Raw genomic sequence first — 112266 nt, forward strand, 5'->3', positions numbered from 1 at the left:
CCCGCCGGCTCCCGGGTCGACGCGAAGGCGGCCGCCGCCGAGCTGCGCGGGGTCGGGCGGCTCGGCGACGTCACCTTCGAGGGCGCCCAGGCCACCGTCAAGCTCGACGAGACCGCGAGCGCCCGCCTCACCCTCCAGGCCGGCGACATCGCGGTCGGGCGCCTCGGCGGCGACGCCGAGATCAGGACCCGGAAGGGCGACCTGCGGATCGACGAGGCCATGCGCGGCACGGTCGTGCTGCGGACCGAGGCCGGCGAGATCAGCGTCGGCGCCGCCCGTGGCGTCTCCGCCTCCCTCGACGCCGGCACCGCCTACGGCCGGATCCGCAACTCCCTCCGGAACGCCGACGGCGCCGGCGCCGGGCTCAGCATCCGCGCCACCACCTCCTACGGCGACATCACCGCGCGCAGCCTCTGAGCCCGACGCGATGTTCGTGCGAGCATCCGGCCGACAGTGGGTAGGGAGGGCCGTGTGATGTTCTTCGGAGAGCCGTCCCCGACCGTCGTCCGCGCCTGTGTGCGGGACGGCCGGGGCGGCAGCCCCACACTCGTCCTGGACGACGGGCCGTTCGGCGAGGCCGAGCGGCGGCGCCTGCCCGGGGAGGCCGGCGCCTCCCACGCCGTCTTCGTCTCGCCCGGACCCGAGCAGGACGGGCTTCCTCTCTTCTCCCTCCGGTTCTTCACCTCCGCCGGGGAGTTGCCCTCCTGCGGGCACGGGACGATCGCCGCCCTCGGGCACCTCGCCGCACGCGCGGACACCGACTCCACCCGGGTGTCCCTCCGGGTCGCGGGCCGCACCTTCCCCGCCTGGGCCGTACGGAGAGAGAGCCACGTCGAAGCCGGCTTCGCCTACGGGTCCGTGGAGCTGCGCGAGCCGGCCCCGGGCGAGTCCGAACTCGTCCTGCCGGCGCTCGGCATCCGCCCCGACGCCCTCGGGCCGGGGGTCCGGGTCGCCTCCGTCGGGCGCCCCCGGCTGCTGGTCCCGGTCACCTCACGGTCCGAACTCGCCGCCCTCGCCCCGGACATGGAGCGGCTTCGCGAGGCCTGCGACCGCCTCGGGCTCCTTGGCTGTTACGTGCACTCCGCACCGTCGCCCTCGGGGCGGGCCGCCGCCCGGATGTTCGCCCCGTCGATCGGCGTCCCCGAGGACATCGCCAACGCCAACAGCACCGCCTGCCTCGCCGCCCACCTGGCCGGTCACGGCTTCCCCCGCATCGCCGTGGACATGGGGGACTCCCTCGGCAGCCCCGCCACCATCCGGGCCGGGGTGTCCGACTCGGGGGTGCTGCAGTTGGGCGGGGACGTCGTCGTCACGCGTCCCTTTCCGTAGGGCCTGCCGTCTCCTCCGCCCATCGTTCGCTCCAGGCCTCCAGGGGCGCCAGCGCCGTGACGAGTTCCGCCCCCAGGGGGGTGAGCCGGTACTCGTCGTCCCGGCGGGCGAGCAGACGAGCCTCCGTCAGTTCGTCCAGGCGGGTGCTGAGCACGCTGGACGACATCCGCTCGCAGCGGCGCTGGAGTTCGCGGAAGCCGGCCGGCGCCTGGCTCAGCTCCCACAGGACGCGCAGGGCCCAGCGGCGTCCCAGCAGGTCGAGCGCGGCCATGACCGGACGGCCGGAGGCCGATCCCCGCACCGGCCCACCGGGACGTGGTGCCGATCCCCGCACCGGCCCACCGGGACGTGGTGCCGATCCCTGTACTGGTCGACCAGGGCGTGGCGCCGATCCCGTCGCCATGGCTCTCCCCCTCCTTGCGCTTCGTTTTCAGAAGCAGCATAGTGGCGCTTCTGAAAACGAAGCAGGAGGTGCTTCACATGCCGCGCATCGAACCGCTCGTCCCCCCTTACTCCCCCGCCGTCGACCAGGACCTGCGCCGCTGGATGCCGCCCGGCGTCCCCCACGAACCGCTCCTGCTCTTCCGGGTCCTGCACCGCAGCCCCGAGCTCGCGTCCCGCATGTTCGCCCTGGGTGCCGGGCTCCTCGGCCACGGGCTGCTGCCGGCCGCCGACCGTGAGCTCGTCATCGCCCGCGTCACCGCCCGCAGCGGCTGCGCGTACGAGTGGGGCGTCCACGCCGCGACCCTCGCCCCGCGGGCCGGGCTCGGCCCCGAGCTGCTCCGGGCCACCGCCACCACGGACCCGACCCCCGTGGTGTCCGAGCGCCAGGCCGCGCTCCTCGCCGCCGTCGACGAGCTGCACGACACCGCCCGCCTCTCCGAGTCCGCCTGGACCGCCCTGCGCGGCCACTACGAGGACGAGCAGCTCCTCGAACTCCTCGTCCTGGCCGGCTGGTACCGGACCATCAGCTACCTCGCCAACGGGCTGCTCCTGGAGGAGGAGACCTGGGCGGCACCCTTCCCCGGGAGCTGATCCGGCGCGACCGCGTGCAGGGACCCCAGCAGGTGCCGCAGCGCCGGGCCCGGCGGGCCCGGTCGTACGGCCAGCGAGGTGGCGACCGTGAGGCCGGCGAGCGGGCGCACCGCGACCCGGGGGACCGTCGGCAGTCCGCGCACCTCGTAGAAGAGGGTCCACGAAGGCTCCAGGGCCGTGCCGATCTCGGTCAGCGTGGCCTGGAGGTCGCTGAACTCCGGGCCCTGGACCGGCTGGAGCCCGGCCGCCCGGAACGCCCCGGTGACCAGGGCGTGGAAGGGCGGATTCGCCTCCCGGGGCGCGAGCCGCAGCGGGAGCCGGGCCAGTTGCTCCAGGTGCGGCTCCGGTGCGGCGGAGAGGGGGTGCTGCTCGGGCAGGGCGGCGTACAGCGGGTCGCTCCACAGCGGGAGCAGTTCGAGTCCGGGAGCGGCCCCCGGCTCGTCCGGCAGCGCTCGTACGAGAGCCGCGTCCAGCTCTCCGGTGCGTACGGCCTCCAGTCGGCGGGCGACCGGGAGCCGGTGCAGGCGCACCTGCAACCGGGGTGCTGCGGAGGCGAGTGCGGCGAGGACGCGGTTGATGCGGTCTCCCGGGCCGTGGATGCCGCCCAGGCGGAGCACTCCGTCGGCGCCGGCCGCGATGTCGGCGGCCACGCGCGCGGTGTGGTCGGCGGCCGCGAGGACGGCGCGTGCCTCGGGGAGCAGCCGCTCGCCGGCGCCGGAGAGCCGCACGTGCCGGGTGGTGCGCTCGAAGAGCTCGACGCCCCAGGCGCGTTCGAGCCGGCGGATCTGCTGGCTGACCGCCGACTGCACGATGCCGAGCCGCTCGGCGGCCCGGCCGAAACCGCCCTCCTCGGCCACGGCCACGAAGTAGCGCAGCTGCCGCAGCTCCATCACGGCCCCCCTTGGTCTGTCATTCATCACGAACGGTGATCTCTGTCGTCCCCAACCGCCTGTGGTACGGCCTCGCTTCCCCGGATCGAATGGATGCCGACTCCCGAGAAGGAAGGACCGACGATGTCCGAGATCCAGAAGGCGCTGGTCGTGCACGCCGAGGAGGCCGAGCGGATCGGCCTCCCCCACGGCGGCGGGTTCCGCCTGCTCGCCGACGGCCGCGACACCGGAGGCGCGCTCGGGGCCAACCGGCTCTCGCTCGGTGAGGGCGCGGCCGGAGCCCGCCCGCATTTCCACGCGCTGTCGACCGAGCTGTTCCATGTACTGGACGGGGTCGTGCGGTTCACCCTGGACGGCGTGACCTCGATCGTGGCCGCCGGAGGCCTGGTCTCCGTGCCGCCCGGGACGCCGCATTCCTTCGGCGCGGCCCCCGGCTCGGCGGCGGAGCTGCTCGTGGTCCTGACCCCGGGCGTCGACCGCTTCGGCTACTTCCGGGCGCTCGGGCGCATCCAGCACGGCCTGGGGACCTTCGACGACCTTCTGCCCGCGTCCGAACAGGACCGCTACGACGTGCACTTCGTGTGAGGCGTACGGGTCAGGGGGTTCGGGAGCGGGATCCACGCGTCGCGGTCCACGCCCCGCAGGCGCATCAGGGTGAGGGCCTTGACCCGGAGTTCCGGGGCGAAGAGGGCCGCTCGGTCGGCCCGGTTCTCGGAAGTGGCGGGAAGGGCGTCGTACGCGCGCTCGGCGGCGGCCGCGACGAGCGACCAGAGGTGGGTCCCGGCGGCCCGGTCGCGGTCGGCGAGGGCGGAGACGAGGGTGCCGAAGGTCGTGCCGAAGAGGTGGCCGAAAAGCATCGTGCGGAGGACGTCCGGGTCGTCGTCGATCACCTTCCCGCCCACGGGTGTGGCGTCGAAACCGTGCCGGGCGAGGCGGCTCGGGCTCAGCCGGACGTCGGCGAGGTCCCGGTAGACGAGCCGGCGGGGACGGGCGTGCGCGTCGAGCACGACCAGGAGGTTCTGGCCGTGGGCGGCGGGCGCGACGCCCCGGCTCAGGAGGCGGACGAGCGGCGGGACGGCGAGGTCGGCGAAGGCGGCCAGCCAGTCGGCGCCGGATGCGCCCGCGGACTCCAGGAGGGTGTGGATCAGGGGCGGTCCGTCGCCGGCGGGGCGGGCGGCGAGCGCCGCCACCGGCAGGACCGTCTCCCCCTTGCGCGGGCGCGCGGCGGCGGACGGTGACTCGCGGAGCAGGACGGCGAGGTCGGCGCTGGGCTCCCCGCGGACGAGCGCGGAGGCGCCGGCGAGGTTGCGGGTGATGCGGAGGGTGTCGGCCAGGTCGGCCACGACGCTCGACAGCAGGGCCGAGAGGGGCGCGCTGTTCTCCACGCCGCTCGCCGAGATGTCGCGGATCGCGCTGGTCATCCGGGTGCTCAGCGCCGTCTTCAGGTGCGGGCCGCCATCGAGCGGGGCGAGGGTCCGTACGCTCATCAGCGGCCGGGCGGGGATCGCTCCGGTGACGTACGGCTCGTGTCCGAGGCTGGGCAGGACGTGCGCGGTCTGCCAGGGGTGCACGGGCAGCAACAGCCGGTCGCCGTCCCGCAGCCGGTCGGGCCACTCCCCCGCGACGCGGCACCGGTCGGCGGGCACGGCCACGAGGTCGAGGCGGACGACGGGGCGGTGCTCGGGCGCGTACGCCAGCTGCTCGGCGACGGAGAGCCCGGGACGGCTGCGGCAGCAGGGGTGGTACGGGTGCCCGTCGACGACGCTCTGCTCGGCGGAGGCCAGAGGGTCGACGAGGAGTGGCCCGGGGGCCGACGGCGCCGCCCGTGCCGCCCCCGCCCGGGACGACGCCAGAGAGAGTGGCCCGGGGGCCGATCCCGCCGCCCGTGCCGCCCCCGCCCGGGACAGCGCCAGGGAGGCCACGCTGTGGGCGAGTTCGGCGACGAGGGGCTCGGCGCCCGGCAGGCGAAGAGCGGCGAGGAGGGCGGCCGGGTGCTCGTGGGCGCGGCCGTCGAGCCGTACGGTCAGGTCCTCGCCGGGGACCACCAGGTCGTACGGGAGCCGGGGCGGCCCGCTCAGGACCCGGCCGTCGGCGAGCTCCACGCGCCCGGTGTCCGCGTCGCGCGCCGCGACGCCGGGCAGCGGCTCGTGGAGCAGCGCGCGCCAGAGCCGCCCGAGGACCGCCGCCCGGGCCGGAACCAGCTCCTGCCGCCAGGCGGCGAGAAGCCCGGGGGCGAGGAGCCGGGGAGCGAGGTCCGCGAGCTCGTCGGCGAAGGCGGCAAAGGCGGCGAAGGCGGCCTCGGCGGCGCCCGGCGGGTCCGCGCCCGCCGCCGCCTCGGGGGCGCGCGGTTCGTCGCGGGCGCTCGTATCGTGATCCGGAGCGGAGTGCATGAAGGCTCACTACCCTGCGCAGGATGTCCCTACCGGTGGACGACCTGCCGGGGCACGGGTGGAAGGCGCTGTCGTGAGTGAAGCCAAGGGCCGGGCCGACGCCCTGTCGGCCACCGCCCTCCTCAACTGCCTGATCCGGGAGGTCGCCGAGACCGGGCCGCGCCCCGGCGCCGGCCACGTCGTCCACCGGCTCCCCGCGACCGGCCGGCTGCTGCGGGTGCGGGCCGGCCGCCGGCCCACCGAGCCCTGCGTCCGTACCGACGGCGGCTGGCTCCCGCTGACCTTCGACGCCCTCGTGGCCCTGACCGCCGACGAGCTCGGCCGCCGCACCGGCGTCACCAACAGGACCGTCCTCCGCGAGATGACGGACAGCCGGGACGTCGTCGCCGCGCTCCAGCACGCGCGCGCGTGCGCCCGCCCCCCGGAGGACCCGTACCTGCGGTCCGAGCAGGCCCTGCTCGCCGGGCACCGGTACCACCCCGCCCCCAAGGCCCGCGGCACCGGCGCCCCGGAGAGCTGGCTGCCCTACGCGCCCGAGGCCTACGCCCGCTTCCCGCTGGAGCTCCTCGGCGTCCGTGCGGACGTCGTCGCGGAGGACGGTGACCTGTCGCTCCTCGACCCGCTCCTGACCGCGTGCCCCGACGGTTACGTCCCTCTTCCCATCCACCCCTGGGAGCTCGATCTCCTCGGCGACCTGCCCGCCTTCCGCGACGGGCGGCTGCTCCGGCTCGGGCCCGGCGCCCCGCGCGCGGGGCACGCCGTCGCGACCTCCTCGGTGCGGACCGTGTACCTGCCGGGGATCGACACCTTCTGCAAGTTCAGCCTCGACGTGCAGATCACCAACGGGAACCGCCGTCTGGAGCTGCGCGACCTCCTCTGGCTGCGGACGGTCGGCGAGCTCCTCGCGCCCGCCTTCGAACCCCTCCCCACCGCGAGCTTCCTCGCCGACCGGGGCTACCGCACCGCCGACCTCGGCGGGCAGCACGCCTACGAGGGCTTCGCGGTGATCGCCCGCGAGGGTCTGCGGCCGCATCTGCTGCCCGGGGTGACACCGCTGCTCGCGGCGGGCATCGGCGAGGGCTTCCCCGGCAACCCGCTCGACGGGCTCACCCCCGAGCGGGCGCTCCTGTGGTGGCAGCGCTACCTCGACCAGCTGGTGCCGCCGGTCCTGCACGCCTGGCGGGCGCACGGCCTGGTCCTGGAATGCCATCTGCAGAACGTCCTGGTCGGCGTGGACGCCGCCGGTCTCCCCGCGCAGGTGGTCTTCCGCGACCACGAGGGGATACGGATCGTCGCCGAGCGGCACCGGGCGCTCCTGGACCGGTACGCGTCCCGCGGGCCCGCACCGGTCCTGGACGCGGCGCACGGCTGGGAGCGGCTCGTGTACTGCCTGGTGACGAACAACCTCTCCGAGATCGCCGGCGCCCTCACCGACCGCCACCCGGAGCTCGCCGCCGAGCTGTGGCCCCGGGCGCGGGCGGTGTTCGCCGGGTACGCGGCGGAGCACGGAGGTCCGGCGGAGATCACCGGGCTGCTCGGCTCGCCCCACGTGCCCGCCAAGACCAACCTGCTCCTGCGCTGGCTCGACGTGGACGGCGCCGACGCCCGCTACGTCCCCCTGGCCAATCCGCTGAGGACGGCCGTCAGCGGACCGGGCGGTTCAGCCTGACCCGTACGAGCGTGGTCTCCACGCCGCTGTCGACGAGCCGGCCGTCGGTGTCGAAGGCCTCCGGGCCGTCCGTCATCCCGAAGTCGTTGTCGTTCAGGAGGACGAGGGTCGAGGAGCCTTCGACGGCGACGCCCTCGATCTTGCCGGGCACGCCCTCGACGGTGTTGAGGTCGATCACGAGCCGCTTGTCGAGCACCGGCACCTCGGCGGCCGCCGCGTCGTCGAGCTGCTCCAGGGTGGGTCCGGCGGCCGTGTCCCAGTTCGAGCCGAGGATGTCGGAGCCGCGGCGGAGGCGGACCTCGTAGAGGCGGGCGGCCTTGTCGGTGCGCTCCTGCACGAGGAGGCGGTCGCCGCCGACGGCGACGAGCGCGGAGAGCTTCAGCTCGGAGGTCTTCGTCTGGCCGGGCTCGACGACGCCGACGGCGTCGAAGCGGTAGGCGTACTCGGCGGTGACCCGGTTCTCGCGGGGCGAGAAGCGCAGCAGCCGGGTGGTGCGGGAGTTCTCCCCGGAGACCTTGTCGGGGTTGAGCAGCGGGCTCTGCAGGCCGAGGACGAGATCGCCGTCGGGCAGCAGCGCGAGGCCCTCGAAGCCGCGGTTGACCTTGCGCTGGAGGAAGATCGACGGCAGCGACTCGACGACCGGGTAGTCGGTGCCGGCGAGGTGGAGGCCCTGGGGGACGTGGCGGGCGAGGACCCGGCCCTTCGCGGAGACGTGCACGAGCGAGGGCCCGTACTCGTCGACCAGCCAGAAGCTGCCGTCCCGGTCCCGGACGAGGCCCTCGGTGTCCAGGCCGTTCGGGTTGTACGGGAGCGGGGTGGAGGCGTCGTAGGTGTACGGGGCCTCGTCGCGGCCGGGCTGGTTCGGCAGGCCCGTCACGGGGGCGCCGGAGGCGGTGGTGAGCGGGATGGACTTCAGGACCTGGATCCGGTCGCCGACGGTGCGGATCTTCACGATGGCCGGGTCGAAGCCGGGCACGGGGAAGGTGCGCCGCTTGTCCTTGCCGACGGTGATCTGGCCGTTGGGGCCCCGGTCGGTGACGGTCCAGTACTCGCCGCGACGGCCGGCCGGGTAGAGGTCGCTGCCGATGCCGCCGAGGTCGACGCTCCGGTCGTCGGCGACGCTGCCCGGCAGCAGGCCGTTGCTGAAGCCGGCCAGCGGGATGTCGGGGAGGGTCGAGGTGGAGACGACCCGGGCGGCGGGGTCGTCGTGGTGCGCCGGCGTGGCGTCGGCCGTCCCCACGACCACCGAGCACGCGAGCGCGGCGGACAGCGGCAGGACGACGAGGGCGGGCCGGCGCAGGAGGCGCGGATTCATCTGAACTCCCTGGATGACATGGAAAGTCGCCGGTGAGGGCGGCCTCATGGTCCAGTCCTTCGCGCAACACGGAGCGACGTGTTCGCGACGTCCGGGCGAGTCCTGGGTGAACGCGCGCCTCCCCGCACCTCACTCAGTACCGGTCGAGGATGAGCTGCGTCTTGAGGATGTCGCCGTGGTGCAGCCAGCCGTTGGCCTCGGCGACGGCGACGGCGTCCGCGTGCAGGTCGGCCGCGTCGGCGTACGAGTCGGTCTTGAAGGACAGCTCGACGACGTACTCCGTGCCCGTCCCGTTCGCGCCGACGACGGGCAGCACCTCGATGCTCGCGTCGTCGGAGGGGCCCCAGGCGCCCCCGTACACCTTGGCGGTGACCGGCCCGTGGGCGCGGGAGGCCTGGAGGGTGGTCCTGCCCCAGCCGGTGCTGTTCCAGTTCTCCAGCTTGCCGGGGATGTCGTTGACGAGCCAGGTGCGGCCGGTGGTGCTCGTCGGCATGGCGGTGCCGGAGTAGCCGCTGGAGCTGTGGGACTTCTCGGTGGAGAAGCTGAGGGTCTGCTTGGCGTATCCCCAGTCGACCTCGGCGTCGTAGTTGGTGTCGCCGCTGTCGAAGCCGGCGGCGTTGGCCGTGGTGAGGGCGGCGTCGATGTCGCCGTTCGTCACCGGGAAGCGCTTCTTGTACGTCTCCTCGAACGACGAGCCGCTCTTGTGGCGCAGGCGGACGCTCCAGCCCTGGGCGTCGAGCGCGAGCGCGTCGGTGTCGTAGTAGCTGTACGAGCGGGCCTTGGCCGAACCGGTGATGCCGAAGGCCGACTTGACCGCCGTGCTCGGGGCGAAGCTCGCGTCGAGGGCCGCCGCGGTGAGGTTGATCTTCACCTCGTACGTCGGGACGGCGTTGGCCGCGGCGTACGCCGGCGTGGTCGGGGCGAGCAGGGCGGCGGCGGCGGCGAGGGCGACGGCGGAGCCGACGGTGGCCGGGCGCGTGGCCCGAGGCAGGAAGGTCATGCGCCGATGCTCACGAGCGCGGGTGAGGACCGCGTGACCCGCGGACGTGGCCCGGGTGAACCGGCGGCGTCGGGAAACCGGGCCGCGCTACGGCACGTACTTCCCCTCGGGCCGCTGATGGGCGCCGGGAACTTCGTTGCCGTCGGCGTCGGTGACCGTGGCGAAGAAGGACGTGGCCCAGACCGTGATGCGTCCCGGCTCGTGCGCGGTCTCGAAGGGGTGGTCGTCCCAGCGCCCGTACGAGGTCACCCTGACGGCCTCCCCGGGGCGCAGCCAGTAGTCCTGCCCGAAGGGCTCCAGCCAGAGTTCGAGGAGCGCGTCGCCGTCGTTCTGCACGAGCAGCGGAACGGGATGGCCGAGCCGCTGGACGGCCTCGTGGCCGAAGTCCCCGGCCTTCGGCATGTTCTCGGTGAGCGCGGCGGTCATCCGCGCGGCCGGGGTGGGCTGTTGGGCCTGGTGCCGTTTGCTCCGTCTCCACATGGCCACGATTGTCTCCTCCTGCTCCTCGGCGGGTCCCCCTACCGCAGCAGCAGGTTCGCGCCCACGTCCTCCGGGACGGCCTCGCGGACCGGGGTGCTGTCGGGGCCCGGACGGTGTGCGCCGGGGACGGGGGTGGGGGTGGTGCGGTGGAGGAGGACCGTGCCGTCCCGGTGCCAGACCTCCGTGTAGCCGTGGGCGAGGAGGAGGTCGATCCGCTGTCGCTGTTCGTCGGTGGAGGCGAAGGGGAAGGTGCGGTCGTTCGTCCGCAGGAGCACCCAATCGGCGCCGCGCGGTGTCCGGTCGGCGATGACCACGTCCGTACGGGCGGTCAGGCGGGGCGCGATGGTGTTGTCGGCCTCGACCGTGGCGCCGTCGGGGATGAGTGCGGCGGCCGTGGCGAGGGGGTGTCGGTCCGGGGAGAGGGCGGCGCAGACGAGGAAGCAGAGGGCGGTGAGGGCCGCGCCCCGGTTCCGGCCGCCCAGGGGCCTTGAGGGAGCCGTCGCCGTGTCCCGTTCCCCGGACGGGCGCGGGCGGTCGGCAGGTACGGCGACGCAGATCCCATGGCCATGACATTACGTTGCGTACCCATGGGGGCGGGGAGGGAGAATCGCGCCATGGTCATCACCGCGCGAGCCCTCAACCGCTCCACCCTCCATCGGCAGTCGCTCCTGGAGCGGGCGCCGGTCGGCGTCGCGGACGCGGTACGGCGGGTGGTGGGCCTCCAGGCGCAGCATCCCGGCTCGCCGTACGTGGCGCTGTGGAACAGGGTCGCCGGCTTCGACCCGGACCGTCTCGACGGGGCCGTGAGCGGCTTCGAGCTGGTCAGGTCGACGCTGATGCGGCTCACGCTGCACCTGGTGCACGCCGAGGACTACCGGGCCTTCCGGGAGGGCATGGAGCCGACGCTGCGCGGTTCGCGGCTGCACGATCCCCGGTTCACGAAGGCGGGGTTCACGGCGGCCGACGCCGACGCGCTGCTGCCGGGCCTCCTGGCGTACGCCGGGAGCGCGCGGACCGGGGCCGAGCTGAAGGAGCACATCGAGGCGGGCCGGGGCGGGCCCGTGGAGAACGTCGTCTGGCGGATGGTCCGGCAGTACGCCCCGCTGTGGCACGCGCCGACCGGCCCGCCGTGGTCGTTCGGCACCGCGCAGGCCTTCGTCACGGCGAGCGAACTGCCGGTGCTCCGCGACCCGGAGGCGTCCGCCGCCGGCCTGGCGGCCCTGGTCCGGCGCTATCTGGAGGGCTTCGGGCCCGCGTCCGTACCCGACATGGCGCAGTTCACGACGGCCCCGCGCGGCCTGGTACGGGAGGCGGTGAAGGCCCTGGAGGGCGGGCTCGACCGCCTGGTGGGGCCCGACGGGACCGTGCTGTACGACGTACCGGGAGCGGTCCGGCCCGACGAGGACGTCCCGGCGCCGCCCCGGCTGATGGCGATGTGGGACAACGTCCTGCTGGCCTACGCGGACCGCAGCCGGGTCATCCCGCCCGAGTACCGCAAGCACGTCATCCGCGTGAACGGCGACACGCTCCCGACGCTCCTCGTCGACGGGTACGTGGCCGGGGTCTGGCGGCCGGTCGAGGGCGGGATCGAGGCCTCGGCCTTCCACCCGCTCCCGGCCGGGGTGTGGGAGGCCCTCGCCGCCGAGGCCGAGTCGTTCGGCCGGCTGATCGCGGCCCGGGACCCGCACGTCTACCGCCGCTACGACCACTGGTGGGTCAAGGGGCTTCCGACGGTCGAGTCCCGGGTCCTGAGCTATTGACCCTCGATCAGTTCCTTGAGTGCGATGTTGAGTTCCAGGACGTTGACGCGGGGTTCGCCGATGAAGCCGAGGATGCGGTCGTCGGTGTGGTCGGCGACGAGCCTGTCGACCCGGGCGACGGCGAGGTGGTTCTTCTCGGCGACCCGGTGGACCTGGAGCTCGGCGTAGGCCGGGGAGATGTGCGGGTCCAGGCCGGAGCCGGAGGAGGTGACGGCGTCGGCGGGGACGTCGGAGGGCTTCACCGTGTATCCGGGGACGGAGTTGTCCTTGACGACGGCCGCCTTGGCGTCCTTGACCCAGGTGATCAGGTCCTCGTTGTCGCCGGAGCGGTTGGTGGCGCCGGAGAGGATCAGCTTGTACCGGGTGTTGACGCTGTTGGCGCCCAGACCGTTGGAGGGGCGGGGCTGGAACCACTTCAGGTCCGGCTTGTCGCCGGCGAGATAGCTCTGGCCGATCAGCTCCGAGCCGACGACCCTCCCGCTCGCGTCCTTGACCTCGGAACCGTTCGCCTTGCCCGGGAAGGCAGCCTGGGCGATGCCGGTGACGGCGAGCGGGTAGAGGACGCCGCAGATCACGGTCAGGACGAGGAGGGCGCGCAGCCCCGCCCAGAGCACACGGCCGGTGTTTCCTACGGAGTTGTTCATCGTGATCAGCCGATTCCGGGGACGAGGGAGAGGAGGAGGTCGATGATCTTGATGCCGACGAACGGGGCGATCAGGCCGCCGAGGCCGTAGATCCCGAGGTTGCGTCGCAGCATCGAGTCGGCGCTGGAGGGCCGGTAGCGCACGCCCCTGAGGGCGAGCGGGACCAGGGCCACGATGATCAGCGCGTTGAAGACGACGGCGGAGAGGATCGCGGACTCCGGCGAGGCCAGGCCCATGACGTTGAGCCTGTCGAGCGACGGGTAGGCGACGGCGAACATCGCGGGGATGATCGCGAAGTACTTCGCGACGTCGTTGGCGATCGAGAAGGTCGTCAACGCACCGCGGGTGATGAGGAGTTGCTTGCCGATCTCGACGATCTCGATGAGCTTGGTCGGGTTGGAGTCGAGGTCGACCATGTTGCCGGCCTCCTTCGCGGCCGACGTGCCCGTGTTCATCGCGACACCGACGTCGGCCTGTGCGAGCGCGGGCGCGTCGTTCGTGCCGTCACCGGTCATCGCGACGAGCTTGCCGCCGGCCTGCTCGCGCTTGATGAGGGCCATCTTGTCCTCGGGCGTGGCCTCGGCGAGGAAGTCGTCGACACCCGCCTCCTCGGCGATCGCCTTCGCGGTCAGCGGGTTGTCACCCGTGATCATGACCGTCCTGATGCCCATGCGGCGCAGCTCGTCGAACCGCTCCCGCATGCCCTCCTTCACCACGTCCTTCAGGTGGACGACACCGAGGACCCGAGCCCCGTCAGCGTCCTCCACCGCCACAAGCAGTGGCGTGCCACCAGCCTGCGCAATGGCGTCGGTGAGTTCCCGGGCGTCCTGGGTGACCTCGCCACCGCGTTCCTCCACCCATGCCACGACCGAACCGGTCGCTCCCTTGCGGACCTTGCGCCCGTCCACGTCCACGCCCGACATGCGGGTCTGGGCGGTGAAGGCGACCCACTCCGCGCCCGCCAGCTCGCCCCGGTGACGCTCGCGCAGGCCGTACTTCTCCTTGGCGAGGACGACGATCGAGCGGCCCTCGGGCGTCTCGTCGGCGAGCGAGGACAGCTGGGCGGCGTCGGCGACCTCGGCGGCCGTCGTCCCGGAGGCCGGGACGAACTCGGAGGCCTGCCGGTTGCCGAGCGTGATGGTGCCCGTCTTGTCGAGCAGCAGGGTCGACACGTCGCCGGCGGCTTCGACCGCCCGGCCGGACATCGCGAGCACGTTGCGCTGCACGAGCCGGTCCATGCCGGCGATGCCGATCGCGGAGAGCAGCGCCCCGATCGTGGTCGGGATCAGACAGACCAGCAGGGCCGTCAGCACGATCATCGAGGTCTGCTTGTCGGCGCCCGCGTAGATCGCGAACGGCTTCAGGGTGACGACGGCGAGCAGGAAGACGATCGTCAGCGAGGCGAGGAGGATGTTGAGCGCGATCTCGTTCGGCGTCTTCTGCCGTGCCGCGCCCTCGACCAGGTTGATCATCCGGTCGATGAACGTCTCGCCCGGCTTCGTCGTGATCTTGATGACGACCCGGTCCGAGAGCACCTTCGTACCGCCGGTGACCGCGCACCGGTCGCCGCCGGACTCGCGGATGACGGGGGCGGACTCGCCGGTGATCGCCGACTCGTCGACGCTCGCGACGCCCTCGACGACGTCACCGTCGCCGGGGATGATGTCGCCGGCCTCGCAGACCACCAGGTCACCGATCTTCAGCTCGGTGCCGGGGACGCGCTCCTCGTTCGTGCCGGTGATCCGGCGGGCGACGGTGTCCGTCTTGGCCTTGCGCAGGGTGTCGGCCTGGGCCTTGCCCCGGCCCTCGGCGACCGCCTCCGCCAGGTTGGCGAAGATCGTGGTCAGCCACAGCCAGGCGGTGATCGCCCAGCCGAACCAGTCCCCCGGGTTCATCACCGCGAGCACGGTGGTGACCACCGAGCCGACCAGAACCACGAACATGACCGGCGACTTGACCATCACCCGCGGGTCGAGCTTCCTGACCGCGTCGGGGAAGGACGTGACCAGCTGCTTCGGGTCGAACAGCCCGCCGCCGACGCGTCCGGTCCCGGCGGGCCTTCCGGTGGAATCCCCCGCCTGCGGGGGCCGGGTGGGAGTGAGGGTGCTCATGCTGCGAGTCCTTCGGCGAGCGGGCCAAGGGCGAGGGCCGGGAAGTAGGTGAGACCGGCGATGATCACGATCGTGCCGAGCAGGAGACCGGTGAACAGCGGCTTCTCCGTCCGCAGCGTGCCCGCCGTCTCCGGTACGGGCGTCTGCTCGGCCAGCGAACCGGCCAGCGCGAGCACGAACACCATCGGCAGGAACCGGCCGAGGAGCATCGCGAGGCCGATCGTGGTGTTGAACCACTGGGTGTCGGCGTTCAGACCCGCGAAGGCGGAGCCGTTGTTGTTGGCGCCCGAGGTGTAGGCGTAGAGGATCTCGGAGAAGCCGTGCGCGCCGGAGTTGGTCATCGAGTCCGCCGGCGTCGGCAGGGCCATGGCCAGGGCGGTGAAGCAGAGCACGAGGGCCGGGGTGACGAGGATGTAGCAGGCCGCGAACGTGATCTCGCGGGTGCCGATCTTCTTGCCGAGGTACTCGGGCGTGCGGCCGACCATCAGACCGGCGATGAACACCGCGATGACCGCCATGATCAGCATGCCGTACAGGCCGGAGCCGACACCGCCCGGCGCGATCTCGCCGAGCTGCATGCCCAGCATCGTGATCCCGCCGCCGAAGCCCGTGTACGAGGAGTGGAAGGAGTTCACCGCACCCGTCGACGTCAGCGTCGTCGCCACCGCGAAGATCGACGAGCCGCCGATCCCGAACCGGGTCTCCTTGCCCTCCATCGCCCCGCCGGCGAGGTCGAAGGCCGGGCCGTGGTGAGCGAACTCGGTCCACATCATCAGCGCGGTGAACCCGACCCAGATGGCCGTCATCGTGCCGAGGATCGCGTACCCCTGCTTCAGCGAGCCGACCATCCGGCCGAAGGTCCGCGTCAGCGCGTACGGGATGACGAGGATCAGGTAGATCTCGAAGAGGTTGGAGAGGCCGTTGGGGTTCTCGAAGGGGTGGGCCGAGTTGGCGTTGAAGTAGCCGCCGCCGTTCGTGCCCAGCTCCTTGATGACCTCCTGCGAGGCCACCGCCCCACCGTTCCACTGCTGCGTACCGCCCGTGAACCGGCCGACCTCGTGGATCCCGGAGAAGTTCTGGATCGCACCGCAGGCCACCAGCACCAGGGCGCCCACGACCGCGATCGGCAGCAGGATCCGCACCGTCCCCCGGACCAGGTCGGCCCAGAAGTTGCCCAGTTCACCGGTACGGGACCGGGCGAAGCCCCGGACAAGCGCCACCGCCACGGCGATCCCCACCGCCGCCGACACGAAGTTCTGCACCGCCAGACCGCCGGTCTGCACGACGTGGCCCATGGCCTGCTCGCCGTAGTACGACTGCCAGTTGGTGTTGGCCACGAACGAAGCGGCCGTGTTGAACGCCTGGTCCGGGTCGATCGACACGAAGCCCAGCGAACCGGGCAGGGAACCCTGCACCCGCTGCAGCAGATACAGGAACAGCACACTCACGGCGGAGAAGGCCAGAACCCCGCGCAGGTAGGCCGGCCAGCGCATCTCCACGTTCGGATCCGCACCGATCGCCCGGTAGATCCACTTCTCCGGCTTCAGGTGCTTCTCCGAGGAGTACACCTTCGCCATGTAGTCGCCAAGCGGTCGGTACGACAGGCCCAGGGCGACGATCAACGCCAGAAGCTGGAGGACTCCAGCGAGAACGGGACTCATCTGGAACCTCAGAACCTCTCCGGCTTGACGAGGGCGAGGACGAGATAGCCCAGCAGGGCGGCCGCGACCAGCAGACCGACGATGTTCTCGGCACTCACAGCTTGGCCACCCCCTTGGCGATGAAGGCCACCAGCGCGAAGACCGCGATCGTGGTGACGACGAAGGCCACGTCGGCCATCGTGAGCTCCCGGATGCAGGAAGAAGGAAGAACGGATTCTCGGACCAGATGAGGAAAACGCGTTTCGGCCACCTCGCCGCCGCCGTTGACGTGCCCCTAACGCCGCGAATGCCCGTCTTGACGCTTCCTCTACGCGAAGCCCTCCCCATTGCCAGCCACCGGGAACGGACATATCTTCGAGCCGACACCTACGGACCGGGATGCTCGTCAGTCCCGGGGCGGTCCGCCGTTCACGGACCGGACGGCGGGGAGCGGACTCCAGGGACGACGGAGGGCGCTGGACGCCGGGCGTACGGGATATCCGTATCCACGTACCCGCAGGAGCTGAGCAGCACATGAGCAAGCACGTCCTCGCCCAGAACCAGTACGGCAAGGCCGAGAACCGCATCGTCACGGTCACCCGCAAGGGCAGCGACGACGCGTGGCACGAGATCCGCGACCTGAACGTGTCGGTGGCCCTGCGCGGCGAGTACCGCGACGTCCATCTGACCGGCGACAACGGCAACTGCCTGCCGACCGACACCACCAAGAACACGGTCTACGCCTTCGCCAAGGAGCACGGCGTCGCCTCCCCCGAGGCCTTCGGCATCCACCTCGCCCGGCACTTCGTGTCCTCCCAGGCCGTGATCCACGAGGCGCAGATCCGGATCGAGGAGTACGCCTGGGAGCGGATCTCGGTGCCGAGCCGCAAGGAGCAGCACTCCTTCGCGCGCAAGGGCCAGGAGGTCCGCACCGCGCAGATCACGTACTCGGAGACCACCGGCCTCCAGGTCCTGTCGGGCCTGAAGGAGCTGACCGTCATGAACTCGACGAACTCCGAGTTCCACGGCTTCATCAAGGACGAGTACACGACGCTCCAGGAGGCCTACGACCGGATCCTGGCGACGAAGGTGACGGCCCGCTGGGCGAACTCGGCCTCGGCGGCCGCCGACGCGGAGCACGACTGGGACGCCTCGTACGCGAAGGTGCGGCGCCACATGCTGGAGGCGTTCGCGGAGACGTACAGCTACTCGCTGCAGCAGACCCTGCACGCGATGGCGGACCGGGTCCTCGACCATGTCTCCACGGTCAACGAGGTCCGGCTCAACCTGCCGAACAAGCACCACTTCCTGGTGGACCTGGAGCCGTTCGGCCTGAAGAACGACAACGAGGTGTACTTCGCGGCCGACCGGATGTACGGCCTGATCGAGGGCACGATCCACCGCCAGGGCGTCCAGCCGGTGATCGCGACCAGCGACTGGATCACCGCCTGAGCCGGCAGGTCAGCCGAGCCCGGCCGCCGTCTCCACTCCCAGCCATACGGCTCCGAGTCCGGCGGCCAGGCTCCCCGCCACGTTGAGCGCCGCGTAGCCCTTCGCCCCGTTCTCGTACAGCCGGAACGTCTCGTACGAGAAGGTGGAGTACGTGGTGAGGGCGCCGCACAGGCCCGTGCCGAGCAGCAGGTGGGCCTGCGCGGAGGTGACGCCGGTCAGCAGTCCGAGGACGAACGAGCCCGCGACGTTGACGGCGAAGGTGCCCCACGGGAAGACCGAGCCGTGGCGTGCCTGGACCGCGCGGTCGGTGAGATAGCGCAGGGGTGCGCCGACGGCGGCCCCGGCCACGACGAGCAGCCAGTTCACGCGTGCCGCCTCCCTCTCCGGACGAGCAGCCGGGCGGCGGTGACGCCCGCCACGACGGCGGCGAGGGCGGTGAGCAGGGTCCCGCCCAGATAGAGGAGGCCTCGCGTCGGGTCGCCCGCGCTCAACAGGCGCTGGGTGTCGAGGCTGTACGTCGAGAAGGTGGTGAACCCGCCGCAGAAGCCGGTGCCGAGGAAGGGCCGGAGCAGCGGGTGCGGGGCGGTCGTGGTCTCGGTGAGGAGGACCATGAGGACGCCGAGCACCGCGCAGCCGGACGCGTTGACGGTGAGGACCGTCCAGGGGAAGGCGCCGTCGGGCGTGGGCCAGGCGAGCGAGGCGCCGTAGCGTGCGGACGCGCCGAGGGCTCCGCCGGCGGCGATCACCGCGACGACCGGCAGTTCCCTCCGCAGCGCCATGCGCCCAAGGTTAAGGGGCTGCCCGGGCGGTGGACGCGCGAGGCGAGGCGCACAGGCGCGGTCCCCGGCCTGGGGCATTAACCGGGGTCCGGCCCGTGCAGCCTCGCTCTGCGATGGTCCGGCCACGCCGTGCGACGGGTCAAAGCGGGGCCGGCGAGTCTGTCAGATCCCCCCGCGGGGTATCGCCCGGCTGTTTCCGGGGTATCCGGGGAGCCCATGCCGGGGGTCCGTGACCGGGTGGTGACGGGGTGTCTGACCTGCGCGGACGGAGGGGGAGGTGGTCCGGCCACCATCCGGAATCCATTTCGGGTGCCGGGTACACCTCGTCCCGGTGGGCGGGGGCGGGCGAGGGTGGTGGAGCAGCGGGAGGGAGCTGCGCAACCTTCGGGCAGGAGTGTCGTGAGTACATCCGTCGCAACCAAGCGCAGGGCCGCCACCGGGGCCGTCGCCCCGGCCGTGCCCCTGGGCGTCGTCAGGTCCTCCGGCGGCGCGGCCGATTCGCGCGAGGACGTCTACGCCGAGCTGTGTGCCGCGCTGTTCTCCGGCTTCCCGCGCCGCGACCAGCGGCTGAAGGCCGAGCAGTACCTGCACGGTCTGCTCACGGCGCAGGGCCGCAAGTCGATCCGGAACATCGCCGCGCAGATCGGCGGTCCCGCGGCCGAGCAGAGCCTGCACCACTTCGTGTCCAGCTCCACCTGGGACTGGCAGCCCATGCGGGCCGCGCTCGCCAAGTACCTGGAGCGGAACAGCTGCCCGCAGGCGTGGGTGGTGCGGCCGATGCCGATCCCGAAGGCCGGGGAGCACTCGGTGGGCGTGGACCGCCGGTTCGACCCGGAGCGCGGGCAGGTCTTCCACGGTCAGCAGGCGTTCGGGGTGTGGTTCGCGAGCGACGAGCTGAGCGTGCCCGTCAACTGGCGGCTGTTCCTGCCGGATCCCTGGGTGAACGACCGTACGCGGCGCGACCGCGCGGAGGTTCCGCAGGAGGCCGGCGAGGAGACCCTTGAGGAGTGCGCGGTCGCGGCGGCGCTGGACACCGCCCGCTGGACCGACGTCACCCGCAAGCCGGTGCTGCTCGACATCCGGGGCGGTGCGGGGCGGGCGGCCCTGACGCGGCTCGCCGGGGCGGGCGTGCCGGTGGTGGCCCGGATCAACCCGGGTTCGCGGCTCGCGATCGCCGACCGTTCCCTTCCGGGCTTCGGCGCGGGTCCGCTGTCCGCCGTGCAGATCCTGGAGTCGCTCAAGGGGCTGCGCAGGCCGGTCAGCTGGGTGGACACGGTGGCGGGGGCGCGGACCTCGCGGACCTCGCTCGCGACGGCCGTGCGGGTCGCGCTTCCCACGCCGGGCGGGGAGCGGATGCGTCCGCTGGTGCTGCTCGGCGAGTGGGACGACCCGCGGCGGGCCCCGGCCCGGGTGTGGATCAGCGATCTGACGAACTCCCCGGTCGGGTCGCTGGTGCGGATCACGAAGCTCGCCCGCCGGGTGGAGCGGGACTTCACGGAGGTCGGCGAGGGCGCGGGGCTGCGGGACTTCGTGGGCCGTTCGTTCCGCGGCTGGCACCGTCACATCACGCTGGCATCGGCGGCCCACGCGGCGACGGTCATGGCCGGCGGCTGGGACGCGGCGTACGACACGGGCTACACCTCGCGGCGCTCGGCGAGCTGAGGACCGGGGCGGGTCAGTTGGGTCCCGCGGGTCCTGCCGGTCCCGCGGGGCCGCGGCCGCGGGCCAGGACCTCCCGGGTGCGCTGGAGGCGCAGCGCCAGCTGGACCTCCAGGACCTGGCCGGGCTTCTGCCATTCCGGGCCGAGGAGTTCCCCGATGCGTTCCAGGCGGCGGGAGACCGTGTTGGGGTGGACGTGGAGCGCCTCGGCCGCGTTCGTGGGGCTGCCGCCGGAGGCGAAGTACGCCTCCAGGGTGTGGGTGAGGTCGGTGAACCGCTCGGCGTCGTAGTCGAGTACGGGCCCGATCGCGGCCTCGACGAAGCCGTCGACGTCGTTGTCGTCGGAGAGCAGCAGGCCGAGGAAGCCGAGGTCCTGCACGGAGGCCGCGGACCCGGTGCCGCCGAGGGCGCTCATGGCGTCCAGGCAGCGGCCGGCCTCCTGGTGCATGCGTCCGACGCCGTCCGGGCTCTGGGCGGGTCCCGCGGCGGCGACGGAGACGGGGTGCCCGAGCAGCGGGGACAGTTCGGCGGCGACGGCCTTGGCGGCGGCCGAGGCGTCGATGCCGGGGAGCAGCAGCACGATGCAGCCGCCCTGCACGGTCTTGAGGCCGGAGAGGCGGTACGCGTACGAGGACGCCCAGACGACCGCCCGGCCCTGTTCGCCGCCCTCGGGCCGGGCGAGCACGAGGACGTGCGGCTTGCGCAGCTCGACGCCGAGGCGGCGGGCGCGCTGGGCTATCTGCTGCGGGGCGTGCGGCGGGTCGGCGATGAGGTCGTCGAGGAGTTCGTCGCGGACGGGTCCTTCGGCGACGGCCGTGGAGCGGCGCATGAGGAGGAGGAAGGCGACGGACTGGGCGGCGAGTTCGAGGAGGCGTTCGTCCTCGCCGGTGAGGCCGCCGGCGGCGCGGATGACGAGGCCGCCGAGGTCCTCGGAGCCCGCGATGACGGGAGCGACCCAGGTGTCGTCGGCGGCGAGGACCGGGCGGCGGCGGGCGTGGGCGTCGAGGGAGGCCTTGGCGACGGCCTCCTCGTCGAGGCCGGGGATGTCTCCGGCGGTGGCGAGGGTGCGGCCGCCGGGGTCGCGGATCAGCACGGTGGCGTCGAGGGCGTCGGCGGCCGCCTTGGCCACGTTGCACAGGTCGCCGCCGGCGAGGACCAGGTTCATGATGCGGCCGTGGGCCTCGCTGACGTGCCGCATCCGGGTGAGGCTGGTGCGGACCCGGGAGCTGTCCCGCTCCAGCTCGGAGACCTCGGCGCGGGTGCGGTCGAGGAGGCCGGCCTTCTCGACGGCGAGGGCGGCGAGGTCGGCGAGCCCGGCGAGGAGCGCGATCTCGTCCGGGGTGTGGTGGCGGACGTGCCGGTCCGCGCCGTAGAGGGCGCCGATGACGGTGTCGCCGCTGCGCAGCGGCGCGGCCACGATGGCGTGGAGTCCCTCGGCGCGCAGGGCGGATTCGGCGGCCTCGTCGAAGGCCGGGGCGTGGACGCCGGCGTCGAGGGAGCCGGAGGGGGCGAAGCGCTCGTCGGCGAGGTAGTCGGCGGTCCAGACGGGTTCGCCGTGGAGCTGGACGGCGCCGCCGAGTCCGTACCCCTCGGCGATCCGGAGTCCGGGGGTGAGGCGGGGGCCGGGGCCGGTCGCGGCGCGGGAGCCTTCGGTGGTGTGGACGTAGCAGGCGCCGTGCGGGCCGCGCAGGGTGACATAGGCGAGGTCGAGGCCGAGGAGCCGCCGGGCGCGGCGGGTGATGACCCGCAGCAGGCTGTCGAGGTCGTAGGAGAGGGTGAGGTCGCGGGCGGTGTCGGTGAGGGTGGCGAGTCCGGCCTCGCGGCGGGCGTCGCGGGCGCGTGCGGCGCGGACCTCGCCGGCGAGTTCCACGGCCCGCTCCAGGCGGTGGAGTTCAGGGCCGGTCAGTCCGGTCTCCCGGGCCTCGTCGAGGAGGGTGTCGAAGCCGGCGGGCGGGGCCTGCCGGGCGAGCAGTTCGAGGACCGTGAGCAGCGCGTCGGCACCACCGGCTCCGTCCGCGCCGTGCGAGGTCATGGCCCTACTCCCGTAGTTGAGCGATAAATCGGGCACCTGGGGGGAAACCCGCATTGCTCGCCGAAAGTAATTCGGCTTCGGGAGTCGGTCAACGGTGAGTTGCCGCACTTCATTCCCCGAGGCGGTGCTGTCGTCCTGTCGGGCGGTCAGCCGACGGAGCCCGCGGGGACGAGCCGGGTGCGCGCGGGGTCGTACGGCGCCGTGGCGTACTGGGCGGGGGCGTACGGCGCGGGGCGGCCGGGGACGTACTGCGCGGGGATCCGGGGCGGGTACACGGGGCGGCCGGCGGTGTCCCGCACGGCGAGGACCGAGCGCTGGAGCCGGCGGAGCCGCGCGGAGGGTTCCATGCCGCTCTCGCCCCTGAGGTTCATGCGCAGCCGCTCGTACACGACGAGGGCCTCGTCGTGCTGTCCGCAGCGGAGCAGGGCGACCATGAGGTGGGCGTGGAGGGGCTCGTTGGTGCGGTAGCGGGCGACGAGTCCGGTGAGTTCGGAGACGAGCTCGACGTGCCGGCCGAGGCCCAGCTGGGCTTCCATCCACTGGTCGAGGACGCTGAGCCGGGAGGTTTCGAGGCGCTCGATCTCCCTGCGGAGCCGGGGTCCCGCGGCCACGCCCGCGTAGGGTTCACCGCGCCACAGGGCGAGGGCCTCGCCGAGGCGGAGCGCGGCCCGGGACAGGTCGCCGGCCTCCATGGCCCGGTAGCCGGCGCCGGCGGCGCGCTCGAACTGCCAGACGTCGTTGGGGCCGCCGCCGGTGTCGAGCCGGTAGCCGCCGGGCTGGGAGACGAGGATCGCGTCGGCGCTGCGCCGGTCCGACCAGCCGGGGCGCGGCTCCGTCGGCTCGGTGTCCCGCAGGGCGGCCGCGATGAGGCTCCGCAGCTCGGCTATGTGCGCCTGGAGTTCGGCGCGGGCGCCGCGCGGCGCGCCGGACGGCCACAGCTCCTCGGTCAGGACCGTCACGGGGACGACCTGGTCGGCGCTGGCCGTGAGCAGGGCGAGCAGCTGCCGGGGTGCGGCCGCCGTCGGGGTGATGGACACCCCGTTCTCACGTACCGACAGTCCCCCCAGAATCCGGACGTCCACCTTGCCCCCTCATGCCTCGCGGTGCCTGCGCGCGGGTTGACTCCCGACTGATTAGAAAAGACCCCCGTAGGCATGTCAATAAGAAACCGGAGGGTACGGAATGGCACCCCCGGATATCGTGGTGATTCACCCCGTTCGTCCGTATTTCTAGGAGTCAGGTTTTCGTCACTGGCGCAGATCTTGTGCATGGCGAAAGGCTGTTTCAGGACTCGGGGGTACGGTTTCCCAGGGTCCTTGCCGATGCCGGGAGGGCCGACACGCGCGAGTTCACGCCAGAAACCGGCGGCCGGGTACGGTTCCGCAGGGGGGTCTCTACGGCACCGCGGCGGCGGTGAGCAGTCCGAAGGCGAGGACGATCAGGGCCGTGCGGACGCGGTGGAAGCCGTTCCAGCGCTTCTCGAAGGCGGCGCGCACCGCCGCGGGCTCGTCCTGGGACGCGGCGAGCGCGTTGTTGAGCGGGACGTTCCCGCCGACGGTCACCGCGTGGTTGAGGACCGCGCAGACGAGCCCCGCGAGGACGAGCCACTTCTGGGTGTCCGTCCGCCCGTCCTGGGGGACGAGGAACGCGGCGGCGGGGAAGGCGATCACGCCGAGGAAGACCGTGAGGAACACGGGCCTCGGCACGTACTCGTTGATCCGGCGCATCGCCGTGACGAACTCCGGGTCCGTCAGCCGGGCGAGCGCGGGCATGATCCCGGTCTGGAAGATGAGCAGGAAGCCGGCGTAGAGCCCGGTGCTTCCGACGGCGAGGGCGAGCAGCAGGGTGGCCATGCGGCCATTCTCGCCCGCTGCCCGCCCCACACGTCAGCTGTACGGGTCACCCGACCTCAACTCGCCCTCCCCGGAGGGGTTCTCACCCTCCCGGGGAGGGAGCAGCGCGGACGCCCGGCGGATGGCGTCGGCCAGCTCGCGGACCACCGCGGAACCCGAGCGGTCGGCGATCGCCCCGGCGCGGTGCGTGAGCTCCGGGAGGCCCGGCGCGCCCGGCAGGTCGCCACCGCGCAGGGCGTCCGCGAAGTAGGCGGCGATCGCCGTGAGTTGCAGGCTGTCGTGGCCCTCGCCCCAGATGTCGCCGGTCAGCGCGGCCGTCCCGACCGTGCCGGAGCGCTCGTGCGGGGCCCGGGTCCGCGGGTCGAGCCAGCGGACCGTCGCGGTGGCGACCGCCCCCGTGGTCCCGGGCCGGGTCTTCACCGCGTAGAGCGCGGTGACCGTGTGGCCGGCCCCGACCTCGCCGCCGTCCACCCGGTCGTTCCGGAAGTCCTCGTCGGCGACCTCCCGGTTCTCGTAGCCGATGAGCCGGAACCTCTCGACGGTCCGCCGGTCGAAGGCGACCTGCGCCTTGGCGTCGCGGGCGCGCAGCTCGACATGGGCGGGCAGCTGGTCGACGAAGACCTTGCGGGCCTGCGCCGAGTTGGCGACGTACGTCGTCTGCCCGTCGCCCTTGTCGGCGAGCCGCTCCATGAAGTCGTCGCCGTACTCGCTGCCGACGCCGACGCCGAAGAGGGTGATCCCGTACGTCCTGCGCTCCTCGTCGATGCGCTTGAGGATCGATTCGGCCTCGGTGTCACCGGAGTTGGCGAGCGCGTCGGAGAGCAGCACCACCCGGTTGGTGGCGCCCTCGCGGTGGCCGGCGACGGCGACGTCGTAACCGGTGCGGACGCCCGCCTCCACATTGGTGGAGTTGCTCGTCGCGAGCGCGTCGACGGCCTCGCGGATCCGGCCGCGGGCGTCCCCGACGCGGGTCATGGGCAGCCGGGTCTCGGCCTCGTCGCTGAAGGTGACGAGCGCGATCGAGTCGTCGTCGCGCAACTGGTCGGCCAGCAGCCCGAGGGACTCCTTGACCAGGTCGAGCCGGCCCGGCTCGCCCATCGAGCCGGAGACGTCGACGACGAAGGTGAGGGCCGCGGGCGGGCGTTCGGCCTCGCGGTCGGCGCCCCGGGTGGCGAGCCCGACGCGGACCAGGGACCAGCCGTCCCGCCCGGCGCGGGCCCCGTCGAGGGTCACACTGAAACCGTCGTCCTTCGGGCGCTCGTAGTCGGGGCGGAAGCTGTTGACGAACTCCTCGGGGCGCACGGTCGCCGGGTCGGGCAGCCGCCCCTCGGCGAGAGTGCGGCGGGCGTAGCCGTACGAGGCGGTGTCCACGTCGAGCGCGAAGGTGGACAGGTAGTCGGGGGCGGGCGTCGGCGGGCGCTGCTCGCCCTCACGGGGCGCGGCGGTGCGGCCGTCGGGGGCGGCGGCGCCGCCCTTGGGCGCCCGCGCGCCCGCCCGGTCGCTGCTGCTTCCGCCGCCGCTCGCGGAGCAGCCGGCGGCGGCGAGGCCGGCCGCGAGCAGCGCCGCGACCACGGCCGGGAACCGGGTCCGGTGGCGCCGGGCGGCCGGCCTGTCGTGTCGTTCCATCTCATCTCCCCCTCTTCGTCGGGCACTTGTGAATGTGACGAACGAGAGGCCCGCTCGGAGCAGTCGAAGGAGTTGCGGATGGATCTCGATGCGGCAACGGCGACACGGGTGAAGCCGGGTGGCATAGATTCGCCATCCTTTTCAACAGGGGTTGTCACCGTGTGCAGTCGCATGCGTACATGGAGTGGACATCGATCGGGCGGGGGTGGTGAGCGGTGGCAGAGAGCGCGGGCTCCGTGATGCTCGCCCGTTCGGCGATGAACCGGGCCGCGACCGAGGGACAGCGGCCCGCCGGGCGGCCGGTCCGGGGCGCGCGGCGCATCAGTGCCGCGCTCGCCGGGCTGGCCGCCTCCACCCGGCACGAGTTGCTGACCTTCGACGACCCGGTCGCGTCCGCGGGCTTCGCGATCCCCGAGCCGTTCCTGGAGCTGGCGGGAGCGTGCATGCGGGCCGCGGCGGAGCGGGCCGAGGAGGTCAGACGGATCGTCCCCCGGCATGCGCTGCCCCGGCTCGAAGGGGGGCTCCGGATCCCCGGCCGGGCCCGCCTCGCGGAGGCCATCCCGTTCAAGATGATCCTCGTCGACCGGACGGTCGCCGCGGTCCCGCTCGATCTGGAGCTGCTCTACAACGGGCTGTTGCTCATCCGGGACCCGGTCGTGGTGCAGGCCCTCGTCCGGGCCCATCACGCCTGCTGGGCGGCGGCCGAGGACCTGACGTACGCGGTGCCGCCCCCGCCACCGCCCCGTGATCTGCCGCACCAGCTGCGGCCGGTGCTCGACGCCCTCCTGTCGGGGGTCACGGACGAGACGGCGGCCGCCCGGCTCGGCATGTCCGCGCGGACCTACAGCCGCAGGGTGGGCGAGCTGATGGCGGCCCTGGGCACGACGAGCCGCTTCCGCGCGGGCGCGGAAGCGGCTCGGAGGGGGTGGTTGTGAGACCGGTTACGACACGATGTCCTTGCGGGCGAAGCCGCGGAAGGCGAGCGCGAAGAGGACCAGGGCGTACGTGAGGGAGATCGCCGTGCCCTTCACCATGCCGCCCCACTCCAGCTGGGGCTGGAGCGCGTCGATCCAGGCGAACTGCCAGTGCGCGGGCAGGAAGTCGCGCCAGTCGCCGAGCGCCGTGACGGCGTCCAGGACGTTGCCGACGATGGTCAGGCCGACGGCGCCGCCCACCGCGCCGAGCGGGGCGTCGGTGCGGGTGGACAGCCAGAAGGCGAGGCCGGCGGTGACCAGTTGGGAGGCGAAGACGAAGACGACGGCGATCCCGAGCCGCACCACGGCGTCCCCGGCGGGGATCGAACCGCCGGTGGGCAGCTGGAGCGGACCCCAGCCGTAGGCGACCGTGCCCGCCGCGAGGGCCACGAGCGGGAGGAGGACCATCGCGGCCGCGCTGTAGGCGAGGGCCACCGCCAGCTTGGAGGCGAGGAGCCGGGAGCGCGGGACGGGCGCGGCGAGCAGATACCGCAGGGAGGACCAGCTCGCCTCGGAGGCGACCGTGTCCCCGCAGAACAGTGCCACCGGAATGACGAGGAGGAAGCCGGCCGAGACGAAGAGGCAGGTCGCCGCGAAGTTGGCGCCGGAGGCCGTCGCCGTGTCCATCAGGGTGATGCGGCCGTTGCGGTCGCCGTCGGAGCCGCCGATCGCGAAGGCCGCGATCAGGACGAAGGGCAGGGCGGCGAGGATGGCGCCCATGACCATGGTCCGCCGGCGCTTCCACTGGCGGAGGGCCTCGACGCGCAGGGGCAGGGTGCGTCCGGGCCGGTAGCCGGGGGCACTCGTCGACAGGGTGGCCGTGGCGGTCACGCGGCTCCTCCGATCAGGGTGAGGAAGGCGTCCTCCAGACGCCGGTGGGGGCCGACGCCGGTGAGCGGGACGTCCAGGCGGACGAGTTCGCCGATCAGGGCGGTCGGTTCGAGGCCGTCGAGGCGGACCAGGAGGCCGCCGTCGGCGCGGGCGGCGGAGCCGACGCCCGGCAGGGCGCCGATCTTCTCGACCAGCGCGTCGGGGACGGTCTCGTCGAGGGTGACGAGCAGGGTGTCGCCGGAGCCGGTGATCTCGGCGACCGGTCCGGCCTGCACGAGCTGCCCCCGGTCCATGACGACCAGATGGGTGCAGGACTGTTCGACCTCGGCGAGGAGGTGGCTGGAGACGATGACGGTCCGGCCGCCGGCCGCGTACCGGATCATCACCTCGCGCATCTCGCGGATCTGCGGCGGGTCGAGGCCGTTGGTCGGCTCGTCGAGGATCAGCAGGTCGGGCAGGCCCAGCATGGCCTGGGCGAGGGCGAGGCGCTGCCGCATGCCCTGCGAGTAGGTGCGGACGGCCCGTTCGAGGGCGCCGCCCAGGTTCGCGATCCGCAGGGCCTCGTCGACGTGGGCGTCCTCGGCGGGGCGTCCGGTGGCCTTCCAGTACAGGTCCAGGTTCTCCCGGCCCGAGAGGTGCGGCAGGAAGCCCGCGCCCTCGACGAAGGCGCCGACGCGGGAGAGGACCGGGGCGCCGGGCCTGATGGCCTGGCCGAAGACCCGGATCTCGCCCTCGTCGGGGGTGATGAGGCCCATCAGCATGCGCAGGGTGGTGGTCTTGCCCGCGCCGTTCGGGCCGAGGAGGCCGAGGACCTGGCCCTGTTCGACGCGGAAGGAGAGGTCGCGGACGCTGTACCGGTCGCCGCCCTTGTACTTCTTCGACAGGGCGGTGATCTGGAGCGGTACGGCGGCCAGGTCGGGGTCCGGCGCGGGGGCGGTCGTCCGGCGGCGGGCCGTGAGCAGCAGGGCGGCGGCAGCGGCGAGGCCGAGGAGCGGCAGGCCCCACACCCACCAGGGCAGGGCGGCGGCCTGAGTGGCGAGGCCGGGCGCGGTGGGCACGGTGAGCGGGCCCTCGACGGCGACGGTATAGCCGGCGGGGACCGTCGGGGAGGCGTAGCCGAGGTCGGTGGCGGCGACGACGAGCCGCAGCCGGTGCCCGGCCTCCACCTCGTGGTCGATCGCGGGCAGCGTCAGCGTGACGCTCTTCCCGGCCTTGGCGCCCTCGACGCGGACGGGGGTGACGAGCTGGGCGGGCAGCACCTGCTGCCGTCCGTCGGGCCCCACGTCGTACACCTTGGCGAAGAGGACGGCGGAGCCGTCGGCGGCGGTGGAGGTGACCTTGACGCGGACGGTCGGCGTGCCGGTGATCCGCATCGCCTCGGTCCCCGGCTTCGCGTCGAAGCGGGCGTGCTGGCCGGGGAAGTCGAGGGAGAGGCCGACGCCCAGGGAGGAGAGTCCGGTGAGTCCGCCGCCGAGGCCGGGGACGGCGGAGACGGCGGGCGGTGCGGCGCCCGGCGGGTTGGTGAAGGTCTGCGGCGGCCCGCCGAGGGCGAGGCGCGTGGGGCCGGAGGTGAGCCCGGGGTAGCGGTCGGCGGTCGCGGCGCGCAGGGTGGCCTGTCCGTCGGTGGAGTCGACGCCGCCGGTGCGGCTGACCCGGAAGGCGGGGCCGGTGTCGACGGCGGTGTCGCGCTTCAGCCAGCGGTCGAACCAGGTGCTGACGCGCTGTTCGACGCGCTCGGTCTCGCGGTCGCCGCCGTCGTGGCCGCCGGCGATCCAGTCGACGGCGACGGGCGCGCCGTTGGCCGTGAGGGTGCGGGCCATGGCGTCGGACTGGGCGAGGGTGAAGAGGGAGTCGGACTGACCCTGGACGAGGAGCGCGGGCACCTTGACGCGGGCGCCGACGGCGGAGGGGCTGCGGGCTTCGAGGACGGCGCGGGCGGCCGCGTCGGGCTTCCCCGCGACGGCGACGCGCTGGTAGAGGGAGCAGAGCTCGGCGGTGAACCGGCCGCAGGAGGCGCCCTTGCCCGGGGAGGCGGCCTTGCCCGGGGAGCCGGCCTCGGTCGGGGAGCCGGCCGAGAAGAAGATCCCGGCCCAGAGCTTCTTGAAGACGCCGTTCGGGAAGAGGGCGTCGGCGAGGTTCCAGTAGGTGATCTGCGGGGCGATCGCGTCGACGCGCGGGTCGTGGCCGGCGGCGAGCAGGGAGATCGCGCCGCCGTAGGAGGCGCCGGTGACGCCGACGCGCGGGTCGCCGGGCCTGTCGAGGAGGACCTCGGGGCGGGCGGCGAGCCAGTCGATCAGCTTCGAGACGTCCTTGACCTCGTGGGCGGGGTCGTTGAGGCCGATCTCCCCGGTGGAGGCGCCGAAGCCGCGGGCGGACCAGGTGAGGACGGCGTAGCCGTCGCGGGCGAGGCCCTCGGCCTGGGCGCGGACGTCGTCCTTGGAGCCGCCGAAGCCGTGGCCGAGGAGGACGGCGGGCCGTCGGCCGTCGCCCGCGCCGGTGAAGTACGAGGTGTCGAGCCGTACCCCGTCGACGTCGAGCATCCGGTCCGCGCGGTGCACGGGCGGCGGGTCGTCCTGGGCGACGGCGGTCCAGGTGCCGGCGCCCGCGAGGACGGCGAGCGCTGCGGTGACCGCGGCCCACCGGGGAAGTCGGAGTCGCATGGTGTCGAGCCTAGGTGGCCGGGCCGCACGGCACGGGTGACCACGGACGGAAATCGGCGGCCTCCTCAGGTCGTACGCAGTACGGTCCGCGTACAGCAGGCGCGGTACGCGCGCACACGGGCGCGCGGACAGAAGGAGACGGCGTGGAGATCCGGCGGGCGACGACGGTGGCCGAACTGCTGGCGGCGGAGCACCTGTACGACAGCCCGCCCCGGGAGGAATGGGCGGCCCGCTTCCTGGCGGCGCCCGGCCATCTCCTGCTGATCGCGTACGCGGAGGACGGCTTCCCGGCCGGGTTCGTCTCCGGCATCGAGATGCACCACCCCGACAAGGGCACGGAGATGTGCCTGTACGAGTTGTCGGTGGACGAGTCCCACCGGCGGCGCGGGATCGGGCGGGCGTTGTCGGAGGCCCTGGTGGCGGAGGCGCGGGCGCGCGGCTGTTACGGCGCCTGGGTCGGTGTGGACACGGACAACGCCCCCGCTCTGGCCACCTACCGTTCGGCGGGGGCGGTCGACGAGGGCGTGTTCACGATGCGCGGCTGGCCGCTGGGCGAGGACGACTGACACGGGGAAGGCCCCCGGGGTGTGCTGTCCAGCACCCCGGGGGCCGTTCGAGGGCCTGCGGGTCCCGTCAGTGGTTGCGCGGGAAGCCCAGGTCGACGCCCGCGGGGGCCTCGGACGGGTCCGGCCAGCGGGTGGTGACGACCTTGCCGCGGGTGTAGAAGTGCACGCCGTCGTTGCCGTAGATGTGGTGGTCGCCGAAGAGCGAGTCCTTCCAGCCGCCGAAGGAGTGGTAGCCCACCGGCACCGGGATCGGCACGTTCACGCCGACCATGCCGGCCTCGACCTCCAGCTGGAAGCGGCGGGCGGCGCCGCCGTCGCGGGTGAAGATCGCGGTGCCGTTGCCGAACGGCGAGGCGTTGATGAGGGCCAGGCCCTCCTCGTACGACTCGGCGCGCAGCACGCAGAGCACCGGGCCGAAGATCTCGTCCTGGTAGGCCTTGGCCGAGGTCGGGACGTGGTCCAGGAGGGACAGGCCGATCCAGTGGCCGTTCTCGTGGCCGTCGACGGTGTAGCCGGTGCCGTCGAGGACGACCTCGCAGCCCTCGTCCGCCGCGCCCTTCACGTAGGAGGCGACCTTGTCGCGGTGGACGGCCGTGATGAGCGGGCCCATCTCGGAGGTCGGGTCGGTGCCGGGACCGATCTTGATCTTCTCGGCGCGCTCGCGGATCTTCTGCACCAGCTCGTCGCCGATGGCGCCGACCGCGACGACGGCGGAGATCGCCATGCAGCGCTCGCCGGCGGAGCCGTAGGCCGCGGAGACGGCCGCGTCGGCGGCGGCGTCGAGGTCGGCGTCCGGGAGGACCAGCATGTGGTTCTTCGCGCCGCCGAGCGCCTGGACGCGCTTGCCGTTGGCGGAGGCGGTGGTGTGGATGTAGCGGGCGATCGGGGTGGAGCCGACGAAGGAGATCGCGGAGACGTCCGGGTGCTCCAGGAGGCGGTCGACGGCCACCTTGTCGCCGTGCAGGACGTTGAAGACGCCGTCGGGGAGGCCCGCCTCGGCGAGCAGCTCGGCGATCTTCAGGGACGGCGAGGGGTCCTTCTCGCTGGGCTTGAGGATGAAGGTGTTGCCGGTCGCGATGGCGATCGGGAACATCCACATCGGCACCATGGCCGGGAAGTTGAAGGGCGTGATGCCGGCGACGACGCCGACGGGCTGGCGGATGGAGGCCACGTCCACGCGGTTGGAGACCTGGGTGGACAGCTCGCCCTTGAGCTGGGTGGTGATGCCGCAGGCCAGGTCGACGATCTCCAGGCCGCGGGCGACCTCGCCGAGCGCGTCGGAGTGGACCTTGCCGTGCTCGGCGACGATCAGCTCGGCGATCGCGTCGCGGTTGGCGTCGAGCAGCGCGCGGAACTTGAAGAGGATCGTGGTGCGCTGGGCGAGCGAGGAGGTGCCCCAGGTCGCGAAGGCGTCCTTCGCGGCGGCGACGGCGGCGTCGACCTCGTCGACGGAGGCGAGCGCGACCTTGGTGGTGACGGCGCCGGTGGCCGGGTCGGTGACCGGGCCCCAGTTGCCCGACGTGCCCTCGACGGTCTTGCCACCGATCCAGTGGTGGACGGTCTTCGTCATGACGAGTTACTCCTTCAGAGATGGCGGCGTCGGGCGGTGACGTGCCGGTCGTACTCCTCGCGGGCCTTGACCGCCGACGGGCGGGTCGACGTCTCGGCCACGGGCACATCCCACCACGCCTGGGCCGGGGGCGGGCCCGACACACTGTCTGCCGTTTCGGTCTCGACGTAGACACATGTGGGATCCGTGGCCGCCCGCGCGTCCGCGAGGGCTTCCCGCAGGTCACGCACGGTGCGGGGGCGCAGGACCCGCAGGCCGAGGGAGGCGGCGTTGGCGCCGAGGTCGACGGGGAGCGGCGGTCCGGTGAAGCTGCCGTCCGCCGCCCGGTGGCGGTAGTCGGTGCCGTACCGCTCGGCGCCGACGGCCTCGGAGAGCCCGCCGATGGAGGCGTACCCGTGGTTCTGCAGAATCACCAGTTTCAGTGGGAGCCGTTCCTGCACGGCGGTGACGATTTCGGTGGGATTCATCAAGTATGTACCGTCGCCGACGAGCGCCCAGACGGGCCGGCCGGGCGCGGCGAGGAGGACGCCGATCGCGGCGGGGATCTCGTAGCCCATGCAGGAGTACCCGTACTCGACGTGGTACTGGTCCCGGGAGCGGGTCCGCCAGAGCTTGTGCAGGTCGCCGGGGAGCGAGCCGGCGGCGTTGATCAGGATGTCGCTCGGGTCGACCAGAGTGTCGAGTACGCCGAGGACCTGGGTCTGGGTGGGGCGGGCGTCCTCGTCGGGGACGGCGTACGCGGCGTCGGTCCGCTCCTGCCAGGCGGCCTTCGAGGGGAACCAGTCGGCCCGGGTCCGCCGGTGGGCGCCGAGCGCCTCGGTGAGCGCGGTGAGGCCCTCTCGGGCGTCGGCGACGAGGGGCAGCGCGGCCTGTTTGTGGGCGTCGAAGCCGGTGATGTTGAGGTTGAGGAAGCGGGTGTCGGGGCGGAAGAGGGTGCCGGACGCGGTGGTGAAGTCGGTGTGGCGGGTGCCGACGCCGATGATCAGGTCGCCGGTGCGCGCGAGGGTGTTCGCGGTGTCGGTGCCGGTGTGGCCGATGCCGCCGACCTCGCAGGGGTGGTCGTACGGGAGGACGCCCTTGCCGGCCTGGGTGGTGGCGACGGGCAGGCCGGTGCGCTCGGCGAACGCGCGCAGCGCGTCCTCGGCGCCGCTGTACCTCACTCCGCCGCCCGCGATGATCAGCGGTCGTTTCGCCGTCCGCACGGCGTGGACGGCGGCGTCGAGCTCGTCCGTGTCGGGGCGGGGGCGGCGGACGGGCCAGGTGCGCTCGGCGAAGAACTCCTCGGGCCAGTCGTACGCCTCGGCCTGGACGTCCTGGGGCAGGGCGAGGGTCACGGCGCCGGTCTCGACGGGGTCGGCGAGCACCCGTACGGCGGCGAGGGCGGCCGGGATGAGGGCGTCGGGGCGGGTCACCCGGTCGAAGTACTTCGAGACCGGGCGGAGGCAGTCGTTGACGGACACGTCGCCCGCGTACGGGACCTGGAGCTGCTGCAGGACGGGGTCGGCGGGGCGGCCGGCGAAGGTGTCGCCGGGCAGCAGCAGCACGGGGAGGTGGTTGATGGTGGCGAGGGCGGCGCCGGTGACGAGGTTGGTGGCGCCGGGGCCGATGGAGGTGGTGACGGCGTGCGCGGAGAGCCGGTTGCTCTGGCGGGCGTAGCCGACGGCGGCGTGCACCATGGCCTGCTCGTTGCGGCCCTGGTGGAAGGGCATGCCCTCCTCCTCGACCAGCGCCTGCCCGATCCCGGCGACGTTCCCGTGGCCGAAGATGCCCCAGGTGGCGGTGATCAGCCGCCGGCGGACGCCGTCGCGCTCGGTGTGCTGGGCGGCGAGGAAGCGGACGAGGGCCTGCGCGACGGTGAGTCTCATGCGTATCCCTCCGTGTGGTCCGGGTGGAAGCAGATCCTCCACTCCCTTTCGGGGCCCGGACCCGCCATGACGTTGAGGTAGTAGAGGTCGTGCCCCGGCTGGGCGATCGAGGGCCCGTGCCAGCCGTCGGGGACGAGGACCGCGTCGCCGCCCCGGACCTCGGAGAGGAGCTCGGCGCCGCCCGGCCGGGAGGGCGAGATCCGCTGGTAGGCGAGGCCGTGGGGGCCGGCGATCTCGTAGTAGTAGATCTCCTCCAGGACGGACTCGGTGCCCGGGCGGTGCTCGTCGTGCTTGTGCGGCGGGTAGGAGGACCAGTTCCCGCCGGGCGTGACGACCTCGACGGCGATGAGCCGGTCGCAGTCGAAGGCGTCGGCCGAGGCGAAGTTCCGCACGCTGCGGGCGCGGTTTCCGCTGCCGCGGGTCTCGACGGGAACCTCCGGCGCGGGGCCGTAGCGGGCGGGGAGTCGTCGCTCGCACTTCGCTCCTGCCAAAGCGAAGCGGCCTCCCGCGCCGGAGGCGATCTGGGCGTGGGCGTCGCGGGGTACGTAGGCGAAGTCGGTCACCCCGTCGAACACGCTCGTGCGGCCCAGGAGTTCGAGGATCTCGCCGTCGACGCGCACGCTACAGGCACCGGAGAGGGGAAGCACGACCCATTCGGAATCCCCGCTCTCGAAGGAGTGGATCTCCCCCGGTCCGAGGGCGAGGACGCGCAGGGCGGAGTACGTCCATCCGGCCCGTTCGGGGTCGACGGAGACGGCGTACGGGCCGTGGGCGGCAGTCCCGGCGGGGAGGTGGAGGGAGGAGGGAGCGGGGTTCATGGACCGATCCCTACCCCTTCTCCGGGAGCGTTCCCGTGCCCGTCTTCTCCGGGAGCGTTCCCGTGCCGGTCGCGAGGGCTTCCGTGATCTCCGTGGCGTCCGGCATCGCGGACGAGCAGGCGAGGCGGCCCGCGACGATCGCGCCCGCGGCGTTGGCACGGCGCAGGACGGTGTCCAGGTCCCGGCCGGCGAGCAGCCCGTCGACCAGCGCCCCGCCGAACGCGTCGCCCGCGCCGAGCCCGTTGACGACCTCGACCGGCAGCGGCGGCACCTCGGCACGGGTCCCGTCGGCGCCGAGCGCGAGGACGCCCGCGGGGCCCTGTTTGACGACGGCGAGCCGGACCGCGCCGGTCGCGAGGAGGGCGCGGGCGGCGGCCTCCGGTTCCCGCTCCCCCGTGGCGACCTCGCACTCGTCGAGGTTGCCGACGGCGACGGTCGCGTGCCGCAGCGCCTCGGCGTAGTACGGGCGGGCAGCCGCCGGGTCCGTCCAGAACATCGGCCGCCAGTCCAGGTCGAGGACCGTCGTCTCCCGGCCGGACCGGGCGCGGAGCGCCTCCAGGGTGGCGGTGCGGCTGGGTTCGGCGCACAGGCCCGTGCCGGTCGCCCAGAAGACCCGGGCGGCGCGGATCGCGTCGAGGTCCAGCTCGTGCGCCCGGATCTCCAGGTCGGGGGCGTGCGGGCGGCGGTAGAAGTACAGCGGGAAGTCGTCGGGCGGGAAGAGCGCGCAGAAGGTGACGGGGGTGGGGTGGCTGTCGACCTCCGTCACCCAGCGGTCGTCGACGTCGAAGCCCTTGAGCTCGCGGCGGAGGTAGCTGCCGAAGGGGTCGGCGCCGGTGCGGGAGATCAGCGCGGTGCGGCGGCCGAGGCGGGCGGCGGCGACGGCCACGTTGGCCGCGGAGCCGCCGAGGAACTTGCGGAAGGTGTCGACCCGGTCGAGCCCGACGCCGGTCTGGAGCGGGTACAGGTCCACGCCGAGGCGCCCCATGGTGATCAGCTCGTACGGCTCCGTCTCCACGCGCCACCTCTCGGTCGGACCACCCGCGGCTCCGCCCTCAGGTCTAGTCGGCCGCGCGGAGGCGTGTCAACGATATGTCCGGACATTCGGACCACCGGACCGCTTGACGGTGCCCCCGGGCCCGGCCAAGGTGGCGCTCATGACGAAGCCGTCGCCGCAGCCGTCGCCACCGTCCCGTATCCGTATCGGCTCCGCCCCCGACTCGTGGGGGGTGTGGTTCCCCGACGATCCCCGGCAGGTGCCGTGGCAGCGGTTCCTCGACGAGGTGTCGGGCGCCGGATACGGCTGGATCGAGCTCGGTCCGTACGGCTATCTGCCCACCGATCCGGCCGTCCTCGCGGAGGAGACCGCGCGGCGCGGCCTGCGGGTCTCGGCGGGGACGGTCTTCACCGGGCTGCACCGCGGCCCGGACGTCTGGGACCGGACCTGGGCGCACGTCGCGGAGAACGCCGCCCTCGCGCAGGCCATGGGCGCGGAGCATCTGGTCGTCATCCCGTCGTTCTGGCGGGACGACAGGACCGGCGAGGTCCTGGAGGAGGCCACGCTCACCGCCGGGCAGTGGCGGGATCTGACCCGGCTGACGGAGCGTCTGGGCCGGGAGGTGCGCGAGCGGTACGGGCTGCGGATCGTCGTCCATCCGCATGCCGACACCCACATCGACGGCGAGGAGAGCGTGACGCGCTTCCTCGACGCCACCGATCCGGACGCGGTCGCGCTCTGCCTGGACACCGGGCACTACGCGTACGCCGGCGGGGACAGCGTCAAGCTGATCGAGACGTACGGGGAGCGGATCGGGTACCTCCACCTCAAGCAGGTCGACCCGGAGGTCCTGGCCGGGGTGGTGGCCGAGGGGGTGCCGTTCGGTCCGGCGGTGGCGCGGGGCGTGATGTGCGAGCCGCCGTCCGGGGTGCCCGCGCTCGAACCGGTGCTCGCCGCCGCGTCGGCGCTCGACGTGGACCTCTTCGCGATCGTCGAGCAGGACATGTACCCGTGCGAGCCCGACGTGCCGTACCCGATCGCCCTGCGGACCCGGCGCTTTCTCCGCTCGTGCGGCGTGTGACCGGCGCATACAGCCCTGACCGGCGCTGACGCACGCGGACACACCGAGGGGCGCGTGTGCCACTTCGGTCACACGCGTCCCGCCCCCGTCACACTTGTCTCCGTTACGCGGGCTGTGCGTCACAGGCGTTCGACAGCCGCTCTCCACCTGTCGGGCGGGCCGTTGCACCGGGCACAGGCTGATCGATCGCTTGATCGCCATCGCCCGCCCGCAGCGCCCCCGAACGGCACCCCCGCCGCCGCTGCGCGGCGCGCAGGGAGGTACCGGGCATGACGGACAGCAGGCTCTGGTCGTACAAGGACATCGCCGCACACATCAAGGTGCAGCCCGACACGGTCCGCTCCTACCGGAAGCACGGGCTTCTTCCGGCGCCGGACCACGTGGAGTCGGGCAAGCCCTACTGGTACGTGGACACGATCCGCGCCTGGGTCGCCGGCCGCCCCGGCAACCGGGCCCGCCGCGACTGACCCGTCCCGCGGCGCACGCCGGTGACGCCGGGCTCCGGATCCCCCTCCGGAGCCCGGCGTCCTGCCGTGCCGTGCCGGGTCGGCCGGGTCAGCGGACGGCGCTGTACGCCCTCTCGCCCGTGTCGGCGTCGGCGGGGGCATCGGCATCGGCATCGGCGGGGGCGTCCGTCTCGCTGATGCCGAAGCGGTCGTGGAAGCGGCGCAGCGGGCCGGGCGCCCACCAGGTGAGGCGGCCGGTCAGCTTCATCACGGAGGGGACGAGGAGGCTGCGGACCACCATCGCGTCCATGAGGACGGCGAGCGCGACGCCGAGACCGAGCATCTTGGTGTTGGTGACGCGGGAGGTGCCGATGGCGACCATGACGACGGCGAGGATCACGGCGGCGGCGGTGATCAGACCGCCGGTGCGGCGCAGTCCGAAGCGGACGGAGTGCTCGTGGTCGCCGGTGGCGTCGTACTCCTCCTTGATGCGGGAGAGCAGGAACACCCCGTAGTCCATGGAGAGTCCGAAGGCCACGCAGAACATGAGCACCGGCAGGGTGGTCTCGATGTCGCCGGTGGAGGTGAAGCCGAGGAGTCCGGCGAGGTGTCCCTCCTGGAAGACCCAGACGACGGCGCCGAACATGGCCGTGAGGCTGAGGGCGTTGAGGAGGACGGCCTGGACCGGGACGACGACGCTGCCGGTGAGCAGGAAGACGAGGAGCAGCGTGACGAGGACGATGATCCCGGCCGCCCAGGGCAGCCGCTCGGCGATGGCGTCCTTGGAGTCGACGAGGACGGCGGCCGCTCCGGTGACGGAGGTCGTGAACGGGGCCTCGGCCGCGCGGAGCTCCCCGACGACCCGCTGGGCGCCGGCGCCGACGGTCTCGCCCTCGGGCACCACCGTGAAGTAGGCGGAGCCGCCGTCGGCGGTGACGGGCCCCTCGGCCCGTCCGACGCCGTCGAGCGCGGCGATCCGCTCGCGGTAGTCGGCGTACTGCGCGGGGGTGGCCGTCCCTTCGGCGAGGACGGTGAGGGCGCCGCCCGGGTTGCCGGGGAAGCCGTCCCGCAGCTGGTCCTGGACGACCCGGGAGGAGGCGGTGACGGGCAGCTGGCGGTCGTCGGCGGTGCCGAACTTCACGCCGAGGAACGGCAGCCCGAGGAGGACGAGTCCGGCGGTGGTGACGACGGCGAAGACGGGCGCCCGTCGCATCACGAGGGCGGCGGCCCGGCCCCATCCGGCGCCGGCGTCGCCCTCTCGGCCCGGGTCGGCGGCGCCGTCCCGGCCCTTGCCCGCGGCGTCCTTCCCCGGCGCCCCGCCGCGCCTGAGGAGGCGCCGCAGGTCGAGGGCGTTGACCCGGTCGCCGAGCAGGACGAGGGCCGCCGGGAGCAGGGTCAGCGCGGCGGTGGCGGCGAGCAGGACGACGGCGATCCCGGCGTACGCGAAGGAGCGCAGGAAGTACTGCGGGAAGACCAGCATCGCGGCGAGCGAGACGGCGACGGTCAGGGCGGAGAAGAGCACGGTCCGCCCGGCCGTGCGCAGCGTCGTGCGGACGGCCGTGGCGGTGTCGGCGCCGGCCGCGAGCTCCTCGCGGTAGCGGCGGACGACGAACAGCGCGTAGTCGATGGCGAGTCCGAGGCCGAGCGCGGTCGTCAGGTTCTGCGCGAAGACGGAGACGTCGGTGAACTCGGTGATGCCGCGCAGGACGGCGTTGGTGCCGAGGATGGCGACGATGCCGACGCCGAGCGGCAGCAGGGCGGCGACGGCGCTGCCGAAGACCATGACGAGCAGGACGAGGGTGAGGGGCAGGGCGATGAGCTCGGCCCGCAGCAGGTCCTCCTGGATGACCGTCTGCATCTCGTGCCGGACGGCGAGTCCGCCGCCGAGGGAGACCTCGACGGGGCCGTGGGCGCCCCGGTACGCGGGGGCGATCCGGTCGAGGACGGCGGCGGCGTCCTTCTCCTCGCCGTCGATCCGGGCGGCGATCACGGCCCGGTGTCCGTCCTCGGAGCGGAGGGCGGGCGAGCCGGTGGACCAGTAGGAGCCGACGCCGTCGACGCCCGGCTCGGCGCCGAGCCGCTCGGCGAGCCGCCGGGCCTCGGCGGCGACGGCCGGGCTGTCGACCCCGGCGCCCCTCGCGTCGACGAGGAGCAGCACGTTCGGCTGGGAGCCCGGGAACTGCCGCTCCAGGGCCTCGGTGGCGTACGTGGACTCGGCGGCCGGGTCCTCCCAGCCGCCGCTGCCCATGCGGTCGGCGACCCCGCCGCCGGCGAGGACGGCGAGGGCCGTGAGCACGAGGGCCACCAGGAGGGTGAGGCGCGGCCTGGCGGTCACGAACCGCGTCCATCCCCCGCCGCCCCCGCCACCGGGAGGTGCTTTCTTGACTTCGGACATGACGCGGTGTCCCCTTCACCGTGGCCCCCGCACGCGCTTCCCGGCAGGTCGCAGGGGCCGCCCATTGCCATAGACTGGCAAACACGAGTGATCACTCGCATTCCCCAAGAATGCGAGCGACCTCTCGTGTTTGTCAAACGTGTCGAGGAGACCTGGGGACAGCCATGTCCGAAGACGTGTCCGAAGAACCGAAGCCGCGCCGCCGTCAGGCCCGCGGCGAGCGCCGTATCGCGCAGCTGCTCCAGGCCGCCGCGAACGTCTTCTGCGCGTACGGGTACACGGCGACCAGCACCAACGCGATCGCCCGGGAGGCGAGCGTCTCGCCCGGCACGCTCTACCAGTACTTCCCGAACAAGGAGGCCATCGCGATCGAGCTCGGCGAGCGCCTCCTGCACGAGATGCGGGAGGCCCACGGCCAGGCGTTCACCCCGGCGAACCTCACCCTGCCGCTGCCCGACCTCCTGGACGTCGTCGTCGACCCGATGATCACGTTCAACTGCGAGCACCCGGTCTTCCTGGCCCTGATGCACGGCTCCGAGGTGCCCGGCCGGATCGCCGAGGAGCACGACGCCCTGCACGCGAGTCTGCTGACCTCGGTAAGGGACGTGATCGCGCACTTCGCGCCCGAGCTGTCGCCGGAGGAGCGCGCCCGGATCGCCGACATGACCTTCGCGATCTTCAAGGGCGGCATGGGGCTCGTCCTGGCCGCCCCCGAGGGCGCCGAGCGGGACGCGACGGTCGCCGAGCTGAAGACCGTCCTCCTGCGCTACCTCTCCCCGCTGGTCGACGAGTCGGTCACCACGCCTCCGAGCCGCTGACCGACTCCGAGGACGGCGCCCGGCCCCCCGGAGCCGCGCCCTTCCGCGCCCGCAGTCTCAGGGCGAGCAGCGGGAAGACGAGGACGGAGAGCATCCCGGCCCCGACGAGCGCCGCCGCCTCGCCGGCCGTCATCTCCTTGTCGTCCACGCCGATGGTGGTGATCGCGACGACGAGCGGCAGCGCCGTGGAGCCGTACAGGACGAGCCCGCCCCGGTCCTTGCGGTCGAGGTCGCGCGGGGCGAGGAACCAGATCGGCCCGCCCCGCACGACCAGGAAGAGCAGCAGGAAGACCGGCAGCAGAAGCAGGGTCCGGCCGCCGTCGAGGAGCGAGTCGAGGTCGAACTCGATGCCGGTGACGACGAAGAAGACCGGGACGAGGAAGCCGAAGCCGACGCCCTCGACCTTCTCCAGGATCTGCGGCCCGGACTCGGGCGCGGCCCCGGTGAGCACGAGCCGGGTGATGAGTCCCGCCGCGAACGCGCCGAGCAGCACGTCGAGCCCGAGTGCCGTCGACGCCCCCAGCATCACGGCGAGCAGCAGGAAGACGAACCGGACGGCGAACTGGCCGCTGCTGTGCAGGGTCTTGGCGATGACCTTGGAGAACCACGGCGGGCGGGGCCGCAGCGCCCAGAGGACGGCCCCCGCGGTGAGCGCGGCGAAGACGGCGAGGAGGGCGGTGGACTCGGCGGCGCCCCGCCCGCTGAGCAGCAGCGCCATCGCGATGATCGGGCCGAACTCGCCGACCGCGCCGAAGGCCATGACCACCGAGCCGAACCGCCCGTGGAGGTCTCCGGCGTCCCGCAGCACCGGCAGGACGGTGCCGAGCGCGGTGCTGGTCAGGGCGACGCCGATGAAGACGCCCTTGGTGTAGCCGCCGCCGAGCAGGACGCCGGTGCCGAGCCCGAGGACGAGGGCGATGACCCAGGCCCACACGGAGCGCCTGAGGGTGTCGCCGCGGACCTTGCCGAACTCGATCTCGTACCCGGCGAGGAAGATCAGCATGGTGAGGCCGAGCTGCGAGAGGCCGTCGATCAGCGCGTCGGTGTGCGCCCAGTCCAGGACGTCGGGGCCGACGAGGATGCCGAGCAGGATCTCGAAGATGACGAGGGGGACGGGGAGCCTGCGCCCCACCCCGTAGGCCAGCAGCGGCGCCAGGACGGCGATCGCCATGATCAGGATGAGCGTGGTCCCCGAATGCGACATATCGGGTATTTACCATAGGCCTTGACGGGATGCCGGGCCGCGCCGCGATCCGGGGCGACTGGATTAATACCCCCCAGGGGTATAGTCTCGCTCTCGTAAGACCCTGAATCCCCAGGAGGAGAGCGCCATGTCCGCAGAGACGAAGACCGAACTCACCACCGTCTACCAGGTCAAGGGCATGACCTGCGGCCACTGCGAGGGCGCCGTCTCCGGCGAGATCTCCGAGATCCCCGGCGTCTCCTCGGTCACCGCCGTCGCCAAGACCGGCGAGGTCACCGTCGTCTCCGACGCCCCCCTCGACCACGCGGCCGTCGCCGCCGCCGTGGACGAGGCCGGCTACGAGCTGGTCTGACCCCTCTCCGCACAGACCTCGCAGGGCCGTACCGTTACCTGGTACGGCCCTGCTCCCCTTTGGAACCGCACATGCCCAGCACCACCGTCACCGAGCTGACGATCGGCGGGATGACCTGCGCGTCCTGCGCCGCCCGGATCGAGAAGAAGCTCAACCGGATGGACGGCGTCACCGCCACGGTCAACTACGCCACGGAGAAGGCGCACGTCGAACACGCGCCGGACGTCGGCGTCGACGCGCTGATCGCCACCGTCGTGAAGACCGGCTACACCGCCGAGGAACCCCTTCCCCCGGTGGAGGAGCAGGAGGACGAGCAGCCGGAGGACCCCGAGCTCGCCTCCCTGCGGCAACGGCTCACCGTCTCCGCGCTCCTCGCGGCGCCCGTGGTCCTGCTCGCGATGGTCCCCTCGCTCCAGTTCGACAACTGGCAGTGGCTCTCGCTCACCCTCGCCTCCCCCGTCGTCGTCTGGGGCGGGCTGCCCTTCCACCGGGCCGCCTGGACCAACCTCCGGCACGGCGCCGCCACCATGGACACCCTCGTCTCGGTCGGCACCCTCGCCGCCTACGGCTGGTCCCTCTGGGCCCTGTTCCTCGGCGACGCCGGCATGCCCGGCATGCGCCACGGCTTCGACCTCACCGCCGACCGCGCCCACGCCTCCTCCTCGATCTACCTGGAGGTCGCCGCCGGCGTCGTCACCTTCATCCTCCTCGGCCGCTACCTGGAGGCCCGCGCCAAGCGGAAGGCGGGCGCCGCGCTGCGGGCCCTGATGGAGCTCGGCGCCAAGGACGTGGCCGTGGTGAGGGACGGCAGGGAGGTGCGCGTACCCGTCGGCGAACTCCGTACCGGCGACCTCTTCGTCGTACGCCCCGGGGAGAAGATCGCCACCGACGGCACCGTCGCCGAAGGCGCCTCCGCCCTCGACGCCTCCCTGCTCACCGGCGAGTCACTGCCCCAGGACGTCACCCCCGGCTCCGCCGTCACCGGCGGCTGCGTCAACGTCTCGGGCCGCCTCGTCGTCGAGGCCACCCGCGTCGGCTCCGACACCCAGCTCGCCCGCATGGCCAAGCTCGTCGAGGACGCCCAGAGCGGCAAGGCCGAGGTGCAGCGGCTCGCCGACCGGATCTCCGCCGTCTTCGTCCCGGTGGTGCTCCTCATCGCCCTCGGCACCCTCGTCACCTGGCTCCTCGTGACGGACGACGTCACCGCCTCCTTCACCGCGGCCGTGGCCGTCCTGATCATCGCCTGCCCCTGCGCCCTCGGCCTGGCCACCCCGACCGCCCTCATGGTCGGCACCGGCCGCGGCGCCCAGCTCGGCATCCTCATCAAGGGCCCCGAGGTCCTGGAGTCCACCCGCCGCGTCGACACGGTCGTCCTCGACAAGACCGGGACGGTCACCACCGGCCGCATGCGGCTCACCGGCGTGCACGTGTACGGCGGGCGCTACGGCACCGACTCCGCCGACGAGACCGAGCTGCTGCGGCTCGCGGGCGCCCTGGAGCACTCCTCCGAGCACCCGGTCGCCCGCGCGATCGCCGCCGGCGCCGCCGAGCGCTGCGGGGAGCTCCCCACCCCGAAGACCTTCGAGAACGTCCCCGGCCTCGGCGTCCGCGGCTCCGTCGACGGTCGGCTCGTCCTCGTCGGCCGCGCCGCCCTGCTCGCCGCCGAGGGCGTCGAGGCGCCCGCGACGACGGAGCCCGGCGCCGTCCACGTCGCCTGGGACGGAGTGGCCCGCGGCACCCTGACCGTCGCCGACACCGTCAAGGACACCAGCGCCGAGGCGGTCGCCCGGCTGCGCGCCCTGGGGCTGCGGCCCGTCCTCCTCACCGGGGACCACCGGGCGGTGGCGGAGGCCGTGGCGGCCGAGGTCGGCATCGACGAGGTGATCGCGGAGGTGCTGCCCGAGGAGAAGGCCGAGGTCGTCCGGCGGCTGCGGGCCGAGGGCCGTACGGTCGCGATGGTCGGCGACGGGGTCAACGACGCCGCCGCGCTCGCGACGGCCGACCTCGGGCTGGCGATGGGGACGGGCACCGACGCGGCCATCGAGGCGAGCGACCTGACCCTGGTCCGGGGCGACCTGCGGGTCGCGGCCGACGCCATCCGGCTGGCCCGGCGGACCCTCGCCACGATCCGCGGAAACCTCGGCTGGGCCTTCGGCTACAACCTCGCCGCGCTCCCCCTCGCGGCGGCCGGACTCCTCAACCCGATGATCGCCGGCCTGGCCATGGCCTTTTCGTCCGTCTTCGTCGTATCCAACAGCCTTCGTCTGCGGCGCTTCACGTGAATTCACTTACGCGTGACGCACAGGACCTTCACAAAGAGATCTAGATCACAGATATTGGGGGGTAACCATCTGGGCTGTTCGCGAGTCTAAGTGGGCGATGCCAAGAACGTCTTGGGGGACGTTCATGGGATGTCTTGGGGGACGTCCCAGGCAAGCGCGGCCGGGGCACGTGCACCGGGGAGCTTTGAGCGGCCCTCCCGTACGTGCCCCCGGCAGACCGCGTGTCAGACGCCCGGCCAGGATCCCGTGGGGGGAATCCGCACCGGGACATGGAAAGCGCCCCGCTCGCCGACCCGTGGGGGGATCGGTGGCGGGGCGCTTTTCGCTTCTGCCGGCGGCCTGCGACTAGCGGGCCTCGACCGGGACGAAGTCGCGGAGGACCTCACCCGTGTAGATCTGGCGCGGGCGGCCGATGCGGGAACCCGGCTCCTTGATCATCTCGTGCCACTGGGCGATCCAGCCCGGAAGGCGGCCGAGGGCGAAGAGGACCGTGAACATCTCGGTCGGGAAGCCCATGGCGCGGTAGATCAGACCCGTGTAGAAGTCCACGTTCGGGTAGAGGTTGCGCGAGACGAAGTACTCGTCGGAGAGCGCGTGCTCCTCCAGCTTGAGCGCGATGTCGAGCAGCTCGTCGGACTTGCCGAGGGCCGAGAGGACATCGTGCGCCGCCGCCTTGATGATCTTGGCGCGCGGGTCGAAGGACTTGTACACCCGGTGGCCGAAGCCCATCAGGCGGACGCCGTCCTCCTTGTTCTTCACCTTGCGGATGAAGGAGTCGACATCGCCGCCGTTGGCCTGGATGCCCTCCAGCATCTCCAGGACCGACTGGTTGGCGCCACCGTGCAGGGGGCCCCACAGGGCCGAGATGCCGGCGGAGATCGAGGCGAACATGTTCGCCTGCGAGGAGCCGACCAGACGCACGGTGGACGTCGAGCAGTTCTGCTCGTGGTCCGCGTGCAGGATCAGCAGCTTGTCGAGCGCGGAGACGACGACCGGGTCCAGGTCGTACTCCTGCGCCGGGACCGAGAAGGTCATGCGCAGGAAGTTCTCGACGTACCCGAGGTCGTTGCGCGGGTAGACGAACGGGTGGCCGATCGACTTCTTGTACGCGTACGCCGCGATCGTCGGCAGCTTGGCGAGCAGCCGGATCGTGGACAGGTGACGCTGCTGCTCGTCGAACGGGTTGTGGCTGTCCTGGTAGAAGGTGGACAGCGCGGAGACCACCGAGGACAGCATCGCCATCGGGTGGGCGTCCCGCGGGAAGCCGCGGAAGAAGTTCTTGACGTCCTCGTGGACCAGCGTGTGCTGCGTGATCTCGTTCTTGAAGGTCGACAGCTCGTCGACCTTGGGCAGCTCACCGTTGATCAGCAGGTACGCCACCTCAAGGAAGGTGGAGCGCTCGGCCAGCTGCTCGATGGGGTAGCCGCGGTACCGCAGAATGCCCTGCTCACCGTCGAGGTAGGTGATGGCGGATTTATAGGCGGCGGTGTTGCCGTATCCGCTGTCCAGGGTGACCAGACCGGTCTGGGCTCGGAGTTTGCCGATGTCGAAGCCCTGGTCGCCGACGGTGCTCTCGACCACCGGGTAGGTGTATTCACCGTCCGCGTACCGCAGTACTACAGAGTTGTCGCTCACGTCATCCCTCACCGACGTAGTGCCTCTTCTTCGAGGTGCCCTGACTGTCTCTACCATCCCCCATTTGGCTCAGGAGAGTGCACTCGGGGTCGCTCATTGGGCCATTCGGCGGCACTCAGTGCCGCCAACCTTCATATCCTGCCCCCTTCGCCCCGGTTCCGGTAGTCCTCCGTGATCTTTCACACGAGGGCGTCCCCTGTGAGCCGATGAGCGAGTGCGGTAAAGCGCCTGCCCGCCGAGACCGTACGGACCGCCTGGGCGATCGCCCGGCGGGAGCCGACCAGGACGACGAGCTTCTTGGCCCGGGTCACGGCCGTGTAGAGCAGGTTCCGCTGGAGCATCATCCAGGCGCTCATGGTGACCGGGATCACCACCGCCGGATACTCGCTGCCCTGCGAGCGGTGGATGGTGACCGCGTACGCGTGGGCGAGCTCGTCCAGCTCGTCGAAGTCGTACGGCACCTCCTCGTCCTCGTCCGTCCGCACCGTCAGCCGCTGCTCGACGGTGTCCAGTGCCGTGACGACGCCGACCGTACCGTTGAAGACCCCGTTGGCCCCCTTCTCATAGTTGTTCCGAATCTGGGTCACCTTGTCGCCGACCCGGAAGACCCGGCCGCCGAACCGCTTCTCCGGCACGTCGGGGCGGGCCGGGGTGATCACCTGCTGGAGCAGACCGTTGAGCGAGCCCGCGCCGGCCGGGCCGCGGTGCATGGGGGCGAGGACCTGGACGTCCCGGCGCGGATCGAGGCCGAACTTGGCCGGAATCCGCCGGGACGCGACGTCCACGGCGACCCGGGCGGCGTCCTCCGTCTCCTCCTCGACGAAGAGGAAGAAGTCCGGCAGGCCCTGGGTGAGCGGCGGGGTGCCCGCGTTGATCCGGTGCGCGTTGGTGACCACCCCGGACTGCTGGGCCTGCCGGAAGATCCGCGTCAGCCGCACGGACGGTACGGGGCTGCCGGGAGCCAGCAGGTCACCGAGGACCTCACCGGCACCGACCGACGGCAACTGGTCCACATCGCCCACGAGCAGCAGATGGGCACCCGGTGCCACCGCCTTGACCAGCTTGTTCGCCAGGAGCAGGTCGAGCATGGAGGCCTCGTCGACGACGATCAGGTCGGCGTCGAGGGGCCGGTCCCGGTCGTAGGCCGCGTCCCCGCCCGGCTTCAGCTCAAGCAGCCGGTGGACGGTGGAGGCCTCGGCTCCGGTCAGCTCGGCGAGCCGCTTGGCGGCCCGGCCGGTGGGCGCGGCGAGCACGACCCTGGCCTTCTTGGCGCGGGCCAGCTCCACGATCGACCGGACCGTGAAGGACTTGCCGCAGCCGGGGCCGCCGGTGAGCACGGCGACCTTCCGGGTGAGGGCGAGCCGCACGGCCTCCTCCTGCTCGGGCGCGAGGGAGGCCCCCGTACGGTCCGCGAGCCAGGCCAGGGCCTTGTCCCAGGCCACGCCCCGGAAGGCCGGCATCCGGTCCTCCTCGGTCCGCAGGAGCCGCCGCAGCTGCCCGGAGAGGGACAGCTCGGCCCGGTGGAAGGGGATCAGATAGACGGCGGTGACGGGCACCCCCTCGGGCCCGGGGACGGTCTCCCGCACGACCCCCTCGGGATCGGAGGCGAGCTCACCGAGGCACTCGATGACGAGCCCGGTGTCGACCTGGAGGAGCTTCACGGCATCGGAGATGAGCCGCTCCTCGGGCAGGAAACAGTGCCCCTGGTCGCTGGACTGCGACAGCGCGTACTGCAGGCCGGCCTTCACCCGGTCGGGACTGTCATGGGGGATGCCGACGGACTGGGCGATCTTGTCGGCGGTGAGGAACCCGATGCCCCAGACGTCGGCGGCGAGCCGGTAGGGCTGGTTCCTGACGACGGAGATCGACGCGTCCCCGTACTTCTTGTAGATCCGCACGGCGATGGAGGTGGAGACCCCCACCCCCTGGAGGAAGACCATCACCTCCTTGATGGCCTTCTGCTCCTCCCAGGCGGCGGTGATGTTCCTGGTCCGCTTGGGCCCGAGCCCGGGCACCTCGATCAGCCGGGCCGGGGCCTCCTCGAGGATGTCGAGGGTGTCGAGCCCGAAGTGCTGCGTGATCCGGTCGGCGAAGACCGGCCCGATGCCCTTGACGAGCCCGGACCCGAGATAGCGCCGGATGCCCTGGATGGTGGCGGGCAGCACGGTCGTGTAGTTGTCCACGGTGAACTGCTTGCCGTACTGCGGGTGGGACCCCCAGCGCCCCTCCATCCGCAGCGACTCCCCCGGCTGCGCACCGAGCAGCGCACCCACCACCGTGAGCAGATCCCCGGCACCCCGCCCGGTGTCGACCCGGGCGACCGTGTACCCGCTCTCCTCGTTGGCGTACGTGATCCTCTCCAGCACCCCCTCGACGACGGCGGGACGGTACGGCTGACCCTCGTTGGACATGGACCAGACCGTAGCGAAGGGCGCTGACATCGCGGGCGGCTGTGGACAACTCCCGCTCCGGGGGCCGTCCCGAGCTACCATGTGGGAAGAGTGGGTCTCCTTCCCACATGATGCGCATGGAGGCCGGTCATGGGCGTGACCAACGTGGACGTGGACGACGACGTGCTCGCCGAGGCCGCGAAGCTGCTGGGTACGACCACGAAGAAGGACACGATCAACACGGCGCTGGAAGAGGTCATAAAGCGTCACCGCCGCCGGGCGGCCTTCCAGCGTCTCGCGGAGCGCGGAGCGCGAGGGGAACTGGAGCCCCTCCGCCGGGCCTGGGAAGCCCGTAAGGCCGCCCAGCACGGCGGAGACGCCGGGTGATCACCTACCTCATCGACACCAGCGCGTACGTCCACTTCGGCACCGACCCCACGGCACTGCGCCGCTGGGACGCCGAGATCGAGACCGGCGCCATCGGCATGTGCGAGGCCACCCGGGCGGAGATCCTTCTCAGCGCCGTCGGCCCGGACGACCGCGAGGAGATCGACGAGGACCTCACCGCCCTGTTCGCGTCGGTGCGCGTCCCCAAGGACGCGTGGCGGTGGGTGGAGACCGCCCAGTACAAGCTGACGCAGAAGGGGCAGCACCGCGCGGCGGGCGTCGTCGATCTCCTTCTCTGCGCCACGGCGGTCCACCACGGGCTGACCATCCTGCACGGGGACGACGACTTCGCCACGGTCGCCCGCGTTCTCAAGGATGTCGAGCAGCAGGACGTGCGGCACCTGGGCGGGTGACCGCGACCGCCCGGAATCCGAGGTGGCGTTTTTTCGCCGTGTGGGCGTGCTCGGCAGCCTCAGGTGGACCGGCACGGCCCCGCAGAACGGAACGGCCTCGTGGTCGCCGGTGTGGCACATCCGCCCGTGCTGACCCTTCAAGGGTCCGGTCTTCCCGCGCTCCGCTCCACGCCGGTGGGGGCGGAGCGCCGGCCGTGCGTCAGACCGCCCTGAAGGCCGCCACCGTCTCCTCCAGGACCTCCACCCCGTCCCGCGCCCACAGTTCGTCGTTGAAGAGCTCCACCTCCACCGGGCCCGTGTAGCCGGCCTTCTCGACGAGGGCGGCCCAGGCGGGGAGGTCGATGGCGCCCGTGCCCAGCTGGCCCCGGCCGTTGAGGACGCCCGCCGGGAGGGGGGTCGTCCAGTCGGCGAGCTGGAAGGAGTGGATGCGGCCCGTCGCGCCCGCGCGTTCCACCGCTGCCGGGGCCCGGTCGTCCCACCACAGGTGGTACGTGTCGACCGTGACCCCCACCCGCGCGGCCGGGAAGCGCTCCGCGATCTCCAGGGCCTGGTCCAGGGTGGAGACCGCGCACCGGTCGGAGGCGTACATCGGGTGCAGGGGCTCGATGGCCAGGCGGATCCCCCGGTCGGACGCGTAGGGGGCCAGTTCGGCGATCGCCTCCGTGATGCGGGCCCTCGCCGACAGGAGGTCGGGGCAGGCCGGGGTCAGGCCGCCGGAGACCAGGACCAGGGTGTCCGTGCCGAGCGTCACCGCCTCGTCGATCGCCGCACGGTTCTCCGCCTCCCAGCCGTCCGAGGTGAAGAAGCCGCCCCGGCAGAGGGTGGTGACGGCCAGGCCCGCGTCTCGCACCAGGTCGGCCGCTGCCTCGACGCCGTACTCCCTCACCGGTTCGCGCCACAGGCCGACGCCCCCGATGCCCAGTCGGAGGCAGTGCTCGACCAGTTCGGGCAGGGCCAGCTGTTTCACCGTCATCTGGTTGATGCTGAAGCGGTCGAGGTTCACTGAGGTACTCCGTACACGGTGAGGAGCGAGCGCATCCGGGACTCCGCGCGGGCCGGGTCCGGGAACAGGCCCAGGCCGTCGGCCAGTTCGTACGCGCGGGCCAGGTGCGGCAGCGAGCGCGCGGACTGCAGGCCGCCGACCATCGCGAAGTGCTCCTGGTGGCCGGCCAGCCACGCGAGGAACACCACGCCCGTCTTGTAGAAGCGGGTGGGCGGCCGGAAGAGGTGCCGGGAGAGGGCGACGGTCGGGTCGAGGGTCTTGCGGAAGCCGTCGACGTCACCGGTGTCGAGCGTCCTCACCGCCTCCGCCGCCAGCGGGCCCAGCGGGTCGAAGATGCCGAGCAGGGCGTGGCTGAAGCCCTGTTCGTCGCCCGCGATCAGCTCCGGGTAGTGGAAGTCGTCGCCCGTGTAGCAGCGGACGCCCTCCGGGAGGCGGCGGCGCAGCTCGACCTCGCGCCGGGCGTCGAGGAGCGAGACCTTGATGCCGTCGACCTTGTCGGGGTGGGCCGCGATCACGTCGAGGAGGGTCTCGGTGGCCGCGTCGAGGTCCGCCGAGCCCCAGTAGCCGTCGAGGGCCGGGTCGAACATGGGGCCCAGCCAGTGCAGGATCACCGGCTCGCTCGCCTGCCGGAGCAGGTGGCCGTAGAGGTCGAGGTAGTCCTCGGGGCCCTGCGCGGCGGCCGCGAGGGCCCGGGAGGCCATGAGGATGGCCTGTGCGCCCGCCTCCTCCACGACCGCGAGCTGCTCCTCGTAGGCGGTGCGGATCTCCGGCAGGGTCCCGGCGGTGATCTGGTCGGTGCCGACGCCGCAGGCGATGCGGCCGCCGACGGCGTGCGCCTCCGCCGCGCTCCGGCGGATCAGCTCCGCCGCGCCCGCCCAGTCCAGGCCCATCCCGCGCTGCGCGGTGTCCATGGCCTCGGCGACCCCGAGGCCGTGGGACCAGAGGTGGCGGCGGAAGGCGAGGGTGGCGTCCCAGTCGACGGCGGCCGGGGAGTCGGGGGTGGTGTCGGCGTACGGGTCGGCGACGACGTGCGCGGCGGAGAAGACCGTACGGGAGGTCAGGGGGCCGGTCGCGGAGAGCGTGAGCGGTTCGGTGCGGGGCTCGTACGCGCGCGTGGAGCCGTCCGGGGAAGGGAGGCGGATCGTCACAGGGTCACTTCCGGGACGTCGAGGCGGCGGCCCTCGGCTGCCGACCGCAGGCCCAGCTCGGCGAGCTGGACGCCGCGGGCGCCGGCGAGGAGGTCCCAGTGGTACGGCTCGTCGAGCGCGATGTGCCGGAGGAACAGCTCCCACTGGGCCTTGAAGCCGTTGTCGAACTCGGCGTTGTCGGGGACCTCCTGCCACTGCTCGCGGAAGGACTCGGTGGCGGGGATGTCGGGGTTCCAGACGGGCTTCGGGGTGGCCGAGCGGTGCTGGACGCGGCAGCCGCGCAGTCCGGCGACGGCGGAGCCGTGGGTGCCGTCGACCTGGAACTCGACGAGCTCGTCGCGGTGGACGCGGACCGTCCAGGAGGAGTTGATCTGGGCGACGGCGCCGCCCTCCAGCTGGAAGATGCCGTACGCGGCGTCGTCGGCGGTGGCGGCGTACGGCTTGCCCTGCTCGTCCCAGCGCTGCGGGACGTGGGTGGCGACCTGGGCGGTGACGGAGGTGACCCGGCCGAAGAGCTCGTGGAGCACGTACTCCCAGTGCGGGAACATGTCGACGACGATGCCGCCGCCGTCCTCCGCGCGGTAGTTCCAGCTGGGGCGCTGGGCGTCCTGCCAGTCGCCCTCGAACACCCAGTAGCCGAACTCGCCGCGTACGGACAGGATCTCGCCGAAGAAGCCGCCGTCGATCAGGCGCTTGAGCTTGAGCAGGCCGGGGAGGAAGAGCTTGTCCTGGACGACGCCGTGCTTGATGCCCTTCGCCTCGGCGAGTCGGGCGAGTTCCAGGGCGCCGGCGAGGTCGGCCGCGGTGGGCTTCTCGGTGTAGACGTGCTTGCCGGCGGCGATGGCCCTGGTGATCGCCTCGACGCGGGCCGAGGTGACCTGGGCGTCGAAGTAGACGTCGACGGTCTCGTCGGCGAGGACGGCGTCGAGGTCGGTGGACCACTCGGTGAGTCCGTGGCGCTCGGCGAGGGCGCGCAGGGCGTGTTCGCGGCGGCCGACGAGGACCGGCTCGGGCCAGAGGGTCTCGCCGTTGCCGAGGTCGAGGCCGCCCTGTTCGCGCAGGGCGAGGATCGAGCGGACGAGGTGCTGGCGGTATCCCATGCGCCCGGTGACGCCGTTCATGGCGATGCGGACTGTCCTGCGTGTCACGAAAGGTTCCTCTCCGCGGTGCTCAGCGCCCTCCCCCAGCTCCGGATAGAAAGCGCTTTCCATCGAGGATGACGCTAGCCTGCCGACATCGCCGTCGACAAGGGGGCGGAGGTACGCACACGATGCTGGAGGTACGCACGCGATGACCGTCACCCTGGCGGACGTGGCCGCCCGCGCCGGGGTCTCCCCCGCCACCGTCTCCCGCGTCCTGAACGGCAACTACCCGGTCGCCGCGTCGACCCGGGAACGGGTGCTGCGGGCCGTGGACGAACTCGACTACGTCCTCAACGGCCCCGCGAGCTCCCTCGCCGCCGCCACGTCCGACCTGGTCGGCGTCCTCGTCAACGACATCGCCGACCCCTTCTTCGGGATCATGGCGGGCGCGGCGCAGAGCGCGATCGGGGAGAGCGCGACGGGGCGCGGCGGGGGCGAGAAGCTCGCCGTCGTCTGCAACACGGGCGGCGCCCCCGAGCGCGAGCTGACCTACCTCACCCTGCTGCAGCGGCAGCGGGCCGCGGCCGTGATCCTCATGGGCGGCTCCCTGGAGGACCCCGAGCACCTCGCGGCGACGGCCGGGAAGCTGACGAAGCTGGCGGAGGCCGGGACCCGGGTGGTGCTGTGCGGGCGGCCGCCGGTCCCGGGCGACGCGAGCACGGCGGCGCTCGTCTTCGACAACCGGAGCGGGGGGCGGCGGCTCACCGAGCACCTGCTCGGCCTCGGCCACCGGCGGATCGGCTACGTGGCGGGGCCGGCCGATCGCACCACCACCCGGCACCGCCTGGAGGGCCACCGGGAGGCGCTCGCGGCGGCGGGCGTGGCGGAGGGCCCGACGGTCCACGGCCCGTACGACCGCGCCTCCGGCCACGAGGCGACGGCGGAACTCCTCGCCCGGGACCCGCACCTCACGGCGGTCGTCGCCGCCAACGACACGGTGGCGCTCGGCGTCTGCGCGGCCCTGCGGGAACGGGGCCTGTCGATCCCGGGCGACGTGTCGGTCGCGGGCTTCGACGACCTGCCGTTCTCGGTGGACGCGGTCCCGGCCCTGACGACCGTACGACTGCCGTTGCACGAGGCGGGGATCCGCGCGGGCCGCCTGGCGACGGGCGCGGAGGCGCCTCCGGCGGACGCGGTGGAGACGGTGCCGGGCGAGCTGGTGGTACGGGGGTCGACGGCCCGGCCGCGGGGGTAGCGGAGGCCTGGACGGGCCGTACCCCTTCGGGGAGGTTTCTCCCCGACCGTGGGCGCCGGCCCGGGGCGTCGAGCGGGTCGGCGTGCGGGGCCCCGACCCCGCGCCGCCGCGGTGGACCGCGGTTCACCCGGTGATGACCGACTCCCCGCCGAAAGCACCGGGGTTCTGGCCGCCGGCTCGACCTCTCGGTGGAGGGGCCGCTCGGGGGCGTCAGCGGTCGCTACGAGCCGGCGGAGCCGTTCGCGTCCGCGTGGGCGCCCAGGCCCGTCGCCGCGAGAACCGCGTCGACCGTCTCCTCGACCGTCTGCTCGGCGTTGTCGATCCAGACGCCCTCGCCGGAGAGTTCCGCGCGCATGGCCTCGTCCAGGAACGCCCAGTTCGTCGTCAGCTTCTTGTGGCGGGCGTTGTTGCGCTCCCAGGCCTTGTCCGGGCCGGGGGCGAGGATCACCACGTGGAGCGGGACCGCCTTCGCGTGGGCGCGGTAGAAGTCCAGATGGGAGCGGCGTACGACCACGTCGTCGAGGACCGGCAGGAAGCCGGCCGCGGCGAAGCTGTCCGCGAGCAGACAGCCGTTGCGGGCGCGCAGCAGGATCTGGCGGTCCGCCTCCGGGTCGCCGTCCGGGGTCGGCCAGTGGCAGCCCTGGACGATCAGCTCCTGGAGGTGGTCGACCTCGATGTGCGCGGCGCGGGCGAACCGCGCCGCGAGGGCCGCCGCGACCGTGGACTTCCCGCTGCCGGGGATGCCGGCCAACAGGACGGTGCCGGGGGCGGGTTCGGTGCTGTCGACGATGACGTTCTCGAAGGTCATGCGCGCCTTTCCTCGCTGGTGGGACGGGGGAACGATACGGCCACGGGCTCGGCGGGCGCCATGGAATTCCGTCCCGCGCCCTGGCCCGCGCCCCGTCCCGGGATCCGGCGCGGTGCGAGCGAGGTCAGCGCCACTCCCCCGACGAGCAGCGCCGCCGCGCACCAGCGGAGCGGGCTCACCGACTCGCCCAGGACGAGGGCGGCCGAGGACATGCCGAAGACGGGCACGAGGAGGGAGAAGGGGGCGACGGAGGAGGCGGGGTGGCGGCGGAGGAGCCAGCCCCAGGCGCCGAAGCCGAAGACGGTCGTGATCCAGGCGACGTACGCGATGACGCCGACGCCCGTCCAGTCGAGCCCGCGCAGCGCCGCGAGGTCGCGCTCGGGGCCCTCCAGGAGGAGGGAGAGGGCGAGGAGCGGCAGGACCGGCACCGTACTGACCCAGACCATGAAGTTGAGGGCGTCGGGCGGTGCGGCCTTGCGGGTCAGGACGTTGGAGACGCCCCAGCAGGCCGCCGCGGCGATCACCAGGGCGAAGCCGACGAGCGGACCCGAGCCGCCCTCGTCGACGGCGGCGACGCCGATGCCGGCGAGGGCCACCGCCATTCCGAGCAGTTGGCGCCGCCCGGGGCGTTCGCCGAGGGCGGCGAAGGCGAAGAGGGCCGTGAAGACGGCCTGGACCTGGAGGACGAGGGAGGAGAGTCCGGCCGGTGCGCCGAGGTCCATACCGGTGAAGAGCAGCCCGAACTTGGCCACGCCGAGGACGAGTCCGACGCCCGCGATCCACTTCCAGGCGACCTTCGGACGGCCGACGAGGAACACCGCCGGAAGGGCGGCGACGAGGAAGCGGAGGGCGGAGAAGAGCAGCGGCGGGAAGTGGTCGAGGCCGATCTCGATGACGACGAAGTTGACTCCCCAGACGGCGGCGACCAGGGCGGCGAGGGCGATGTGGGCGGGGCGCATGCCGTTGAGCATGGCCGCCGCCGACCGTGTAGCACCAGCACAGGTCTCTTCATGATGGGATGAAGCATCCCTACATCCAGGACCGTCCCGGACCCTCCGGGAACGCTCACAGGAGGTGCCCGTGCTGGATCTCGGCCGTCTGCGCGCCCTGCACGCCGTCGCCGTCCACGGCAGTGTCGGCGCCGCCGCCACCGCCCTCGGCTACACCCCGTCCGCGGTCTCGCAGCAGATCGCGAAGCTGGAGCGGGAGACCCGTACGACCCTGCTCGAACGCAGCGGCCGCGGCATCCGGCTCACCGACGACGCCCATCAACTCGCCTCCACCGCACGCCAGTTGCTCGCACTCGTCGAGGAGGCGGAGGTCCGGCTCGAAGAGCGGCGCGGCCGGCCCGCCGGGCGGCTCGCGATCGCCTGCTTCGCGAGCGCGGCGCGCGGTCTGATGCCCCGGGCGCTCGCCGAGCTGGCCCGGCTCCACCCGGACCTCGACGCCCGCCTCTCGGAGGTGGACCCGCACCTCTCGGTCGACCTGGTGGCGCGGGGCGTGATCGACCTGGCGGTGGCGCACGACTGGGACATCGCGCCGCTTCCGACGCCGCCGGGGGTCGCACAGGTGGTCATCGGCGACGACCTGTGCGACATCCTCGTCCACCGGGACCATCCGCTGGCGGCGCGGGACTCGGTGCGCCGGGAGGAGCTGGCCGAGGAGCGGTGGATCTCGCAGCCGCCGGGGACGGTCTGCCACGACTGGCTGACGCGGACGCTGCGGGCGACCGGGTACGAGCCGCTGATCGTCCATCAGGCGGAGGAGAACCACACCCAGGTGGCCCTGGTGGCGGCCGGTCTCGGCATCGCGCTCGTCCCGCGCCTGGGCCGCGGGACCCTGCCGCCGGAGGTCGTGCCGGTCCGGCTCGACCCGACGCCGACGCGCCGGCTGCACGCCATGTGGCGGACCGGTGCGGCGCGGCGCCCGGCGATCCGGGAGACGGTCCGTACGCTCCAGGAGCTCTGGCCCACGATCGCCTCGGCCGCCTGAGGCGGGCGGGAACGATTCCTGCGCGGGTCCTTGACCTGGCAGTTACTTTCGGGCTATCCGTGACACCTTGGAAGTTTCCTTCAACCTTGCACGGCCGGAAGGAGCATCAGTGCACCACCGCGCCCCCGCCCCCTCCCGACGCACCCTCCTCACGGTGACCGCCGCAGCCGCCGCGGCGGCCGTCACCGGCTTCACCGCCCCCGCCGCCCACGCGGAGACCGACGTCCGGGCCACCGACCTGAGACTCCAGCGGATCATCGACGGGATGTCGCTGGAGGAGAAGGTCGGCCAGCTCTTCGTGATGCGGGTCTACGGCCACTCCGCCACCGCCCCCGACCAAGCCGACATCGACGCCAACCTCAAGGAGATCGGCGTCCGCACCGCCGCCGAACTGGTCGAGCGCTACCACGTCGGCGGAGTCATCTACTTCTCCTGGGCCCACAACACCCGCGACCCGCAGCAGATCGCCGCCCTCTCCAACGGCATCCAGCAGGCCGCGCTCGCCCAGCCCACGCCGGTCCCGGTGCTCATCTCCACCGACCAGGAGCACGGCATCGTCTGCCGGGTCGGCAAGCCCGCCACCCTGCTGCCCGGGGCGATGGCCCTCGGCGCCGGCGGCTCGCACGCGGACGCCCGCAAGGCCGCGGAGATCGCGGGCGAGGAACTCGCCGCCGTCGGCATCCGGCAGAACTACGCCCCCGTCGCCGACGTGAACGTCAACCCGGCCAACCCCGTCATCGGGGTCCGCTCCTTCGGCTCCGACCCGCAGGCCGTCGCCGGGCTCGTCGCCGCCCAGGTCAAGGGGTACCAGCGGGCCGGGGTCGCGGCCACCTCCAAGCACTTCCCGGGGCACGGCGACACCGCCGTCGACAGCCACTTCGGCCTGCCGACGATCACCCACACCCGGGAGCAGTGGGCCGAGCTCGACGCGCCGCCGTTCCGGTCCGCGATCGACGCCGGCATCGACTCGATCATGACCGCGCACATCGTGGTCCCCGCGCTCGACCCCAGCGAGGACCCGGCGACGCTCTCCCGGCCCATCCTCACCGGCATCCTGCGCGAGCAGCTCGGCTACGACGGCGTGGTGGTCACCGACTCCCTCGGCATGGAGGGCGTACGCACCAAGTACGGGGACGAGCGCGTCCCGGTCCTCGCCCTCAAGGCCGGCGTCGACCAGCTGCTCAACCCGCCCAAGCTCGACGTCGCCTGGAACGCGGTCCTGAAGGCCGTCAGGGACGGCGAACTGACGGAGGCCCGGCTCGACGAATCGATCCTGCGGATCCTGCGGCTCAAGGCGAAGCTGGGGCTGTTCCGGCAGGCGTACGCGACCCGGGCGGCCGTCGACCGGGTCGTCGGCACAGACTCCCACCTCGCCCACGCGGACCGGATCGCCGAGGCCACCACGACGCTCCTCGTCAACGAGGACGGCTTCCTGCCGCTGAGCCCGGCGTCCCACCGCTCGGTGCTCGTCGTCGGCGCCGACCCGGCCTCTCCGTCCGGTACGACGGGGCCGCCGACGACGACGCTCGCGACGGCGCTCTCGGAGCTGGGCTTCACCGCGACGGCACTGTCGACCGGGATCACGCCGACGGCCGCGAGGATCGAGGAGGCGGTGGGGGCGGCGGCGGGCAAGGACGTCGTCGTCGTGGGTACGTACAACGTGTCCGCGACCAGCCCTCAGCGCACGCTGGTGGCGCGGCTCGTGGCTTCGGGGGTGCCGGTGGTGACGGTCGCGATCCGGAACCCTTACGACGTCGCGCGTCTGGGCGGCCAGCGGGCGGCCCTCGCCGCGTACTCCTGGACGGACGTCGAACTCCGGGCCGCCGTCCGCGTCCTGGCGGGCCGGGCCCGGCCCCGGGGCCGGCTCCCGGTCCCGATCCAGCACGCGGACGACCCGACGAAGGTCCTGTACCCGGTGGGATACGGGCTGTCTTACGACCGCTGACGGGCGCGCGCCGCCCGTTGTGGGCAGGCGTTCCGCAAGGGGCGGAACGGGTGGGCACAACGGAACGGCGCCCCTGCCGGCGCCCGAGGCTCCCGCGCCTGAACCCGCACCCCTGGGACGACGGTCCTGATGGTGCGGGTCAGGGCGCGGAACGCGGAGGCGCCGCGGAAGGGCGCCGTCCCGTGTGCCCACCCGTCCCGCCCTGCGGGACGATTGCCCACACGGGGGGCGGCGCCCAGGGTGCTACGGGCGCAGGCCGTGTTCGCGGGTGGTGTCCTCGTCGACCGGCGCGTCGACGCGGGCGTCGAACGCGGCGAGCGGCTTCGCCGCCGCCACCGCCGGGGCCGGGACGCCCGCCCAGGCCAGGATGCGGGCCGTGGCGTTCTCGCGCTCGGCCTGGACGAGGCCGGCGACGTTCGCGCCGTGGTTCATGCCCGGCGCCACGTACACGTAGGAGTCACGCGTGCCCTTGCCGACGCGGAACTTCTCCGAGCCCCACGGGTCGTTGCCGCCGTAGACGAAGAGCATCTGGTTCGCGTTCTTGCGGACCCAGTCGTCGACGTCGCGCATGACCCACGGCTTGAACTTCATGGGGATCTCGCTCGGCACGAAGCTGCTGGCCGGCTGGTAGCCGTAGCGGCTCAGGCCGTCGAGGTGCGGCTGCTTGATGGTGGGCGAGCCGAGCTCGGTCGCCGCCTGGTAGTAGTACGGCGTGTAGTACTCCAGGCCCTGGTCGGTGTACGCGGACCAGCCGGAGTACGCGTCGATCGTCTCGTACACGACGTCGTCGCTCGCGGTCGCCGCGTCCGGGATCTGGTCGCAGACGTCCTGGCCGTAGTACTGCCAGAAGCCCCACACGAAGTCGAGGACGACGGCCTCGTACGCCTTGTCGAGCGAGCCGACCGTGTTGAAGGTGGCGCCCTCGGACTCGGCCCAGGCCTTGTACTTCTTCTCCAGCGGCTCGCGCCGGACGAGGGCCTCGCGCTGCATGTTGTTCAGACGGTCGCGGCAGTCCTTCGTACCGACGGTCTCGAAGAACCGGTCGTAGGCCGAGTCCTCCTTGTTGACCACGTCGTTCGGCGCCACGTACGCGACGACGCCGTCCATGTCGCGCGGGTAGAAGCGCTCGTAGTACGTGGCGGTCATGCCGCCCTTCGAGGCGCCCGTGGACAGCCAGTTCTTCCCGTAGACCGACTTCAGCGCCGTGTAGATGCGGTGCTGGTCGCTGGCCGCCTGCCAGATGTCCAGCTTCGACCAGTCGGCCGGCTGCGGGCGGGACGGCGTGAAGAAGCGGTACTCCATGGAGACCTGGTTGCCGTCGATGATCCGGGTCGGCTCGGTCCGGCTCGGCGTGGTGGACAGACCGTAGCCGCTGGTGCGGAAGACGGTCGGGCGGCTCGTGTCCTTGTGGAGGATCGAGATCCGCTGCTGGAACGTGCCCGCCCACGGGCGCTTGTGGTCGATCGGCTGCTCGTAATTGAGGACGAAGTAGCGGTAGCCGGCGTACGGCTTCTCCTCGATCAGGCTCATCCCGGGGATCGCCAGGATGCGGTCCTTGATGTCCGTGCTCGTGCTCTGCGAGTCGACGACGGCCGCGCTGCCGGTCTCCGTGTCCGCGGCGGTAGCCACACCGGTCGACCCGACGGTGCCTATGAGCACCGAAAGCGACAGCGCCCATCTCAGCGACTTGCGCATTCACCCTCCCCTTGGTTCACAACGGTGTCGCGAACCTAGCGGGGGCAACGTGTGGACCGCCAGACCCAGTTGATCCTTACTCTTGGACTTTCCTGTACATCAGCACAGGATCCAGCCCGTCGCCGTCCCCCGGCCCGCCACCGAACCGCTCGCCCGGACGCAGCGGTTGAGCGCGTGGACGGTCAGCGGCCCCGCCTGCTGGTCGAACCGCCCCGACCGGACGACGGCCCGCCCGCCGCGCGGCTGGAGCGACACGGCCATCGGACGGCGCGGGCCCGGCCGTTTGGCGACGGTGACGGCGCAGACGTACTGGCGGGTCCGGTAGAGGCGCAGCTCGCCGGTGGCGAAGGTGATCGTCCGGGTGGGCCGGCCGTGGCAGACGGAGACGGCGTCGGCGGTCCCGCCGCCCGGCCCGGGGCCGGGGAGGAGGAGCAGCGCGAGGGCGGCGAGGAGCGGGACGAGCACGCGGGCGAGCGTCCGGGGCGTGCCGGCGTCTGTGGTCATGCGTTCCTCTCCCGGGCGAGTCGTCGTACGGCCGTACGACGCACGAGGTCCGGGAATGGTTGCCTCCGCATGTACGGGTCAGGCGAAGACCGTCATGACCAGCAGCAGGAAGACGAGTTCCGCGCCGAGCTGGGTCCAGAACGCCGCCCGGCGGACGGTGCCGCGCTCCGTACTCTGAGCGGCCACGAAGGCCACGGCCGCCAGCGCCAGGATCACGACGTACACAGAGCCCGGAGTCGAGCCGCAGCCCTCCCCGTACTCGACGCAGCGGCCCGCGTTCTCCGTGGTCAGGGCGGCGATGCCGGCGAGCACGGTCGCGGGCACGAAGAGACCGGCCCCGATCACGGACCGCTTCCGCAGCCGCCGGGCCTCCAGGTCGGCGGCGGAGGGAACGGCGGGCGAGACGGTGGCGCGGGCACGGGGGGCGTGGCTCATGTCCCCGATTCAAGCCGGGCGGACGGGGGCGGGGGATCCGCCGGGATACTCACCCGGCGGATCCCCCGTACTCAGGATCGGACTCAGACCCGCTCCGGCTCCGCCTCCCCGATGAACGTGTTCCACAGCGTCGCGTACCGGCCGCCCAGGGCCAGGAGTTCGTCGTGGGTGCCGTCCTCCGCCACCCGGCCGTGGTCCATCACGACCACCCGGTCCGCGCGCGCCGCCGTCGTCAGGCGGTGGGCGACGACGAGGGTCGTGCGGCGGCCCGCGAGCCGGTCGGTGGCCTGGTTGACCTGGGCCTCGGTCGCCAGGTCCAGGGCCGCCGTGGCCTCGTCCAGGAGCAGGATGTCCGGGTCGACGAGCTCGGCGCGGGCGAGGGCGATCAGCTGGCGCTGCCCGGCGGACAGGTTGCGGCCGCGCTCGGCGACCTCGTGGAGGTAGCCGCCGTCGAGCGTGGCGATCATGTCGTGCGCGCCGACCGCGCGGGCCGCCGCCTCGACCTCGGCGTCGGTGGCGTCGGGGCGGCCGTACGCGATGGCGTCGCGGATCGTCCCGGCGAAGAGGTACGCCTCCTGGGGGACGACGCCGAGCCGGTGGCGGTACGCGGTGAGGTCGAGGTCGCGCAGGTCGGCGCCGTCGGCGGTGACCCGGCCGCCCGTCGGGTCGTAGAACCGGGCGACCAGCTTGACCAGGGTGGACTTGCCGGCGCCGGTCTCGCCGACGAAGGCGACGGTCTGCCCGGCGGGGATGCGCAGGTCGATCCCGGTGAGGGCCTCCTCCTCGTCCCCGTACGCGAACGACACGTCCTCGAAGGCGATCTCGCCGCGCAGCGAGAGCACGTCCAGGGGCGCGTCGGCGGCGGCCGTCGACGTCGGCTCCTGGAGGAGCTCCTGCATGCGCTTCAGCGAGACGGCGGCCTGCTGGTAGCCGTCGAAGACCTGCGAGAGCTGCTGCACGGGGGCGAAGAAGAGGTCGATGTAGAGGAGGTAGGCGACGAGGGCGCCGGTGGTGAGGGTGCCGGCCTCGATGCGGTTCGCGCCGACGATCATGACGGCGGCGGCCGCGACGGAGGACAGCAGGGTCACGAACGGGAAGTAGACCGAGATCAGCCACTGGCCCCGGACGCGCGCCTGGCGGTACGAGTCGCTGCGCTCCGCGAACCGGGCCGCGCCCGAGCGCTCGCGGCGGAAGGCCTGCACGATGCGGAGGCCGGAGACGGACTCCTGGAGGTCGGCGTTGACGACGCTGATCCGCTCGCGCGCCAGCTCGTACGCCTTCACGCTGGAGCGGCGGAAGTAGTACGTGGCGATCGCGAGCACCGGCAGGGTCGCGAAGACGACCAGGGCGAGCTGGAGGTCGAGCACGAGCAGCGCGACCATGATGCCGAAGAAGGTCACGACCGAGACGAAGGCGGTGACCAGGCCCGTCTGCAGGAACGTCGACAGGGCGTCGACGTCCGTCGTCATCCGGGTCATGATCCGGCCGGTGAGCTCGCGCTCGTAGTAGTCGAGGCCGAGCCGCTGGAGCTGGGCGAAGATCTTCAGGCGCAGCGCGTACAGGACCCGTTCGCCGGTGCGGCCGGTCATCCGGGTCTCGGCGGTCTGCGCGACCCACTGCACGAGGACGGTGACGAGGGCGAGGGCGGAGGCCGCCCAGACGGCGCCGATCGCGAGCCGGTTCACGCCCTCGTCGATGCCGTGCCGGATCAGGACCGGAAGCAGCAGGCCCGCGCCCGCGTCGAGGGCGACCAGGCCGAGGCTGATGAGCAGCGGGACGCCGAAGCCGCGGAGCAGCCGGCGGAGGCCGTACGCGTCCTCGGGCGACACGGCGCGGGCCTCGTCGATGTCGGGGGTGTCGGTGGCGGGCGGAAGGGCCTCGACGGCGGCGAGGAGTTCGGGGGTGGCTCCGGGCGCCGGGCTCTCGCGGCCGGTGGTCTCGTCCCGTACCCACAGGGTGGGGGTGATGCCCCGCTCGGCGTCGAACTCGGCGTCCAGCTCGGCCCGCAGCGTGCGGTCCTCGGGGAGCTCGGGCGGCATGACGTGGCCGGGCGAGACGGCGCCGAGCTCCTCGGGGTCGGTGAGGAGGCGGCGGAAGAGCGCGGAGCGCTGCTCCAGCTCGGCGTGGGTGCCGATGTCGGCGAGGCGGCCGTCGTCGAGGACGGCGATGCGGTCGGCCAGGCCGAGGGTGGAGCGGCGGTGGGCGATGAGCAGGGTCGTACGGCCCGCCATCACGGACTTCAGGGCCTCGTGGATCTCGTGCTCGACCTTGGCGTCGACGGCGGAGGTGGCGTCGTCGAGGAGGAGCAGCCGGGGGTCGGTGAGGATCGCGCGGGCGAGGGCGACGCGCTGGCGCTGGCCGCCGGAGAGGGTGAGGCCGTGCTCGCCGACCTTGGTGTCGTAGCCGTTGGGGAGCTCGGCGATGAAACGGTCCGCCTGGGCGGCGCGGGCGGCGGTCTCGATCTGCTCGCGGGTGGCGTCGGGGACGCCGTACGCGATGTTCGCGGCGACGGTGTCGGAGAAGAGGAAGGAGTCCTCGGGGACGAGGCCGACGGCGGCGCGCAGGGAGTCGAGGGTGAGCTCGCGGACGTCGTGGCCGCCGACGAGGACGGCGCCGTGGGTGACGTCGTAGAAGCGGGGCAGGAGGAGCGAGACGGTGGACTTGCCGGAGCCGGAGGCGCCGACGACGGCGACGGTCTCGCCGGGCCGGATCTCCAGCGAGAAGCCGTCGAGGACGGGCCGCCCGTCTTGGTAGGCGAAGGAGACGTCGTCGAACTCGACGGTGGCGGGGGCGTCGGCGGGCAGCTCCTTGGTGCCGTCCTTGATCACCGGCTCGGTGTCGATGAGGTCGTAGACCCGCTCGACGCCGGCGCGGGCCTGCTGGCCGACGGTGAGGACCATGGCGAGCATGCGGACCGGGCCGACGAGGGAGGCCAGATAGGAGGAGAAGGCGACGAAGGTGCCGAGGGTGATCTGGTGCCGGTAGGCGAGCCAGCCGCCGAGCGCGAGGACCGCGACCTGGCCGAGGGCGGGCACGGCCTGGAGGGCGGGGGTGTACTTCGAGTTCAGCCGGATGGTCCGCAGGCGCCCCGCGAACAGCTTCCGCCCGGCCTCGCGGATCTTGCCGGTCTCCTGGTCCTCCTGGCCGAAGCCCTTGACGACCCGGACGCCGGTCACGGCCCCGTCGACGACCCCGGCGACGACGGCGGCCTGCTGCTGCGCGTGCCAGGTGGCCGGGTGGAGACGGGTGCGGCTGCGCTTGGCGATCCACCAGAGGGCGGGGGCGACGGCGAGCGCGACGAGGGTGAGCGGGATCGACAGATAGGCCATGACGGCCAGCGAGATGAGGAAGAGCAGGATGTTCCCGATGGTCATCGGGAGCATGAAGAGGAGGCCCTGGATCAGCTGGAGGTCGCTGGTGGCCCGCCCGACGACCTGCCCCGTGGACAGCTCGTCCTGCCGCCGCCCGTCGAGCCGGGTGACGGTGGCGTACATGTCGGTCCGCAGATCGTGCTGGACGTCGAGGGCGAGCCGGCCGCCGTAGTAGCGGCGGACGTAGGTGAGGACGTAGACGAGGACGGCGGCGCCGATGAGCAGCCCCGTCCAGACGCCGAGGTCCCGGGTCTTCGTCCCGATGACGTCGTCGATGATCACCTTGGTGACGAGCGGAACGAGCGCGAGGACGGCCATGCCGGCCAGGGAGGACCCGAGCGCGAGCAGCGTGTTCGCCTTGTACCGCCACGCGTACCCGGCCAGCCTGCGCGCCCAGCCCTGCTGTTTCTCCCCGACCGCCGCCACGAGTGGCCTCCCATCCGTCCTGCTCTACCGGAAGGCCCAACACGGCCGACGTGCGATTTCATCCCGCCGCAACAATTCCCTCCGGAGCGGGTATGCAGTCCCCGGGGCCGCCGGACGGGCGGTGCCGTGGACGGAGCGGGAGGGGAGACCGGTGGGGAAGGTCGAGGACGGGAAGCCGTATCAGTGGGGGCGGCTGTACGCGGCCTTGCGGGCGGTGCGGGGGTTCGCCTCGGCCGGGCGGGTGATCCCGGCCACGGACCGGGAGCTGGAGGACACGGCGAGCCGACCGCGGTCGGTCTTCGAGGGCCTCCTGCGGACCACGGGCCTCGACGTCCTCGCCGCCCGGCAGCGGGGCGGGCCCGTCGCCGATGCGGCGGCGGGTGCCTTCGCGGACGTGGCCCGGCTGATACCTCCGCGGACCATGGACCGCAGGAACATCACACCCGAGGCGGAGCACTTCCGCCTCGGGTACGAGGCCCAGCACGCCGAGTACCGGAAGGCCTGGGAGGGGCTGGTCGACTGAGCGGGGGGGCAGGGCCCGTGCGGGCCCTGCCGTCACAGATGCGTCGGCTCGAACATCCTCAGGAGGGCCGGGAGGACCACCACGGACGGGCCCGGGGTGGCGAGGGCCTTCGCCAGGTCCGCCGTCAGGGACTCCGGGCTCGTCAGGGTCGCCGGGACGCCGAAGGACTCGGACAGGGCGACGAAGTCCGGGCGGGTGAGCTCGGTGGCCGTGGCCTCGCCGAACGCGCCCGTCATGTACTCCCGCAGGATCCCGTACCCGCCGTCGTCGACGATCAGCCAGGTCACGTCGAGGCCGTACTGCTTCGCCGTCGCCAGCTCCGCGATCGAGTACATCGCGCCGCCGTCACCGGACACCGCCAGGACCGGCTGCGACGGGTCGGCGGCGGCCGCGCCGAGGGCGGCGGGGAAGCCGTAGCCGAGGCCGCCGGCGCCCTGGGCCGAGTGCATCGTGTTCGGGTGCCGCGCGTCGAAGGCCGACCACGCCCAGTACGCCAGGATCGTCATGTCCCAGAAGCTCGGCGCCCGGTCCGGCAGCGCCTCCCGCACCGCCGCGACGATCCGCTGCTCCAGGCCGAGGTCCTGGGCGGCGATCCGGTCCCGGACCTTCGTGAGGACGGCCGAGACCCGCTCGGGGGCCGTCGGGTCCGTGCGCTCCCCGACGGTCTCCAGGAGCGCCTGGAGCGCGAGGCGGGCGTCCGCGTGGATGCCGAGGGCCGGGTGGTTGGACTCCAGCTTGCCCGCGTCGGCCTCGATCTGGATCACCCGGCCGCGCGGGGCGAACGTGTGGTAGTTCGAGGACAGCTCGCCGAGGCCCGAGCCGACGACCAGGAGGACGTCGGCGTCCTCCAGGAAGTCCGTCGTGTGCCGGTCCTCCAGCCACGACTGGAGCGACAGCGGGTGCTCCCAGGGGAAGGCGCCCTTGCCGCCGAAGGTGGTGACGACGGGCGCGTCGATCTTCTCGGCCAGCGCGAGGAGCTTGCCGGAGGCGTCGGAGCGGACGACACCGCCGCCCGCGATGATCGCGGGCCGCTCGGCGTTCGCCAGGAGGTGCGCGGCGACCGCCGTCAGCTCGGGCCGCGGGACGACCTCCTCGGGCGTCGCGTCCATGGCCGTGACCACCGGCAGGCTCGTCTCGGCGAGGAGCACGTCCTGCGGGATCTCCACCCAGACGGGGCCGTGCGGGGCGGTGAGCGCCGACTCCCAGGCCGCGGCGATCGCGGAGGGGATCTGGGACTGCGTACGGACCGTGTGGACGGACTTCACGACGTCCCGGAACGAGGCCTGCTGGTCGCGGAGCTCGTGGAGGTAGCCGTGCCGGCCGCCGCCGAGCCCGGCCACCGGGATCTGGCTGCCGATCGCGAGGACCGGGGCGGAGGCGGCGGCCGCCTCCTGGAGCGCCGCGAGCGACATGAGGGCGCCGGGGCCGGTGGAGAGCAGCAGGGGGGCGGCCTCGCCGGTGATGCGGCCGTAGGCGTCGGCGGCGAAGCCGGCGTTGTTCTCGACGCGGAGGCCGACGTAGCGGAGGTCGGAGCGGCGGAGGGCGTCGAACATGCCGAGGGCGTGCTGGCCGGGGAGGCCGAAGACGGTGGTGGCGCCGAGGCCGGTGAGGGTCTCTACGACGAGGTCGCCGCCGTTGCGCCCCTCGGGCGGGTTCAGGGCCGCCTCGGTCTGGGCGACCGTGGGCCGCAGCACGAGGTCGTGGTCGTGGGTCATGGTCGTCCCTTGGCGTGGCTCGGGGGTCGGGGGTCGGGTGCGGGCGGTGGTCGGGTGGTGCCCACCCGTTCCTCCCCCTACGCCTTGGGGGCGTGGGGGGACCCCCACGCGGAACGTATGCCCACCACCCGACGGCGGCGCGGGCGGGCGAAGCCCCACCCGCGCCGAGGGAACTACTTCGCGTCGCGCGCCGCGGCGATCTGGCGGGACATGATCGTCGTCAGTTCGTACGCCGTGTGCGACGCCGCGACCGCCGTGATCTCCGCGTGGTCGTACGCCGGCGCGACCTCGACGACGTCGGCGGAGACCAGGTTGCAGGAGGAGAGGCCGCGGAGGATCTCCAGGAGCTCGCGGGACGTCATGCCGCCGGCCTCGGGGGTGCCGGTGCCGGGGGCGTGGGCCGGGTCGAGGCAGTCGATGTCGATCGAGATGTACAGCGGGCGGTCGCCGATGCGCTGGCGCAGCTGGTCGGCGACCTCGTCGGCGCCGCGGCGGTAGACGTCGGAGGACGTCACGATGCCGAAGCCGAGCTTCTCGTCGTCGGTGAGGTCCTGCTTGCCGTAGAGCGGGCCGCGGGTGCCGACGTGGGAGAGCGCGGAGGTGTCGAGGATGCCCTCCTCGACGGCGCGGCGGAACGGGGTGCCGTGGGTGTACTCGGCGCCGAAGTAGGTGTCCCAGGTGTCGAGGTGCGCGTCGAAGTGGAGCAGGGCGACGGGGCCGTGCTTCTTGGCGACGGAGCGGAGCAGCGGCAGGGCGATGGTGTGGTCGCCGCCGAGGGTCATCATGCGGGCGCCGGTGCCGAGGAGGTCGTCGGCGGCGGCCTCGATGGTCTCGACGGCCTCGTTGATGTTGAACGGGTTGGCGGCGATGTCACCGGCGTCCGCGACCTGGGCGAGGGCGAACGGGGAGGCGTCCTGCGCGGGGTTGTAGGGGCGCAGCAGGCGGGAGGCCTCGCGGATGGCGTTGCCGCCGAAGCGGGCGCCGGGGCGGTAGGAGACGCCGGTGTCGAAGGGGACGCCGACCACGGCGACGTCGGCGGTGCCGACCTCGTCGAGGCGCGGCAGCCGGGCGAACGTCGCGGGACCGGCGTACCGCGGGATGCGGGACGAGTCGATCGGGCCGCGGAAGGCGTTCTGGTCGCTGCTGCTCATGGTCGGGGTCCTCCTGGGTGCTTCTCGGTGGGCCGGGCGTCGGGTCGCGACGCCCGGGGCGTGGGGCCGCCGTCAGGCGGTGACGGGCGCCCGGTCCGGGGACTCGGGCTCGGTCGGGGTCTCCTGGCCGGCCAGCCGGGCGCGCCAGTTCGCGAGCACGGCGGCGTCCGTCGGGCGGGTCGCCAGGGAAACGATCACATATGCGGCGAGCGAGGCCAACAAACCATAGTAAACAGGCTCATTTGCCAAGATTCCGTAAGTCCACATCAGGCCAATGACGGTCAGGCCGCCGACGGTGACCGCGGCGAGCGCGCCCTGGACGGTGCCGCGGCGCCAGAGCAGGCCGCCGAGGATGGGCACGAGGAGCCCGCCGACCAGCAGGTTGTAGGCGACGGTGAGGGCCTGGACGACGTCGTTGAGGGCGATGGCGATGAGGATGACGGCGACGCCCATGATGAGGATGAAGAGGCGGTTGCCCTTCACCTCGTCGTGGTCGTTCTCGTCCTTCCTCGCGACGGCGCCGCGCAGGCGTGACCAGATGTCGTTGTTGGCGACGGTGGCGCAGGCGATGAGGGCGCCGGAGGAGGTGGACATCACGGCGGCGAGCGCGGCGGCGAGGACGAGGCCCCGGACGCCCATCGGCAGCTCGTCCTTGACGATGGTGGCGAAGGCGTCGTCGGCGCTGGGCAGCTTCGGGTAGAGCACCTTGGCCGCCGTGCCGATGACGGCTCCGGCGAGCGCGTACGCCAGACAGTAGGTGCCGGCGACGGTGCCGCCCCACTTGGCGACCTTGTCGGTGCGCGCGGTGAAGACCCGCTGCCAGATGTCCTGGCCGATGAGCATGCCGAAGGTGTAGATCAGCACGTACGTGAAGATCGTCTCGCCGCCGATGCCGAGCGGCTCGAAGTACGAGGTGGGCAGCGCCTCGCGCATGCCCTCGAAGCCGCCGGCCTTGATCACGGCGATCGGCAGCAGCAGGAGCAGCACGCCGATGGTCTTCACCACGAACTGCACCATGTCGGTGATGGTGATGGACCACATGCCGCCGAGCGTCGAGTAGGCGACGACGATGGTGCCGCCGAGGACGATCGCGAGGGTCCGGGGCAGGTCGAAGAGGACGTCGAAGATCGTGGCGTACGCGATGGTCGAGGTGACGGCGAGCATCAGCGTGTACGCCCACATCACGACGCCCGAGATGACGCCGGCCTTGCCGCCGTAGCGCAGGTCGAGCATCTCGGAGACGGTGTAGACCTTCAGCCGGGCGATGCGGGCGGAGAAGAAGACGCTCAGCGCGAGCAGGCCGAGGCCGATGGCGAAGACCATCCAGGCGCCGGAGAGGCCGTACTTGTAGCCGAGGCCGACGCCGCCGATGGTGGAGGCGCCGCCGAGGACGATGGCGGCCATCGTCCCGGAGTACATCCAGGGCCCGAGGCGGCGGCCGGCCACCAGGAACTCGCTCTTGGACCTGGCGCGGCGCATGCCCCACCAGCCCATCGCGAGCATGCCGGCCAGGTACAGGACGATCACTGTGTAGTCGACGGCCATGGGGCCCTCCTTCTCACCTCGGTGGCGTGTCGTGCGGGGGAGTGCCCAGGTGCTGATCGCGGGGACATCCGCCCGTACCCGCGGCCCTGGGATGCATCGACAGTAGGTGGCCGGAAAGCGACGTTGAAGTGTACGTTTCCTCCACTGTCCGGGCGGGGGATGTACGAAGGGACCATGCCGATGACCCCGATGCCCCCAACGGAGACGGGCTCCACTCCCCCGGCGCCGCCGGTGTCGCTCGCCGCGCTGCTCGCCCGCCCCGACCTGGGCCTGCGGCTGCTCGCCGGGCCCGAGGACGTGCCGCTGCACTGGGTGCACACCTCGGAGATGGCCGACCCCCACCCGTATCTGCTCGGCGGCGAGCTGCTGATGACGGCGGGCGTGCAGCTCACCGATCCGGCGCACTACGTCGAGCGGGTCGTGGAGGCGGGGGCGGCGGCGCTCGCCTTCGGAGTGACCCCGGTCTACGACACGGTGCCGCCGGAACTCGTCGCCGCGTGCGAACGGCACGGCCTGCCGCTCGTGGAGGTCCCTCCCCGGACCCCGTTCACGGCGGTGGCGCGGGCGCTGTGGCGGCTGATGGCGGAGGCCCGGCTGCACGAGCTGCGCCGGGTGACGGAGGCCCAGCAGTCCCTGGCGGCGGCCGCGGCCCGGCCGGCCCCGGTCCCGGCGGTGCTCGGCGCGCTCGCCTCGCGGCTCGGCGGGCGGACGGTGCTGTTCGGGGCGGACGGTACGGAGTCGGCGGCGGCCGGCCGGGAGGTCCCGGCGGAGGCGGCGCGGGCCCTGCGGGACCTGGCGGGGGTGCTCGGTCCGCGCCCGGGCGGCCCGGCCTCGGCGAGCGGGGACGGCGGCGGGCTGCGGCTCGCGGCGTACGCGCTGGGCGGCGGGGACGGGCTGACGCTCGGGGTGGCGACGGAGCGGCGCGGCCCGGGCGACCACACGATCGCGGGCGTGGCGGTGGTCCTGCTCTCCCTGCTCACGGCCCCGCACCGGGGCGCGGACGTGACGGTACGGGACGGGGCCCTGGTCCGGCTGCTGCTCGGCGCACCCCCGGCGGAGGTCGCGGACAGCCTGGGCCCGGGCCCGTGGACGGTGGTCCACGCACGGGGCGGCGACGGCACCCCGTTCGCGACGGCGAGCCTGGCGGCGGCCCTGGGGACACCACTGGTGGACGCGGGGACGGGCGGGGGCGGGGGTACGCGTACGGGTACGAGTACGGATACGGATACGGAGACGAGTACGACACCAGCCACGGCACCGGCAGGCCCCGGCACCGTACGGCTCCTCCTCCCCTCCTCCGCCCCCGTCGCCGCCCAGCAGGGATGGACTCTCGGAGCGAGCGCCCCCGTCGCGGCCTCGGAACTCGCCGCCGGGGAGGCCCAGGCAGCGCGGGCGCTGCGCAGGGCGGAGGCCTCGCGGGCGGCGCTCGTCCGGCACCGCGCCGGCGGGATGGCCGCGCTCGTCGACCGCGACGAGGCCGCCGCGTACGCCCGTACCGTCCTCGCCCCGCTCACCGAACCGCTCACCGAGACGCTCCGCGTCTGGATCTCCCTGCACGGCAGCTGGGACCGGACGGCGGTGGCCCTGGAGATCCACCGGAACACGGTCCGCCAGCGCATCGCCCGCTGCGCCGCACTCCTCGAACGGGACCTGGACGACCCGGACGTACGGATGGAGCTGTGGTTCGCGCTCACGTCCCGGTGAGGCCCTCAGCCGAGCCCTTTCAGGAGAATCCGGTGCGCGTCGTCCCAGCGGGCGAAGGCACGGCCGAGGGCGGCGAGCCGCGGGTCGGGACGCAGCTTCACCGCATCGCGCAGGAAGGCCCTCGTGACCCGTGAGCGGTCGACGTACTCCACGAGCGACACGAACGCGGTGCGCGCGCCGGAATCGCTCACGAGCGGCAGAGCGTCCGGGCGCAGGTCGACCACCGGAATCGGCAGCAGCGCGGTCGCCAGCTCCCCGAGCGACTTCAGCCACGCGTCGTCGGGTGCGACGGCGTGGAGCACGTTCCGGATCGCCGGCCGCAGCTCGGGGTTGTCGCCGCGCAGGGCCGTCAGGGCCTCGGGCCTCAGCCGGCCGCCGAACGCCACTGCCTTGTAGCTCCGCCTCGCGGTACGCCCGGCGAACTCGCCGAGGACGTCGTGCGAGCGCGGGGCGTCGCGATCCCCGGGGCGCGCCGCGCGCGCCCGTTCGGCGAGCCTGTCGAGCTCCTGCGCCACGTCGGTGAAGGCGTGATCGCGCGTGAGGAGTCCGAAAGCCCTCATGACCTCGGGGTCCGGGGCGAGCACGCCGGCGATGTCCGGGAGGAAGGGGCCGCCTCTGCGCCAGGGGAGCCTGGCTCCGGTCAGGAGAAGCGCGACGTACTGCCGCAACTGGTCGACCGGGAACCCCGGGGAGGGCTCCGCCTTCCGCTCCGGTAGGGACCGAGGCCGTGCGTCCGGCGTCGCACGGCCGGTCGCCACCTGCCCGAGGGCGGTGAAGAAGGTCCTGAGCATCTCGTCGGCCTGATCGGGAAGGGTGGGCAACGTGGAGTGGAGCACCCGCTGCCGGGCCGGCTCGTCGTCCGACACGATGAGGTTCACGAACTCGTGGCGACCCGACGGACGGAGCTGCGACGCACGGGCCTGCCCCGCGAAGTCGTTCCAGCGGGCGCTGTCGCAGAACGCCTGCGCGACCCATTCCGGCCGCCTCGCCTCCGACGGCCACCGCCGGTCGAGGAGGAGGTCGACGGCCGCCTCCGGCTCGCCCAGTGCGACGAACGACGCACCGGTGCCGTCGACGTGCTGTGCCCAGAGGCCGTCGGGGAGCAGCGCGGCCTGCGCGGGTTCCAGCCGGTCGCCGCGCAGCACCCGGAGCTGGGCCTCGATGCGCGGGGCCAGGTCGGACACGCTCTCGCCGAGCTCGCGCGCGAAGCGGACGTGGTAGAGCCGGTCCTCCACGGACCACATCTGCACGTTCCACGGGTCGATGGCCGGCGTCAGGTTCTCCGTCTGCAGCATCAGCCGGTGGTAGTAGGCCTCGACGTTCTCCGTCGTCGCCGGTTCCCGGACGTCGACGTCCTGGGGGTGGTACCAGGCGGCCGCCCGCTCGTGGACGGTCGGGATCCGGTCGCGTACGGCGGGGTCTCGGGCCATGAGGGCGAGCATCGGACGCCGCACCTCGGGCAGGTGCTGCAGACTGCCGTCGGCCGCCCGCCGCACCAGCCAGACCTCGTCGGCGAGCCGGTCGACGAGACCGTCCGCCTCCTCTCTCGTCATCTCCGTGAACCCGCACGGCTCGGCCAGGACCTCCTGGACGAGCTCCGGTGTGACGCGCCGCAGGACCAGGCCGGGGTGGGCGAGCTTCCGCACCTCGGGGTCGCCGATGTGGCCGAGGAACCGGTCGTACAGCACCGCGCGACGCAGGTCCTCGTCCAGCTCGGGAGCCGTGGCGCCGTCGGCGAGGAAGCCCGCGCGCTCCTCGGGGTCGAGGCGGCCGACGCATCGCGCCGCGACGTGCAGGGTGAGGGGGTTGCCGCCGACCTGGGCGGCGAGTCGGGGCGCGATGTCCCGGCCCACGCAGAGCCGGCCCAGGAGCTCCGCGGCGGGAGCGGCGTCCAGCTCGCGGAGTTCGATGCTCGCCCCGGGGACGAGGGAGAAGGCCGCCCGTCCCGACACGACGACGCGGAGGCCGGAGATCCCCATGGAACGGCGGAGTTTGTCGAGCCACTCCGCCATGACGGCCTCCGGATCGTTCCAGGTCTCCCGGGGGCCGGCGAAGGGCCGTGCCCGCTGCCATTCCTCGAAGGTGTCGAGGACGAGCAGCACCGGCTCGACGCCCCTCGGCGAGCTTCTCAGCAGGTCGCCGACGCTCCATTCGAGGGAGGTGGTGCTGCGGACGAGCGATTCGACGTACTGGCCGGAGTCCGAGCCCAACTCCCTGCGGCCGGACCGGGACCGGGTCTCCGCCACCCTCGCCTCGGCCAGGCCGGCGGCGAGTTCGGGCCAGGCGACCTCCAGTTGACGTGTGACGTCGAAGCTCAGCTCGACCTCCGCGTCCGGGCGGAACGCGACCCGGTCGAGGTCGATCACGACCACCGCCGGCACGTCCCCTCCCGCCACCAAGGCCTGGAGACGGGGCCGCAGGGCCTCGCCGAGGAGCGTCGACTTCCCGCTGCCCCCGATGCCGGTCAGCGTCAGGAGGGGCAGGCCCCCGTCCGGGTTCGGTGTCGGAGCGTCGATGAACTGCTCCAGCAGGTCGCGCTCGCGGTCCCGTCCGACGACTCCATGGGCCAACAGGCCCTCGTAGCTCTTGAGGACCGACTCGACGTGCGCCACCGCGGAGGTGCGCGCGAGGACGGGGCCGACGTCCTTGGCGCTCATCGCCCACAGGAGGGCCTGCGCCACCTCGGCGGTCGAGGCCTCACCGACGACGTGGTCGGGGAGCCGGGCGGCATGCGGGTGGCCGGGGACCCCTTCGGCGAGCACCCTCCGCAGCACCTGACCGGCCGGATCCGTCTTCACGTCAACGGCCCGCCGCAGCGCGTCGGCGAGCCCGGCCTCGGTGGAGGCGAGCCGCTCCAGCGTGCCGGCCCGGTGCGTCGAGCGCATCGTCCACGTCATCGTGCCGTCCACGACGGCTCGATCGAACTCGGCCGCGATCCCGCCGAGCGTCTCCGCGCGACGGTCCGCGTCGGCCTGCCGCCCGACGAGGTCCGCGGGTCGCACGGCGCCGCTGACGGCCGCGACCTCGCGGATCGCCTCGACGTCCGGCCGGACGCGGTGCGGGACCGGCTCCTCCTGCGCGAGTCTCCGGGCGAACGCCGCCACCTCCGAGGCCGGACGTGCCGCCCATGCTTCTCGGAGCGCCCGCAGGGACCGATCGACCTCGGGCCGTCCCGTACCTCCTGGCGATCCGTTCACGGTCCACCGCCGCGGTCCGCCAGCAGGGCTCTGATGAGGCGCCCGACGTCGCCCTCCATCGTGGAGCGGGCGCGTTCCGCGATCGGGTAGGGGCACGGGCCGCGCAGCGACGGCTCGTCGTCGCCCAGCGCCTCCCGCACCATCGGCACCAGAGCCGCGAGTACCGACGGCGGGGGATCCGGCGGCACGAAGGTGCGCGCGATGTCCTCCACCGTCGGGGCTTCGAGATAGTCGACGCTCGGCTGGAACTCGCTCGGGAGGGTCTCCTGCCATCCGGCGAGCACGAGCCGGACGCCGGGCGACCGCGGCAGTTCCAGGATGAGCCGGCGCACGAGGTCCACGACCGCGGCCGACGGGCTTGCGACCGTGCTGTCGAAGCCTTCGAGGACGAGCCACGCCCCTCCGGCCCTCGCCACCTCCACGAGAGTCTCCGACAAGGCGGGCGCGGTGCGGCTGCGTACCTCGCGCTGCCGGGTGGTGAGGCCGGTCGCCGGACGCTCGCCGGTCGCGGCGGCGAAGGCGCCCGCCACCTTGTCGGCGAAGCTCGTGGCGTCGTCACGCTGGCAGTTCGCGACGTCGATCGCCGCGTACGCGCCGCCGTACCGGGTGACGACGGCGTGCACGAGGTGGTGCGTGAACCGGAGGCCGAGCCCCGGCTCCCCGACGACCACGATGAGGCGCTGCGGCGCGGTGGCGTCGGGGAACCGGCTTCGCCAGATCCGCTCCACCGTTCCGAGCCGGCCGATGACGGTACGGGTCACGGGGTTGCCCCGCTCGTCGAGCTTCTCGACCGTCGTCACGCTCGGCGCGGTCTCGGGAAGCTCAAGCGACGCCAGTTTCGACGACCAGGGCGACATGGGGACGGCGCGGTTGAAGGCGGCACCGCCCCTGGCCGGCCCCTGTCCGAGTCCCGCCTGATGGAGCCCGACGACGCGGAACTCCGCGTCGACGACCGGCGCACCCGAAGAGCCGCCGGACGTGTTCGCGGAATGCAGGAGCCGCACCGGCGGATCTCCGAGGGGCTTCTCGACCGTGCCGACCGACCATTGCAGCGGGAGGACCCCGCCCGTGCCGTTGTCGGGATGGTGCAGCACGTGGATCTGGAAGGGCTTGCGGGGAAGGACTCCGCACGGGGGCATGGGCCGGAACGGGCGCGCCTCGGCCAGCCTCAGGATCGCGAGGTCCCAGGGCCCCTCCGCGCCGATGTCGGTGACGCTGTCGAGGACGAAGCCGTCGCCCTCGGTCTCCTCGGCGGTCGGGGGACTGTAGAACGCGAGCCACGAAGCGGCGAGCGGTGCGGTCGTCGGCGTCAGACGCGTGGGCGACGTCTCGTCGTCGAGCAGGTCCGTCATGTCCCCGAAGACCACGTGGATGCGGCTCGTCGAGCCGGCCTGTGGTGCGGCGGCCCCGGCAGCCGTCGCGTCGACGAGCTCGGACACCAGGTGGGCGGCGGTCGCGACCAGGGTCGGGGTGACGAGAAGGCCGGTTCCGTGTCGGGCGCCCGCGTCGATCCGGCACACGAGGTCGGAGGCGCGGAGGAAGCGCCGTGCGGCCACTCGGGCGTCGACGTGCGGGTGGGCGGACGCGACGAAGGAGTGCAGTACGGCGAGGCGTTCGAACACGTTCCGGCCGATGTCGACCGGCCCGTCGGTGATCAGGTCCGCCTTGGCCAGAGCGGCCTGGAACGCGACGAGCTTCCCTCTGCCCATCGCGTTGGTGATCGCACTCGGCACGTAGTCGGCGGGATCCTCGTAGTCGGCGTTGCGGATCCCGAGCTGATCGAGAATGGCCCGGATGCGCGGGATGTCGCACCTGATGGAACTCGCCATGCGGAGGATGTCGGGGGACCAGGACTGCGTCACGCGCTCACCACCCCGGTATCACGGCGGCCAGTTCGGGTGTCGCCCCTTCGAGGCCGTGGGCCCAGTTCACGCGGTCGGGGACGCCGGCGAAGTGCAGGCCGAGGACCTTCCGGCCCTCGGCTTCGAGGTCGACGACGAGCGAGCCGGAGCTGCCGCCGAGCGTGCTGGCGTCGTGGCTGATGATCCAGTGCCGGGCGTCGTCGGCCACCTCGCCCCGGCCCTCGGTGAGCACTCCGGGAGTGAGGCGCTTCACGCCCTTGACCCCGGCGAACAGTTCGGCGAAGACGTCCGGGCTCGTCGACGCCGAGCTGCCGGGGAAGCCGACGATGTAGACGCTGCGGCCGCGGGAGGCGAGCCCTCCGTGCGTCGCCGGGTCGTCGCCGCGGGCCACCTGGACCGGGGCGGGGAAAGGTCGTCCGTTCACCCGGTCGAGTTCGAGTACGGCCAGGTCGAGGCCGTCGAAGTTGACCCCCGGAATGGTCGGGTGCGCGTGCTCGGGTGCTCCCGCGCGCCCCACGCCCAGGACACGGCCGATCCGGAAGGCGCGGTTCGACGGGCCACCACCGACCTCCGCGCCGAAGTCGACCGCCACATCGGGCTTGAGTTCCCCGCCGAACTCCCCGTCGGTACGGGACGGATGCGTGGAGATGGCCTGCAGGACGTGGTAGTTGGTCACGACGACGCCGTCGTCGATCGCCCACGCCGTGCCCTGGTAGCCGAGGAGCGCGCTGGGGTCGTCGACCCGGCCGACCGCCCGGCAGACGGTGCGGAGTTCGGCCTGGATCCGCGACAGGGAGGGCGCCCAGTTCGCCGCCGCCGGGGCCGTGACGTCGACGAAGTCGTCTTCGACGAAGAGCACCGGGCGCGTTCCGTCGCTGTGGACGACGGCCTCCAGCCGCGCCATGTCCCGCATGTCGAGCCGGGCATCGTCGCCGTCGTCGACGACCTTCCGCAGCGCGTGTTCGGCCCCGCGCATGAGTCGCTCGCGCGCCACCGGGTCGGCTCTCCTCCCCAGGCGCTCCTCAAGTCGCCCGACTTCGTCGGAGAGTTGCGCGACCAGGCGTTCGGGATCCGGCGGACTCGGCGCGCCGCCCCCGTCGGCGTGCTCGAGTCCTCCGTTCCGCGACTCGCCGAGGAGCCGCTCGTACGTGCTGCCCGCGGACATGGCGTCCCCTGCTCGGCTCGGTCCTCGACCCGGGTCCCGGCCCGGCCCCGCTCAGTGGACGCCCGCGGCCTGGGCGGAGGCCAGCTCCGCGACCCGGCTGCGGTACACCTCGGCCAGGCCGCCGCCGTTCGCTGCGGGAATTCCTTCCGGACCGGCCCCGAGCGACTGCAGGACGGCGTCGGCACGGGCCTGGAGGTCCGCCATCCCGCTCACGGTGTGCGGGTACAGCAGGTCGAGCCCGCGCTTGTCGCCGTCCGACAGGTTCTGCCCGTTGCCGGTCGGCGCGCAGCTGCTGGGGGTGGACTTGTAGAAGAACGCCGGGAACCGGTACAGCATCACGGACTTCGTGTCGAAGGGCCCGGCGACGACGTCCGGGTCGTCCACGGTGCGCAGGTTGTGATCCACCTTCGCGCGCGGCCATCGGTTCGGCGCGCCCGCGAGGAAGGTGTAGATGCCGGGTTGCCGGCCCTGGGCGTCCGCCACGAAGACACCGGACGGGTCCTGCGTGGGGACGTACCCGACCTCGTCCTCCCAGCGGAACTCGCCCTCGCAGGTGCCGCGCATGTTCTGGTGGGAGTGGTGGAACCCAAGTGCGTGCAGGAACTCGTGACGCACGGTGCCCTCCCACTGGACGGGCCTGTTGGTCACGAACCGCCCGAGGTTGAGGCTGCGCTGGTTGGGGTTGCCCCCGACCGGGCCGCCTCCCGCGCCGATGGCACTGTCCGTGCTGTCGGTGCCCACCAGGGAGAAGAAGCCCTGCTGGTCGAAGCTGACCCGGATCTCGGCGGCCAGAACGGTGTCGGCCGTCGTCCACCGCCGGAACGATCCGGCCGCGGTCTGCCCGAAGTCGAGCGTCAGGTTGCAGGAGTCGGTGATCTGCTTGGTCGCACCCGCGATGTCCGCGTGCAACTGGTCGTTCCCGTCGAGGAACGCGACCCGCACGGTCTTGCCCAGGGGCCACTTCCCGATGTCGGTGATGAGGAACTCCAGGCCACCGGCGGCCGTTGCGCGCCTCCAGCGGTCCCGTACCTCGATCTCGGCGATGACCTCATCAGGGAGAGATTCGAGTTCCATGACGCGTCCTTTCGCATCACATTCGAAAAGCCCCCCAGACCGGTACCGGTCTGATGACGGATGGACTGCCCGGCTCTAGGCGCGAGCGTGCCGACGTCGGAATCTCACGTCCCAGTATCACCCGAATGGCGGTACTGTGCGACTTCACCCTCACTCTGAGTAGTTCGGCATTCGCCACGATGACGCTGCGTCAGGACCAGAGCTTGTTCACGGCGGTACGGGTCGTCCCCTGGAAGGCCGTCAGCGGGGCGTCCTGCAGATCACCCATCTGGCCCCACCTGACGTAGGTGACGGTCCGGCCGTCCCGGCCGACCGAGAAGAGGTGGATGTCGGTGTTGCCGACCTCCGGGTCGGCGGTGTCCAGGCTGTAGACCCAGGCGCCCTCCTCCACGGCGATCTTGCCGTGGTAGGCGCTGACGGCGTGCAGGCCCGGGTTCTGCCGCTCCAGGAGGGCGCCGCAGCCGGCGAGGGCCTTGCGAAGGGTGTCGACCAGCTTCACCGCGTCGGCCTCGGTGCGGGCGACGGTGGTGATCTGGACGCCGTTGGTGTCGAGCTCGGTGGTGAACTCGCGGTAGCGGGTGTTCTGCGCCGGGATCTTGTACGGGGCGCAGAGGGCGCCGCCGTTCTCCGGTACGCCGGTGAAGACCTGGGTCGCGGTCCACGGCGTCGACGACGCGGGCATCTGCGCGGCGGAGAGGAAGGCGGGCTGGGCGGCGGCCTGCGCCGGGGCGGCGGCGAGGGCGGCGAGGCCCAGGGCGGCAGCGGCGCCGGCGGCGAGCGCGGTGCGGAGCTTGTGCATGGTGGTGGATCCCCCGTCGGGTCGTTCGGTCAGTGCTCCACCAGCGTCGGGCTCCCGCCCGCCCCGGGCAACGGCGACGCGCCCTCCCTCCGTCCCGGAACCATTCCACCCCCTCTGACGTGGGAGAACGCAAGAGGGGTGGAACGAGCGGGGGATGGGCCGATGGGTGAGGTCGAGGAGTTCGCGGCGCGGGTGCGCGCGCTGAAGACGCGCGACGGGCGCAGTTACGAGGCGCTGGGGCGGCGCCTCGGCGTCAGTGCCTCCACGCTGCACCGCTACTGCTCCGGTGCGGCCGTCCCTGAGTCCTTCGCCGTCGTCGAACGCCTGGCCCGGCTGTGCGGGGCCGCCGCGGACGACATCCGCGAGCTGGAAGAGCACTGGCGACGCGCCGACCTCGTCCGCAGGCCCCCGGCGCAGCCGGCCGTACCGGTCACGGCCGTGGTGACCGCGCCGAGGCCGGAGCCCGCACCCGGGCCGGCGCCCGCACCCGGGGCCGCGCCTGCCGGGCCCCGCCGGAAGGCCACGGCCTGGCTCGTCGCCAGTGCCGTGGCCGGCGTCGTGGCGCTCGTGCTCGGGGCCGCCCTGCTGCCCGGACCCGGCCGGGAGCCGCGGCACCGCGCGGAGACCCGGACGGCGCCCCCGTTCACGTACACCGTCGCCTCCCTCTGGGAGAACGGCTGCGGGCACACCTACCTCGCCGACCGGCCCCCGGCGCGGGTCCCCGCTCCCCCGGAGCCCGCCGACGCCGCACGGTGGGCCGGGGCGCTCGGCGCCGTGGACGGCGGGCAGACGCTCGTACGGCTCACGGTGCAGGGGAAGGGGGCCGCCGCCGTCGTCCTGCACAGCCTGCGCGTGCGCGTGGTGGGACGGGCGAAGCCGCTGCCCTGGGGGGCGTTCCGCATGGACGACGGCTGCGGCGGAGCCGTCACCCCCCGCCGGTTCGCCGTGGACCTCGACGCGCCGCGCCCGCCGGCCCGGCCGGTCGACGGGTACGACGCCTCGGGGGAGGAGGGCCGGACGATCCCGGCCGTCTCGTTCCCCTACGCCGTCACCGCGGCCGACCCCGAGGAGCTGCTGGTCTCCGCCCGCACGGTCGGCTGCGACTGCCGCTGGTTCCTGGAGCTGGAGTGGAGCTCGGAGGGCCGGAGCGGTGTGGTGAGGATCGCCGATCCGAAAGGGCAGGCCTTCCGTACGAGCGGGCGGGCGAAAGGGAGCCCGGTCCACGCCTACGACGCGTCGAAGGGGCTCTGGATCACAGGCGCGGAGTCTGGACAGGGTGGGTGACTGCTGGGTAACTTCGAACAGAACACCCTGAGCAAGCGCTTAGACAACCGGCAGCGACAAGGAGGCGGCTCGTGCGCCGTACCGTATTCGACGAGGACCACGAGGCGTTCCGGGAGACGATCCGCGCCTTCATCGAGGCCGAGGTCGTCCCCGTCTACGACGAGTGGTTCGCCGCCGGCCAGGCGCCGCGCGAGTTCTACGACAAGCTCGGTGAGCTGGGCATCTTCGGCATCAACGTCCCCGAGGAGTTCGGCGGCGCGGGCCTGGACACCCACAAGTTCGAGGCCGTCCTGTACGAGGAGACCTCGCGCGCCGGCGTCCAGTTCGGCGGCTCCGGCGTCCACGTGCTGCTCGCCCTGCCGTACATCAAGATGCTCGCCACCGACGAGCAGAAGAAGCGCTTCCTGCCGAAGTTCGTCACCGGCGAGGAGATGTGGGCACTCGCGATGACCGAGCCGGGCACCGGCTCCGACGTCGCGGGCATGAAGACCACCGCCAAGCTCTCCGAGGACGGCACGCACTACGTCCTCAACGGCGCCAAGACCTTCATCACCGGCGGCGTCCACGCCGACCGCGTGATCGTCTGCGCCCGCACCTCGGCCCCGTCCGAGGACGACCGCCGCTTCGGCATCTCCCTCTTCGCCGTGGACACCAAGTCCGAGGGCTACTCCATCGGCCGCAAGCTGGACAAGCTCGGCCTGCGCACCTCCGACACGGCCGAGCTGGCCTTCGTCGACGTCAAGGTGCCCGCCGAGGACCTGCTCGGCGAGGAGGGCAAGGGCTTCTACTACCTCGGCCACAACCTGGCCTCCGAGCGCTGGGGCATCGCCTTCGGCGCCTACGCCCAGGCCAAGGCCGCCGTCCGCTTCGCCCAGCAGTACGTCACGGACCGCACGGTCTTCGGCAAGCCGGTCGCCTCCTTCCAGAACACCAAGTTCGAGCTGGCCGCCTGCCAGGCCGAGGTCGACGCCGCCGAGGCCGTCGCCGACCGCGCCCTGGAGGCCCTGGACGCGGGCGAGCTCTCCCCGGCCGAGGCCGCGAGCGCCAAGCTGTTCTGCACCGAGGTCGCCCACCGCGTCATCGACCGCTGCCTCCAGCTGCACGGCGGCTACGGCTACATGAACGAGTACCCGATCGCCCGCCTGTACGCCGACAACCGCGTCAACCGCATCTACGGCGGCACCAGCGAGATCATGAAGTCGATCATCGCCAAGTCGATGGGCCTGTAAGTGCCGGACGCGCACACGGCCCTGGATGACCTGCTCGATCTCCTCGACCTGGAGCGGATCGAGCAGGACATCTTCCGGGGCGAGTCCCGCCCCTCGATCGTCCCCCGCGTCTTCGGCGGCCAGGTGGCCGCCCAGGCGCTGGTGGCGGCGGGGCGGACCGTCCCGGCGGACCGGCTCCCCCACTCGCTCCACGCGTACTTCCTGCGCGCGGGCGACCCGGGCGCGCCGATCGTCTACACGGTCGACCGCATCCGCGACGGCCGTTCCTTCACCACCCGCCGGGTGGTCGCCGTCCAGCACGGCCAGCCGATCTTCCACCTCTCGGCGTCCTTCCAGACGTACGAGGACGGGCTCGACCACCAGGTCGACATGCCGCCCGCGCCGGACCCGGAGTCGCTCCCCACGCCGGCCGAGATGCTCCCCCGCCACCTCCCCCGCGAGGTCGCGGACCGGCTGATCGAGGCGAGGGCCGCGGTGGACCTGCGGTACGCCGAGACGCCCCCGTGGGGGACGGTCGGGACGCCGCGCGAGCCGCGCTCCCAGGTCTGGTTCCGCACCAACGGCAAGCTGGCCGACGACCCGCTGCTGCACGTCGTGCTCGCCACGTACGTCTCCGACATGACCCTGCTCGACTCGGTCCTCCTCGCTCACGGGCGGGGCGGCTGGGCGGTGGGCGACGTCGTGGGCGCCTCGCTCGACCACGCCATGTGGTTCCACCGCCCCTTCCGGGCCGACGAGTGGCTCCTGTACGACCAGGAGTCCCCGACCTCGTCCGGCGGGCGCGGCCTCGGGCAGGCCAGGATCTTCACGCAGGACGGACGGCTCGCGATCTCCGTCATCCAGGAGGGTGTCGTTCGCGTCCCGCGCGGATAATCGGACATAACGTCCGACGCATGGAGCAGAACGGCGAAAGCACGTTCACGGTGATCGTGGCGGCGGCGGCGAACCTCGGGATCGCCGTCGCCAAGGCCGTCGCGGGCGTGGTCAGCGGATCGAGCGCGATGCTGTCGGAGGCGGCCCACTCGGTCGCCGACACCGTCACCGAGGTCATGCTGCTCACCGCGCTGAAGCGGAGCGACAGGCCGGCCGACGAGGACCATCCCGTCGGCTACGCGGGCGAGCGCTACGTCTGGGCCCTGCTGGCCGCGGTCGCCACCTTCGTCGGCGGCGCGGTCTTCTCGATCTACGACGGGATCCACACGCTCACCCACGGCGAGGAACTCGGCGACCCGCTGGTCTCGTACATCGTCCTGGGCATCGCCTTCGTCCTGGAGGGCTTCTCGCTCCGCACCGGCGTCAAGCAGATCAGGGCGGAGGCGGAGCGGATGAAGGCCCCCTTCGCCCAGTACCTCCGCCGGACGCCCGACACCACCGTCAAGGCGGTCGTGATGGAGGACTCGGCCGCCCTCGCCGGCCTCATGCTCGCGGCGGGCGGCCTGCTCGGCGTCCAGATCACCGGCTCCGACGTCTGGGACGGCGTCGCCTCGATCCTCATCGGCGTCCTGCTCGTGTACGTGGCCTGGGTCCTGGGCCGCTCCAACGCCGAACTCCTCATCGGCCGCCCGGCCCCGCGCGGCATGCGCGACGGCATCCGCGAGGAGCTCCTCTCGGTCCCGCACGTCATCGACGTCCTCGACCTGATCACCCTGATCCAGGGCCCCGGCGAGGTCCTGGTCGCGGCGAAGATCGACTTCAGGGACGTGTCGTCGGCGGAGCAGGTGGAATGGGCGTGCGAGGACGCGGAGTCCCAGCTCCGCGAGCGGTACCCGGCGATCCGCCGCGTCTACCTGGACCCGACGCCGGGGGTGACCCAGCGCCGGACCGAGCCGTGACGGCCAGCCCGAACGGCGCCCCGCCGCCAGCGGGCTAGCGGGGGCCCAGCGCGCGCCGCGCCGAGTTGATGACGGTGTTGGCTTCCGCCCCGAACACCGCCGACTCGCGCAGGGTCTTCCAGACCTTGCCGTACAGGACGATGTTGTCGGCGTCGTCCAACCACAGTTCGGCGTGCCAGTCCTCCGCGACGACCAAGCGGTCGTCCAGGACCCAGAAGCCGTTGGCGGGCACGATCTTCATCGACGCCGTGAACGGCACGACGCCCAGCTCGACCGTGTCCATGCCGACCATGCCGGTCAGGCGGTCGAGCTGGGCGGCCAGCACGGACGGTGGGCAGATCAGCGAACGCAACGCGGCCTCCCACATCAGCACGCGCAGCTTCCGCCCCGGCTGGTACAGCCACTCCTGACGCTGTGCCCGAACGCGCACGGCGTCCTCCACGCCCTTGGTGACGTTCAGCAGGTCCGCGTACCGCTGGACCACGTGGCGTGCGTACTCCGGTGTCTGCATCAGCCCGGGGACCACGGCCTCTTCCCACACCCAGATTTCCGAGGACCGCTTGATCTCGGCGGTCAGCCCCTCGTTCATCGGCTTGAAGCCGTTCGCCAGCGCCCTACGCCATGACCTGATGTGCGACTCGAACCCGGCCAGCCGGGCGGCCAGCTCCGGGTACGCGTCCGGCTGCTCGGTCGCGTCGGCCCACGCCCGCAGGTCCTCGGGCGAGGCCGTCTGCTTCCCGTTCTCCAGCTTGCTGACCTTGGACCCCTGCCAGCCGAGCCGGTGGGCGAGCTGCTGGCCCGTCAGCCGACCACCAGGGCACGACAAGCGCAGTTCACGCAGCCTCGCACCCAACGCCTCCCGTGCCTGCTGGTAGTCGGTCGCCACTAGTCGGCCGCAGCCACCTGCACGGCGAACCGGTCGTACGGCACGGCGTGGTGCATGGCCGCGTCACGGGCGACGCAGTATGGGACAACCCGAGCCGGCTCGGTGATCAGCTCGATGTCAAGCATGTTGTCTTCGTCGTCGAAGTGGAGCAGAGCGACGATCCGCGAGTCGAAGATCCAGAAGTCCTCGGCGGGCAGACCGGCCGCGTCATCGCGCCACAGGTAGCGGATGTCCTCGCCGGAGGCCGCGTTGTGCCGGGCGTAGTCGAGCAGAAACAACTGCTCGGTGGTCGGCGGGCGGTCGGCGATGCGGACCCGGCCGACGGTCTTGCCCGCGTCCACCTGGGCCCGGATGTTGACGAACCAGGGCTCGGTGGGGTCGCAGGGCGAGGAGCCGGTGGCCAGGAACGCTTGATAGTCGGGGTCCTGTCGGTCCGACGCATAACCGCGCCGTGTCTCCAGCCGCCAGGCGGTGTGCTTGAAGGTCTCGAAGAGACGCCGGAAGGTGTCTCGGTCGACCAGCTCCGGCACTCGCTCCATCTCCTTCGGTCCCCAGTTCACGAGCAGTTCGCGCGGCACGGCCACCGCTGCCTCGTCCGGCCCGAAGTGCTGGAGCTGAGCGAGGTCCGCCCGGTCGGTGATCGGCGAGCCCTGAACGATGATCTCGCCGGTCTCCTCGTCCGTGTGCAGGGCGGGGCAGCCGTCGATCTTGCTGTCGGTACCGATGAAGCGCAACTGACGTGCCATGGACGCTCTCCCTTCCCTCCCAGGGGTGTTGATCCAACAGCTTGGTCGGCGATCCGGCGCGGTTCTACGGGTTCAGCTGGGGCACAGGAGAAAACACGAGCAATCTGGTCCACCCGTCGAGCAAATTCGAGAAAACAGCGTACCGCCGCGCAACACCCCGTCCCTAGCGTCGAGTTCATGACGACGAAGGAACTCAACGAGGTGGACCCGTTCGTAGCGATGGAGTCCCTGCGGGAAGCGCTGGCCGGGGTCGGGATCGTCCTGCCATCGCTGGGAGTCGACCCCGGGTCCCCGGCTTTGAGGCTCGTGGAGCTGGGCCGGGTCCGCGCCGACGTGGCCGTCCGGCTGGCCGAAGCACTCCGGCGGGGGGCCGAGCAGTGACGGCCGAAGTCGGGGCGCTGGTGGTCGACGACCGGACCAACAAGCTCGGATACGTCGTGGGCCACGTCGGTCCGGCTATGCAGCTCCGGCCGGTGGCTGGCGGACGAGAGTGGGACGCCGACCCTGCTCATGTCCGCCCCGCCACCAGCCAGGAGCGGCTCAGGGCCATAAGGGAGCGGACCCGCGCCCTGAACTCGGCCAGCAGCGGCGGAGTCCTCTGATGCCGGCGGCGGCCATGTCCCCCGAATGCAGACTCGCCCAGAGCCCCGGATATGAGGACCTGCACCGCGAGTGCCGACAGGCCAAGGACGTGCCGCTGCCGTACGGCGCAGGGATTCTCCTCGTACGCCGCTGCACCTGCTCCCATCACCCCTACAACCGCAGGCCGCAGCCCCGCGCCCCCGCTTAGGAGGCAGCACACGAACCTGAGCCCCGTCCCAACCTCACTGGGACGGGGCTCAGTTGTCCTTGAGACCTCCGGCCGGAGAGCACCGCTGCGCTACCATGGTCCGCAGCGGGATGACTACCCGCTCGCACCTGGGCGGCCCGACCTCAACAGCCGGGAACCAGGACGCAATAGCCCCGTTGGAGCTTCGGGGCCCCAGTAGGAGGGGCCCAGACGCACAAAGCAGTGAAGACGGGGCTTGCGCCGAAGGATGTACTACCTGCTTGACCTGGGCTGACGATCAGCCCACCCGAGAACATTTACGTGCTGTGCGTCGGCGTAGGTGTCTCGGTCCGAACCGTAGGGTTCGGATCGAGGCTGCCTGCGCACCCGATCCGACCCATGACAGGGAAGGTAAGGATCGGTGGACGGCACCGCCATCATCATCATTCTCGCCATCGCTGGCGTGGCTTCTGTGCTGCTCTTCGCGCTGAAGGGTCTTCTGGACCAGGTCCCGGACGTCATCGACTCGGCCGGGCGTGCCCGCGACTCCTGGCAGCGCTTCCGGAAGCCCGAGCAGCAGCCCGCACGTGATGACGAGCAGGAGCCGCCCATGGCCGCATAGCCCCGCCACGGGGTCTTCCTGACTCCACCTGGGCATGAAGACGCCCCGCCGACCCAACTCCGGCGGGGCGTCGCCTGCTTGACGCCACGGCAGGCGTGGTACAGTCGTAGCGCAGCACTACATCTTCTTAAATTTCTTGCGTTTCTGTGTTTTCTGTATTTCTTAGCGCGAACCTGATCGTCCCCTCACGGGGAAGTCAGGACCATCCAGGCGCGGTAGGCCCGGAGGCGAAAGCCTCAGACGCGCGGCCAATCCAGCTCAGATGGCGCGAATATTCTTCCTCTTCTTAATTTCTGCGTTTAGCTTTCATGATCTTCTTTGAGTGGCGACCCCGCACGGGTCGCACCCCGAGAACATCCGCGTAACGCGTCGGCGCAGGTGTCTCGACCCGAACCCACTGGGTTTGGATCGAGCCCTGCGTGCTGCGATCCAAACCCTTAACCCGAAAGGTTTGGATCATGGACGGCGCAGCCATCCTCCTCATTCTTGCCGTTACCGGTGTGGCGTCGATCATCTTGTTCAGTCTCAAGGGGCTTCTTGACCAGCTTCCGGACGTGATCGACTCGGCCGGACGTGCAAGAGATGCCTGGCAGCGCTTCAGGGCACTGAAGCCGCCGCCATCGCTGGCGAGCGAAGAGGGACAGCCCGCCCTGGAGAGCGACGAGGAGCCCCCCGTGGCCGCGTAACCCCGTCGTGGGGTCTTCCTGGCTCTCCCTGGACATGAGAACGCCCCGCCCGGGCCCCGAGGACCGGGCGGGGCGTCTCTGTGCGACGGGAGGGCCGTCCGTGGGCTCAGGCGGTCACGGCCGGCCGGAACCGGACGCCCATGGTGTGGCGGCCGAGCCGGGCGGCGGCAGGCTCAGGCCACCAGGCCCGCCGCGTTCAGCGTGTACGTCGTCAGGGGTTCGTAGAAGCGGGGGTCCAGGACGTGGTCGTCCAGGGGGATCGTGACCTGCATCGTGCCCTCCGCCTCGCCGATGAAGAGCGCGGGGTCGTTGCAGTCCGCGTAGCCGACGGAGTCCACGCCCCGCTGGCCCGCGCGCCCGGCCCAGCCGTGGTCGGCGATGACGAGGTCCGGGCGTCCGGACTCGCCGAGCGCGTCGAGGATCGCGTTCATCGGCTCCGGGGAGTGGGTGTGCCACAGGCTCGCGCCGCGCTCGAAGACGGCGACGTCGGCGAACTGCACGACGTACCCCTCGTCGGCGACGAGCCCGCCCGGGATCCGGACGATGTCGCAGCCCTGGGCGCGCAGCGCGGCCGCGACCCGGCTGTGCACGTCGATGAGCGCGCCGGGGTGCCCGGTCGCGAAGAGGACCCGCTCACGGCTGGCGGCGGCCTTGCGGAGGCGGGCGGCCATCCGGTCGAGGCCGTCGACGGTGAGTTCGGGGTCGATGGTGTCCTGGCCGGCCCGGTGCGCCGGGTCGTCGACGACGCCGCACCGCTCGGCCATGACGGCGAGCACGTCCTGCTCGTCGGTCCAGCGGTCGCCGAGTTCGAGGCCGAGCCAGTAGTGCCGGTCGCCGTTGGCGAGCTTGCGGTAGTGGGAGAGGTTGTTGTCGCGCGGGGTGGCGACGTCTCCCGCGATCCGGGTGCGGACGAGGTGCTCGACGAGGGCGGGGCGGCTGAGTATCGGCATGAGGTTCATTCTGGCCGAGCCCCGGAGGCGAAGAGCAACCCGTTCCGGCCCGTGGACTACGCGCCCAGCGCCCCGAACGCCCCGTGCGCCAGCTTCCGCAGCAGGTCCTCCATGGGCCCGCGGCCGAGTGCGGCCAGGTGGGGGGTCGAGTTGAGGAGGCCGAAGACGGCGTGGACAGCCGTGCGGGACTCGGACTCCCCCGCGTCGGGGTACAGCTCGCGGACGACGGCGACCCAGAGTTCGACGTACTGCCGCTGGAGCTGCCGGACCCGCTTGCGGTCCTCGTCCTTGAGCCGGTCGAGCTCGCGGTCGTGGAGGGTGATGAGCGGCCGGTCGTCGAGGGCGAAGTCGATGTGCCCGTCGATGAGGGAGCCGAGGAGGACGACCGGGTCCCCGTCGGCCTCGGCCACGCGCAGCTGTCCGCCGGAGAGCAGCCGCTCGCTGATGCCCACCAGGAGCTCGGCGAGCATCGCGTCCTTGCCGGGGAAGTGGCGGTAGAGGCCGGGGCCGCTGATGCCGACCGCCGCTCCTATCTCGTCCACGCCCACGCCGTGGAACCCACGCTCGGCGAAGAGGCGGGCGGCCTCCTTGAGGATCTGCTCGCGGCGGGTCGGCGCGTCCATCCGCGTCGGGCTGGTGGTCATGGATTCGATTCTAGACAACCCGGTTAGCGGTCGTTAACCTGGGCGACATACGTTAACGCTCATTAACCGAGCAAGGGAGCTCGAGGGATGCAGCAGGCACCTGTGCTGACGAGCGCGGCGGATCCCGCGTCCGCGGCCTGGCAGGCCAATGAGGCGGCCCATCACGAGCTGGCGGCGACCCTGCGCGCCAAGCTCGCGGCGGCCGCCCTGGGTGGCGGTGAGAAGTCCAGGGCCCGGCACACCGCGCGCGGCAAGCTGCTGCCGCGGGACCGGGTGGACACGCTCCTCGACCCGGGCTCGCCCTTCCTGGAGCTGGCCCCGCTCGCGGCGAACGGCATGTACGGCGACCAGGCCCCGGCCGCCGGCGTCATCGCGGGCATCGGCCGGGTCTCCGGCCGCGAGTGCGTGATCGTCGCCAACGACGCGACCGTCAAGGGCGGCACGTACTACCCGATGACGGTGAAGAAGCACCTGCGCGCCCAGGAGGTGGCACTGGAGAACCGTCTCCCCTGCCTCTACCTGGTCGACTCGGGCGGCGCGTTCCTGCCGATGCAGGACGAGGTCTTCCCGGACCGGGAGCACTTCGGCCGGATCTTCTACAACCAGGCCCGGATGTCCGGCGCGGGCATCCCGCAGATCGCGGCGGTCCTCGGCTCGTGTACGGCCGGCGGCGCGTACGTCCCGGCGATGAGCGACGAGGCCGTGATCGTACGGAACCAGGGCACGATCTTCCTGGGCGGTCCGCCGCTGGTGAAGGCGGCGACCGGCGAGGTCGTCACGGCCGAGGAGCTCGGCGGCGGCGAGGTCCACTCGCGGATCTCCGGCGTCACCGACCACCTCGCCGAGGACGACGCCCACGCGCTGCGCATCGTCCGGAACATCGTGGCCACGCTCCCCGACCGCGGCCCGCTGCCCTGGAAGGTCGAGCCGGCCGAGGAGCCGAAGGTCGACCCGTACGGTCTGTACGGCGCGGTGCCGGTGGACTCCCGCACCCCGTACGACGTGCGCGAGGTGATCGCCCGGGTCGTGGACGGCTCCCGCTTCCAGGAGTTCAAGTCCGAGTACGGGCAGACGCTGATCACCGGCTTCGCCCGGATCCACGGCCACCCGGTCGGCATCGTCGCCAACAACGGCATCCTGTTCGCCGAGTCCGCCCAGAAGGGCGCGCACTTCATCGAGCTGTGCGACCAGCGCGGGATCCCGCTGGTGTTCCTGCAGAACATCACCGGCTTCATGGTCGGCAAGGCGTACGAGCACGGCGGCATCGCCAAGCACGGCGCGAAGATGGTGACGGCGGTCGCCACGACCCGCGTCCCGAAGCTGACGGTCGTCGTCGGCGGTTCGTACGGCGCGGGCAACTACTCGATGTGCGGCAGGGCGTACTCCCCCCGCTTCCTGTGGATGTGGCCCAACGCCAAGATCTCGGTCATGGGCGGCGAGCAGGCCGCGTCCGTCCTCGCGACGGTCAAGCGCGACCAGCTCGGCGACGAGTGGAGCGCCGAGGACGAGGAGGCCTTCAAGGCCCCGATCCGCGAGCAGTACGAGACGCAGGGCAGCGCCTACTACGCGACCGCCCGGCTGTGGGACGACGGGGTCATCGACCCACTGGAGACCCGGCAGGTCCTCGGCCTCGCCCTGACCGCCTGTGCCAACGCGCCCCTGGGTGACCCCCAGTTCGGCGTCTTCCGGATGTGAAGGGCTCCCAGAAGATGCAGAGCATGTTCGACACCGTCCTCGTGGCCAACCGGGGCGAGATCGCCGTCCGCGTCATCCGCACCCTGCGGGAGCTCGGCGTGCGCTCGGTGGCCGTCTACAGCGACGCGGACGCCGACGCCCGGCACGTACGGGAGGCGGACACCGCGGTACGGATCGGTCCGCCGCCGGCCGCCGAGTCCTATCTGGCCGTCCCCGCGCTGCTCGACGCGGCGAAGCGGACCGGCGCGCAGGCCGTCCACCCCGGCTACGGGTTCCTCGCGGAGAACGCCGGCTTCGCGCAGGCCTGCGCGGACGCGGGCCTCGTCTTCATCGGGCCCTCCGCCGAGGCGATCGCCCTCATGGGCGACAAGATCCGGGCGAAGGCGACCGTGAAGGCCGCCGGCGTGCCGGTCGTGCCCGGCGCGGCCGACCCGGAGATCGCCGCCGCGGCCCGCGAACTGGGGGCGCCCGTCCTGCTGAAGCCCAGCGCGGGCGGCGGCGGCAAGGGCATGCGCCTGGTGCGGGACCTGGCGGTCCTGGACGAGGAGATCGCGGCGGCCCGCCGGGAGGCGCGGGCGTCCTTCGGCGACGACACGCTGCTCGTGGAGCGGTGGATCGACCGGCCCCGGCACATCGAGATCCAGGTCCTGGCGGACGCCCACGGGAACGTGGTGCACCTGGGCGAGCGCGAGTGCTCGCTCCAGCGCCGCCACCAGAAGATCATCGAGGAGGCGCCGAGCGTCCTCCTCGACGAGACGACCCGCGCGGCGATGGGCGCGGCGGCCGTGGAGGCCGCCCGGTCCTGCGGCTATGTCGGCGCGGGAACGGTCGAGTTCATCGTCCCGGGCGGTGACCCGTCCGCGTACTACTTCATGGAGATGAACACCCGTCTCCAGGTCGAGCACCCCGTGACCGAACTGATCACCGGGCTCGACCTGGTGGAGTGGCAGCTGCGGGTCGCCGCCGGTGAGCCGCTCGGCTTCGGCCAGGACGACGTCCGGCTGGACGGCTGGGCGGTCGAGGCCCGGATCTGCGCCGAGGACCCCTCTCGCGGGTTCCTGCCCTCGGGCGGCACGGTCCTCGCCCTGGACGAGCCGCAGGGGGACGGTGTACGGACGGACTCGGGTCTGCTCGAAGGCAGCGAGGTCTCCTCCCTCTACGACCCGATGCTGTCGAAGGTCATCGTCCACGCGGCCGACCGGCCGACGGCCCTGCGGAAGCTCCGCGCGGCCCTCGCCGACCTGGTCACCCTGGGCGTCCCCACGAATGCCGGCTTCCTCCGCCGCCTCCTCGCCCACCCGGACGTGGTGTCCGGGGCGATGGACACGGGCCTGGTCGAGCGGGACGCGGAGAGCCTGGTCCCCCAGGGCGTACCGGACGAGGTGTACGCGGCGGCGGCCGCCGTACGGCTCGCGGGGCTGGCCCCGGCGCCCCGGGACGGCTGGACCGATCCGTTCGACGTGCCGAGCGGGTGGCGCCTCGGCGGCGCCCCGAAGCCGCTCGCCTTCCCGTTCCGGGTACCGGGACTCGAACCGGTGACGGCGGAGGCCCCGGCCGGCTCCCGGGTCACGGCTACCGAGGTGACCGTCACCGTGGACGGCATCACCCACGCCTTCCGCCGCGCGGGCGAATGGCTCGGCCGGGACGGCGATTCCTGGCACGTCCTGGACCACGACCCCGTCGAGGCCGCGCTCTCCGGCGCCCGGCACGGCGGTGCCGACACGCTCGCCGCGCCCATGCCCGGCACCGTCACCGTCGTGAAGGTGGCCGTCGGGGACGAGGTGGAGGCCGGGCAGAGTCTGCTCGTCGTCGAGGCGATGAAGATGGAGCACGTCATCTCCGCCCCGCACGCCGGCACCGTCACCGAGCTGGACGTCACGCCCGGCACCACCGTCGCCATGGACCAGATCCTGGCCGTCGTCGCGCCCCGCGAGGAGGAAGAGGCATGAGCACCGGACTGCCCATGACCGTCCCCGACCCCGCGCTCCCCGCCCGGGTCCGGATCCACGAGGTCGGTGCCCGGGACGGGCTGCAGAACGAGAAGACGGCCGTCCCGACCGAGGTGAAGGCCGAGTTCGTGCGGCGGCTCGCCGCCGCGGGCCTGACGACCATCGAGGCGACCAGCTTCGTGCACCCGAAGTGGGTGCCCCAGCTCGCCGACGCCGAGGAGCTGTTCCCGCAGGTCCGTGACCTTCCGGTACGGCTCCCGGTGCTGGTGCCGAACGAGCGCGGTCTCGACCGGGCCCTCGCCCTCGGCGCCCGTGAGGTCGCCGTGTTCGCCTCGGCGACCGAGTCCTTCGCGAAGGCCAACCTGAACCGGACCGTCGACGAGGCGCTCGCGATGTTCGCGCCGACCGTCACCCGGGCCATAGAGGCCGGTCTGAAGGTCCGCGGCTACCTCTCGATGTGCTTCGGCGACCCCTGGGAGGGCGCCGTCCCCGTCGAGCAGGTCGTCCGGGTGACGAAGGCCCTCGCCGACATGGGCTGCGACGAGCTGAGCCTCGGGGACACGATCGGCGTCGCGACCCCGGGCCACGTCCAGGCCCTCCTCACCGCCCTGAACGAGGGCGGGGTGCCCACCTCCCGTATCGCCGTGCACTTCCACGACACGTACGGGCAGGCCCTGTCCAACACCCTCGCGGCCCTGCGCCACGGGGTGACCACGGTCGACGCCTCCGCGGGCGGCCTCGGCGGCTGCCCGTACGCGAAGAGCGCGACCGGCAATCTCGCCACCGAGGACCTCGTGTGGATGCTCGACGGTCTCGGCATCGAGACCGGGGTCGATCTGGCCGCCCTCACCGCCACAAGCGTGTGGATGGCCGAACAGCTGGGCCGGCCCAGCCCCTCCCGTACCGTCCGCGCCCTCTCCCACAAGGAGTGACGAAAGACATGTCCCTCGACCACCGGCTCACCGAAGAGCACGAGGAACTCCGCCGTACCGTCGAGGAGTTCGCCCACGACGTCGTGGCGCCGAAGATCGGCGACTTCTACGAGCGGCACGAGTTCCCGTACGAGATCGTCCGCGAGATGGGCCGCATGGGCCTGTTCGGGCTGCCGTTCCCCGAGGAGTACGGCGGCATGGGCGGCGACTACCTGGCGCTCGGCATCGCCCTGGAGGAGCTGGCCCGGGTCGACTCCTCCGTGGCCATCACCCTGGAGGCGGGCGTCTCGCTGGGCGCCATGCCGGTCTTCCGCTTCGGTACGGAGGAGCAGAAGCGCGAGTGGCTGCCGAAGCTGTGCGCCGGCGAGATGCTCGGCGCGTTCGGCCTGACCGAGCCCGGCGCCGGCAGTGACGCGGGCGGCACCCGGACGACGGCGGTCCGCGACGGCGACGAGTGGGTCATCAACGGCTCGAAGTGCTTCATCACCAACTCCGGTACGGACATCACGGGTCTGGTGACGGTCACCGCGGTCACCGGCCGCAAGCCCGACGGGCGTCCGCTGATCTCCTCGATCATCGTGCCGTCCGGCACCCCGGGCTTCACGGTCGCCGCCCCGTACTCCAAGGTCGGCTGGAACGCCTCGGACACCCGCGAGCTCTCCTTCGACGACGTCCGCGTCCCGGTGGAGAACCTCCTCGGCGAGGAGGGCCGGGGGTACGCGCAGTTCCTGCGGATCCTGGACGAGGGCCGGGTCGCGATCGCGGCGCTCGCGACGGGCCTCGCGCAGGGCTGTGTGGACGAGTCGGTGAAGTACGCGAAGGAACGTCACGCCTTCGGATCGCCGATCAGCACCTACCAGGCCGTCCAGTTCAAGATCGCCGACATGGAGATGAAGGCCCACATGGCCCGCATCGGCTGGCGGGACGCGGCTTCCCGGCTGGTCCTCGGCGAGTCGTTCAAGAAGGAGGCGGCGATCGCGAAGCTGTACTCCTCCACGGTGGCGGTGGACAACGCCCGCGAGGCGACCCAGATCCACGGCGGCTACGGCTTCATGAACGAGTACCCGGTGGCCCGCATGTGGCGCGACTCGAAGATCCTGGAGATCGGCGAGGGCACCAGCGAGGTCCAGCGGATGCTGATCGCCCGCGAGCTCGGCCTGCCCGCCTGACGGGGCAGGTGAGAGAGAAGGGGCGCGCGGCTCAGGCCGCGCGCCCCTTGTCGTTCTGCCAGTTGTCGTTCTGCTAGCCGGCCGTCACTCCGGCACCCCGGCCGGGCGTGTCGTTCCAGTCCCGGATCCGGGCCGCGAGGTCCGCGAGCCGCGTGTCGAGCGGGCCGACGGCGATGTAGAAGAGGGACTCGTCCACGGGCTTGTCGTCACCGCCCCACCGGACCACGCCGCCGCATTCCGCGAGGACGGCGCGGACGGCGTCGAGCTGGAGCGGGAACAGCGAGCCCTGCGTGGCCCCGATCCCCGGGCGGATCCGCACGGCGGTGCCGGAGGCGAGGTTCGACTCCGGATGGCGGCGGCGCACCTCCTTGGCGGGGCGCCAGCCGACGAGGTCGCCGGTGTGCAGCTCCTCCACCTCGTAGTGGAAGCGGCGCACGACGTGGAGCAGGACGGTCTCGACGTCGCCGATCCACACCGGCACGTCGAGGCCGGTGCCGGACACCGAGCGCGTCCACACCTGGGAGTCGCGGTCGACGTTGGTCTGGATCGTCCAGCCGTTCGCGGACGTCGCCGGACGCTTGGGCTTCCGGGTCCCCGCGACGGCGGCCGTGGCGGCCCCCGTGCCGGCTCCCGTGCCCGGCGCGGCCGTGGCGGTGGCGGACAGGACCGGGCTCAGGGCGGCGGCCGCGCCCACGACGGCGGCGGTCCGGACGACCGTACGCCGCGTCATCTTCTGCTGCATGTGCTTCGTTCTCCTCTCAAGTCTTCTCAGAACAGCCCGATCGCGAAGAAAGGCGCCAGGGAAGCCACCGCGCACACCGTCCAGAACACGGCCCTCGGCACCGGCGTCCGGCGCCTCAGGCGCACGTTCACCAGGCCCCAGACGAGGCCGTAGAGCCCGACGACCGGTACGACGATGACCAGCCACAGCCACATGCCGTCGTTCTCGTTCGGGTCCCGCTCCGTCCACCCGAGGGCGGCGAGCGGTCCGTTGGCCAGGACGTACCAGACCAGGAAGACCGGAACGATTCCCGGCACGCCGAGCAGCAGGTTCACCCCGGCCGGCACGAGCAGCTTCCTCATGTGCACATTCTTCGCGATCGGTGGGGGCCGCTAGACGCGGCAGAGCGCGTTGTAGTTCTCCAGGACCTGGTACAGGCCGACGAGCTCCTGCCCGTACTTCTGCGCGTCGGGGCCGGTGCCGTTGTACCGGGCCAGCAGCGCCTGCGTGTCGGCGAGGCTGGTGGTCAGCGACGGCGAGGGAATGCTCAGCTGATAGGAGTTGTACATCGTGAGGTACGCGACGGAGCGGATGTTGTACTCGACGTCCTGGTTGAGCTGGTCCCAGACCGCCTTCTTGTCGGCGGTTGTCAGCGGGGGCGTGTTGAGGTAGCCCTGCTGGATGCAGTAGTTCCGGGCATCGATGGTCACCCAGGCGAAGATCTGGCCCCAGCCCGTGCTGCAGTCGTCGTCCAGGCCGGCCTTCACGGCCTCGTCGGCGACCACGTCGCCCGCGTTCAGCTTGCGCAGCTCCCACAGGACGGGGGCCTGGATGAGCGCCTTGCGGATCTTGAGCGTCCTGGCGAGGTTGGTGAACAGCCAGTCGTAGCTGAGGACCGCGTCGAAGGCCTCGGTGGTGGTGTTGACGCCGTAGGTGACCCAGTCGTCGTCGACCCAGCCCTCGCCGCCCGTCTCCGGGACGCCGATGGAGGTGAGGTAGGACTGGACGTCCGCGAGCATGGACGCCCGGTACTTGGTCTTGTCGAAGTCCCGGTCCAGGCCGGAGACGATGCCCGCCGGCGGGTAGAAGTCGTTCTGACCCTGGTCCCGGCCGGAGGCCATGTCGTTGTCGATGTTGATGGCGCCGGTGCCGGAGCCGACCGTGATCGTGGAGATCTGGTCGAAGGCCCACTTCGTCGGCAGCGGGTAGCCGAGGTTTCCGGAGAAGCCGGCCGACATGTCGGAGACGAAGGCGGTCTCGGCGTAGCCGGCGTCGGTGACGCGCTGGCAGATGTTGCGCGGGCCGTAGACGCCGACCCGGTAGCCCGAGTTCTCCGCGACGGTGCGGGAGATGCCGCGGAAGTGCGGGAGGATGAAGTCGGTGACCTCGCCGTCCATGGCGTCGTAGTCGACGGCGAAGTAGATGATCGTGCCCGGCTTGAAGCCGTGCGCCTTGGCCCATTCGACGGCGTTGGACGCGTCGACGCAGCCCTGGCCGTACTTGAAGTAGCTCGCCGAGTCGGAGAACGTCTGGTAGATCGGGAAGCAGCGCAGCCCGGCCCCCCTGATCGTCTCCAGCTCGCCCGGCTGGATCTGCTTCTCCGGCAGGCTGGTCTTCGAGGGGTTGTAGAGGTACCGGCCCACGTAGGCGTACCCCGCGTTGACGAGGGTCTGGGCGCGCTCCGGCGTGATCTTGGTGACGCAGTCGCAGGCGCTGCCCTTGCGGGTCTGGTCGCCGTACGAGACGAGGAGCGAGGACCAGGTGGCGTAGTCGCCGACGCCGGTGACCGGCAGCATGGAGAAGGCCTGGAAGCTCTCGACCTCGCTCTGGACCCCGCCGGTGAACTCGCCGAAGATGACGTTGCGCTTGTTCAGGACCATGGCGGCCGTGAACAGGTACGCCCAGGTGCTGCTGTTGCCCTGGCCGACGGTGTGGGACTTCAGGCCGGACTGGGTGCCGGGGCCGAAGTTGCCGTTGGCGACGCCGTCCGCCATGCCCAGCTCGTACTGGATGGCGAACAGCATGGACTTGGCGACGTCGCGGGAGTGGTGACCGTCGCAGGGGATGATGTAGAAGTCCCGGCGGTTCACGTAGCGCGCGTTCAGCCACCGCTGGACGGTGCGGATCTGCTCGTTGGCGCCCGCGGTGCTGACGTAGGCGTCCATGTTGAGCAGGCCCTTGACGACCTTCGGCTCGAGGGAGGTGCCCGGGTAGGCGCCGTCGACGCCCATGTGCAGCTTGAGCTGGGCCACGGCGCTCTGGACCCGGCTGTTGTAGATGCCGTCGATCTCGCCGCCGTCGTAGCCCTTGCAGTACAGGGCGGACTGGATGATGCGGCAGAAGTTCGCCGACGGCATCGTGGAGGCGTTGAGGCTCGGGTACTTCGACTGCAGCGTCGACAGCGTGGTGGGGCCGAAAGCGTTCGACAGGCTGGTGAGGCCCATCTCGTACTGGAGGGCCCGGGTGAGGGCGTACATGACCGTCCAGCCGGTCTTGCCGTCCTCTTCCAGCTTGGATATGCCCAGCATCGCCCCGTTGTTGTAGGTCGAGTTGATGAAGCGCTGGGCCCTCTCGACCATAGCGTCGGCCATGGATCTCCTTCGTTCTGTGGCAACGCACGCGGAGAGGCGTCACGCCGTCGCCGAAACGAGGAGCCCCCTCTCCTGAAATCAGCCAGACCCTAGCAGCGAATTCCCCTCTATTGATCAAGATGAGGTTAGGCTAACCTCAGTTCCATGACGCATGCCGAGACCGCCCCCTTCCAGTTCTTCTCCCTCCAGGTCGACCGGACACGGCGACTCGGCCCTTCCCTGGTCCGGATCACCTTCACCGGGGACGACTTGAAGAACTTCGCCGCCGGGGGCCGCGATCAGTCGCTCTCCCTCTTCCTGCCGCACCCTGGCCAGAAAGCGCCGGTCCTGCCACCCCTGGACAACCCGGACATGTACGCCATCCTGGGCGCCTGGCGCGCGATGCCCGACGACGAGCGGGCCGTGATGCGCTCGTACACCGTCCGCGAGCAGCGCACGACCCCCGTGAACGAGGTCGACATCGACTTCGCCCTCCACGCTGAGACATCAGCCGCCGGCACGGCGGGCGTCGGACCGGCCTGCCGCTGGGCGAGCCGCGCCGAGCCCGGCGACCGGGTGGTCGTCCTGGGCCCGGCGGTCGCCGAGAACACCGGTGTCCGCTTCCAACTGCCCGAGGACGCCGACTCCGTACTGATCTGGGCCGACGAGACGGCCCTCCCCGCCACCTCCGCGATCCTGGAGTGGCTGCCGGCCGAGACCCGCGCCCAAGTGTTCCTCGAAGTGCCGTTCTCCGGCGACCGGACGGAGCTCGCTACCGAGGCGGACGCCACGGTCACCTGGCTCGTACGGGAGGAGGGGGCGCCGTCCGCCGTGGACGCGGTGTCCGGCGCCGAGCTGCCCGGGAAGGCCCCGTACGTCTGGATCGCGGGCGAGTCCGGCTCGGTGAAGGCGCTGCGCCGCCACTTCGTACGGGAGCGGGGGCTCGACCGACGCCGGGTCACGTTCGTCGGCTACTGGCGCAAGGGCCTGTCCGAGGACGCCCTGCGCGAGGTGCCGGACGAGACGGCGCAGGACGAGGCGTAACTCCTGACGGGTCCCCCCGGGGACCCCTTCCGACCCCCAGGGACCCCTTCCGACCCCTGGGGACCCGTTGACGGGCCCCCAGGGACCCCTCCAGCCCCCACAGGGCCGGCGGCCCCCCAACCTCGACGGGTTGGGGGGCCGTTGTGCGTCTTAGTTAGGTTAGGCTAACCTAACTGAGACCGACCGAGTCCGCTCCCGGAAGGGCCCCCACATGCGCTCCCACCTGCTCAACGACACGACGGCGGAGTCATACCGACGCTCCGTCACCGAAGGAGTCGAGCGGGTGGCGAGGAAACTCGCCACGGCACACGGACCGTTCACCGGCATCACCCCCGCCCAGCTCGCCCCCGTCGTCGACGCCGTCGACCTCGACCGTCCGCTCGGCGACGCCTCCGCCGCCCTCGACGAGCTGGAGAGCGTCTACCTCCGCGACGCCGTCTACTTCCACCACCCCCGCTACCTCGGGCACCTCAACTGCCCGGTGGTCATCCCCGCCGTCCTCGGCGAGGCCGTCCTCTCCGCCGTCAACTCCTCCCTCGACACCTGGGACCAGAGCGCCGGCGGCACCCTCATCGAGCGGAAACTGATCGACTGGACCACCGGCCGCATCGGCCTCGGCCCGCTCGCCGACGGCGTCTTCACCAGCGGCGGCACCCAGTCCAACCTCCAGGCCCTGCTCCTCGCCCGCGAGGAAGCCGGCAGCACCGACCTGTCGAAGCTGCGGATCTTCTCCTCCGAGTGCAGCCACTTCAGCGTCCAGAAGTCCGCCCAGCTGCTCGGCCTGGGCCGCGACGCGGTCGTCGCCGTCCCGGTCGACCGGAACAAGCGGATGCAGTCCGTCGTCCTCGCCGCCGAGCTGGAGGCCTGCCGCGCCGAGGGCCTCATCCCGATGGCGATCGTCGCCACCGCCGGCACCACCGACTTCGGCTCCATCGACCCGCTGCCCGAGATCGCGGCCCTCGCCGCCGAGTACGGCGCCTGGATGCACGTCGACGCCGCCTACGGCTGCGGGCTGCTCGCCTCCCGGACCCGCCGCCACCTCCTGGACGGCATCGAGCACGCCGACTCCGTCACCGTCGACTACCACAAGTCCTTCTTCCAGCCGGTGAGTTCCTCCGCCGTCCTGGTCCGCGACGGCGCCACCCTGCGCCACGCGACCTACCACGCGGACTACCTCAACCCGCGGCTCCCCCAAGCTCAGATCCCCAACCAGGTCGACAAATCCCTCCAGACCACCCGCCGCTTCGACGCGCTCAAGCTCTGGATGACCCTGCGCGTGATGGGCGCCGACGGCGTCGGCGAGCTCTTCGACGAGGTCTGCGACCTGGCCCGCGAGGGCCACGCGCTGCTCGCCGCCGACCCGCGCTACGACGTCGTGGTCGAGCCGCAGCTCTCCACCCTCGTCTACCGCTACGTCCCCGGGGCCGACGCCTCCCCCGAGGACGTCGACCGGGCCAACCTGCACGCCCGCAAGGCCCTGTTCGCCTCCGGCGAGGCCGTCGTCGCCGGCACGAAGGTCGACGGCCGCCAGTACCTGAAGTTCACCTTGCTCAACCCCGAGACCACCGCGGCCGACATCGCCGCCGTCCTCGATCTGATAGCCGGCCACGCCGAGCAGTACCTGGGAGAGAACCTTGTCCACGCCTGAGACGACCGAGACGTACGACTTCATCGGTATCGGGCTCGGTCCGTTCAACCTGGGCCTCGCCTGCCTGACCGAGCCGATCGCCGAACTGAACGGCCTCTTCCTGGAGTCGAAGCCGGACTTCGAGTGGCACTCGGGGATGTTCCTCGAAGGCGCCCACCTCCAGACCCCGTTCATGTCGGACCTGGTCACCCTCGCGGACCCGACCTCGCCGTACTCCTTCCTCAACTACCTGAAGGAGAAGGGCCGGCTCTACTCGTTCTACATCCGGGAGAACTTCTACCCGCTGCGGACCGAGTACAACGACTACTGCCGCTGGGCGGCCGGAAAGCTCACGTCGATCCGCTTCTCGACGACGGTGACGTCGGTCGCGTACGAGGAGCCGGAAGAGCTCTACGTGGTGACCACGGCCGGCGGCGAAACGTTCCGCTCGCGCCGCGTCGTCCTCGGCACGGGCACCCCGCCGTACGTCCCCGAGACCTGCCGGGACCTGGGCGGCGACCTGATCCACAACTCGCGCTACCTCCCGCACAAGGAGGAACTGCAGAGGAAGAAGTCGATCACCCTGGTCGGCAGCGGACAGAGCGCGGCGGAGATCTACTACGACCTCCTGAGCGAGATCGACACCCACGGCTACCGGCTGAACTGGGTGACCCGCTCCCCCCGCTTCTTCCCCCTCGAATACACCAAGCTCACCCTGGAGATGACCTCCCCGGAGTACGTGGACTACTTCCACGCGCTGCCCGAGCGCACCCGGTACCGCCTGGAGACGGAACAGAAGGGCCTGTTCAAGGGCATCGACGGCGAGCTCATCGACGCCATCTTCGACCTGCTCTACCAGAAGAACCTGAGCGGCCCGGTCCCCACGCGCCTCCTGACCAACGCGTCCCTGAACTCGGCCTCGTACGAGGAGACGACGGGCACGTACACGCTCGGCTTCCGCCAGGAGGAGCAGGAGAAGGACTTCACGGTCGAGACGGAGGGCCTGATCCTCGCGACCGGCTACAAGTACACCGTCCCGGCCTTCCTCCAGCCCGTCGAGGACCGTCTCCGCTTCGACGGCCAGGGCCGCTTCGACCTGGCCCGCAACTACGCGATCGACATCACCGGCCGCGGGATCTTCCTGCAGAACGCCGGCGTGCACACGCACTCGATCACGTCCCCGGACCTGGGCATGGGCCCGTACCGCAACGCGTACATCATCGGGGAGATGCTGGGTTCCGAGTACTACCCCGTAGAGAAGACCATCGCGTTCCAGGAGTTCTCCGTTTGACCCTCCCCGGGCCCTGCGAGGCCCGGGATGCCCGCCATCACTGGCTGGGTTTTCTGTTTCGTCGACCGCGGCCCGCCCGGAGAGTTCCGTTGAGGTCTTACACCGTCTCCACAGACTGTCACCGCCAGCCCGGCGGCCAGAATGTTGCGTGCGGCATTCACGTCCCGGTCCAGGACCAGGCCACACGCGGGACTGTCACACCGAAAGGTGCGTTCCTTCAGCGCGAGGTGCGCTTTCTTCGTTCCGCAGGCCGAACAGATCTTGCTGCTCGGGTGCCATCGGTCGACAACGACCAGCCTGCGTCCGTACCACTGGCACTTGTACTCCAGCAGGGTGCGGAGATCCGCCCAGGACGCGTCGGCGATCGCCCGTGCGAGCCTGTGATTGCGAGCCATGTTCCGTACGGCCAGATCTTCGATCACGATCGTTTGGTTGTCACGAACGAGTCGAGTGGTCAGTCGGTGCAGAAAGTCGCGCCTCCGATCGGTGATCCGAGCATGAACCCGTCCAACACGTCGAGCCGCCCTGGCGTGGTTCTTCGACCCCGCTGTCTTCTTGGCAAGCCGACGCTGAAACTTGGCCAGCCGTTCCCGGTCCCTCTCCGCATGCCTCGGGTTGGGCACCTTCCCCTGTTCGTCGGTCAGCCCCGGGACCGGGTGCGAGAGAGTGAGCAGCGAGGAAAGACCCATGTCGATGCCGACCGCCGCGTCCACGACGGAGAGGGCCCTCACCGAGGCATCTTCACAGAGCAACGACACGAACCAGCGGCCGGCTCCATCCTGGGAGACGGTCACCGTCGAGGGCTCCGCCCCGGCAGGAAGGGGTCGCGACCAGACGATGTCCAGCGGCTCGGCCATCTTCGCCAACGACAGCTGACCGTCGCGGTACACAAACGCCGAGCGGGTGTACTCGGCAGAGGCCCGCGACCTCCTCTTCGACTTGAACCGCGGGTACTTCGACCGCTTGGCGAAGAAGCCGGTGAACGCGGCCTGCAGGTGCCGCAACGCCTGTTGCAGCGGAACGCAGGACACCTCTCGGAGGTAGGCGTACTCCTCGGTTCGCTTCCACTTCGTCAGCAGGGCCGAAGTGTCTCCGTACGTCAGCCGTCTCTGCTCATCACGCCACACACGGTCGCGTTCTGCCAGGGCAAGGTTGTAGACCTTCCGGGCGCAACCGAAGGTGCGCGAGAGCAGCGCCGCCTGCTCGTCGGTCGGAAAGAAGCGGTACTTGAACGCCCGCTTCACCACCCCCTGTGCCATACATCCCAGGCTGACGCCCCAACCAGCACGACTTCAAGCCTCGGACACCATGAAACGCATGTTCGACACGAACTCCGTGGCGCTCACCCGTCCCTTGATTGCCTACCCTCACCCAGGCCCGGATTCGGCCCACCCTCGAAGGAAGATCGCATGTCCCGCACCACCACGTCCTCAGGTGGCGTCCAGATCCGTCCCCTCAACCCTCTGAAGGACACGGAGCTGATCCACCCCTGGGTCACGCACCCGAAGGCCGCGTTCTGGATGATGCAGGACGCGAAGCTCCAGGACGTCGAGCGCGAGTACATGGCGATCGCCGCGCACCCGCACCACGACGCCTTCATCGGTCTGGTCGACGGCGAGCCGGCCTTCCTGATGGAGCGGTACGACCCGTCGAAGCTGGAACTGGTCGGCCTGTACGAGCCGCGGCCCGGCGACGTGGGCATGCACTTCCTGGTCGCCCCGAGCGACACCCCCGTGCACGGCTTCACCCGCCGGGTGATCACCGCCGTGATGGCGGAACTGTTCGCCGACCCGGCGACGGCCCGCGTGGTCGTCGAGCCCGACGTCCGCAACAAGGCCGTCCACGCGCTCAACGAGGCCGTCGGCTTCGTGCCCGAGCGGGAGATCCAGAAGCCGGAGAAGAAGGCCCTGCTGAGCTTCTGCACCCGCGCCCAGTTCGAGACCGCCGTCGGAGCCTCCATATGAATCCCGTCGCACACCTCACGCCCGAGCGCTGGGCGGACGCCAACCGCGCCCTGATCCGCAAGGGCCTCGCCGAGTTCGCCCACGAGCGGCTGCTGAACCCGAAGGAGCTGGGCGAGAGCCGCTACCAGGTCCTCAGCGACGACGGCGGCACCGAGTACCGCTTCACCGCCGACCGCTTCGCGCTCGACCACTGGCAGGTCTACCCGGACTCGATCAGCCGCCACCGCGGCGACGAGCAGCTCCCGCTCGACGCGCTCCAGTTCATCACCGAGCTGCGCGGCTCCCTCGGGCTGAGCGACGAGATCCTGCCGGTCTACCTGGAGGAGATCTCCTCCACCCTGGCCGGGACGGCGTACAAGGCGACCAAGCCGGCCGTGACCTCCGCCGAGCTGGCCCGCGCGGGCTTCCAGGCGATCGAGACGGGGATGACCGAGGGCCACCCCTGCTTCGTCGCCAACAACGGCCGGCTGGGCTTCGGAGTCGACGAGTACCGCGCGTACGCCCCCGAGGCCGCGAGCGGGATCCACCTGATCTGGCTGGCGGCGCACCGCGACCGCGCCACCTTCACCGCCGGGGCGGGCATCGAGTACGAGACGTTCATCCGCGCGGAACTGGGCGACGCGGCGGTGGACGGCTTCGCGGCGACCCTGGCCGCCCAGGGCCTGGACCTGGCGGACTACCTCCTGATGCCGGCCCACCCGTGGCAGTGGTGGAACAAGCTGTCCGTCACCTTCGCGGCCGAGGTCGCGCAGCAGCGCCTGGTGTACCTGGGCGAGGGCGACGACGCGTACCTGGCGCAGCAGTCGATCCGTACGTTCTTCAACAGCGCGGACCCGGCGAAGCACTACGTGAAGACGGCCCTCTCGGTCCTCAACATGGGCTTCATGCGGGGTCTTTCGGCCGCGTACATGGAGGCGACGCCGGCGATCAACGACTGGCTGCACGGCCTGATCGCCTCCGACTCCACCCTGAGGTCGGCCCGCTTCTCGATCATCCGCGAGCGGGCGGCGATCGGCTACCGGCACCTGGAGTACGAGGCGGCCACGGACCGCTACTCGCCCTACCGCAAGATGCTGGCGGCGCTCTGGCGCGAGTCCCCGGTGCCGGCCCTGGCCGAGGGCGAGCGCCTGGCGACGATGGCCTCCCTCCTCCATGTGGACCGCGCGGGCGCGTCGTTGGCGGGCGCGCTGATCAAGGAGTCGGGCGAGGAGCCGACGGTCTGGCTCCGCCGGTACCTGGACGCCTACCTCCTCCCGATCCTGCACTGCTTCTACGCCTACGACCTGGTCTACATGCCGCACGGCGAGAACGTGATCCTCGTCCTGGACGAGCGGGGCGCGGTGGCCCGGGCGATCTTCAAGGACATCGCCGAGGAGATCTGCGTGATGGACCCGACGGCGGTCCTCCCGCCGGCGGTGGAGCGCATCCGCGCCGAGGTCCCGGAGGACATGAAGCTCCTCTCGGTCTTCACGGACGTCTTCGACTGCTTCTTCCGCTTCCTGGGCGCGACCCTGGCGGCGGAGGGCGTCCTGGCCGAGGAGGACTTCTGGCGGACGGTGGCGGCGTGCGTGAAGGACTACCAGCGCGCGCACCCGGCCCTGTCGGACCGCTTCAGCCAGTACGACATGTTCGCGGAGACCTTCGCCCTGTCGGCCCTGAACCGCCTCCAGCTCCGCAACAACAAGCAGATGGTCGACCTCGCGGACCCGTCGGCGGCCCTCCAGCTGGTCGGCGACCTGGCGAACCCGATCGCCCGCTTCGCCTGACCTTCCCCGAACCGATGTGAGCCCCGCCGGAGTACGGTCCTCCGACGGGGCTCACATCCGTGCACGCTCAGTCCGGTGCGGGCCTGGCCGGGAGGCAGGCGGCACGGCCCCGCGCTACCGTGAAGTGGTGACCTGACAAGGCACATTCCAGGGGATTCCCCCATCGATTCGGCGATTCGACGATTCGGCAGCGAGCAGAGCGAGCCATCCGGGCGACCGGTCTTCGTCGGCCTTCCGTGGCGCCGCCCGTGCCGAACGCACCAGGAGCCACCATGGCCAGCTACGACAGCGCCCGAACGAAAGCCTTCACCCACGCGACCACGACGACCCTGACCGGCGTGCCTCTCGACGTCTCCGACGACCACCCGCTCCGCCGGCTGGGCCAGGTCCCGATCCAGCCGATCGTCTGCGTGACGGATCCCTGCCCCGACGAAGACCGACCGATCCTCTGGGTGAACGAGTCCGCCCTCCGCTCCCGGACCGCAACAGGCCGTCACACCACGGACGGTGACGAGATCTACGAGTTCGCGGTGGCGACGGACGCCATCGTGGTCGTCGAGTCCTTCCGCCGGGTCCGCGCCTCCGACAGCACCGCCCTCCACGCCCCCACGGCCGCACCGCCCTTCATCGTGCGCCACCGCCCGAACGCCGCCCGGTCCACCACGAAGGACCACCCCTGCCATGGCGGCGATTCCCCGACCCTCCGCGCGGACCCGGGCTGCAACGACATCGAGATCACCGAGAACGGCGTGACGTACTGCTTCGTCGAGAGCAGCGAGCACTACTGCATCTACGTCCTCTGCTGACCAACAGCCGGCTCGCGTTCCGTGATGCCGTAGGGGCAGTGCTCCCCCACCCCACGCGGACACGTGATGAGCGCGCGGGACACGTACTGCTGGGCCTTGGAGTAGTACCCCTGGACCACATCGCACCCTGCCGCCAGCCGCAGCGATTCCCGGACTCGCAGCAGGCGGTCCCAGACCGGGAAGTGCTCCTGGTCCACGGGAGGGTTCTGTGTCAGCTCCCCCTCGATCCAGGAGACCGCCGCTTCCACGTCCGTGTACGTCGCCACGACCTGGCCGGCGGGCCTCCGCAGCCAGTCCTTGATCTCGATCGGCGGGTAGTCGGCCGGCACTTCACCACGCCTGATCGCCGAGTCCGGATAGGACCGGCCGGTGTACGCGTACGCGTGCCAGTGCCGTTTCCCGCCGCCGTCACCGTCCTCACTGTCCGGCACGGGCGGCCGCCTTCCGTGCGACCTCGGCCACGTGCCCGGACTCCAGGAGCAGGAGCGCACCGATCAGGTACTCCCGGGTCCACCGAATCGCCGCGTCGGGCGTGGACAACAGGTCCGACGGCGGGATCTCTGCCCGCAGAGCGGGGTCCACGAGTGCCTGGGACAAGACCTCGCGCGTCATCTCGGACGCGAGCCAGTGGAAGGTGCGCTCCTTGAGCGCGAACGTCAGATGCAGTGAGGGCTCGTCCCCCTCGGTGTACGGCGAGTGGACGTAGCCGCGCGGCAGCCAGAAGACGTCGCCGGGTTCGAGCGTGAACGTCTGGGCAGGAGCGGTGTGGGCGAGGTAGCGCCGCTCGTCCAGGGTGAATCCTCGTTCCAGGAAGTTTCCGTGTTCCGTCATCGGGTGCTCGACGAAGGGCGGTTGCAGCGGCCAGGCCTTCCGCCCGGAGAGCTGGACGATCAGCGTCACGTACGGGTCGTAGTGGTACTTGAGCCCCTGTGCTCCCGGCGGCGTCAGGTACGCGTTCACGTGCACCAGGCAGCCCGTCTCGTCCTGGATCTCGCGTCGCAGCACGCTCAGGGACGGCTTGACCGTCTGAAGCTGCCGGACGGAGACCGTGCCCCCGACGTCGAGGTGGGCGCGGATCGTACCCGGGCGGGGCATCTCGCCGTCGATGTACGTGTACCGCTCCAGGACCTTCCCGTCCTTGAGGAGGACGACGTTCCGGGCGGGGAGGCACTCGGCGTCCACCAGTTCCTCGACCTCGTCGAGAGACCACAGGCGGGCCAGGGCGGCGGGATCACGGTGGAAGAGCTTCGGCCGGTCGGGCCAGTTCTTGAGGATCTCCGGGACATCGTCCACGAGATCGGCCAGCGCCATGCTGACTCCTTCGGGGTGGGTGAGGAGAGCGAACGAGCCCCGCGCGCGTGGCGGGGCCCTGTCCCGGGTCAGCCGGCCGCGTCGACCTTGGCGATCCAGCCGCGCGCGAAGGCGGTGATCTCGTCCGCGCTCATCCGCAGCTCCCGGCCGGCCCCCTCGGGCTTCGTGTCACCGAGCGCGTACCCGCCCCCGCGCAGCTCGGCGAGGCTGATGCAGCTCTCCATGTTTCCGTCGTTGTCCGTTCCGCCCCCGCAGAGCGCGGCGAACTCGCCGGACAACTCCCGCTCGTACAGATCACTCATTACCGTGGATCTCCTGTCTCTCTTCGAAGGGACTGGGTCCCGCCCCCGGACGGTCTTGCCGGACATCACCGGGGGCGGGACATGACCGCTCCCCCCTTAACGAGGGGGCGGAGTCGTGGGGCATCGCCCGCCTGGGGGCGTGCGGAGTTGTTCGCAGGTCACGGCTTCACGATGCGCATCTTCGGCGGGTCGTGCGGGTGGTTGCGGATCTCCACCACGCAGTCCACGGCGGCGGATTCGTCGTGCTGCGGGCCCGCGCCCATGCTGAGGTCGAACCGCTGAGCCAGGTGCGCACACGGCGTGCAGCCGGGGACCGGCTCGGGCCGGGGCCGGAGCTCGTGGTCGGCGGAGAGGACGAGTTTCGGCACGGGGGTGGTGAGGACACGGATCCTCGACCACTCGTCCTCGGTCGGTGCGCGCAGGTCCTCGGGCGCCGTGACCCACTCGGCCCCGCCGCCCGGTGGGTGCAGGTAGACGCTCCCGGCCTGGGTGCGCGACACCCTGCCGAGTCGGGTCAGGCCACCGCCGGTGTCGACCACGAAGTCGCCGGCGGCGGGTGGGGGTTGATCGGGGGTCGGGGGAACGCTCTGAGCGGGCACCTTGACTCCTCTCCGTAGCCGATTCGCTACCGGGGTGCCTCAGGGTGGCCTACAGTCAGGAGCCGTTCAACTTGCCAGCACAGCACAGAAAGTTGGTGGCGGCTTGGTCAACCTCAAGGAGCTGAACCCGGAGAGCAGCCCGCAAGCAGCGTTCGGGGCGCGGTTACGCACGGCACGGGAAGCCCGGGGGTGGAACCAGGAGGAACTGGGTGCCCACATGGGCTATTCCGGCACCCATGTCTCGGCTGTCGAAACTGGCCGCAAGATGCCGACTCTTCGCTTTGCGCGCAGTGTGGACAGAGCCTTCGGTACGGGCGAAACGACCGACACCTTCGAGAAGCAGTGGCGCGAGATCCGAAACGGCAGCCTGCTGGAGGGCTTCCCGGAGTACGTCGGCTACGAGGGTCGCGCGGCGGAGATCCGGTTGTACGAGGTGGGCGTCATCCCCGGCTTGCTCCAGACGCCGAAGTACACAGCGCTGATCAACGAGAGCGCGGTCAAACTGGGAATGATCACCGCCGACCAGGCGAACGAGCGGATAGCACTCGTCGCAGAGCGTCAAGCGGCACTGACGCGAAACCCCTCGCCGTTGATCTTCGTCGTGCTGGATGAGAGCTGTCTCAGGCGCCCCATCGGGGACAGGACAGTCATGGACGCACAGTGGGCACGACTGCTCGAGTTTGCCGACCTGCCCAATACCGTGCTCCAAATCGCGCCGTTCGACATGGGTGTTCGCCGTCCCCTCAGCCTGCCGCTCACTGTGCTCACCATGCCTGACCGGTCGCTGATGTCGTACGCTGAGTCCGCACAGCGGGGTCATCTCGAACGGGAAAGCATCTCCGTCCTGCCCATGCTGACGATCTACCATCAACTACAGGCCGAAGCGGAGTCACAGGCGTCTTCCGTGGCCCTGATCAGCCAGTTGCGAAAGGGCATCTCGTGACGAGCGAATCACTGCGCTGGTTCAAGTCCTCCTACAGCGAGAACGGCGGCCAGTGCATCGAGGTCGCTGCCGATCTCGCGGCCTCGCTCGGCACCGTCCCCGTCCGCGACTCCAAGCGTCCCGACGGCCCTGTTCTCACTGTCCCCACCGCCGCGTTCGTCGCCTTCGTGGCCGGCGTCAAGGACGGCACCGTCTGACCGGCCGCACTCACGCGAAACGCCCGGCCAGGTCTCCCCGGCCGGGCGTTCTGCGACTACGTACCGGCTATTCCCCCGGCCAGGGCACCTCCGGTGAGCGGTGGTACGGGATGCCGAGGGCGTCGAAGCGGGGGGCCTGTTCCGCGAGGCGTTCCTTGTAGGTGTCCCAGTCGTGGGTGGAGGCCGGGGACCAGCCCAGTTCCGCGACGCCCGGGAGGCGGGGGAAGGCCATGACGTCGAGGTCTCCGGTGGAGGTGAGGGTCTCCGTCCACAGGGGGGCCTCGACGCCGCGGATCGCGGTCTCCGGGGCGCCCGCCAGGTAGGTCGCCGGGTTCCAGTCGTAGGAGCGCCGGACCTCCACGTAGCCCGCCCAGGCCAGGCCGAGGGGGGTGTCCTTGGTGTACTTCATGTCCAGGTAGGTGCGGTCCGCGGGCGAGAGGATCAGGCCCGTGCCGTTCCGGGCGGCGGCCGCCACCCGCTCCTTCTCCTCCGCAGGGGTGCGGTCCAGGCCCCAGTACTGGACGAGGGCGCCCTTCGCGGGGGTCGCGCCGGTCAGCTGGTGCCAGCCGACGACGGTCTTGCCGTACCTGGCGACGATCGGCTGGACCTTGTCCATGAAGGCCACGTAGTCCTCGTGGCTGGTCGAGTGGGCCTCGTCGCCGCCGATGTGGAGGTAGCGGCCGGGGGTGAGGGCGGCGATCTCGCGGATCACGTCGTCCACGAAGTCGTACGTGACCGCCTTGGGCACGCAGAGGGAGCTGAAGCCGACCTTGGTGCCCGTGTAGAGCGGCGGGGCGACGCCGTCGCAGGTCAGGTCGGCGTACGACGCGAGCGCGGCGTTCGTGTGGCCCGGCATGTCGATCTCGGGGACGACCTCCTGGTAGCGGGAGGCGGCGTACTCCACGATCTCGCGGTACTGGGCCTTGGTGTAGAAGCCGCCGGGGCCGCCGCCGACCTCGGTGGAGCCGCCGTAGGTGGTGAGCCGGGGCCGGGAGTCGACGGCGATGCGCCAGCCCTGGTCGTCGGTGAGGTGCAGGTGGAGGGTGTTCACCTTGTAGAGGGCGAGCTGGTCGATGTACCGCTTCACCTCGTCGACGGTGAAGAAGTGGCGGGCGACGTCGAGCATGGCGCCCCGGTAGGCGTAGCGCGGGGTGTCGGTGACGGTGCCGCCGGCGATCTTCCAGGGGCCGGGCTGGACGCTCTTGCGTTCGACGGCGGAGGGCAGCTGCTGGCGGAGGGTCTGGACGCCGCGGAAGAGGCCGGCGGGTTCGCGGGCGGTGAGGGTGAGGCCTTCGGGTGTGGAGCGCAGCCGGTAGCCCTCGTCGCCGAGGGCGGTCTCGTCGGGGTCGAGGCGGAGCCGGATGCCGGGGCCGGCGGCGCGGTCGTCGACGACGGGCAGCGGGAAGCCGGTGGCGGGGCGGAGGAGTCCGGCGAGGTACTGGCCGATGGCCCGGGACTCGCCGGAGGTCTTGTCGATGCCGATGCGGGTGGTGGTGGTGAGGGTGTAGGGCTCGCCCTCGGGGGTGACGGAGGCGGGTACGGGAACGATCCGGCCGAGCGGGCGGACCTCGGGCTCGGCGGTGGCTCTGCCGGGCGCCTTGCCGTCGGCGCTGTCGGCGGCGGCCTCGCCGCAGCCGACGCCGGCGGTGGCGAACAGGAGCAGGGATCCGATCAGGCGCGGAATCGTCAGGCGCTGTCTCACAGGCGGGCTCCCCTTCGGGTGAGATCTACACGTCCGTCGTTCTCTATATCCCTTCGGCCACCATGCGTACCGCCACGCCTACTCCGGGTCAAGGTCTGGACCAAGGAGCCGGCTCCTGGTGCGGATCAGGGCACCCCTGCCCGAATTCGGGCAGGATTCTTGCGGAGAGCGCGGGTGACCCCTCAGTATTCACGGGTGCTCGAACGCCGCCCGTCGCACGACGACCTCATCGACCACCTGGTCCGCAGCACCGCGCTCCAGCGCGGTGAGGCCGCCCGGGTGGTGC

101 protein-coding genes (2 of these 101 running past the window's edge) are annotated in these 112266 nt (G+C 72.0%); 43 read left to right on the top strand and 58 right to left on the bottom strand.

The window, feature by feature from the left end; genetic code table 11:
- Together AB5J54_RS14310 and AB5J54_RS14315 are read left to right on the top strand one after the other, a co-directional pair.
- A protein-coding gene (locus AB5J54_RS14310) for a DUF4097 family beta strand repeat-containing protein (RefSeq protein ID WP_369144295.1) crosses the window boundary here: on the top strand, positions 1-417 show its 3' portion. 255 nt of this gene lie to the left of the window's left edge; 417 of the gene's 672 nt are visible here — the last part of the coding sequence; its start codon lies off the left edge, out of view; the stop codon is at positions 415-417.
- Positions 418-474: 57 nt separating this feature from the next.
- The gene (locus AB5J54_RS14315; RefSeq protein ID WP_369149330.1) at positions 475-1329 is read left to right on the top strand and encodes a PhzF family phenazine biosynthesis protein; all 855 of its coding nucleotides are present in this window, start codon (positions 475-477) and stop codon (positions 1327-1329) included.
- Here AB5J54_RS14315 and AB5J54_RS14320 read toward each other — a convergent pair.
- Positions 1310-1600 (bottom strand): winged helix-turn-helix transcriptional regulator, encoded by a 291-nt coding sequence (locus AB5J54_RS14320; RefSeq protein WP_369144297.1) that lies wholly within the window; start codon positions 1598-1600, stop codon positions 1310-1312. The two genes, AB5J54_RS14315 and AB5J54_RS14320, sit on opposite strands and share 20 nt — an antisense overlap.
- A gap of 209 nt (positions 1601-1809) precedes the next feature.
- On the opposite strand from AB5J54_RS14320, the gene AB5J54_RS14325 reads away from it, so the two are divergent.
- The gene (locus AB5J54_RS14325) at positions 1810-2364 is read left to right on the top strand and encodes a carboxymuconolactone decarboxylase family protein (protein ID WP_369144298.1); all 555 of its coding nucleotides are present in this window, start codon (positions 1810-1812) and stop codon (positions 2362-2364) included.
- On the opposite strand, the gene AB5J54_RS14330 is transcribed toward AB5J54_RS14325, so the two are convergent.
- Positions 2301-3254: a LysR family transcriptional regulator gene (locus AB5J54_RS14330; RefSeq protein WP_369144299.1), complete on the bottom strand. Its 954-nt coding sequence runs from the start codon at positions 3252-3254 to the stop codon at positions 2301-2303. The two genes, AB5J54_RS14325 and AB5J54_RS14330, sit on opposite strands and share 64 nt — an antisense overlap.
- Positions 3255-3377: 123 nt before the next feature.
- On the opposite strand from AB5J54_RS14330, the gene AB5J54_RS14335 reads away from it, so the two are divergent.
- Complete coding sequence (locus AB5J54_RS14335) at positions 3378-3839, top strand: cupin domain-containing protein (RefSeq protein WP_369144300.1); 462 nt, start codon at positions 3378-3380, stop codon at positions 3837-3839.
- Here AB5J54_RS14335 and AB5J54_RS14340 read toward each other — a convergent pair.
- Positions 3818-5644: an IucA/IucC family siderophore biosynthesis protein gene (locus AB5J54_RS14340; protein WP_369144301.1), complete on the bottom strand. Its 1827-nt coding sequence runs from the start codon at positions 5642-5644 to the stop codon at positions 3818-3820. The genes AB5J54_RS14335 and AB5J54_RS14340 overlap by 22 nt on opposite strands.
- A gap of 73 nt (positions 5645-5717) precedes the next feature.
- Between AB5J54_RS14340 and AB5J54_RS14345 the strand changes: the two genes are divergently transcribed.
- Positions 5718-7313 (top strand): IucA/IucC family siderophore biosynthesis protein, encoded by a 1596-nt coding sequence (locus AB5J54_RS14345; RefSeq protein ID WP_369144302.1) that lies wholly within the window; start codon positions 5718-5720, stop codon positions 7311-7313.
- Here AB5J54_RS14345 and AB5J54_RS14350 read toward each other — a convergent pair.
- From AB5J54_RS14350 to AB5J54_RS14365, 4 genes are all read right to left on the bottom strand, one after another.
- Positions 7288-8628 carry an esterase-like activity of phytase family protein gene (locus tag AB5J54_RS14350; protein WP_369144303.1) on the bottom strand — a complete coding sequence of 447 codons (1341 nt, stop codon included), beginning with the start codon at positions 8626-8628 and terminating at the stop codon, positions 7288-7290. The genes AB5J54_RS14345 and AB5J54_RS14350 overlap by 26 nt on opposite strands.
- A 133-nt stretch (positions 8629-8761) precedes the next feature.
- The gene (locus AB5J54_RS14355) at positions 8762-9628 is read right to left on the bottom strand and encodes a hypothetical protein (RefSeq protein WP_369144304.1); all 867 of its coding nucleotides are present in this window, start codon (positions 9626-9628) and stop codon (positions 8762-8764) included.
- An 87-nt stretch (positions 9629-9715) separates the two neighbouring features.
- Positions 9716-10114, bottom strand: a complete 399-nt coding sequence (locus AB5J54_RS14360) for a hypothetical protein (protein ID WP_369144305.1) — start codon at positions 10112-10114, stop codon at positions 9716-9718.
- Between the two features lie 32 nt (positions 10115-10146).
- Positions 10147-10422: a hypothetical protein gene (locus tag AB5J54_RS14365; RefSeq protein WP_369144306.1), complete on the bottom strand. Its 276-nt coding sequence runs from the start codon at positions 10420-10422 to the stop codon at positions 10147-10149.
- Positions 10423-10722: 300 nt separating this feature from the next.
- Between AB5J54_RS14365 and AB5J54_RS14370 the strand changes: the two genes are divergently transcribed.
- A complete protein-coding gene (locus tag AB5J54_RS14370) occupies positions 10723-11868 on the top strand; it encodes a winged helix DNA-binding domain-containing protein (protein WP_369144307.1) in 1146 nt (381 codons plus the stop codon).
- On the opposite strand, the gene AB5J54_RS14375 is transcribed toward AB5J54_RS14370, so the two are convergent.
- From AB5J54_RS14375 to AB5J54_RS14395, 5 genes are read right to left on the bottom strand one after another with little or no spacing between them, the layout of a single operon-like run.
- Positions 11862-12512 carry a potassium-transporting ATPase subunit C gene (locus AB5J54_RS14375; RefSeq protein WP_369144308.1) on the bottom strand — a complete coding sequence of 217 codons (651 nt, stop codon included), beginning with the start codon at positions 12510-12512 and terminating at the stop codon, positions 11862-11864. The genes AB5J54_RS14370 and AB5J54_RS14375 overlap by 7 nt on opposite strands.
- Positions 12513-12517: 5 nt before the next feature.
- The gene (gene kdpB / locus AB5J54_RS14380; RefSeq protein ID WP_369144309.1) at positions 12518-14623 is read right to left on the bottom strand and encodes a potassium-transporting ATPase subunit KdpB; all 2106 of its coding nucleotides are present in this window, start codon (positions 14621-14623) and stop codon (positions 12518-12520) included.
- Positions 14620-16284, bottom strand: a complete 1665-nt coding sequence (gene kdpA / locus AB5J54_RS14385) for a potassium-transporting ATPase subunit KdpA (RefSeq protein WP_369144310.1) — start codon at positions 16282-16284, stop codon at positions 14620-14622. The genes kdpB and kdpA overlap by 4 nt, the downstream gene beginning before the upstream one ends.
- An 8-nt stretch (positions 16285-16292) precedes the next feature.
- Entirely contained in the window at positions 16293-16382 is a 90-nt protein-coding gene (gene kdpF / locus AB5J54_RS14390) for a K(+)-transporting ATPase subunit F (protein WP_033204243.1), read from the bottom strand.
- Positions 16379-16534 (bottom strand): hypothetical protein, encoded by a 156-nt coding sequence (locus AB5J54_RS14395; protein WP_369144311.1) that lies wholly within the window; start codon positions 16532-16534, stop codon positions 16379-16381. Before AB5J54_RS14395 ends, kdpF begins: the two co-directional genes overlap by 4 nt.
- Positions 16535-16797: 263 nt before the next feature.
- Between AB5J54_RS14395 and pucL the strand changes: the two genes are divergently transcribed.
- Positions 16798-17715 carry a factor-independent urate hydroxylase gene (gene pucL / locus AB5J54_RS14400; protein WP_369144312.1) on the top strand — a complete coding sequence of 306 codons (918 nt, stop codon included), beginning with the start codon at positions 16798-16800 and terminating at the stop codon, positions 17713-17715.
- 9 nt (positions 17716-17724) lie between these two features.
- Here pucL and crcB (AB5J54_RS14405) read toward each other — a convergent pair whose 3' ends face one another.
- On the bottom strand, positions 17725-18081 hold the full coding sequence (gene crcB / locus AB5J54_RS14405; protein ID WP_369144313.1) for a fluoride efflux transporter CrcB: 357 nt from the start codon (positions 18079-18081) through the stop codon (positions 17725-17727).
- Positions 18078-18494: a fluoride efflux transporter CrcB gene (crcB, locus tag AB5J54_RS14410; protein ID WP_369144314.1), complete on the bottom strand. Its 417-nt coding sequence runs from the start codon at positions 18492-18494 to the stop codon at positions 18078-18080. The genes crcB (AB5J54_RS14405) and crcB (AB5J54_RS14410) overlap by 4 nt, the downstream gene beginning before the upstream one ends.
- Before the next feature lie 399 nt (positions 18495-18893).
- On the opposite strand from crcB (AB5J54_RS14410), the gene AB5J54_RS14415 reads away from it, so the two are divergent.
- Entirely contained in the window at positions 18894-20156 is a 1263-nt protein-coding gene (locus AB5J54_RS14415) for an IS701 family transposase (RefSeq protein WP_369144315.1), read from the top strand.
- Positions 20157-20169: 13 nt separating this feature from the next.
- On the opposite strand, the gene AB5J54_RS14420 is transcribed toward AB5J54_RS14415, so the two are convergent.
- The 4 genes from AB5J54_RS14420 to AB5J54_RS14435 form a co-directional block, all read right to left on the bottom strand.
- A complete protein-coding gene (locus AB5J54_RS14420; protein ID WP_369144316.1) occupies positions 20170-22185 on the bottom strand; it encodes a helix-turn-helix domain-containing protein in 2016 nt (671 codons plus the stop codon).
- A gap of 146 nt (positions 22186-22331) precedes the next feature.
- Positions 22332-23222 carry a BTAD domain-containing putative transcriptional regulator gene (locus AB5J54_RS14425; protein WP_369144317.1) on the bottom strand — a complete coding sequence of 297 codons (891 nt, stop codon included), beginning with the start codon at positions 23220-23222 and terminating at the stop codon, positions 22332-22334.
- A 357-nt stretch (positions 23223-23579) separates the two neighbouring features.
- On the bottom strand, positions 23580-24038 hold the full coding sequence (locus tag AB5J54_RS14430) for a DUF1772 domain-containing protein (RefSeq protein ID WP_369144318.1): 459 nt from the start codon (positions 24036-24038) through the stop codon (positions 23580-23582).
- A gap of 33 nt (positions 24039-24071) precedes the next feature.
- Positions 24072-25664, bottom strand: a complete 1593-nt coding sequence (locus tag AB5J54_RS14435) for a von Willebrand factor type A domain-containing protein (protein WP_369144319.1) — start codon at positions 25662-25664, stop codon at positions 24072-24074.
- Between the two features lie 215 nt (positions 25665-25879).
- Here AB5J54_RS14435 and AB5J54_RS14440 point away from each other — a divergent pair, with 215 nt between their 5' ends.
- Positions 25880-26599, top strand: a complete 720-nt coding sequence (locus AB5J54_RS14440) for a DNA-binding response regulator (RefSeq protein WP_369144320.1) — start codon at positions 25880-25882, stop codon at positions 26597-26599.
- Positions 26600-26605: 6 nt separating this feature from the next.
- Here AB5J54_RS14440 and AB5J54_RS14445 read toward each other — a convergent pair whose 3' ends face one another.
- Together AB5J54_RS14445 and AB5J54_RS14450 are read right to left on the bottom strand one after the other, a co-directional pair.
- Complete coding sequence (locus AB5J54_RS14445) at positions 26606-27469, bottom strand: ABC transporter permease (RefSeq protein ID WP_369144321.1); 864 nt, start codon at positions 27467-27469, stop codon at positions 26606-26608.
- Positions 27466-30129, bottom strand: a complete 2664-nt coding sequence (locus tag AB5J54_RS14450) for a CocE/NonD family hydrolase (protein WP_369144322.1) — start codon at positions 30127-30129, stop codon at positions 27466-27468. Before AB5J54_RS14450 ends, AB5J54_RS14445 begins: the two co-directional genes overlap by 4 nt.
- Positions 30130-30272: 143 nt before the next feature.
- On the opposite strand from AB5J54_RS14450, the gene AB5J54_RS14455 reads away from it, so the two are divergent.
- Complete coding sequence (locus tag AB5J54_RS14455; protein WP_369144323.1) at positions 30273-30695, top strand: N-acetyltransferase family protein; 423 nt, start codon at positions 30273-30275, stop codon at positions 30693-30695.
- A 67-nt stretch (positions 30696-30762) separates the two neighbouring features.
- Here the strand turns inward: AB5J54_RS14455 and mmsA are convergent, their stop codons facing one another.
- The 4 genes from mmsA to iolC are packed head-to-tail and all read right to left on the bottom strand — an operon-like array spanning position 30763 to position 35933.
- On the bottom strand, positions 30763-32265 hold the full coding sequence (mmsA, locus tag AB5J54_RS14460; protein ID WP_369144324.1) for a CoA-acylating methylmalonate-semialdehyde dehydrogenase: 1503 nt from the start codon (positions 32263-32265) through the stop codon (positions 30763-30765).
- A gap of 14 nt (positions 32266-32279) precedes the next feature.
- A complete protein-coding gene (gene iolD / locus AB5J54_RS14465) occupies positions 32280-34130 on the bottom strand; it encodes a 3D-(3,5/4)-trihydroxycyclohexane-1,2-dione acylhydrolase (decyclizing) (protein WP_369144325.1) in 1851 nt (616 codons plus the stop codon).
- A complete protein-coding gene (gene iolB, locus AB5J54_RS14470; RefSeq protein WP_369144326.1) occupies positions 34127-34948 on the bottom strand; it encodes a 5-deoxy-glucuronate isomerase in 822 nt (273 codons plus the stop codon). The genes iolD and iolB overlap by 4 nt, the downstream gene beginning before the upstream one ends.
- Positions 34949-34958: 10 nt before the next feature.
- Positions 34959-35933: a 5-dehydro-2-deoxygluconokinase gene (iolC, locus tag AB5J54_RS14475; protein ID WP_369149331.1), complete on the bottom strand. Its 975-nt coding sequence runs from the start codon at positions 35931-35933 to the stop codon at positions 34959-34961.
- A 169-nt stretch (positions 35934-36102) separates the two neighbouring features.
- On the opposite strand from iolC, the gene AB5J54_RS14480 reads away from it, so the two are divergent.
- Entirely contained in the window at positions 36103-37023 is a 921-nt protein-coding gene (locus AB5J54_RS14480) for a sugar phosphate isomerase/epimerase family protein (RefSeq protein ID WP_369144327.1), read from the top strand.
- Between the two features lie 269 nt (positions 37024-37292).
- Positions 37293-37490: a helix-turn-helix transcriptional regulator gene (locus tag AB5J54_RS14485; protein WP_369144328.1), complete on the top strand. Its 198-nt coding sequence runs from the start codon at positions 37293-37295 to the stop codon at positions 37488-37490.
- 88 nt (positions 37491-37578) lie between these two features.
- On the opposite strand, the gene AB5J54_RS14490 is transcribed toward AB5J54_RS14485, so the two are convergent.
- The gene (locus AB5J54_RS14490) at positions 37579-39864 is read right to left on the bottom strand and encodes an MMPL family transporter (protein ID WP_369144329.1); all 2286 of its coding nucleotides are present in this window, start codon (positions 39862-39864) and stop codon (positions 37579-37581) included.
- A 164-nt stretch (positions 39865-40028) separates the two neighbouring features.
- Between AB5J54_RS14490 and AB5J54_RS14495 the strand changes: the two genes are divergently transcribed.
- Positions 40029-40682 carry a TetR family transcriptional regulator gene (locus AB5J54_RS14495; RefSeq protein WP_369144330.1) on the top strand — a complete coding sequence of 218 codons (654 nt, stop codon included), beginning with the start codon at positions 40029-40031 and terminating at the stop codon, positions 40680-40682.
- On the opposite strand, the gene AB5J54_RS14500 is transcribed toward AB5J54_RS14495, so the two are convergent.
- Complete coding sequence (locus tag AB5J54_RS14500; RefSeq protein WP_369144331.1) at positions 40660-41886, bottom strand: cation:proton antiporter; 1227 nt, start codon at positions 41884-41886, stop codon at positions 40660-40662. The genes AB5J54_RS14495 and AB5J54_RS14500 overlap by 23 nt on opposite strands.
- Positions 41887-42013: 127 nt before the next feature.
- Between AB5J54_RS14500 and AB5J54_RS14505 the strand changes: the two genes are divergently transcribed.
- Positions 42014-42238, top strand: coding sequence for a heavy-metal-associated domain-containing protein (locus tag AB5J54_RS14505; RefSeq protein WP_369144332.1), 225 nt, complete (start codon positions 42014-42016; stop codon positions 42236-42238).
- Between the two features lie 71 nt (positions 42239-42309).
- Positions 42310-44520 carry a heavy metal translocating P-type ATPase gene (locus tag AB5J54_RS14510; protein WP_369144333.1) on the top strand — a complete coding sequence of 737 codons (2211 nt, stop codon included), beginning with the start codon at positions 42310-42312 and terminating at the stop codon, positions 44518-44520.
- 345 nt (positions 44521-44865) lie between these two features.
- Here the strand turns inward: AB5J54_RS14510 and AB5J54_RS14515 are convergent, their stop codons facing one another.
- Together AB5J54_RS14515 and AB5J54_RS14520 are read right to left on the bottom strand one after the other, a co-directional pair.
- A complete protein-coding gene (locus tag AB5J54_RS14515; protein WP_093876000.1) occupies positions 44866-46155 on the bottom strand; it encodes a citrate synthase in 1290 nt (429 codons plus the stop codon).
- A gap of 179 nt (positions 46156-46334) precedes the next feature.
- The gene (locus tag AB5J54_RS14520; RefSeq protein ID WP_369144334.1) at positions 46335-48566 is read right to left on the bottom strand and encodes an ATP-dependent RecD-like DNA helicase; all 2232 of its coding nucleotides are present in this window, start codon (positions 48564-48566) and stop codon (positions 46335-46337) included.
- 129 nt (positions 48567-48695) lie between these two features.
- Here AB5J54_RS14520 and AB5J54_RS14525 point away from each other — a divergent pair, with 129 nt between their 5' ends.
- On the top strand, positions 48696-48932 hold the full coding sequence (locus AB5J54_RS14525) for a type II toxin-antitoxin system VapB family antitoxin (protein WP_369144335.1): 237 nt from the start codon (positions 48696-48698) through the stop codon (positions 48930-48932).
- On the top strand, positions 48929-49345 hold the full coding sequence (locus AB5J54_RS14530; RefSeq protein WP_369144336.1) for a PIN domain nuclease: 417 nt from the start codon (positions 48929-48931) through the stop codon (positions 49343-49345). The genes AB5J54_RS14525 and AB5J54_RS14530 overlap by 4 nt, the downstream gene beginning before the upstream one ends.
- A gap of 199 nt (positions 49346-49544) precedes the next feature.
- Here the strand turns inward: AB5J54_RS14530 and AB5J54_RS14535 are convergent, their stop codons facing one another.
- Genes AB5J54_RS14535 through AB5J54_RS14545 form a run of 3 tightly spaced genes read right to left on the bottom strand, consistent with a single transcriptional unit; the run spans position 49545 to position 52644 of the window.
- On the bottom strand, positions 49545-50318 hold the full coding sequence (locus AB5J54_RS14535; RefSeq protein ID WP_369149332.1) for a sugar phosphate isomerase/epimerase family protein: 774 nt from the start codon (positions 50316-50318) through the stop codon (positions 49545-49547).
- A 26-nt stretch (positions 50319-50344) separates the two neighbouring features.
- Positions 50345-51496, bottom strand: a complete 1152-nt coding sequence (locus tag AB5J54_RS14540; protein WP_369144337.1) for a dihydrodipicolinate synthase family protein — start codon at positions 51494-51496, stop codon at positions 50345-50347.
- Positions 51493-52644 (bottom strand): Gfo/Idh/MocA family protein, encoded by a 1152-nt coding sequence (locus tag AB5J54_RS14545; protein ID WP_369144338.1) that lies wholly within the window; start codon positions 52642-52644, stop codon positions 51493-51495. The genes AB5J54_RS14540 and AB5J54_RS14545 overlap by 4 nt, the downstream gene beginning before the upstream one ends.
- Before the next feature lie 142 nt (positions 52645-52786).
- Between AB5J54_RS14545 and AB5J54_RS14550 the strand changes: the two genes are divergently transcribed.
- Positions 52787-53833 (top strand): LacI family DNA-binding transcriptional regulator, encoded by a 1047-nt coding sequence (locus AB5J54_RS14550; protein ID WP_369144339.1) that lies wholly within the window; start codon positions 52787-52789, stop codon positions 53831-53833.
- 220 nt (positions 53834-54053) lie between these two features.
- On the opposite strand, the gene AB5J54_RS14555 is transcribed toward AB5J54_RS14550, so the two are convergent.
- Both AB5J54_RS14555 and AB5J54_RS14560 read right to left on the bottom strand, forming a co-directional pair.
- On the bottom strand, positions 54054-54641 hold the full coding sequence (locus tag AB5J54_RS14555; RefSeq protein ID WP_369144340.1) for an AAA family ATPase: 588 nt from the start codon (positions 54639-54641) through the stop codon (positions 54054-54056).
- Complete coding sequence (locus tag AB5J54_RS14560; protein ID WP_369144341.1) at positions 54638-55600, bottom strand: EamA family transporter; 963 nt, start codon at positions 55598-55600, stop codon at positions 54638-54640. The genes AB5J54_RS14555 and AB5J54_RS14560 overlap by 4 nt, the downstream gene beginning before the upstream one ends.
- A 121-nt stretch (positions 55601-55721) precedes the next feature.
- Here AB5J54_RS14560 and AB5J54_RS14565 point away from each other — a divergent pair, with 121 nt between their 5' ends.
- Both AB5J54_RS14565 and AB5J54_RS14570 read left to right on the top strand, forming a co-directional pair.
- Positions 55722-56633 (top strand): LysR family transcriptional regulator, encoded by a 912-nt coding sequence (locus AB5J54_RS14565; RefSeq protein WP_369144342.1) that lies wholly within the window; start codon positions 55722-55724, stop codon positions 56631-56633.
- A gap of 109 nt (positions 56634-56742) precedes the next feature.
- Positions 56743-58578, top strand: coding sequence for a glycoside hydrolase family 3 protein (locus AB5J54_RS14570; protein ID WP_369144343.1), 1836 nt, complete (start codon positions 56743-56745; stop codon positions 58576-58578).
- Between the two features lie 243 nt (positions 58579-58821).
- Here the strand turns inward: AB5J54_RS14570 and AB5J54_RS14575 are convergent, their stop codons facing one another.
- The 4 genes from AB5J54_RS14575 to AB5J54_RS14590 form a co-directional block, all read right to left on the bottom strand.
- The gene (locus AB5J54_RS14575; protein ID WP_369144344.1) at positions 58822-60273 is read right to left on the bottom strand and encodes an aminopeptidase; all 1452 of its coding nucleotides are present in this window, start codon (positions 60271-60273) and stop codon (positions 58822-58824) included.
- A 99-nt stretch (positions 60274-60372) separates the two neighbouring features.
- Positions 60373-60777 (bottom strand): hypothetical protein, encoded by a 405-nt coding sequence (locus AB5J54_RS14580; protein ID WP_369144345.1) that lies wholly within the window; start codon positions 60775-60777, stop codon positions 60373-60375.
- Positions 60778-60855: 78 nt separating this feature from the next.
- Positions 60856-61212 carry a hypothetical protein gene (locus AB5J54_RS14585; RefSeq protein ID WP_369144346.1) on the bottom strand — a complete coding sequence of 119 codons (357 nt, stop codon included), beginning with the start codon at positions 61210-61212 and terminating at the stop codon, positions 60856-60858.
- A gap of 83 nt (positions 61213-61295) precedes the next feature.
- Positions 61296-65009: an ABC transporter ATP-binding protein gene (locus AB5J54_RS14590; RefSeq protein ID WP_369144347.1), complete on the bottom strand. Its 3714-nt coding sequence runs from the start codon at positions 65007-65009 to the stop codon at positions 61296-61298.
- A 151-nt stretch (positions 65010-65160) separates the two neighbouring features.
- Here AB5J54_RS14590 and AB5J54_RS14595 point away from each other — a divergent pair, with 151 nt between their 5' ends.
- Positions 65161-65532 carry a hypothetical protein gene (locus AB5J54_RS14595; protein WP_369144348.1) on the top strand — a complete coding sequence of 124 codons (372 nt, stop codon included), beginning with the start codon at positions 65161-65163 and terminating at the stop codon, positions 65530-65532.
- A gap of 32 nt (positions 65533-65564) precedes the next feature.
- Here AB5J54_RS14595 and AB5J54_RS14600 read toward each other — a convergent pair whose 3' ends face one another.
- The 3 genes from AB5J54_RS14600 to AB5J54_RS14610 form a co-directional block, all read right to left on the bottom strand.
- Positions 65565-67247 (bottom strand): thiamine pyrophosphate-binding protein, encoded by a 1683-nt coding sequence (locus AB5J54_RS14600; protein WP_369144349.1) that lies wholly within the window; start codon positions 67245-67247, stop codon positions 65565-65567.
- 173 nt (positions 67248-67420) lie between these two features.
- Positions 67421-68398: an agmatinase gene (gene speB / locus AB5J54_RS14605; RefSeq protein WP_041129339.1), complete on the bottom strand. Its 978-nt coding sequence runs from the start codon at positions 68396-68398 to the stop codon at positions 67421-67423.
- Positions 68399-68470: 72 nt separating this feature from the next.
- Entirely contained in the window at positions 68471-69943 is a 1473-nt protein-coding gene (locus AB5J54_RS14610) for a sodium:solute symporter (protein WP_369144350.1), read from the bottom strand.
- Between the two features lie 159 nt (positions 69944-70102).
- Here AB5J54_RS14610 and AB5J54_RS14615 point away from each other — a divergent pair, with 159 nt between their 5' ends.
- Positions 70103-71647, top strand: a complete 1545-nt coding sequence (locus AB5J54_RS14615; RefSeq protein WP_369144351.1) for a PucR family transcriptional regulator — start codon at positions 70103-70105, stop codon at positions 71645-71647.
- Positions 71648-71652: 5 nt separating this feature from the next.
- Here the strand turns inward: AB5J54_RS14615 and AB5J54_RS14620 are convergent, their stop codons facing one another.
- The 5 genes from AB5J54_RS14620 to AB5J54_RS14640 form a co-directional block, all read right to left on the bottom strand.
- Positions 71653-74751 carry a hypothetical protein gene (locus tag AB5J54_RS14620; RefSeq protein ID WP_369144352.1) on the bottom strand — a complete coding sequence of 1033 codons (3099 nt, stop codon included), beginning with the start codon at positions 74749-74751 and terminating at the stop codon, positions 71653-71655.
- An 89-nt stretch (positions 74752-74840) separates the two neighbouring features.
- A complete protein-coding gene (locus tag AB5J54_RS14625) occupies positions 74841-76706 on the bottom strand; it encodes a trypsin-like peptidase domain-containing protein (RefSeq protein ID WP_369144353.1) in 1866 nt (621 codons plus the stop codon).
- Between the two features lie 4 nt (positions 76707-76710).
- Positions 76711-77871, bottom strand: a complete 1161-nt coding sequence (locus tag AB5J54_RS14630) for a serine protease (RefSeq protein WP_369144354.1) — start codon at positions 77869-77871, stop codon at positions 76711-76713.
- 51 nt (positions 77872-77922) lie between these two features.
- A complete protein-coding gene (locus AB5J54_RS14635; protein ID WP_369144355.1) occupies positions 77923-78945 on the bottom strand; it encodes a hypothetical protein in 1023 nt (340 codons plus the stop codon).
- 190 nt (positions 78946-79135) lie between these two features.
- Positions 79136-79744, bottom strand: a complete 609-nt coding sequence (locus tag AB5J54_RS14640) for a hypothetical protein (protein WP_369144356.1) — start codon at positions 79742-79744, stop codon at positions 79136-79138.
- A 162-nt stretch (positions 79745-79906) separates the two neighbouring features.
- Between AB5J54_RS14640 and AB5J54_RS14645 the strand changes: the two genes are divergently transcribed.
- The 4 genes from AB5J54_RS14645 to AB5J54_RS14660 all read left to right on the top strand — a co-directional run bounded on the left by AB5J54_RS14645 (position 79907) and on the right by AB5J54_RS14660 (position 84089).
- Positions 79907-81028: a helix-turn-helix domain-containing protein gene (locus AB5J54_RS14645; RefSeq protein ID WP_369144357.1), complete on the top strand. Its 1122-nt coding sequence runs from the start codon at positions 79907-79909 to the stop codon at positions 81026-81028.
- Between the two features lie 71 nt (positions 81029-81099).
- The gene (locus AB5J54_RS14650; protein WP_369144358.1) at positions 81100-82257 is read left to right on the top strand and encodes an acyl-CoA dehydrogenase family protein; all 1158 of its coding nucleotides are present in this window, start codon (positions 81100-81102) and stop codon (positions 82255-82257) included.
- Positions 82258-83130, top strand: coding sequence for an acyl-CoA thioesterase (locus AB5J54_RS14655; RefSeq protein ID WP_369144359.1), 873 nt, complete (start codon positions 82258-82260; stop codon positions 83128-83130).
- A 20-nt stretch (positions 83131-83150) separates the two neighbouring features.
- The gene (locus AB5J54_RS14660; RefSeq protein WP_369144360.1) at positions 83151-84089 is read left to right on the top strand and encodes a cation diffusion facilitator family transporter; all 939 of its coding nucleotides are present in this window, start codon (positions 83151-83153) and stop codon (positions 84087-84089) included.
- Between the two features lie 34 nt (positions 84090-84123).
- Here AB5J54_RS14660 and AB5J54_RS14665 read toward each other — a convergent pair whose 3' ends face one another.
- Both AB5J54_RS14665 and AB5J54_RS14670 read right to left on the bottom strand, forming a co-directional pair.
- Entirely contained in the window at positions 84124-84975 is an 852-nt protein-coding gene (locus tag AB5J54_RS14665; RefSeq protein ID WP_369144361.1) for a helix-turn-helix domain-containing protein, read from the bottom strand.
- Positions 84975-85721, bottom strand: a complete 747-nt coding sequence (locus tag AB5J54_RS14670; protein WP_369144362.1) for a DUF6879 family protein — start codon at positions 85719-85721, stop codon at positions 84975-84977. Before AB5J54_RS14670 ends, AB5J54_RS14665 begins: the two co-directional genes overlap by 1 nt.
- A 177-nt stretch (positions 85722-85898) precedes the next feature.
- Between AB5J54_RS14670 and AB5J54_RS14675 the strand changes: the two genes are divergently transcribed.
- The 4 genes from AB5J54_RS14675 to AB5J54_RS14690 all read left to right on the top strand — a co-directional run bounded on the left by AB5J54_RS14675 (position 85899) and on the right by AB5J54_RS14690 (position 87798).
- Positions 85899-86102: a hypothetical protein gene (locus AB5J54_RS14675; RefSeq protein WP_369144363.1), complete on the top strand. Its 204-nt coding sequence runs from the start codon at positions 85899-85901 to the stop codon at positions 86100-86102.
- Positions 86099-86323, top strand: a complete 225-nt coding sequence (locus AB5J54_RS14680; RefSeq protein WP_369144365.1) for a hypothetical protein — start codon at positions 86099-86101, stop codon at positions 86321-86323. The genes AB5J54_RS14675 and AB5J54_RS14680 overlap by 4 nt, the downstream gene beginning before the upstream one ends.
- Before the next feature lie 588 nt (positions 86324-86911).
- On the top strand, positions 86912-87112 hold the full coding sequence (locus tag AB5J54_RS14685; protein ID WP_369144366.1) for a hypothetical protein: 201 nt from the start codon (positions 86912-86914) through the stop codon (positions 87110-87112).
- Between the two features lie 458 nt (positions 87113-87570).
- On the top strand, positions 87571-87798 hold the full coding sequence (locus AB5J54_RS14690; protein WP_369144367.1) for a hypothetical protein: 228 nt from the start codon (positions 87571-87573) through the stop codon (positions 87796-87798).
- A gap of 173 nt (positions 87799-87971) precedes the next feature.
- On the opposite strand, the gene AB5J54_RS14695 is transcribed toward AB5J54_RS14690, so the two are convergent.
- Together AB5J54_RS14695 and AB5J54_RS14700 are read right to left on the bottom strand one after the other, a co-directional pair.
- The gene (locus AB5J54_RS14695) at positions 87972-88748 is read right to left on the bottom strand and encodes a phosphatase (protein ID WP_369144368.1); all 777 of its coding nucleotides are present in this window, start codon (positions 88746-88748) and stop codon (positions 87972-87974) included.
- Positions 88749-88804: 56 nt separating this feature from the next.
- Positions 88805-89392 (bottom strand): TetR/AcrR family transcriptional regulator, encoded by a 588-nt coding sequence (locus AB5J54_RS14700; RefSeq protein ID WP_369144369.1) that lies wholly within the window; start codon positions 89390-89392, stop codon positions 88805-88807.
- An 87-nt stretch (positions 89393-89479) separates the two neighbouring features.
- Between AB5J54_RS14700 and AB5J54_RS14705 the strand changes: the two genes are divergently transcribed.
- From AB5J54_RS14705 to AB5J54_RS14720, 4 genes are read left to right on the top strand one after another with little or no spacing between them, the layout of a single operon-like run.
- Positions 89480-91087 (top strand): carboxyl transferase domain-containing protein, encoded by a 1608-nt coding sequence (locus tag AB5J54_RS14705; protein ID WP_369144370.1) that lies wholly within the window; start codon positions 89480-89482, stop codon positions 91085-91087.
- Positions 91088-91110: 23 nt separating this feature from the next.
- The gene (locus AB5J54_RS14710; protein ID WP_369144371.1) at positions 91111-93036 is read left to right on the top strand and encodes a biotin carboxylase N-terminal domain-containing protein; all 1926 of its coding nucleotides are present in this window, start codon (positions 91111-91113) and stop codon (positions 93034-93036) included.
- Positions 93033-93968, top strand: a complete 936-nt coding sequence (locus AB5J54_RS14715; RefSeq protein ID WP_369144372.1) for a hydroxymethylglutaryl-CoA lyase — start codon at positions 93033-93035, stop codon at positions 93966-93968. The genes AB5J54_RS14710 and AB5J54_RS14715 overlap by 4 nt, the downstream gene beginning before the upstream one ends.
- Positions 93969-93976: 8 nt before the next feature.
- Positions 93977-95137: an acyl-CoA dehydrogenase family protein gene (locus AB5J54_RS14720; protein ID WP_369144374.1), complete on the top strand. Its 1161-nt coding sequence runs from the start codon at positions 93977-93979 to the stop codon at positions 95135-95137.
- 73 nt (positions 95138-95210) lie between these two features.
- Here the strand turns inward: AB5J54_RS14720 and AB5J54_RS14725 are convergent, their stop codons facing one another.
- From AB5J54_RS14725 to AB5J54_RS14735, 3 genes are read right to left on the bottom strand one after another with little or no spacing between them, the layout of a single operon-like run.
- A complete protein-coding gene (locus AB5J54_RS14725; protein ID WP_369144375.1) occupies positions 95211-95879 on the bottom strand; it encodes a hypothetical protein in 669 nt (222 codons plus the stop codon).
- A gap of 26 nt (positions 95880-95905) precedes the next feature.
- Complete coding sequence (locus tag AB5J54_RS14730; RefSeq protein WP_369144376.1) at positions 95906-96220, bottom strand: hypothetical protein; 315 nt, start codon at positions 96218-96220, stop codon at positions 95906-95908.
- A 30-nt stretch (positions 96221-96250) separates the two neighbouring features.
- Entirely contained in the window at positions 96251-98449 is a 2199-nt protein-coding gene (locus tag AB5J54_RS14735; protein WP_369144377.1) for a glycoside hydrolase domain-containing protein, read from the bottom strand.
- A gap of 144 nt (positions 98450-98593) precedes the next feature.
- Here AB5J54_RS14735 and AB5J54_RS14740 point away from each other — a divergent pair, with 144 nt between their 5' ends.
- From AB5J54_RS14740 to AB5J54_RS14750, 3 genes are all read left to right on the top strand, one after another.
- Entirely contained in the window at positions 98594-99472 is an 879-nt protein-coding gene (locus AB5J54_RS14740; RefSeq protein ID WP_369144378.1) for a siderophore-interacting protein, read from the top strand.
- Positions 99473-99683: 211 nt separating this feature from the next.
- The gene (locus tag AB5J54_RS14745; protein ID WP_369144379.1) at positions 99684-101120 is read left to right on the top strand and encodes an aspartate aminotransferase family protein; all 1437 of its coding nucleotides are present in this window, start codon (positions 99684-99686) and stop codon (positions 101118-101120) included.
- Complete coding sequence (locus AB5J54_RS14750) at positions 101107-102390, top strand: lysine N(6)-hydroxylase/L-ornithine N(5)-oxygenase family protein (protein WP_369144380.1); 1284 nt, start codon at positions 101107-101109, stop codon at positions 102388-102390. The genes AB5J54_RS14745 and AB5J54_RS14750 overlap by 14 nt, the downstream gene beginning before the upstream one ends.
- Here AB5J54_RS14750 and AB5J54_RS14755 read toward each other — a convergent pair.
- Positions 102345-103649, bottom strand: coding sequence for an RNA-guided endonuclease InsQ/TnpB family protein (locus AB5J54_RS14755; protein ID WP_369144381.1), 1305 nt, complete (start codon positions 103647-103649; stop codon positions 102345-102347). The genes AB5J54_RS14750 and AB5J54_RS14755 overlap by 46 nt on opposite strands.
- A gap of 150 nt (positions 103650-103799) precedes the next feature.
- On the opposite strand from AB5J54_RS14755, the gene AB5J54_RS14760 reads away from it, so the two are divergent.
- The 3 genes from AB5J54_RS14760 to AB5J54_RS14770 all read left to right on the top strand — a co-directional run bounded on the left by AB5J54_RS14760 (position 103800) and on the right by AB5J54_RS14770 (position 106926).
- On the top strand, positions 103800-104354 hold the full coding sequence (locus AB5J54_RS14760; RefSeq protein ID WP_369144382.1) for a GNAT family N-acetyltransferase: 555 nt from the start codon (positions 103800-103802) through the stop codon (positions 104352-104354).
- On the top strand, positions 104351-106120 hold the full coding sequence (locus AB5J54_RS14765; RefSeq protein ID WP_369144383.1) for an IucA/IucC family siderophore biosynthesis protein: 1770 nt from the start codon (positions 104351-104353) through the stop codon (positions 106118-106120). The genes AB5J54_RS14760 and AB5J54_RS14765 overlap by 4 nt, the downstream gene beginning before the upstream one ends.
- A 272-nt stretch (positions 106121-106392) precedes the next feature.
- On the top strand, positions 106393-106926 hold the full coding sequence (locus AB5J54_RS14770; protein WP_369144384.1) for a hypothetical protein: 534 nt from the start codon (positions 106393-106395) through the stop codon (positions 106924-106926).
- Here AB5J54_RS14770 and AB5J54_RS14775 read toward each other — a convergent pair.
- The 4 genes from AB5J54_RS14775 to AB5J54_RS14790 form a co-directional block, all read right to left on the bottom strand.
- Positions 106911-107357, bottom strand: coding sequence for a hypothetical protein (locus AB5J54_RS14775; RefSeq protein WP_369144385.1), 447 nt, complete (start codon positions 107355-107357; stop codon positions 106911-106913). The two genes, AB5J54_RS14770 and AB5J54_RS14775, sit on opposite strands and share 16 nt — an antisense overlap.
- Positions 107344-108237 (bottom strand): cupin domain-containing protein, encoded by an 894-nt coding sequence (locus AB5J54_RS14780; protein WP_369144386.1) that lies wholly within the window; start codon positions 108235-108237, stop codon positions 107344-107346. The genes AB5J54_RS14775 and AB5J54_RS14780 overlap by 14 nt, the downstream gene beginning before the upstream one ends.
- 68 nt (positions 108238-108305) lie before the next feature.
- Complete coding sequence (locus AB5J54_RS14785; RefSeq protein ID WP_369144387.1) at positions 108306-108539, bottom strand: DUF397 domain-containing protein; 234 nt, start codon at positions 108537-108539, stop codon at positions 108306-108308.
- 158 nt (positions 108540-108697) lie between these two features.
- Positions 108698-109138 carry a hypothetical protein gene (locus AB5J54_RS14790; RefSeq protein WP_369144388.1) on the bottom strand — a complete coding sequence of 147 codons (441 nt, stop codon included), beginning with the start codon at positions 109136-109138 and terminating at the stop codon, positions 108698-108700.
- Between the two features lie 103 nt (positions 109139-109241).
- Here AB5J54_RS14790 and AB5J54_RS14795 point away from each other — a divergent pair, with 103 nt between their 5' ends.
- Positions 109242-110081, top strand: a complete 840-nt coding sequence (locus AB5J54_RS14795) for a Scr1 family TA system antitoxin-like transcriptional regulator (RefSeq protein WP_369144389.1) — start codon at positions 109242-109244, stop codon at positions 110079-110081.
- Positions 110078-110278, top strand: a complete 201-nt coding sequence (locus AB5J54_RS14800; protein ID WP_369144390.1) for a DUF397 domain-containing protein — start codon at positions 110078-110080, stop codon at positions 110276-110278. The genes AB5J54_RS14795 and AB5J54_RS14800 overlap by 4 nt, the downstream gene beginning before the upstream one ends.
- Before the next feature lie 67 nt (positions 110279-110345).
- On the opposite strand, the gene AB5J54_RS14805 is transcribed toward AB5J54_RS14800, so the two are convergent.
- Entirely contained in the window at positions 110346-111980 is a 1635-nt protein-coding gene (locus AB5J54_RS14805; protein WP_369144391.1) for a beta-N-acetylhexosaminidase, read from the bottom strand.
- A 195-nt stretch (positions 111981-112175) separates the two neighbouring features.
- On the opposite strand from AB5J54_RS14805, the gene AB5J54_RS14810 reads away from it, so the two are divergent.
- Positions 112176-112266: the 5' portion of a hypothetical protein gene (locus AB5J54_RS14810; RefSeq protein ID WP_030210307.1), read on the top strand. Its footprint extends 185 nt past the window's final position; 91 of the gene's 276 nt are visible here — the first part of the coding sequence; its start codon is at positions 112176-112178; its stop codon lies beyond the right edge, outside the window.

It is taken from the genome of Streptomyces sp. R44 (genome assembly GCF_041053105.1).
GTDB lineage: Bacteria > Actinomycetota > Actinomycetes > Streptomycetales > Streptomycetaceae > Streptomyces.

What these genes read in the sequence shown, in the direction of transcription:
- AB5J54_RS14315 (WP_369149330.1), top strand. Translation starts at nt 475, where the DNA reads ATGTTCTTCGGAGAGCCGTCCCCGACCGTCGTCCGCGCCTGTGTGCGG.
- AB5J54_RS14320 (WP_369144297.1), bottom strand. Translation starts at nt 1,600, where the DNA reads ATGGCCGCGCTCGACCTGCTGGGACGCCGCTGGGCCCTGCGCGTCCTG.
- AB5J54_RS14325 (WP_369144298.1), top strand. Translation starts at nt 1,810, where the DNA reads ATGCCGCGCATCGAACCGCTCGTCCCCCCTTACTCCCCCGCCGTCGAC.
- AB5J54_RS14330 (WP_369144299.1), bottom strand. Translation starts at nt 3,254, where the DNA reads ATGGAGCTGCGGCAGCTGCGCTACTTCGTGGCCGTGGCCGAGGAGGGC.
- AB5J54_RS14335 (WP_369144300.1), top strand. Translation starts at nt 3,378, where the DNA reads ATGTCCGAGATCCAGAAGGCGCTGGTCGTGCACGCCGAGGAGGCCGAG.
- AB5J54_RS14340 (WP_369144301.1), bottom strand. Translation starts at nt 5,644, where the DNA reads ATGCACTCCGCTCCGGATCACGATACGAGCGCCCGCGACGAACCGCGC.
- AB5J54_RS14350 (WP_369144303.1), bottom strand. Translation starts at nt 8,628, where the DNA reads ATGAATCCGCGCCTCCTGCGCCGGCCCGCCCTCGTCGTCCTGCCGCTG.
- AB5J54_RS14355 (WP_369144304.1), bottom strand. Translation starts at nt 9,628, where the DNA reads ATGACCTTCCTGCCTCGGGCCACGCGCCCGGCCACCGTCGGCTCCGCC.
- AB5J54_RS14370 (WP_369144307.1), top strand. Translation starts at nt 10,723, where the DNA reads ATGGTCATCACCGCGCGAGCCCTCAACCGCTCCACCCTCCATCGGCAG.
- AB5J54_RS14375 (WP_369144308.1), bottom strand. Translation starts at nt 12,512, where the DNA reads ATGAACAACTCCGTAGGAAACACCGGCCGTGTGCTCTGGGCGGGGCTG.
- kdpB (WP_369144309.1), bottom strand. Translation starts at nt 14,623, where the DNA reads ATGAGCACCCTCACTCCCACCCGGCCCCCGCAGGCGGGGGATTCCACC.
- kdpA (WP_369144310.1), bottom strand. Translation starts at nt 16,284, where the DNA reads ATGAGTCCCGTTCTCGCTGGAGTCCTCCAGCTTCTGGCGTTGATCGTC.
- pucL (WP_369144312.1), top strand. Translation starts at nt 16,798, where the DNA reads ATGAGCAAGCACGTCCTCGCCCAGAACCAGTACGGCAAGGCCGAGAAC.
- crcB (WP_369144314.1), bottom strand. Translation starts at nt 18,494, where the DNA reads ATGGCGCTGCGGAGGGAACTGCCGGTCGTCGCGGTGATCGCCGCCGGC.
- AB5J54_RS14420 (WP_369144316.1), bottom strand. Translation starts at nt 22,185, where the DNA reads ATGACCTCGCACGGCGCGGACGGAGCCGGTGGTGCCGACGCGCTGCTC.
- AB5J54_RS14430 (WP_369144318.1), bottom strand. Translation starts at nt 24,038, where the DNA reads ATGGCCACCCTGCTGCTCGCCCTCGCCGTCGGAAGCACCGGGCTCTAC.
- AB5J54_RS14435 (WP_369144319.1), bottom strand. Translation starts at nt 25,664, where the DNA reads ATGGAACGACACGACAGGCCGGCCGCCCGGCGCCACCGGACCCGGTTC.
- AB5J54_RS14450 (WP_369144322.1), bottom strand. Translation starts at nt 30,129, where the DNA reads ATGCGACTCCGACTTCCCCGGTGGGCCGCGGTCACCGCAGCGCTCGCC.
- mmsA (WP_369144324.1), bottom strand. Translation starts at nt 32,265, where the DNA reads ATGACGAAGACCGTCCACCACTGGATCGGTGGCAAGACCGTCGAGGGC.
- iolD (WP_369144325.1), bottom strand. Translation starts at nt 34,130, where the DNA reads ATGAGACTCACCGTCGCGCAGGCCCTCGTCCGCTTCCTCGCCGCCCAG.
- iolB (WP_369144326.1), bottom strand. Translation starts at nt 34,948, where the DNA reads ATGAACCCCGCTCCCTCCTCCCTCCACCTCCCCGCCGGGACTGCCGCC.
- iolC (WP_369149331.1), bottom strand. Translation starts at nt 35,933, where the DNA reads ATGGGGCGCCTCGGCGTGGACCTGTACCCGCTCCAGACCGGCGTCGGG.
- AB5J54_RS14480 (WP_369144327.1), top strand. Translation starts at nt 36,103, where the DNA reads ATGACGAAGCCGTCGCCGCAGCCGTCGCCACCGTCCCGTATCCGTATC.
- AB5J54_RS14485 (WP_369144328.1), top strand. Translation starts at nt 37,293, where the DNA reads ATGACGGACAGCAGGCTCTGGTCGTACAAGGACATCGCCGCACACATC.
- AB5J54_RS14490 (WP_369144329.1), bottom strand. Translation starts at nt 39,864, where the DNA reads ATGTCCGAAGTCAAGAAAGCACCTCCCGGTGGCGGGGGCGGCGGGGGA.
- AB5J54_RS14495 (WP_369144330.1), top strand. Translation starts at nt 40,029, where the DNA reads ATGTCCGAAGACGTGTCCGAAGAACCGAAGCCGCGCCGCCGTCAGGCC.
- AB5J54_RS14500 (WP_369144331.1), bottom strand. Translation starts at nt 41,886, where the DNA reads ATGTCGCATTCGGGGACCACGCTCATCCTGATCATGGCGATCGCCGTC.
- AB5J54_RS14505 (WP_369144332.1), top strand. Translation starts at nt 42,014, where the DNA reads ATGTCCGCAGAGACGAAGACCGAACTCACCACCGTCTACCAGGTCAAG.
- AB5J54_RS14510 (WP_369144333.1), top strand. Translation starts at nt 42,310, where the DNA reads ATGCCCAGCACCACCGTCACCGAGCTGACGATCGGCGGGATGACCTGC.
- AB5J54_RS14520 (WP_369144334.1), bottom strand. Translation starts at nt 48,566, where the DNA reads ATGTCCAACGAGGGTCAGCCGTACCGTCCCGCCGTCGTCGAGGGGGTG.
- AB5J54_RS14525 (WP_369144335.1), top strand. Translation starts at nt 48,696, where the DNA reads ATGGGCGTGACCAACGTGGACGTGGACGACGACGTGCTCGCCGAGGCC.
- AB5J54_RS14535 (WP_369149332.1), bottom strand. Translation starts at nt 50,318, where the DNA reads ATGACGGTGAAACAGCTGGCCCTGCCCGAACTGGTCGAGCACTGCCTC.
- AB5J54_RS14550 (WP_369144339.1), top strand. Translation starts at nt 52,787, where the DNA reads ATGACCGTCACCCTGGCGGACGTGGCCGCCCGCGCCGGGGTCTCCCCC.
- AB5J54_RS14555 (WP_369144340.1), bottom strand. Translation starts at nt 54,641, where the DNA reads ATGACCTTCGAGAACGTCATCGTCGACAGCACCGAACCCGCCCCCGGC.
- AB5J54_RS14560 (WP_369144341.1), bottom strand. Translation starts at nt 55,600, where the DNA reads ATGCGCCCCGCCCACATCGCCCTCGCCGCCCTGGTCGCCGCCGTCTGG.
- AB5J54_RS14575 (WP_369144344.1), bottom strand. Translation starts at nt 60,273, where the DNA reads ATGCGCAAGTCGCTGAGATGGGCGCTGTCGCTTTCGGTGCTCATAGGC.
- AB5J54_RS14580 (WP_369144345.1), bottom strand. Translation starts at nt 60,777, where the DNA reads ATGACCACAGACGCCGGCACGCCCCGGACGCTCGCCCGCGTGCTCGTC.
- AB5J54_RS14585 (WP_369144346.1), bottom strand. Translation starts at nt 61,212, where the DNA reads ATGAGCCACGCCCCCCGTGCCCGCGCCACCGTCTCGCCCGCCGTTCCC.
- AB5J54_RS14600 (WP_369144349.1), bottom strand. Translation starts at nt 67,247, where the DNA reads ATGACCCACGACCACGACCTCGTGCTGCGGCCCACGGTCGCCCAGACC.
- speB (WP_041129339.1), bottom strand. Translation starts at nt 68,398, where the DNA reads ATGAGCAGCAGCGACCAGAACGCCTTCCGCGGCCCGATCGACTCGTCC.
- AB5J54_RS14610 (WP_369144350.1), bottom strand. Translation starts at nt 69,943, where the DNA reads ATGGCCGTCGACTACACAGTGATCGTCCTGTACCTGGCCGGCATGCTC.
- AB5J54_RS14615 (WP_369144351.1), top strand. Translation starts at nt 70,103, where the DNA reads ATGTACGAAGGGACCATGCCGATGACCCCGATGCCCCCAACGGAGACG.
- AB5J54_RS14630 (WP_369144354.1), bottom strand. Translation starts at nt 77,871, where the DNA reads ATGTCCGCGGGCAGCACGTACGAGCGGCTCCTCGGCGAGTCGCGGAAC.
- AB5J54_RS14635 (WP_369144355.1), bottom strand. Translation starts at nt 78,945, where the DNA reads ATGGAACTCGAATCTCTCCCTGATGAGGTCATCGCCGAGATCGAGGTA.
- AB5J54_RS14640 (WP_369144356.1), bottom strand. Translation starts at nt 79,744, where the DNA reads ATGCACAAGCTCCGCACCGCGCTCGCCGCCGGCGCCGCTGCCGCCCTG.
- AB5J54_RS14645 (WP_369144357.1), top strand. Translation starts at nt 79,907, where the DNA reads ATGGGTGAGGTCGAGGAGTTCGCGGCGCGGGTGCGCGCGCTGAAGACG.
- AB5J54_RS14660 (WP_369144360.1), top strand. Translation starts at nt 83,151, where the DNA reads ATGGAGCAGAACGGCGAAAGCACGTTCACGGTGATCGTGGCGGCGGCG.
- AB5J54_RS14670 (WP_369144362.1), bottom strand. Translation starts at nt 85,721, where the DNA reads ATGGCACGTCAGTTGCGCTTCATCGGTACCGACAGCAAGATCGACGGC.
- AB5J54_RS14675 (WP_369144363.1), top strand. Translation starts at nt 85,899, where the DNA reads ATGACGACGAAGGAACTCAACGAGGTGGACCCGTTCGTAGCGATGGAG.
- AB5J54_RS14690 (WP_369144367.1), top strand. Translation starts at nt 87,571, where the DNA reads ATGGACGGCGCAGCCATCCTCCTCATTCTTGCCGTTACCGGTGTGGCG.
- AB5J54_RS14695 (WP_369144368.1), bottom strand. Translation starts at nt 88,748, where the DNA reads ATGCCGATACTCAGCCGCCCCGCCCTCGTCGAGCACCTCGTCCGCACC.
- AB5J54_RS14700 (WP_369144369.1), bottom strand. Translation starts at nt 89,392, where the DNA reads ATGACCACCAGCCCGACGCGGATGGACGCGCCGACCCGCCGCGAGCAG.
- AB5J54_RS14705 (WP_369144370.1), top strand. Translation starts at nt 89,480, where the DNA reads ATGCAGCAGGCACCTGTGCTGACGAGCGCGGCGGATCCCGCGTCCGCG.
- AB5J54_RS14710 (WP_369144371.1), top strand. Translation starts at nt 91,111, where the DNA reads ATGTTCGACACCGTCCTCGTGGCCAACCGGGGCGAGATCGCCGTCCGC.
- AB5J54_RS14715 (WP_369144372.1), top strand. Translation starts at nt 93,033, where the DNA reads ATGAGCACCGGACTGCCCATGACCGTCCCCGACCCCGCGCTCCCCGCC.
- AB5J54_RS14720 (WP_369144374.1), top strand. Translation starts at nt 93,977, where the DNA reads ATGTCCCTCGACCACCGGCTCACCGAAGAGCACGAGGAACTCCGCCGT.
- AB5J54_RS14725 (WP_369144375.1), bottom strand. Translation starts at nt 95,879, where the DNA reads ATGCAGCAGAAGATGACGCGGCGTACGGTCGTCCGGACCGCCGCCGTC.
- AB5J54_RS14730 (WP_369144376.1), bottom strand. Translation starts at nt 96,220, where the DNA reads ATGAGGAAGCTGCTCGTGCCGGCCGGGGTGAACCTGCTGCTCGGCGTG.
- AB5J54_RS14735 (WP_369144377.1), bottom strand. Translation starts at nt 98,449, where the DNA reads ATGGCCGACGCTATGGTCGAGAGGGCCCAGCGCTTCATCAACTCGACC.
- AB5J54_RS14740 (WP_369144378.1), top strand. Translation starts at nt 98,594, where the DNA reads ATGACGCATGCCGAGACCGCCCCCTTCCAGTTCTTCTCCCTCCAGGTC.
- AB5J54_RS14745 (WP_369144379.1), top strand. Translation starts at nt 99,684, where the DNA reads ATGCGCTCCCACCTGCTCAACGACACGACGGCGGAGTCATACCGACGC.
- AB5J54_RS14755 (WP_369144381.1), bottom strand. Translation starts at nt 103,649, where the DNA reads ATGGCACAGGGGGTGGTGAAGCGGGCGTTCAAGTACCGCTTCTTTCCG.
- AB5J54_RS14760 (WP_369144382.1), top strand. Translation starts at nt 103,800, where the DNA reads ATGTCCCGCACCACCACGTCCTCAGGTGGCGTCCAGATCCGTCCCCTC.
- AB5J54_RS14765 (WP_369144383.1), top strand. Translation starts at nt 104,351, where the DNA reads ATGAATCCCGTCGCACACCTCACGCCCGAGCGCTGGGCGGACGCCAAC.
- AB5J54_RS14770 (WP_369144384.1), top strand. Translation starts at nt 106,393, where the DNA reads ATGGCCAGCTACGACAGCGCCCGAACGAAAGCCTTCACCCACGCGACC.
- AB5J54_RS14780 (WP_369144386.1), bottom strand. Translation starts at nt 108,237, where the DNA reads ATGGCGCTGGCCGATCTCGTGGACGATGTCCCGGAGATCCTCAAGAAC.
- AB5J54_RS14785 (WP_369144387.1), bottom strand. Translation starts at nt 108,539, where the DNA reads ATGAGTGATCTGTACGAGCGGGAGTTGTCCGGCGAGTTCGCCGCGCTC.